The sequence below is a fragment of the Phenylobacterium sp. genome, assembly GCF_965284355.1.
Classification (GTDB): Bacteria; Pseudomonadota; Alphaproteobacteria; order Caulobacterales; family Caulobacteraceae; genus Phenylobacterium.
Window position 1 is genome coordinate 3,047,459 of the sequence record NZ_OZ260078.1, and the last position, 109,911, is coordinate 3,157,369.

Below are 109,911 nucleotides of genomic sequence, written 5' to 3' on the forward strand. Positions count from 1 at the left end.
GTGTGATGGATCGACTGGTGCTGAGCGATGAGCAGTGGGAGCGGATCGCGCCGCTGACCATCGGGCGGCCGGATCAGAAGGGCTCGACGGGTCGGGACAACCGGATGTTCGTCGAGGGCGTGCTCTGGATCGTCAGGACGGGTTCGCCCTGGCGTGACCTGCACGAGGTGTTCGGGGACTGGAACACGGTCTTTCGGCGCTTCAGCCGCTGGAGCGCCAAAGGGGTCTGGTGGCGCATCTTCGAGGCGCTCTCGGACGATCCGGACTTCGAGTACCTGATCGTCGACTCGACCATCGTGCGCGCCCACCAGCATGCGGCGGGCGCGAAAAAGGGGGGTCTGAAGATCAGGCCCTTGGCCGCTCCCGCGGCGGCCTGAGCACCAAGATCCACATGGCGGTCAGAGGCCTGGGCTGTCCTGTCCGGTTCAGCCTCACCGCCGGCCATCGTGGCGACGCACCCCAGGCCGAACCCTTGATCGAAGGCTTGGCCGCCGACGTAGTGATGGCCGATACCGCCTACGACTCAGATCGCCTGCGCCAGAAGATCGCTGAGAAGGGCGCGATCGCCGTCATACCGAACAACCCATCCCGCGCGATCAAGCACCCCCTCGACGCCCAGCTCTATGCTCAGCGCCACCTGGTCGAGTGCTGCTTCTCAAGGCTCAAGCAGTTCCGCCGCGTCGCCACCCGCTTCGAGAAGACCGCCCGCAACTACCTCGCCATCGTCACCCTCGCCGCCATCGTCTTGTGGCTACGATAAGTGTCCACAGGACCTAGAGCGCGTTGGGCGAAGGTGGACGCCGGTTTCGCCCTGAAAGGCGCTATAAATCCAACAGAGCGAGCCTGTTCATTCGGTTCAGAAGCTGAACCGGACAGGCTCTAGCCGGCCTCCAGGCGGCGCTTGGCGGCGGCCCGGTCGTTGTCGGCCTCCTCGGCCTCCTCCTTGGACAGGCGGCGCATCTCTTCGGTCAGCAGCTTCTCCATGGTCTCGCGGCTGTCGCGCACGGCCATCGCGTACTGCTCCTCCTCGCCGTAGACCGGAGCCAGCTTCTTGAAGAGCGCCATGTCGTGGTCGCGGAAGAGGGTGACCGCCTTGGCCGCGCGGCGGTCCGACAGGCCCAGCCGCAAGAGCGCCTTCTTGCCGAACAGCATCGCGCTTTCGAACGTCTCGCGCACGACCTCGTCGCCGCCCACCCGCACCAGCTCGTAAGCATGGCGGCGGTCGTAGGCGCGGGCCAGGATCGTCAGATTGGGGAAGTAGTCGGTGGCGGCCTTCACCAGCTCGACGGCCTTGTCCTTGTCGTCGATCGCCACCAGCAGCAGCTTGGCTTTGTCGGCCCCTGCCGCCCGCAGGAGGTCGAGGCGCGTCGCATCGCCGTAATGCACCCGCCAGCCGAAGCGCCGGATGGTGTCGATCTGCTCGATCGAGGAATCGAGCAGCACCACCGAAAAATCGTTGGCGATGAGCAGGCGGGTGGCGATTTGGCCGAAGCGGCCGAAGCCGGCGACGATCACGTCGGGCGCGCCATCGTCGAAGGCCAGGCGCTCGGGCTCGGCCAGGCCGGCGGTGCGGTTGAGCACCAGCTTCTCGTAGAGCACGAAGGCGACAGGCGTCAGCGCCATGGAGAGCGCCACCACGGCGGTCGCCAGCGCCGCGTCCTGGGCGGACAGCACCTGGGCGCCGGCCACGAAGGTCAGCAGGACGAAGCAGAACTCGCCGCCCTGGGCCAGGGACACGGCCATGGTGGCCGAGTCTCTCCGGCTTCGACGGAAGGCCAGGCCGACGGCCCACATCGATGCGAACTTGGCGACCATCAGCCCCAAAGTCAGCGAGATCACCAGCACCGGCTGAGCGGCCACGAGGCCCAGGTTCAGGCCCGCGCCCACGGTGATGAAGAACAGGCCCAGCAGCAGGCCGCGGAACGGCTCGATGTCGGTCTCGAGCTCGCGCCGGAACTCGCTCTCGGCCAGCACCACGCCGGCCAGGAAAGCGCCCAGCGCCGGCGAGAGCCCGACCAGCTCCATCAGGGCCGCGACGCCCACCACCAGCAGCAGGGCCGAAGCCGTGAAGATCTCGCGCAGGCGCGCCGCGGCGATGAAACGGAAGATCGGTCGCGTCAGATAGCGGCCGCCCACCACTACGCCAGCCACGGCGGCGAACGTGGCCACAATGCGCACCCACTCAGGCTGTCCAGTCAGGATGCTGTGGCCGTGCCCGGCGGCGGCTTCGACCCCGCCCGGGCTGGCGGCCAGAAGCGGCAGAAGGGCGAACAGTGGGATGACCGCCAGGTCCTGGAACAGCAGAACGCCGAACGCGGCCTGGCCCACGGGGCCTTGCCGCAGGCCCTTCTCCTCCAGGTTCTGCAGCACGATGGCCGTGGACGACAGCGACAGGATCAGACCCACGGCCAGCGCCACGCGCCAGTCGGCGCCCAGGATCAGGGCGATGGCGCCTACAACCGCGGCGCTTGCCAGCATCTGCGCGGCGCCCAGACCGAAGATCGAGGTGCGCATTTCCCACAGCAGCGCCGGCCTCACCTCCAGTCCGATCAGGAACAGCAGGATCACCACGCCGAACTCGGCGAAGGCCATCACGTCGGCCTGGTCGCCCACGAGGGACAGCGCGAAGGGGCCCACGAGCACGCCGGCGATCAGGTAGCCGAGGACGGAACCCAGCCCCAGGCGCTTGGCGATGGGAACGGAGACGACGCCGGCCGCCAGATAGACCAGGGCCTGGATGAGGAGGGAGTCTGCGGTCATTGCGGGATCACCATCCCCTGATCCGGGGGTGTGACTACAATATCATCAATCGATGAATTTTTTGACCGACCCTTCCGGACCACCGTTTTGCGGCGTATCAGACGGGTATGGCTGACAAGGTTCGCAAAGACGCGGTCGAGGCGCTGCAAGGGCAGCTGTTCGACGGCATGACCATCATGGCGGGCGGCTTCGGGCTGTGCGGCATTCCCGAAACCCTGATCGCGGCGATCCGCCAGTCGGGCGTCAAGGACCTGACGGTTGTCTCGAACAACTGCGGCGTCGACGACTTCGGCCTGGGCGTGCTGCTGGCCGGCGGCCAGATCCGCAAGATGATCAGCTCCTACGTCGGCGAGAACAAGCTGTTCGCCGAGCTCTATCTGTCGGGCAAGCTCGAGCTGGAGTTCAATCCGCAGGGCACCCTGGCCGAGCGCATCCGGGCCGGCGGCGCGGGCATCCCCGCTTTCTTCACCAAGACCGGCGTCGGCACGCTGGTGGCCCAAGGCAAGGAAGTCCGCGAGTTCGACGGCGAGCTCTATGTGATGGAGCGCGGCCTCACCGCCGACCTCTCGATCGTGAAGGCCTGGAAGGGCGACCAGGAAGGCAACCTCGTCTACCGGATGACCGCGCGGAACTTCAATCCGATGATGGCGACCGCCGGCAAGGTCTGCGTGGCCGAGGTCGAGAAGATCGTCACCACCGGCACGCTCGACCCCGACAACATCCACACGCCCGGCATCTTCGTCGACCGCATCGTCGAAGGGGTGCACGAGAAGCGCATCGAGCAGCGCACGACCCGCAAGCTTGAGGGAGCCGTCTAATGGCCTGGACTCGGGACCAGATCGCCGCCCGCGCGGCTCAGGAGCTGCGCGACGGCTTCTACGTGAACCTCGGCATCGGCATCCCGACGCTGGTGGCCAACTACATTCCCGCAGGCATGAGCGTGACGCTGCAGAGCGAGAACGGAATGCTGGGCATGGGCCCCTTCCCGCTCGAGGGGCAGGAGGACGCCGACCTCATCAACGCCGGCAAGCAGACGATCACCGCCCTGCCGTCGAGCAGCTACTTTTCCAGCGCCGACAGCTTCGCGATGATCCGCGGCGGCCACATCGACCTCAGCATCCTGGGAGCCATGCAGGTGGCCGAGAACGGCGACCTCGCCAACTGGATGGTCCCGGGCAAGATGGTGAAGGGCATGGGCGGCGCCATGGACCTGGTGGCGGGCGTGAAGCGTGTCGTCGTGGTCATGGAGCACACCGAGAAGACCGGCGCGCCCAAGCTGCTCAAGGCCTGCACCCTGCCGCTCACCGGCCAGGGCGTCGTCGACCTGGTGGTCACCGAGCTGGGCGTGTTCGACGTCAGCCGGGGCAAGTCGCCTCTGACCCTCCTGGAGCTGGCGCCGGGCGTGACCGTTGACGAGATCAAGGCCAAGACCGGCGCGGAGTTCCGGGTGGCCGAGACGGTGGCCGGCTAGACCGGGCTATCGGCCGTAGGCCTTCAACACGTTCGCAGGCGCGGTGGTGAACCAGGCATAGCCATTGCGGCGCTCGGCGCTCAGGTCGTGGACATCGTCATGGATGGTGCGGTCGCGGTCGCCGAAGATCGGGCGGCCGGTGGCGAGGTCATAGTAGCGGGCCCATAGCGGCGGTGCGCCGGGCTGGTCGACCAGGCGGCGGGCCTCGCCGGGGGCCGGCGTCGGCCAGGCCTTGTCGGCAATCGCCGCGCTCTTCAGCCAGGCTATGCCGCCGCTCACAGCGCGGGCCACCTCATTTGGCGGGGTGGGGAAGGCCTTGATCAGATACGCCAGGATGCCGGCGCTTTCGGCGCTGGCCAATGCCGCGGGCTCGAAGTTGCGGGCGCCGACGGGCGCCAGTGTGACCGCGTCGGCCTGCTGCGGCCAGCCGGTGGGGCGGCCGTCCTTCACGACCTGCGCCTTGAGGACGGCTGCGAGGCCGCGCCGCCATGCGATATCGGCCTCGGCGCGCAGGGCGGGCGCTGTGAAGCCGTAGTCACCCTGGCCCTTGGCGATGTCGCTCAGGAGGCTGAGCGCAGCCACCATGGCATCGTCGTTGAACGTCACCGCGTCGTGGTAGCCGCCGACCAGAGGCCAGACCTGGGGCCAGCCGCCGTTGGGATACTGCGCCGCCAGAAGCCAACGGACGCCGCGCTCGAAGCTGTCGCGATAGGACGCCTCGCCGCCGGCGGTGATGACGCGCGCCAGGAAGCGGAGTTCGGTGACGGTGGCGTCGTTGTCGAGCGTGCCGACGTAGTCCTTCTCCGCGGAGAACGGCTGGCCCGGCTGGCGGACGGCGCCGTTGCGGGGCGAATTCTTGCCCCATCCGCCGGCGGGACTCTGGAAGCTGACGATCACGTCGGCGATGTGGCGGGCCTCGGGTGTGGCGTACCAGGTGGCGGACTTGTTCAGCGGCATCGAGGCCGCGGCGTCGCCGGAGGTCGGGGGCAGGCCGTTGGTGGTCTCGGCGGCGTTCAGGCGGCGTGCCGCCTCGGAGCGGTCGAGATAGTCGGACCAAGTGGCGCGTTCGCCCGCAGGGATGTCGGCGAGGCGCTCGCGGGTGAGCGGCGGGGCCGGGGTCATCTGGCCGACGACGGCAGCCTGGGCCGACGTGGCGAGCAGGAGGGCGGCTGCGACGGCAGGGCGGATCATAGGCGACAGCTTGCACCGCCAAAGTCGCCGCTACCTAGCTGAGAGCGCCATCCTGCAAGGCGCGGTAGCATCGCCCACAAAGAAAAAGGGCGGGACCCTGCGGTCCCGCCCTCCGGTCTCTTCCCGGCTCGGCCTACGCGGCTTGCGCCGCTCCGTTGGCCGGGATGACAGCTTTCAAGGCGACTAGAAGTCCATGTCGCCCATGCCGCCCATGCCGCCGCCGGGCATGCCGCCCGCGCCGCCGCCGCCCTTCTTGGGGGCTTCGACGATGGCCGCTTCGGTGGTGATCAGCAGGCCGGCGACCGAGGCCGCATCCTGCAGCGCCGTACGGACGACCTTCGCGGGGTCGATCACGCCGGCCTTCACCAGGTCGACGTACTCTTCGGTCTGGGCGTTGAAGCCGAAGGTGGCCGAGCTGTTCTCGAGCACCTTGCCGACCACGATCGAGCCTTCGACGCCGGCGTTTTCGGCGATCTGGCGGATCGGAGCCTGCAGCGCGCGGCGCACGATGGCGACGCCGGCTTCCTGGTCGTCGTTGTCACCCTTGAAGCCGTCCAGAACCTTGGAGGCCTTCAGCAGGGCGACGCCGCCGCCGGGGACGATGCCTTCTTCCACGGCCGCGCGGGTCGCGTTCAGGGCGTCGTCGACGCGGTCCTTCTTTTCCTTCACTTCGACTTCGGTCGAGCCGCCGACGCGGATCACCGCGACGCCGCCGGCCAGCTTGGCCAGACGCTCTTGCAGCTTTTCCTTGTCGTAGTCCGAGGTGGTGGTCTCGATCTGGGCCTTGATCTGCGCGATGCGGGCCGAGATGTCGGCCTTGTCGCCCGTGCCGTCGACGATGGTGGTGTCGTCCTTGGTGATCGTGACCTTCTTGGCCTTGCCCAGCATGTCGAGCGTGACCGACTCGAGCTTGATGCCCAGGTCTTCGCTGATCAGCTGGCCGCCGGTCAGGGTGGCGATGTCTTCCAGCATGGCCTTGCGGCGGTCGCCGAAGCCCGGAGCCTTGACGGCCGCGACGCGCAGGCCGCCGCGCAGCTTGTTGACCACGAGGGTCGCCAGCGCTTCGCCTTCGACGTCTTCAGCGATGATCAGGAGCGGACGGCCCGACTGGACCACGGCTTCCAGCACCGGCAGCAGCGGCTGCAGCGAGGAGAGCTTCTTTTCGAAGAGCAGGATGAGCGGCTCTTCGAGGTCGGCCTCCATCTTCTCGGCGTTGGTGATGAAGTAGGGCGACAGGTAGCCGCGGTCGAACTGCATGCCTTCGACGACGTCGAGTTCGGTCTCGGCGGTCTTGGCTTCCTCGACGGTGATGACACCCTCGTTGCCGACCTTGGCCATGGCCTTGGCGATCATCTCGCCGACTTCCGAGTCGCCGTTGGCCGAGATGGTGCCGACCTGGGCGATTTCCGAGTTGTCCGAGACCTTCTTGGCGTTGCCCTTGATCTCTTCGATGACCTTGGCGACCGCCTTGTCGACGCCGCGCTTCAGGTCCATCGGGTTCATGCCGGCGGCGACCGACTTCAGGCCTTCGACGACGATGGCCTGGGCCAGGACCGTGGCGGTCGTGGTGCCGTCACCGGCCTTGTCGTTGGTCTTGGAGGCGACTTCGCGGATGAGCTGGGCGCCCAGGTTCTCGAACTTGTCGGCCAGTTCGATTTCCTTGGCGACGGACACGCCGTCCTTGGTCGAACGCGGGGCGCCGAACGACTTCTCGATGACCACGTTGCGGCCCTTGGGGCCCAGGGTCACCTTCACGGCGTTGGCGAGGGTGTTGACGCCGCGCAGCATGCGGTCGCGCGCGTCGGAGGCGAAATAGACGTCTTTGGCAGCCATGGCTGATTCTCTTTCCTAGATTGTTGGGGGAAGCGGCCCGGTCGCGGGCCCTCGAGGTCGCCTTAGGAGACGACGCCCAGGATGTCGCTTTCCTTCATGATGAGCAGGTCCTGGCCATCGAGCTTGACCTCGGTGCCCGACCACTTGCCGAACAGGATGCGGTCGCCGGCCTTGACGTCCAGAGGCTGGACCTTGCCGGAGTCGTCACGGGCGCCGGGGCCGGTGGCGATCACTTCGCCTTCCTGCGGCTTTTCCTTCGCGGTGTCGGGGATGATGATCCCGCCCTTGGTCTTTTCTTCTTCCTCGACGCGCTTGACGAGGACGCGATCTCCCAGGGGACGAAACGCCATAGTTCTTCTCTCTCTATTCCGTTCGAGACGGTTCAAAATGCGGTGACGCGGGCCCGGGGGGACGTGGCTGTTAGCAGTCCCAACCCCTGAGTGCCAACGTCGTGCGGGAGTTAGGAACCGGTGCGGCTTGAGTCAAGCGACGTCGCGCATCCAATGCGAGCGGTGGCTTGGAATTCGCGCAGACGATCCTACTGTCGGTCGAAAATAGGAGGGGGCGCCATGGGTCTGCAGTCGGTTCTCAAGGGTCTGGTGCGCGAAGGCGACCTGACGATCAAGCTGCCGGGCGGCGCCGAACTGAAGCTGGGCGACGGGTCGGGCCCGCCGCTGGTGGCGCGCGTGACCACGGCGGCCTGGGCGGCGCGGATCGCGGCCAAGCCGGGCCTGGGCGTGGGCGAGGCCTACATGGATGGCGGCCTGGTGCTGGAGCAGGGCGACATTGACGCGTTCATCGACCTGATCGGCGCCAACGCCAAGAACAAGACCAAGAAACGCGGGCCCTTCCGCCGCTGGCTGCGCAAGACGCTGCGCGAGGCCAACGACCGGGTAGCCGCGCGCAAGAACGTCGCCCACCACTACGACCTCTCGTACGACCTCTACCGGCGGTTCCTCGACGAGGACATGCAGTACAGCTGCGCCTATTTCGAGCGGCCCGACATGACGCTGGAAGAAGCCCAGCTGGCCAAGAAGCGGCACATCGCGGCCAAGCTCGCCCTGGAACCCGGCATGAGCGTGGTCGAGATCGGCTGCGGCTGGGGCGGCCTGGCGCTGCAGCTGGTCGAGGACGCCGATGTCGAGGTCGACGCCATCACCCTGTCGGTCGAGCAGCTGAAGGTGGCCAAGGAACGGGCCGAGGCGAAGGGGCTGGCGCACAAGGCGCGGTTCTCGCTCACCGACTACCGCGACCTGAAGGGGACGTACGACCGGGTGATGTCGATCGCCATGTTCGAGGCGGTGGGGCGGCCGAACTACCAGGAGTATTTCGACGGCGTGGCGCGGCTGATGAAGGACGACGGGGTCGCCCTGGTCCACTCGATCGGGCGGCCAGAGACCGGCGTCACCAACGCCTGGATCGACAAGTACATCTTCCCGGGCGGCTACTCGCCCGCCCTGTCCGAAGTGTTGCCGGCCATCGAGCGGGCGGGCCTGATCGTCACCGACATCGAGATCCTGCGCCTGCACTACGCCGAGACCATCCGGCACTGGCGCGACCGTTTCCGCGCGGCCCGGCCCGACATCGTCGAGCTGTATGACGAACGCTTCTGCCGGATGTTCGAGTTCTATCTGGGCATCGCGGAACAGAGCTTCCGGGCGCGCCGGCAGTTCATCTTCCAGATCCAGCTGGCCAAGCGCGTCGACGTGCTGCCCATCACCCGCGACTACATCGGCGAGACCGAGCGGGGCTATGCGAAGGCCAGGCGGAAGGCGGCTTAGGCGTTGTGCCGCGCCTGAAATGTGTGGAGGCGCCCAAAAACCGCCGCTAGGGTCGCGCCCAAGAAACTCGAACGACTGTTTGGAGAGACACGCTATGCGCCGCGCCCTCGCGCTTGCCGCCACCCTGAGCCTCGTCGCCGGCGCCGCCTCGGCCGAGACCTGGACGAAGTTCCACACGATGGAGAACGGCGCCAGCGTCTCGTTCGACAGCGACTACACCTACAAGGACAAGCAGAGCGGCCGCATTGTTGTGATGCAGGCGCTGTCCAAGGGCACGCTGGGTCCGTCCGCGCCCGGCAAGGCCGACAGCGTCGGCAGCGTTGCGGCCTATGACTGCGGCAAGAAGAACGTGATCCCGATGGCGAGCTACCGGCCGAACCAGGCGCTCGACATCAAGGCGACGTGGCGCTCCGACACGCCGAAGAAGGCCGAGGGCGCCGACAACGAAGCCTTGCTGGCGGCGGTCTGCCCGCACGCCGACCATGTGCCGGTGAAGTAGGCCGGCCACGAGGCGGCGGGCCTTACCTCCCGCGTAATCGACCGGCGGCCGCTACTGCGAAATCCTTGGGCCATCGACAAGCCCAAGGAGCTTCCCTCATGACCGCCGTTCGTTCGACCTTCCTGCGTTTCGTCATCGGCGCCGACGCCGCGGCTTGCGGACTGATGGGCGCGGCCTTCGCGTTTGACGCCGGCTTTCTCGCACAGCCGCTGGGGCTTTCACTCGCCTTCATGCAGCCGGTCGGCCTCTTCCTGCTGGTCTACGCCGCAGGGCTGGTCGTCATGGCGCTTCGGCCCACGCTGCCGCGCCCTGCGGTCTGGGCTCTGGTGGCGTTCAACGCGCTCTGGGCTATCGAGAGCATCGCGATCATGGCGCTGGGCTGGGTCCAGCCGACCCAGCTGGGCGTGGCCTTCGTGGCCGTCCAGGCCGTCTCCGCCCTGATCGTCGGTGACCTGCAGTACCTCGTTCTGCGCCGGGCCAAGAAGCGCCAAGCTGCGGTCGCCTGACGCGCGAGTCGTGGCCCGGCCTGAGAGGCTGCATCCGGGCGTGTCGCGCAGCGCGCGACCCGGGGACCCTCTGCGCTTTGAGCGTGAGGAGGGGATCCCGGTCGCCGCCGCGATCCTCCCAAACGAGCCTGATGGCTACCCCGGTCTGACAACAAGGCCCGGCCGCGGCGAGCTACCAGACGATGAAGTCCTTGTTCCGATAGTTCCGCGCGCGGGCGCAGGCCTCGTAGCCGTCAGGCGAGCCCTCGTCGTTGGTGTTGCCTTCGAGGGTCTGGAACGCAGCGGGTCCGGCGCCGGCCACAATGCCCACATGGGTCCAGTCCGTCGCCGTCGCCCGCACGAGGAAGAAGCTGCCGGGCGGTATCGTCTTCGCGGGGGGCGTGTTGGCGCCGCCGCCGGCCACGAACCTGTTCGCCGCTTTCGCGCGGTCCGCGAGCGTGTCGCAACTCGCAGACGATGCGATCGCGGGCGCGACGCCATGGATGGCGGCGGCCTGTTCCATCGCCGTGCAGGTGAAGCCGGCGCACCATCTCGCGGGCGTGCCATCCCAGCCCAGATAGGCTCGCACCCAGGGGCCACGGTTGTCGCCCCCGGCTTCGCGAGGATGCTGCGCGACGTGCTGGGCCGCCACCGCATTGATCGTCGATGAGAGCGTCGCGCCGGGCGCGATCGGAGCCACGGCCTTGACCAACGGCTCGACGAGGTGGTCCCAGGTTGTGTTGTCGACGGCGCCCGTGACAGCAATACCGACCTGGGCCTGGAAGGAGCGAACCTGAAGCTCGGTCACCGGACCGAAGTCGCTATCGATCGCGAGTGCGCAGTCGTGGAGCGTCAGCCACTCCTGTACTCGCTTGACCTTCAGACCTGTGGCCCCCGTCGCGATGGCTCCAGGGAACGTGAGTTCGCTGCGGATGCGTGTGGGTGTGTACGAGCCCGCTACGAGGAGCTGAACCATGCGGGAAGTCCTCCCTGTTTGAGCTGCCTGCAAGAGATGATCGTCGTGCGCCAAGATGCGCGCGAAGGATGTGGCGAAACGCACACTCCCGAAGATTAAACGCTTGTTTGAAAATCGCCTTTGCGGCAAGACTGGCGGCAACGATAGGGAGCGACCCATGACCATGACCGCCGATCGGCCCGCAATGGCTGCCGCCAGGGCTCAATCCAGCTTCGGCCTGAGCCCGCAGGACGACCTCAACGACCTGCGCATGTCGGACAAGGCGCTGCCGCTCTACAACGCGGTGAAGGCCTTCATCAAAGACGTGTGCGAGCCGGCGTCTGAAGAGTGGCATCGCCTGGGCGAAGGCCGCCCCGACGTGTGGCAGTACGCCCCCGGCCAGCTGGAAGTGCTGGAAGCCGCCAAGGAGAAGGCCAAGGCCGCGGGCCTCTGGAACTTCTTCCTGCCGAACGCCGAGACCGGCGAAGGTCTGTCGAACCTCGACTACGCCTACATCGCCGTCGAGCTGGGCAAGGTGCGCCTCGCTTCCGAGATCATGAACTGCGCCGCGCCCGACACCGGCAACATGGAAGTGCTGGAGCGCGTCGGCACGCCCGAGCAGAAGAAGCAGTGGCTGGAGCCCCTGCTGGAAGGCAAGATCCGCTCGGCCTACTGCATGACCGAGCTGAACACCGCCAGCTCGGACGCCAAGAACATCGACACCCGCGCCGTGCGCGTGGGCGACGAGTACGTCATCACCGGCGAGAAGCACTACATCTCGGGCGCCGGCAGCCCGCGCTGCAAGGTGATGATCTGCATGGTCAAGACGGGCGGCGAGAACGACCCGCCGCACCTTCAGCAGTCGCAGATCCTGGTGCCGCTGCCCACGCCGGGCGTCGAGATCGTCCAGGGCCAGCAGGTGTTCGGCGACCCCGACGCGCCGCACGGCCACATGCACATCCGATTCAACGGCGCTCGCGTGCCGGCCTCGAACATGCTGCTGGGCGAAGGCCGCGGCTTCGAGATCAGCCAGCTGCGCCTCGGCCCCGGCCGAATCCACCACTGCATGCGCGCGATCGGCTCGGCGGAAAAGGCGCTGGACCTGATGGTCACGCGCGGCATGACCCGCACGGCGTTCGGCAAGCCGATCATCCAGCTGGGCGGCAACATCGAGCGCGTCAGCCGCGCCCGCATCGAGATCGAGGCCATGCGCCTGATGGTCCTGAAGGCGGCCAAGGCGATGGACGTGCTGGGCAACCGCGAAGCCCGCGTCTGGATCCACATGGTCAAGGCGATGGTGCCGGAAAAGGTCTGCCAGATCATCGACCAGGCGATCCAGATGCACGGCGCTCTGGGCGTCTCGCAGCACACCCCGCTGGCCCGCATGTACGCCAACACCCGCACGCTGCGCATCGCCGACGGCCCGGACGAAGTCCACCACATGGTGGTGGGCCGCAACGAGCTGCAGCAGTACCGCGAACAGCCCGACGACGGCGGCGCCTCGGCGGCGGTGTTCCGCAACTAGTCACCGCATCAAGCGACTAGATTGGAGCCTCCGCGCAAGCGGGGGCTCTTTTCGTTTGGAAACCACGGGTTTCACGGATTTTCAGGGATGGCGAACCGCCTCATCCGCGCAATCCGTGAAATCCCTGGTTCGTCCAATTGGCGCTTCGCGGCTTTCGGCGCCTGTGGTGAAGTCCTTCCCAAAGAAGAACCGGTTTGGGGGAGGACGCGATGAAGGGCTTGCTGTTTGCGGTGGGGGCCGCGTTGGCGCTGATGGGGCCGGGTCTGGCGAAGGCCGAGACCGCCTGCGCCGATCTGAAGGCCACGAAGCTCGCGAACGCCGAGGTGACGGCGGCGGCCACGGAGAGCCAGGGCGGCGCCGACTACTGCCGGTTGTCGGTCACGAGCCGGCCCACCAGCGACTCCGAAATCGGCATTGAGGTGTGGATCCCGGTCGGGGCGGCTTGGAACGGCAAGTTCGTGCAACTGGGCAACGGCGGGTTCGCGGGCTCGATCAACTCGGCCTACCTCAAGCGGATCGCGGCCCAGGGCTATGCGGTCGCCGGCACAGACAACGGCCACCGGGCCGGCGGCACCGACGCCTCGTGGGCGCTGGGACATCGCGAGAAGATCGTCGACTACGGCTGGCGCTCGTTGAAGGAGACGACCGAGGCGGCCAAGGCGCTGATCGCCGCGCAGAAGGCCGGCGGGCCCAAGCAGTCGTACTTCGTGGGCTGTTCGGACGGTGGGCGCGAGGCCCTGATGGAGGCCCAGCGGTATCCAGCCGACTTCGACGGCATCGTCGCCGGCGCGCCGGCCAACTACATGAGCCTGCTGTTCGGCAACGCGGCGGGCCAGCAGCAGGCGCTGGCCCGGCCGGGGGCCTATCTCGACAAGGCCGCCCTGGAGACGCTCCAGGCCGGCGCGCTGAAGGACTGCGGAGGCGAAAGCTTCATCCGCGATCCCCTGTCATGCCGGTTCGATCCCAGGACCCTGATCTGCAAGCCCGGCCAGAACAGCGGCTGCCTGACGCCCGCGCAGGCCACCGCGGCGGCCGAGATCTACCGCGGTCGCAAGGACCCGCGGACCGGCCGGGTGCCGCTGCCGGGCGTCAGCCCGGGCGCCGAGGCGCTGGGGGGCGGTTGGCAGGCGTGGATCACGGGGGTCAGCCAGCCGGGCATTGTGAACGCGGCCGGCTACCAGTTCGGCTCGAACGCCTTCAAGTACTTCGCCTTCCAGGACCCCAAGTTCGACTTCCTGAAGATGGACCTGGGCGCCGAGTTCGACCGCGCGAAAGCGATCATGAGCCCGATGATCGACTCGGACAGCGCCGACCTGTCGGCGTTCAAGAAGCGCGGTGGAAAGCTGATCCAGTATCACGGGTGGAACGACCCCGCGATCCCGGCCCGGTCTTCGATCCTCTATTCTGAGGACCTGCGCCGCACGATGGGCGACGTCTCCAGCTTCTACCGGCTCTACATGGTGCCCGGCATGCTCCACTGCTCGGGCGGGAACAGCCCGACCAACGTCGACTGGATCGCCGCCCTCGACGCCTGGGTCGTCGGCGGCCAGGCGCCCGCCGCCGTCACGGCGACCGGGGCCGGCGGGGCCAGCCAGCTGCTCTGCCCGCATCCCGGCGTGGCGCGGCGCGAGGGCGACGGCTGGGCGTGCAAGGCGGCGAAGCGGTAGCTTTGATCGGCGCGGCGCGGTAGCGCCGCGTCCGGCTTCAGTGTAATCGAACGCCGCTTTGCCAACGGCAGAACCCCATACCTCGCCCGGCTGCGGCCGCGGCGCACACTCCGGCGCTCGCCTCGACAGGCTTGCAGCACCGGCTCCGTCCCGCGCGCGACGCGCAGCTGGCCAGCGACCGGAGGCGGCCTGTGACCGCCTTCCGGGGTTGGTCGCAACTCCGGAGGACTTCCATGACTCTTCTCGCAGCCGTCTTCGTGGTCTGCATGGCCTTCGTGACGGCCACGCTCTCGGGCGTGTTCGGCATGGCGGGCGGCCTGGTGTTGATGGGGGCGCTGGCTCTCGTCCTGCCCGTTCAGGCGGCGTTCGTTAGCCACGGCATACTTCAGCTGGTCGCCAACGGCTGGCGCTCGATCCTGCATCGCAAGCACGTCCGGTGGGACATCGTCGGCTGGTATGCGCTGGCCTCGCTGATCGCCGGCCTGATCGTGGCGGGCCTGAGCTTCACGCCGTCCAAGCCGCTGCTGTTCCTGCTGCTGGGCCTGGTGCCGTTCCTGACCTGGCTGCCGCAGCGCTGGATCAACCTCGATGCGGCCAGACCCCCGCAGGCGTTCCTGTCAGGGCTGACCGTGACAGGCCTGAACCTCACGGCCGGCGTGGCGGGGCCCCTGCTCGACATCTTTTTCGTGCGCACCGAGCTGACGCGCCACGCCATCGTGGCCACCAAGGCCGCGACGCAGGTGTTCACACACCTCGCCAAGATCCTGGTCTATGGCGCGCCGCTGGTGACCGGGGTGGCGATCGGCATGCCGCCGCTCTGGGTCTTTGCGATCGCGATCCCGCTGTCGATGGCGGGGACCTACGTGGGCGGCTTGATCCTGGACCGGATGAGCGACGTGAACTTCAAGCGCTGGACCCGCTGGATCGTGACCGCCGTGGGCGTCAGCTACCTCATCCGCGCGGCGCAGCTGTTCGCCGCGGGCTAAAAAAATCGCCGGGCCTTTGGGGGCCCGGCGGAAGTTCTTAGGGAGGAAACGCCCAGGAATGGGCACACCGTCAGGTATGTCTCTTCCCGAGCTCTGCAAGAGCAGGGTCGAACTTTTTTCCGGACCCGGCGAAAAGCGCTGCCTCTGCGGTTAAGTGGACTGCCGTATCGTGAAGAAGTGGCCGTTTCTGCTGGACCATTTGCCGACTAGAGCACCCGTGACAGTCGACGGGAGGGGCGTATGCAACTGGAAACCAAGGTCCTGGAGAACCGCTTCGTGCGGATGGAGCCGTTGGCCGAGCGCCACAAGGAAGACCTGCGCGCCGCCTGCGATGCCGATCCGGCCACCTGGAACGATCTCTACATCGTCTCGATGCTGGGCGCGGGATTCGATCTGGGTTGGGCGATGTTTCTGAACGCGCCGGACCCCAGGAACAAGGCCTTCGCCGTGGTGGTCGACGGCGTGTGCCGGGGCATGAGCAGCTTTCTCGACGTCGACAACGCCCACAACACTGTCGAGATCGGCTTCACTTACTACGATCCGGCGGTCCGTGGCGGGGTCGTCAACCCTTCGGCCAAGCGGCTGATGATGGCGCACGCCTTCGAAAGCGGCGCCCAACGGGTGCAATACAGGGTCGATGCGATCAACGCACGGAGCCGCGCCGCCGTGCTGAAGCTGGGGGCGGTGCAGGAGGGTATCCTGCGTAACGACAAGGTCACCTGGACCGGGCGAATCCGCTCGACCGTGGTGTTCTCGATCCTGGCCGACGAGTGGCCGGCGGTGCGTGACCGGCTGGATCAGCGCATCGCGGCGTTCGGCTGAACACCCACGCCCCAACGACGACCGTCATCCCGCGACGTGTTCGCGGGATCCATGGTTCAGCCAATTCCGCGCTCGACGGCAGGCCGCCCCCGCGGCCTGCTCCCACGGCATCGCGGCCGAGGGATGGATCCCGCGGACCAGCCGCGGGATGACGACAAATGGAGGATCGCGCTCTACGCCGGAGCCCTCGCCGCCGGCTTCACCAGCGTGATGCTCTCGACGCGCCGTGACTCCGGCGTCGGGAAGAAGACCTTCTCGGCGTTCTTCGCCACCTCCTCGGCGGTGTAGGGCCGGCCAGGCTGGAAGCCCTCGGTCTCCAGCATCTTGATCTCGCGCACGCCGCGCGACGAGACGCCCAGGATCTTCCCCGAGTGGTCGGCGGCCAGGTCCGAGACCATGAACAGCACGCCGGGGGCTACGTTCTCGGGCAGGCTCAGCGGATCGGGCTCCTGACCGATGCGACCGGGCAGGTCGGACGTCATGCGGGTGTAGGCGCCGGGCGCCAGGCCCATGACACGGATGTTGTACTTGCGCCCCTCAATCGCCATCACCCGGACCATGCCGTAGATGCCGGCCTTGGCCGCGCCGTAGTTGGTCTGGCCGAAGTTGCCGTAGAGGCCCGAGGTGGACGAGGTGAGCACCATCGAGCCGCCGCCATTGGCCTTCATCCAGTTCCAGACCGGCAGGGCGCAGCAATAGGTGCCCTTGAGGTGCACCTTCACCACCTTGTCCCAGTCCTCTTCCGAGGTGTTGGAGAAGGTCTTGTCGCGCAGGATGCCCGCGTTGCAGACCAGGATGTCGACCTTGCCGAAGGCGTCCAGCGCGGTCTTCAGGATGTTCTCGCCGCCCTGGATCGTGGACACGTCGTCGCCGTTGGCCACGGCCCGGCCGCCGGCGGCCTTGATGTCGGCGACCACCTTGTCGGCCATGGCGCTGGCGCCGCTGCCCGACCCGTCGCGCGCGCCGCCCAGATCGTTGACGACCACGGCCGCGCCTTCCTGCGCGAACAGCTTGGCGTAGGCCTCACCCAGCCCGCCGCCAGCCCCGGTGATGATCGCAACCTTCCCGTCGAGCAGTCCCGCCATGACGTCCTCCCATACCGTTGTTTGGAAGCATCATCGGACTTCAGACGGCCCACGCGCAAGTGCGGATGCTCCCCTACGGGGAAGATCTCGACGGGTCATTTCACCCGCGTATAGCGCCAGTCTTCGGCCTCCACCTTGCCCCCGACCGTCCCCTCGATCCGTCCGCAGAGCTGCTCGCCGCAACGCCGGAAGATCACCCGCTGGGGAAAGTCGTGGGCCTTGTTCTCGAAGGTCGCCTCGCCGTCCTTGCCGGGCAGGAGGACGAACGGCGTCGGCGGCTGGCCGGGCAGGATGGCGGTGAAGGTGACGCCGGCCGGCTCCGCGCTGATCCGATAGTAGGAGACGAAGGGCTTCCTCCCCGGCGTATTGGTCTGGCCAGCGCCGGCCATCACCCCGCCGACGGGCGCGAGCCAGGTCTCGCGGGTGATGACGCCGTCCTTCTCCTGCCTCCAGCTGCCGGCCATCCACGTGAGCTTCGCCACCTCGTCGGTGGGGGCGGCGTTTGCTGACGAGGCGACGACCAGAGCGGCGATGGCAAGGGCGAAGCGCATGGGGGTCCGGTCTCCTTCGATGCGCCCGGTCTAGCTTCGGGCGGTCGACCCGGCTTGTACGTTTGCGTCCGCGAGATGGGTGGCCAGGCCCTGCTGCGCGGCCAGGAATTCGCTGGGCGTGCAGCCCAGGAAGCGGCGGAAGTCCTTGGCCATCTGCGGGTGGTCGAAGTAGCCGGCGGCCTGGGCGCAGGCGGTCCAGTTGGCCACGCCGGGCGCCTGGAGGGCCTCGAACACCCGACGGAAGCGCACGATGGAGGCCAGCGTGCGCGGGGGCACGCCCGTCGCCTCCAGGAACCGGCGCTGCAGGGCCCGCGGCGACAGCCCGACCCGGGCGGCCAGATCGTCCAGCGCGATGCGGCCCTCGCTGGTCCGGATCTCGTCGGCGGCGGCCTGCATGTGGGGGTCATGGAGCCGGGGCTGCAGGCGCGAGACGACGTAGGCGGCGGCCAGCCGCAGCCGTTCGGCCTCGCTCTCGGCGGCGCGCAGATCGGGGGCCTCGGTGACCGCCATGCGACGATCGGTGAAGGGATTGGCGTGGCTCTGCAGATAGGCCGGCGCGCCGGCGGTGCGGAAGCGCACGCCGACCACCCCGGCGGGCTCGCGGGCCAGAAGGTGCAGCGGCTGGGTCAGCTGTCCGGCGAACAGCGCCTGGGGCTGGGGCGTCCAGCCGGCCTCGGTCTGCTCGAGGTAGGGCGTCCGCCAGTGCAGGATCAGCTCGGCGCGACCGTCGGGAACGATGCGCTGCGGCTCGTCCGCGTCCTGGCCCTCGAACACCCACAGGCAGTGGACATAGGCCCCCAGCTCCGGCGGCGGTGGGAACTCGGCGTACCTCATCCTTTGCGCCGCGCGCGGAAGAAGGCCTTCAGCATGGCCGAGCTCTCGTCCGCCAGCACGCCGCCGTCCACCTTGGGCCGCCAATGGCAGGTGGGCTGGTCGAAGAAGCGGGGGCCGTTGACGACCGCGCCGCCCTTGGCGTCCTCGGCGCCGAACACCACGCGGCCGATGCGGGCGTGGCTGATCGCGCCGGCGCACATGGCGCAGGGCTCCAGGGTCACGAACAGGGTGAGGTCGGTCAGGCGGTAGTTGCCGCGCTTGCGCGCCGCCTCGCGTAGCGCGACCACCTCGGCATGGGCGGTGGGATCGTGGGTCCCGATGGGCTGGTTTGCGCCCACGGCGACCACCTCGCCGGTGGCCGGATCGACGATCACGGCGCCCACGGGCGTCTCGCCGGCCGCCGCAGCGGCTTGCGCCGCTTCGAGCGCGATGCGCATTGTCCGGTCATCATGGTCCACGATCCACTACGTCCCCAGCCCGACGACACGGGTCAAGCCCTCGACGCCGATGGTGAAGGTTCCGGCGAGCGCGTCGCCAAGCTCCTGGCCCGCGCCGGCGTGGGCTCGCGACGCGATGTCGAGCGGCTGATCGGCGAGGGTCGGGTGGCCATCAACGGCCGCACGCTCGACACGCCGGCGGTGAAGGTCGAGCCCGGCGACATCGTCACGGTCGACAGCGAAGTGGTGGCCGAGCCCGAGCCGGCGCGGCTGTTCCGCTATCACAAGCCTGTGGGACTGGTGACGTCGCACAACGACCCCAACGGCCGCCCGACGGTGTTCAAGGCGCTGCCCGACGGCCTGCCGCGGCTGATCTCGGTGGGCCGCCTCGACATCAATTCCGAGGGCCTCTTGCTGCTGACCAACGACGGCCAGCTGGCCCGCGCGCTGGAGATGCCGTCCACAGGCGTGGTGCGCCGCTACCGCGCGCGGGCGCATGGGCGGACCACGCAGGAGAGGCTGGATACGCTAGCCAAGGGCGTGACGGTCGAAGGCGTGAAGTACGGGCCCATCGAGGCCAAGCTCGACAAGGCCAAGGAAGGTCCGCAGGGCGCGAACCTCTGGATCACGGTCACCCTGCACGAGGGCAAGAACCGTGAAGTCCGGCGCGTGCTGGAGTCGATCGGCCTCAAGGTGAACCGGCTGATCCGCCTGGCCTACGGGCCGCTGGCGCTGGGCAACCTGGGCGTCGGCGAGATCGAGGAGGTGGGGCCGCGGGTGGTGCGCGAGCAGTTCGCCGAGCACATCGAGCCCGACAACCTGCCCACCGGCGAGCGGCCGCTGTACCGGGTCAAGCCCAAGACCACCCGCCGCGATCCGACGCCGGCCGGGACCGAGGCCCTGGTCCGGCCCAGCGGGCCCAAGGAGAAGCAGCCCTACAAGGCCGGCTGGGCCAAGCCGAAGATCAAGGTGCGCGCGCACCCGGCGCCGAAGAAGAAGGCCGGGGCGAAGTCCGAAGGGCCGATAAGCTTCGGGCCGAAACCCCCGGCGAAAGGTCCGAGGTCGAGGCCCGCCGGATCCCGGGATGCGGCGCCTCGAGCGACGGACAGGCCGGGCGCGGGTAAGCCTGGCGCGAAGCCCGGCGCGGGCGCTCCCAAGCGGACAGGCCCGGCAACGGGCGCGGCTAGACCTTCTGGATCTCCACGGGCTGGCGGCCCGTCTCCAGGCCCGCGCGGGCCGAGGCCTGCTGCATCACCTCGAGGAAGCCCCGCCGCTCGTCCGCGAGGCCCTGGGAAACCGGGCGGTCGAGGGCCGCGCGGGTGAGCCGCTTGGCATAGGCCAGCCCCTCGGCGCCCCAGCCGTCCCACTCGGCCGCGATCTCCAGCGCCCGGGCCAGGGGGTCATCGGCCAGCTCGTGGACCATGCCGATGGCGTGGGCCTCGGCGCCCGTGAACGTCAGCCCGCGCAGGATGATCTCCAGCGCCTTGGCCTCGCCCACCACGCGGGGCAGGCGCTGGGTGCCGCCGCCGCCGGGGAAGATCCCGATGCGGGTCTCGGGGAGGCCGATCGCCCCGGCCTTGGGGTCGGCGATCCGCAGGTCGCAGGCCAGCGTCAGCTCGAAGCCGCCGCCCATGCACAGCCCGTTGATCGCCGCCACCACCGGCTTAGGCGCCGCGTAGATCGCGTCGACGAGGGCCAGGAAGCCCTGCTCGGGCGGGTCGTCCGACGGCGGCGGCAACGGCCGGTCCTTGAGCTGCTCGCCCATCACCGACAGCTCGTCGACGTCGTAGTGGCGGATGAAGATGCCCGGCAGGCCGCCGGTGATGATCACCGAACGCACGCTCGGATCGGCGGCGAGCGGCCGGAATGCCTCCAGCATCTCCTGCGAACCCGCGGCGGTCATCGTGCCGAAGGGCGGGTTCGCATAGGTCATGATCGCCGTCCCGCCGCGGCGCTCCACTGTCACCAGGCCCATCGCACGTCTCCCACCTTGATTGTTGGGCGAAACCTTGGAACGAGGCCGTTGCGGCAAGCAAGGAGTAGCGGTTGCGCATCGTCTCAGGGGATTTCCGCGGCAAGGCGCTGGTGACGCCGGCGGGGGCTAACACCCGCCCGACGTCGGACCGGGCGCGGCAGGCGATCTTCAACATCCTGGAGCACGCGCCGTGGAGCGAGGGCGTGCGCGAGAAGCGGGTCATCGACCTGTTCGCGGGTTCGGGCGCATTGGGCTTCGAGGCGATCTCGCGCGGGGCCAGCTTCTGCCTGTTCGTGGAGACCGACGAGGCGGCGCGGGGCGCCATCCGCGACAACGTCGACAACCTGGGCGGTCTGTTCGGCAAGACCCGCGTCCATCGGCGCAGCGCCACCGACCTGGGCGTGCGTCCGGGCGCCGACGGTCCCGCCTTCGATCTCGCCTTCCTCGATCCGCCCTACGCCAAGGGGCTGGGCGAGCAGGCGCTGGAGAAGCTGGCCGCCGGGGGCTGGTTGGCCGATGGCGCGATCGTGGTCTTCGAGCGGGGCTCCTCCGAGCCCGACTTCGACGCGCCCGGCTACGAGAAGCTGGACGCGCGCGACTACGGCGCCGCGCGCGTCCATTTCCTCAGGATGTCACCACGCCCGGGCTGAGGTGCGGTTGTCGGCCTGGGCGCGCAGGCGGGCGAGGCCGTCCCGGGTGATCCGGTAGGGGCCGCCGTTCCGGCTGGCGATCAGGCGCTTCTGCTTCAGGGCTTTGAAGACCGCGAGGTCGCAGTCCGAGAGCCGCCAACCCTCGCGGGTGATGCACTCGGCGTCGATCAGGGCTCCGCGTTCGTCGCGTTCGATGAGGATCGCGCCGCCTTGGGCCAGCGCGTGCAGCGTCCGTTGCTGCGGCTTGGAAATGTTCAAGAGATGTCCGGGGTTCAGGCGTCACGGGACGCGCCCGCGAAACGGGGCGCGGACGGAACGGGCCTGGTCGCCGATCAGAAGCGAGGCTCCGGCTGGCGGTTAGGCCCGGGCCCCGAACACAGTCTCAGACATGGTCTCCACCCGAAGCAGACGACGCTGAGCATCGCCGAGCGTCACCTTGGGCGCAACCCGCCCGGTGCAACCGGGCCGCGCGTCACGAACATGTCTTGAAAGGTTCATCCCCGGCCAATGCGCCGTTAGGGAGCTTCACCGCATGCATGGCCGGTCTATCGCGGAGACGGGCATGACACTGCTTCTGGATATCGCGCCCCACATCCCGCCGGTCTCGCCACAGACCCCGGGGGCCGACCTCTACGCGCGTTTCCAGGACGAGCCCGACACGTTGGCGATTGCAGTGGTGGACGACGAGGGCCGTCCCGTCGGACTGGTTGAGCGCAACGCCTTCCTGGTGCTGATGGCCGCCCAGCATGGTTATGCCCTGTGGTCCAAGCGACCGGCCTCGCACATGATGAAGCGCGACCCGGTGATCGCCGACGGCGATGTCACGGTCGAGGAATTCTGCGGCCGGATCCTGGAGGAGCGACCCTCCGAACTTCTGCACGGCTTCATCGTCACCCGTGGCGGTCGCTACGCGGGCGTCGGCACGACCCTGGCGCTGCTCCAGGCTTCGGCGGCCGCGACCGCCAGCCACGCCGAGACCATGAGCCGGCTGGCGTGGGAGGCCAACGAGGCGCTGGCCACCAAGGGCCGGTTCCTGGCGGTGATGAGCCACGAGATCCGCACGCCCTTGAACGGCGTGCTGGCGGTGGCCGAGATCCTCAAGCGAAAGTCTGAGCAGGCCGACCTCGCGCCTTTCGTCGAAACGATCCTGGAATCGGGCGGCACGCTGCTGCGGCTGCTGAACGACGCGCTGGACCTGTCGCGAGCCGAGGCGGCTGGCCTGGAGCTGGACGAGGCGCCGCTGGCCGTGGCCCGGGTCCTCGAGGAAGCCGCGAGCCTCTGGGCGGCGCAGGCCGAGCTGAAAGGCCTGACGGTGACCACCACCTACGATGGGCCGCCCGACCTCTGGGCGCTCACCGACGCCGTGCGATTGCGGCAGGTGCTGAACAATCTGGTCGGCAACGCCCTCAAGTTCACCGCGCAGGGCGGGGTGGACGTCCGGCTCACCGCGGCCTTGGACGGCGAGCACGTCCGCCTGCGCGGCGAGGTGATCGACACCGGGCCGGGCATTCCGGACGATCGGCTGGACGCCGTCTTCGCGCCCTTCCTGCAGACCGAGGAGGGCGTGCGTCAGGGCGGCGCCGGCCTGGGCCTCGCGGTCTGCCGCCAGATCGTCGAGCGCATGAAGGGGACGATCCGCGCTGTGCCGGGCCGCGCCCAAGGCGCCCACGTGGTCTTTGAGGTGCCTCTCCGCCGGATGCCGGCGCCTGTGGCGGCCGCCGCGCCCGCATCGACCGTCGAGGCGGGTGACGGGGTCCACGTGCTGATCGTCGATGACAACGCCACCAACCGCATGGTCGCCCAGACCCTGGTCGAGATGTTCGGCTGCACCACCGAGAACGTCGACAACGGCGAGGACGCGGTGCGCGCCGTGGCGGGTGGTCGCTTCGACTTGGTCCTCATGGACATCAAGATGCCGGGGATCGATGGGGTCGAGGCGACCGGCGGATCCGCTCCGGCGGCGGCGCGGCCAGCCATGCGCCGATCCTGGCGCTGACCGCCAATGCCGATCCTGCCGACGCGGCGTTCTACCGCCTGGCCGGAATGAACGGCGTGGTCGAAAAGCCGATCAAGCCCGAGCGCCTGCTGGCGGCGATGAATGCGGTGCTGCAGATCGAAACCGCCGATGAGGCGATCTGCGCCGCCTAGAGCGCATTGGGCGAAAGCGGGAAGGTTCAGACGATTCCATCTGAGCCTGACAGGCTCTAGGCCGCGACCGGGACGATCACTCGAAGCCGATCGCTGAGCGGCGCGCGGATGGCGCAGACAACGCCTGCGGGGTCGAACTGCAGGCTCACCTGACCCCCGAGCTCGCGCGCGACGCCACGCTCCAGGAGGCGGGAGCCGAAACCCCGCCTTGTGGGTTGGGCCACCGGCGGGCCGCCCATCTCGCGCCAGACGATGGTGGCGTTGTCCGCGCCGGGCTCGACGACCAGCTCCACGTGACCGCCGGCGGCCTGCCAGGCGCCGTGCTTCAGCGCATTCGTGGCCAACTCATGCAGGGCCATGCCCAAGCTCACGGCGAAGTTGGGGTCCAACTTCAGGTCAGGCCCGTGGACGACGTAGGGATGGCCGTAAGGCCGAAGCGTCATCTCCGCCAGCTCGTGCAGGGTGGCGCCCTCCCAGCCCCGCTTGACCAGAAGGTTGTGCGTCGACGACAGCGCCATCAGCCGTTCGATGAACAGGTCGCGGGCGCCACGCAGGTCCCGCGCGTCGCGGAGGCTCTGGACGGCCACGGACTGGACGGATGCGAGGGTGTTCTTCACCCGATGGTTCAACTCGTCGAGCAGCAGCTTTTGACGGTCCTCGTGCTCTCGCATCCGGGCGATGGCCTGCAAGGTCTCGATCTCGCCGCGCTTGCGCTCTGTGATGTCCACGAGCGCAGCGATCAGCCGCGCGGGCTCGCCTACCGCGTCCACCAGGATCTCGGCGACGCAGAAGATCCAGAGCTCGCGGTCATCGCTCCGGTTCACCCGGAACTCCGAGCGGAACGGCGTCCCGTCGGCGAGCGCCGCCTCCCACTCCGTGCTGGCCCGGGCGCGGTCCTCCGGGTGGACGATCACCTCCAGGTCCGGCCAGAGGTCATCGAACGTCGGCTGGGTGTCAAAGACGAGTTCGCCCTCGCCCTCGTGGATCAGAGTCCTGGTTTCGAAGTCGAGCTCGTAGACGTGCACTCCGGCGAGGCCCAGCGCGCAGGCGAGGCGCCGCTCGGCGCGCCGCAACGTCTCCTCGGCCGCCTTCTGCTCGGAGATGTCCATGGCCGTGCCGGTCAGGCCGACGCACTCTCCGCCCTCGTAGACGGGCTCGCCCCGCAGCCGGACCCAGCCGCGGGTGCCGTCATGGCGGATGAACGGGGCCTCGTACTTCATCTGCTCGCCATGGGTGCGTACGCGCTCGATCAGCGCGGTGACCTGCCGCTGCACCTCGGGTTCGTACATGCCGAAGCCCTGCTGGATCGGGGCTTCCATCAGGCCGCCGCGCAGGAGGACGTTGCTCTCCTCGCTGCGGATCAGCACGCCGCGGCGGAAGTCCGCTCCCCAACTCGCAAGCTTGGCCATCTCGGCGGCGGCGCGCAGGACCGAGGCCTGCTGCTCGGCCAGGCGCTCGCGCGACTCCGCGGCCAGCCTTGCGGCCTCGATCTCGGTGACGTCCCGCGACGTCACCAGCAAGGCCGACGTCGCGCCCGCATCGTCGGCCAGCGGGGCCAGAACATTGTCGAAGTAGCGCAACTCGCCGGTGAAGATGCGGGCCGCGCCGGTAAAGCGCTGCTTCTCGCCGGCCGCCGCCGCCGCCAGCGCCGCCGCGACCTTTGGGCGTTCCGAGGATTCCCAAACGGACAGCCATGGCATACCGAGAAGGACCGCGAGGTCCTCGGCGCCCAGCAGGGCGGCGCCGTTGCGGTTGATGAACTGTACGACGCCGTCCAGGTCGATGATCTTCACGCAGTCGGGGCTGCTTTCCAAAGCACTGCGGAAGATCCCGTCGCTGGCGAAGCGCGTGGATTCGAGCTTCAGCCTGGGAGCCGTCATGCGCCCGCCTACCCCCGAGGGGTCCCTGTTGCCGCTACAATGTAGGCTGCCACACCGTGCGACGCAGCGCTGCAATTGTCGCAGGCGTCGAAAAGAGGAGGGCTTCTGCTTCGGGCCCTCGAAGACCGCGAGGTATCGTTTCGCAGGGTCTTGACCATGACGTTACGTGAGGCTGGACCGCTCTCGAACGGCAAGGGAAACAGGTGCTGTGAGCTACACGGTCAAGCAGGTGGCGAAGCTGTCGGGCGTCAGCGTCCGGACGCTGCACCACTATGACGAGATCGGGCTGCTGAAGCCCGACAGCGTCGGCGTGAACGGCTATCGCTACTACGGGCCGGACGAGCTCCTGCGCCTGCAGCAGATCCTCTTCCATCGGGAGCTCGGCTTCCCGCTGGCGGAGATCGCGCGGGTGCTGGACGCGCCGGACTTCGACCGGGTGGCGGCGCTGAAACGCCACCGTGAACGGCTGGAAGCGGAGGCCAAGCGCTACCGCAAGCTGATCGGCACGATCGATACGACCCTCGCCGCTTTGCAAGGAGCGACGACGATGGACGACAAGGCGATGTACCAGGGTTTCGACCCGGAAAAGCAGGCTGAGCACGAGGCTTGGCTGATCGACCGCTATGGCGGCGACATGCCGGCGCGGATCGACGACTCAAGATCGGCCATGAAGGGTGTGAGTCAGGCTGGCTACGATGCGTTGATGGCCGAGGCCGAAGCAATCGAGGCGGCCATGGCCAAGGCCTTGGTGGACGGGCTGCCGGCCGACTGCGAAGCCGTAGGCGCGATCATGGCCCAGCACTGCGCCTGGGTCGGCAAGAGCTGGAACCGGGCGCCGACCGCCGAGGCGTTCGCTGGACTGGGGCATCTCTACCAGGAGCATCCCGAGTTCCGGGCGCGGTACGACGGCCGGGCCGCTGGGCTCACCGACTACCTGGCCGAGGCGATGCGGGCGTACGCGGCGCGGTCGCTTTAGCTAGCGCCGCCCGAACAGCCGCTCGATGTCGGCGAGCTTCAGTTCGACGTAGGTCGGGCGGCCGTGGTTGCACTGGCCGGAGTGGGGGGTGGCTTCCATCTGACGCAGGAGGGCGTTCATCTCGGGCGCCGTCAGGCGACGGCCGGCGCGGACCGAGCCGTGGCAGGCCATGGTGGAGCAGACGTCCTCCAGCCGCTCCTTGAGCGCCAGGGCCTGGCCGTTCTCGGCCAGGTCGTCGGCGATATCGCGGATCAACCCGGCCGCGTCGGTTTCGCCCAGCAGGGCCGGGACTTCGCGGACCAGGACGGCGCCGGGGCCGAAGGGCTCGATCATCAGGCCCAGGGCGGCCAGCTCGTCGGCGCGGGCGACCACGCGCTCAGCCTCGGCGGGGTCCAGTTCGACCACCTCGGGCAGCAGCAGCGCCTGGCGGGTGACGCCGCCGTCGGCCATCTCGGTCTTCATGCGCTCGTAGACCAGGCGCTCGTGGGCGGCGTGCTGGTCGACGATGACCACGCCGTCGCGGGTCTGGGCGACGATGTAGGTCTCGTGCACCTGGGCGCGCGCCGCGCCCAGCGGGTGGTCGACAGGGTCGAAGGCCGGCGGAGCGGCGGGCTCCGCGACGCCCGGGCCGTCGTCAGGCTCGGCCCGGGCCGAGACGTCGGAGAGGCCGGGGATCGCTTGGACGGCGGCGGCAGCGGCCTGCCAGCCGCCCGCGCTCCAGGCCGAGAACCCGCCGCCTGAGGGGCGCGGCGCCGGATAGGGAAGCCCCCCCTGCGGTCGGAAGCCGCCAAGCGCCGCCTGCGCCACGGTGGTCGAAGCGCGGTGGCCGGCGGCGGCGAGCGAGTGGCGCAGGCCGCTGACGATGAGACCCCGCACCAGACCCGGATCGCGGAACCGCACCTCGGCCTTCGCAGGGTGAACGTTCACGTCGACGAGGCCCGCGTCGAGCTCGATGTAGAGGGCGCAGGCCGGATGCCGGTCGCGGGCCAGGAAATCGGCATAGGCGCCGCGTAGCGCCCCCTGCAGCAGGCGGTCGCGCACCGGACGGCCGTTCACGAACAGGTACTGATGCGCCGCATTGCCCCGGTTGTAGGTCGGCAGGCCAGCATAACCCGAAAGCCGCACGCCTTCGCGCTCGTGGTCGATCAGGAGCGCGTTGTCCGAGAACTCCCGGCCCATGACCGCGCCCAGGCGGGCCAGGCGGCCCTCGTCGCCGGGCGCCTCCGCCGGCAGGCGCAGGGCACGGCGGCCGTCGAGGTCCAGGGCGAAGCCGACCGCCTCATGGGCCATGGCCTGGCGTTTCAGCTCCTCGGTGATCGCCTGGCTCTCCGACCGTTCGGACTTCATGAACTTCAGGCGCGCCGGCGTGGCGTAGAACAGGTCGCGCACCTCCACCCGGGCGCCGTGCGGGCCGGGGAAGCCCGCCGGCGTCACCTGACCGACCGCGCCGCCCTCGACAAAGATCGCGTAGGCGTCGGCGAATCCCTTCGCCCGGCTGGTGATGGAGAGGCGCGCCACTGACCCGATGGACGGCAGGGCCTCGCCGCGGAAGCCCATGGTGGCGATGCGCAGCAGGTCGTACTCGCCATCATCGCCGGGGTTCAGCTTGGACGTGGCATGGCGCTCGACGGCGAGCGGCAGCTGGTCGGCCGCCAAACCTTGGCCGTCATCGGCCACCAATATGCGGGTGAGCCCGCCGCCGTCGGCCTGGACCTGGATTTCGGACGCGCCTGCGTCTAGGGCGTTCTCCACCAGTTCCTTGACCGCGCTGGCAGGACGCTCCACCACCTCGCCGGCGGCGATGCGGTTGATCAGTTCGGGCGGGAGGCGGCGGATCGGCATGGGCGCTAGACCTTCCTACATAGTCCGATTCCGAGGAGTCTTCCCCGCGTGCTGAAACGTATGGCCGCCCTAGCTGCCGCCGCCGCGCTCGCGGCCCTTCCCGCCGTCGCCCAGACGCCGGCGCCGCTGCCCGACGACCCGGACGCGACGCTTGTGGAGGAGCTGGTCGTGCGCGGCCGGCTGCCGGGGCCGGCCTGGTGGCGCGTGACCGACGCCGACACCACAGTCTACGTCCTGGGCGTTCCCTCGTTGGCGCCCAAGCGGATGGAGTGGGACCGGGCGATCTTCGAGCGGCGGCTTCAGGGCGCGAACGTGGTGATCCTGCCCTTCGTCAACGTGCGCGCCAAGGTGGGCGGCTCGGTGGGAACCGCGTTCAACCTGCTGCGGCTGCGCTCGGGCGGGCCGTTCGAGGACCGGCTGGACCCGGCGACGCGGGCCCGCTTCGTGGCCGTGCGCGCGCGGCTGGGCCAGGACGCCAAGCACTATCCGACCAGCAATCCGCTGGCGGCCGGCGTGCAGCTGGCCATCGACTACCGCGACCGCTCGGAACTGACCAACATGGACCCGGCCAAGCTGGTGCGCCTGCTGGCCCAGCGCCAGCGCGTGAAGGTGGTCGAGAAGAGCTACGACCTGGGTCCGCAGCTCAGCGGCATCCTGCGCACGCCGGCGGCCACGGGGCGGATCTGCTTCGACGAGGTGTTGCAACAGGCCGAGGCCGGACCGGGCGTAACGCGCGCGGCGGCCCAGGCCTGGGCCGTGGGCGACGTCGAAGGCGCGCTGGCCAACGAGCGGACCTACGAGCGCTGCCTGGCGGTGATCACCGGCGGGCGGACCTACGACGAGCGCACCAAGGCCGACACCGCCGCCGCCATCGCCGGCGCCCTGAAGCAGCCGGGACACGCGATCGTGCTGGTTCCGCTGCGACCTCTGCTGGCGAAGAACGGCGTGCTGGAGCGCCTGCGCGCACAGGGCTACTCGGTGAAGACGCCGAGCGAGGAGTAGAGCTTGAAAGGTCCTTCTCCCCTTGCGGGAGAAGGTGGACCGCGCAGCAGGCCGGATGAGGGATCGCGCGAGCGGCTAGGCCGACCTCAAAGCCCGATACGCATCGATCGCGTCTTCGTCGATCTCAACGGCGAAGCTGCGCTCGGCCGGGTGGGCATTCGAGCCTCGCCGTTTCACGCCAGAGACCCAGAATTCCTCACCTGACTCGACGTTGAAGAAGTTGCCGCTGACGCCGTTGCCCTTCTGTAGGGTAAGGCCGCGGTAGTAGACGGTCTGGCCAGTCTTCGAGAAGCTGACCCAGCCGATGCGACCTTTGACGCCGTCGATGACGCCCTGCTTGCTCTCGACGTACATGATGCGGCGCCGCAGGCCGCGGGTCAGTTGGGTTCGCATCATGCCCTCCGAAGCGGAGCATGGCCGACCCTACCTGGCGCCTTCAAGGGGCAGACATGAGAAGGGGCCGCCGGACTACTCCGTGCGACCCCTCATCCGTCAGCCCTTCGGCCGCCACCTTCCCCAGCAAGGGGAGAGGGAAATCAAAGCCCCGGGAGCTTGATGCGGCTCTTGGCGTCCCGCTGGATGGTGATGGGCTTGTCGCCGGTCAGCTTGGCGACGCGTTCCTTCTCGGCGGCCGGGTCGATCGGCGCGTTGGAGCCATCGAGGGCGGCGGTCTGTTCGGGCGCGGGCGCGTCGCCCTTCTTCCAGAACATCACGCGGTCGGCGAAGTTCTTTTCCTTGTGAGCGATGTCGCCGAACTCGTCGTCGACGACATAGCGCACCAGCGGGTCGGCCTTTTCGGCGCCGGCCTTGGCGACCAGCAGCTTTTCGCCGTCGGAGCGCTGCTCGGCTTCACGCTGGCCCAGCAGGGCGTTGCGGGCGGCGCTCTCGGGCTGCAGTTCTTGCGGGCGCGGCTCGCCGGGAGCGGGCGGGCGCAGCGCGTAGTCGGGCGGCACCACCAGCGGGGCCTTGGTCACGACCCGGAACTCGTCGGGGGTCACCTTGGACATGCCCAGGGCCTTCTGGGTGGACTGGCAGCCGGCGAGGCCCCCCGCGAGGCCTACGCCTGCGACCAGGGCGGTCGCCACGATCACGCGATTGAAGCTCATGAACCCTAGAAACTCCCAAGCGCGCCGGATCGAAGGGTGGCGCATCGTCCTGCAGTGTGCCCGCTGTCCGTGGCCGGAAAACGGCGGACGGTCTGGATACCCCAACCGCGCGCCTGAGCCAACGCCGTCAGGCCGGACGTTCACGCCGCAGGCTGTCCAGCAGGATGAAGATGACGCCGATGGTGATGCCGGCGTCGGCGATGTTGAAGATCCAGGGGAAGAATCCCAGCCGCTGGACGTCGATGAAATCCACCACGGCGCCGAAGCGGGCGCGGTCGATGGCGTTGCCGATCGCCCCGCCGATCAGCAGGCCAAGGCCCACCGCCGGCAGCAGCCGCGTCTGGGTGCGCACCCAGTATGACAGCAGAACCGCCACGATCACGTTGAAGGCCACCATGCCCCAGCGCACCAGGTCGTGCTGGGCCTGGAACAGGCCGAAGCTGACGCCTTCGTTCCAGATGCGGGTGAACTGCAGCGGCGGGAACACCTCCATCGTCGCGCCTTCGGGGAGGCGCACGACCGACAGGATCCAGTACTTGGTGAGCTGGTCCAGGATCAGCACCACGGCGGCCAGCGCATAGGCGCGCCAGCCCCAGCGGGTGACGCCCGGCTGCGATGCTTGCGTGGCCTCCGTCATGCGCGGGCCGCGTCCCAGGCCGCCACGGCGTCGGCGTCACGCAGCGACAGGTCAGGGTACCGAGGGTCGGACCCCACTTCGGGCAGGATCCGCCACGAGCGGGCGCACTTGCGGCCCTCGGCCTTCAGGGGCTCCACGGCGACACCGCCCACCTCGGGCAGGCAGAAAGCGCCGGCGGGACCTTCGCCCGCGACCAGGGTCGCTTGGCTGGTCCGGAACACCTCTGCGGCGTCCAGGCCTTCCAGGGCGGACATCAGGTCGGCGTCGGCGACATAGACCTTCGGCGCGGCTTCCAGGGCGGCGCCCATCCGCTTCTCGCGCCGCTCGACCTCCAGCGCGCCGGTCACGACCGATGTCACCTTCTGGACCTTGGCCCAACGGGCGGCCTCGGCGTCGTTGCGCCATTCGGCCGGGGTGATCGGGATGGTGCGCAGGCAGTTGGAGTGGGCGTCCGGGTAGCGGGTAGTCCAGGCCTCTTCCATCGTGAACGGGATGAGCGGGCTGAGCCATGCCGTCAGCCGCTCGAACACCGCCTCCATCACCGTGCGCGCCGCCCGGCGCTTCAGCTCGGTGGGCTTGTCGCAGTAGAGGCTGTCTCTACGGATATCGAAGAACAGCGCCGACAGGTCCTCCTGGCAGAAGTCGAGGATCGGGCGGATCACGTCCTGGAACAGGTAGGCCTCGTAGGCGGCGCGCACCTGCCCATCCAGCTCCCAGAGGCGGTGCAGGATGAACCGCTCCAGCGGCGGCATCTCCTCCAGCTCGACGGCTTCATCGGCGCTGTAGTCGGCCAACGCGCCCAGCATGTAGCGCACGGTGTTACGCAGCTTGCGGTAGGCGTCCGAGGTGGTCTGCAGGATCGTCTTCCCGATCCGGCTGTCGTCGGCGTAGTCGATCATCGAGGCCCAGAGGCGGATGATCTCGGCGCCGCTCTCGCGGATGACGGTCTCGGGGTCGACGGTGTTGCCCTTCGACTTGCTCATCTTCTCGCCGTTCTCATCCATGGTGAAACCGTGGGTGAGGATGGCGTCGTAGGGCGCGCGGCCGCGGGTGCCCGAGCTTTCCAGCAGCGAGCTCTGGAACCAGCCGCGATGCTGGTCCGAGCCTTCGAGGTAGAGGTCGGCGGGCCACTTGGTGTGGGCGCGGTCCTCCAGCGTGAAGGCGTGGGTCGAGCCGCTATCGAACCAGACATCGAGGATGTCCTCGACCTTCTCGTAGCGATCCGGGTCGTGACTGCCCAGGAAGTCGGTGACCGGGCGGGTGAACCAGGCGTCGGCGCCTTCCTGGCCGATGGCGTCGATGATGCGCTTGTCGACCTCGGGGTCGTGCAGCGGCTGGTTCGTTTCCTTGTCGACGAACATGGCCAGGGGCGCGCCCCACGCACGCTGGCGGCTGATCAGCCAGTCGGGCCGGCTCTCCACCATCGAGCGGATGCGGTTCTTGCCGCCCGCGGGGTGGAACGCGGTGGCCTCGATGGCCTCCAGCGCGGCCTCGCGCAGGGTGCGGCCGCCCAGTTCCTTCGTGTCCACCGGCTCGTCCATGCGGATGAACCACTGCGGCGTGTTGCGGAAGATCACCGGGGCCTTCGAGCGCCAGCTGTGGGGATAGCTGTGCTCAAGCCGGCCGCGGGCCAGCAGGCGGTCGGCCTCGATCAGCTTGTCCATGACGGCCGGGTTGGCGGGGCCGAACTTGCCCGCCTTCTTGCCCTCGGTCTCCAGCACCTTCAGGCCCGCGAACAGGGCCACGTGCGGGTAGTAGGCGCCGTCGGGATCGACCGTCTCGGGGATCTCGCGATGGCCGTGGGCCAGCCAGACCAGGTAGTCGTCGGCGCCGTGGCCGGGGGCGGTGTGGACGAAGCCGGTGCCGGCGTCGTCGGTCACGTGGTCGCCGGCCAGCAGCGGCACGCCGAACTGATAGTGCGGGTCCAGGTTGGCGAACGGGTGCTCGCAGACCATGCCCTGGCAGTCGATCTTCTCGACCCGGCGGGCCTTGGCGATCTTGGCGGCGGCGAAGACGTCGCCCGACAGCTTGTCGGCCACGATCAGGCGGTCGCCCGGCTTGGCCCAGGGCTCGAACTCCAGGCCCTCTTCCATCGCCTCGACCTGGTAGACGCCGTAGTCGATGGCCTCGTTGTAGCTGATCGCGCGGTTGGCCGGGATGGTCCAGGGCGTGGTGGTCCAGATGACGACCGATGCGCCGCGCGCCGCGTCGCTGCCTTCGGTCACCGGGAACTTCACCCAGATCGTGGGGCTGTTGTGGTCGTGGTACTCGACCTCGGCGTCGGCCAGGGCGGTGCGTTCCACCGGGCTCCACATCACGGGCTTGGACCCGCGATAGAGCTGGCCGGTCGCCACGAACTTGTGGAACTCGGCCACGATCGCGGCCTCGCTCGAATAGTCCATGGTGGCGTAGCGGTTCTCCCAGTCGCCCACGACGCCCAGGCGCTTGAAGCCGTCGCGCTGCACGTCGATCCACTTGGCGGCGTAGTCCCGGCACAGGGTGCGGAATTCGGCCTTCGAGACCTCGTCCTTGCGGCGGCCCTTTTCCTTCAGCTCCTTCTCGATCTGCCATTCGATCGGCAGGCCGTGGCAGTCCCAGCCGGGCACATAGTCGACGTCGAAGCCCAGCAGGAACCGCGAGCGGACCACGAAGTCCTTCAACGTCTTCTGCAGCGCGTGGCCGATGTGGATGGCGCCGTTGGCATAGGGCGGGCCGTCGTGCAGCACGAACAGCGGCGCCCCGGCGCGCTGCCGGTCGGCGCGCATGGCGTGATAGAGGTTCTGCTCCGCCCACTTCGCCAGGATCTGCGGCTCCTTCTGCGGCAGGCCCGCGCGCATGGGGAAGGGCGTCTCGGGAAGGAAGACGGTTTCGCGGTAGTCGCGAGTCGGGGTCGGGGCGTCGTCGGCCATCACTCTGTCCAGGCTGGTCCGGGGGTCTGAGAGGTGCGGGGTGAAAACCCGGCGCGCGCTGGAACGGCTTCGTCCGGCGGCGTCACGCCGGGCGGATAATTCGCACGCTCTTCCGGACCGAAGTCATGGGCGGAGGCTCTAACAGAGACAGGCAGCGAACCCAAGTCTTGGGGATGACAACGACGGGCGTAGGGCTACGCTCGTTCTCAACAACATGGGGGAGGCGGATGATGACGCGGTGGATTCTGGCGCTGGCGGCGCTGTTCATGCTGGCGCTGCCGGCGGCGGCCCTGGCCGAGACGGGCTTCCTCGACCGGACCATCAAGGTCGATGGCAAGGCCTACGCCTACCAGGTCTATGTGCCTCGCCAGCCGATCGCGGGGGCGAAGCCGATCATCCTGGCGCTGCACGGCGCGGGCGAGCGGGGCTCGGACGGCCTGCTGCAGACCGAAGTCGGCCTCGCCGGCGCAATCCGCCGTCATCCCGAACGGTGGCCGGCCATCGTGGTCTTCCCGCAGGCGCCGAAGGATCAGCTCTGGATGGGCCTCCCGGCGAAGGTGGCCCTGGCGGCGCTGGCCCAGTCCGAGCGCGAGTTCCGCACCGATCCCCACCGCGTCTACCTGGCCGGCCTGTCGATGGGCGGAAACGGGTCGTGGCGGCTGGCCTACGAAAACCCCGACCGCTGGGCCGCCGTCGTGCCCGTCTGCGCCTTCGCCGGGTCGTTCCGCGGCCTGCCACCGATCGCGGCGGGGCCGGACCCGTACGCGGCGCTCGCGGGCAAGATCAGCAAGCTGCCGATCTGGATCGTGCACGGCGACGCCGATGTGGTCGTGCCCGTGGACGAGTCCCGTAAGATGGCCGCCGCCCTCAAGGCGGCCGGCGCGCAGGTCACCTACAAGGAACTGCCGGGCGTGAACCACAACAGCTGGGACCCCGCGTTCGCCGATGAAGCCCTGCCTCAGTGGCTGTTTCAGCAGAGCCGCAAGTCCGGCGCCAAGGGGCGCTGACGGGTCACGACCGGACCGTCGAGGCCTCTCCACATCGTCGCGAACAGGGGCTCCTTTGCGGGGGTCTCGTCGCACGCACTTGGTCGAGCATCCGATTTCGGTGGCTATCGGCGAGCTATTCGGATATAAGGCGCCAATCAAATCGCGATTTGGTTCGGTTGCTCTCCACGCTTGTTCTTCGGATCGAGCCCGGACTTCGCAAGATCCTCTCCGACAATTTGATGCGAAGTCCCACCTGGGGCGCGCCAAATCTTGCAATAGAAAGACAGAAAACATGGCTATCGGCACAGTGAAGTGGTTCAACCCCACCAAGGGCTTCGGCTTCATCCAGCCTGACGACGGCGGCGCGGACGTGTTCGTCCACATCTCGGCCGTCGAACGCGCGGGCCTGGGCTCGCTGAACGAAGGCCAGAAGGTCTCGTTCGAACTCGAGCGCGACCAGCGCAGCGGCAAGATGTCCGCCGGCCAGCTTCAGTCCGCCTAAGGACAAGGGCCCCCTGGTCGGAGCGGCGCCATGCCGGTCCGGCCGGAGGTCTGAACACCATGACACCATCCACACTCGAGCGCGCCTACGCGCTCGCCCGCGCGGGCGAGGTCCGTGACGTGGCGGCTCTCAAACAGCGCCTGAAAGCCGACGGCTGCCATGCCGTCGACGTCCTGCTGGCGTCGCGCAACGTCCGGGGACACCTCGAGGCGATCTGCGCTGCGGCGACCAGCCGAAAAGGGCAAGAATGAACGAGATCCTCCGCACCGGTTTCCAGGAACGCCTGAAGACCGCGGCCGACGCAAAGAAGGCCCTGCTGGCCGCTTTCAAGCCGAAAGCCGCAAGCACCCCCACCGATACGCGGACCCGCGCCGAAGCCCGTGAGGCCGAGCTGCTGCGCGTCCGCCAGGAGCGCACTGAGGCCAAGGTCGCCAAGCGCCAGGCCGCCGCCGATGCGATCGAAGCCGCCCGCCTGAGCGCGGAAGCCGCCGAGGCGGCCAGCCTCGACGCCAAGCGCGGGGAGCGCAAGGAGCGCAAGGCGCTCACAAAGGCCGAAGCCAAGGCCAAGCGCGACGCCCGCTACGCGGCCCGCAAGGCCCGCTAGACCATCGCCCCGGCCCGTTCCGCGCCGAAGGGTCTAGCTAGCTAGGCGAATGTCCTGAGCCCCGACGGTTCAGGTGAACCGAAACGTCTCCAGGAGCCCCGATGGCGAGGAAGCCCAACTACCAATTCGAGCGCATGGAACGCGACCGCCAGAAGGCGATCAAGACGGCCGAGAAAGCCGCTGCCAAGCGCGAACAGCGCGAACGCGACCGCGCCGCGAACAACCCTGATGGGGCCGAACCTTCGGCCGACGAAAGCTGAGCATGCCCAGCGGCGTCACCTACAACCACGAAATCGTCCAGTTGGACGGCGAGGTCTTCACGCAATGCGAGTTCCGCGACAGCCGGCTGGTCTATGCCGGCGGCGAAACGCCCGTGTTCGAGGACTGCACCTTCGTCGCCTGCGACTGGAAGCACGAAGACGCCGCGGCCCGCACGCTGGCCTACCTGAAACAGGTCTGGAACGCCGGCGGCAAGGCGCAGGTCCAGGCGCTCATCAAGGACATCACCGTCAGCCGGTGACGCTGCGGGCGACGCGCGGCATCATAATGGGCTGAATCGCGAAGGGGCTCCCATGGCTGGCCTGAAGGGCAAGGGCGAATTCTTCATCGACAAGGACCGCCTCGACCTCACCGAGCGCAAGGCGGTCGAGTACTGGATGAAGAAGTGGGGCGTGACCAAGGACCAGCTCACCGCGGCCCATCGCAAGGTCGGCAAGATGACCAAGGACATCGCCGCGGAGCTGGGCAAGCGGCGCTAGGCGTCGCTGGGCTTTGTGCGGGTACGACGCCAAAGCGCGACGCTGAGCTTCAGAGCGAAGTAGATTGCCCAGAATGCGGCCAATCCGCAGACAGGCCATGCCCAATCGCCGTCCACGCCGAGGCTTACGAAAGCTGCATGCGCCCAGGCGCCCAGCGGGGTCGTCTGCCAGACGATCATCAGGGCGAAGGTCAGGCCGAACGCGACCCAGTGCAGCGCATTCATCTTCATGATTCAGACCCAAGCACCCGCCGGGCGTTGTCCGCATCCCGCATGACCTGTTCGGTCATCACCTCCAGGCTGTCGAACTTCTCCTCCGGGCGCAGGAAGGCCACGAGGTCGGTCTCGATGACCCGGTCGTAGATGTCCTCGTCGAAGTCGAAGAGCCAGACCTCAAGCAAGGGCCGCGTCACGCCCTGGACTGTCGGGTTCACGCCGATGTTGGCGACACCGTCGAACTGGCGGCCGTCGGACAGGCGGGTGCGGACGGCATAGACCCCGAAACGCGGCGAGACGTAGTCGGCCAGGTCGACGTTGGCGGTCGGGAAGCCCAGCTTGCGACCCAGCTGGCGGCCGCGCTGCACCGGTCCCTCGATGGCGAACGGCCGGCCCAGGATCCCGGCGGCGATCTCGGGACGACCGTCGCGCAGGGCTTCGCGCACCGCCGTGGACGAGAACTTCTCGCCGCCGCCGTCTCCGACCGGCTCGGCCACCGAGACGCCGAAGCCCAGCTCGGCGCCGTACTGGCGCATGGTGGCCGGAGAGCCCGACCGGCCCTTGCCGAACGAGTTGTCGAAGCCCACCGCCACGTGGCGCGCGCCCAGGCCCTTATGGAGCACGTCGGTGGCGAACTCGCGGTCGCTCATGTCGGCGAGCTCGGGCTCGAGCGGCAGGACATAGAGGATGTCGACGTTCAGCTTTTCGAGCGCGCGCGCCAGCTGGTCGGTCTTCATCAGGCGGAAGGCCGGCTCGTCCGGGCGGAAATAGACGCGCGGGTGCGGATCGAAGGTGATCACGCCCAGCGGCGCGCCCAGGTCATGAGCGGCGCGGGCGGCCAGCTCGATCACCTGCTGGTGACCCAGATGGACGCCGTCGAAACTGCCCATGGCGACGGCGGCGCCGCGATCGCCGTCGGACAGATCCTTCCAGCCGCGAATGACCCGGATGCGCTTCATGCGCCCCCGATTGTCACGCCCCGCGGCGGGGCGCAATCACCAGAGCTTCGCCTTCGACCACCGTCTTGCCGCCGACCTCGCAAACGGTGTCCAGGGTCACATGGCCCTTGCTGACGTCCAGCGCCTTGATGGTGGCGCGCGCCACGACCAGGTCGCCCACCTTCACCGGCCGGCGGAACCGCAGCGACTGCGAGAGATATATGGCCCCTGGCCCCGGCAGCTTGGTGCCCAGGATCGCCGAGATGTAGGCGCCCGAGAGCATCCCGTGGGCGATGCGCTCGCCGAAGGCGGTGCCCTTGGCGTAGTCGTCGTCCAGATGAACCGGATTGTTGTCGCCCGAGACCTCGGCGAACGCCTCGATGTCGGCCACGCCCACGACGCGGCTCATTTCCGCGAACTGACCCACGGCCAGCTCGTCGATATAAAGACCCTGCACGGAAGACCCCCCTTCTACGTGTTACGCGGCCCCCTCAAGCCTCTCGCCGGTCCGTGCACCCGACGCGCGACTCAGGTCCGCTCACGACCACATCATATCTGCGATCGCCCAGTTCGCCTGTAGGCCCTCTTGCCGCAGGAGGTCCTCGACCACCGGCAGGATCAGCCCATCGGGCCCGATCGTCTCGGCCCCGTGGATGCCGCTGGCGACGAACAGGACGTCGAGGCCGCGCGCGTTGGCGCCGCGGACGTCGGTGGGCAGACCGTCGCCCACGCAGAGCACGCGGGCGCGGTCCACCGGCCGGCCCAGGCGCTCGGCGGCGACGGTCAGGGCCATCTCGTAGATCGGCGCGTAGGGCTTGCCCGCCATCACGGCGCGGCCGCCCAGGCTCTCATACAGCTGGGCCAAGGCGCCGCCGCAATAGATCAGCTTGTCGCCGCGCTGGACCACGATGTCGGGGTTCGCGCAGATCAGCTCCAGCCCCCGCGCGACGCAGGTGACGAACCGGTCGCGATAGTCGCCCGGCTCGTCGTTCTCGTCATCGTAGGGGCCGGTGACGCAGATGAAGTCGGCGTCCTCGGGGCCACCCATCTGCAGGTCCAGGCCGCCATAGAGGACGCTCTGGTGCTCGGGGCCGATGGCCCAGACCCGGCCCGGCGCGCGAGCCGCGAGCAGGGGAAGCGTCGCATCGCCCGACGTGACCAGGTGGGTCCAGGCAGCCCGCGGCACGCCCAGGCTATCCAGCTGCTCGATCACCGGGCCATGTGGCCGCGGCGCGTTCGAGATCAGGATCACCGGCCCCACTTCGGCCCGGAACCGCGCCAGCGCGGCGCAGGCGTCGGCGAAGCTCTCGCGGCCGTTGTGGATCACGCCCCACACGTCACAGAGCAGCACATCGTAGCGGGCGGCCAGCTGGGACAGCCCGGAGATCGGCGTGGGGCCAAGTCTTTGGGGGGAGGTCATCGGGCCGGGCGGTACCGGGCGTGAGGGAGCAGGTCAACGCTCGTCCTGCCTTTCCCACTTCGTGGGAAAAGAAGTTCGAACCCCAGGGCTGCCCTAAGCGGCGCGAACGCGGAGGCGTTCGACGGGGGCGCCCGGCTGGCCCGCTTCGGCCAGGACGTCGCTCTTGATGGCGCGGGGCTCGCCGAACAGGTGGCCCTGGCCCAGCTGGATGTCGAGGTCGAGGATGTCGACCACCTGCCGCTCGTTCTCCACCTTCTCGGCCACCAGGTCGACGCCGTAGCGGCGGGCCAGCAGGGCGAAGTCCTCGGCGGCGAGGTCGGGCATCGAGCGCAGGACCAGACGGTTCTCCACGGTGGTCAGTTCGTCGAGCAGCGTCTGGGCCCCCACCTTCACGAACTTCACGTCCGAGCGCTGCAGGTCCTGCAGGTCGAGATCGAGGTTCTTCACCTTGTCGAGGCTGAAGCGGAAGCCCAGGTCGGCCAGCTTGCCCATGTTGCGGGCCTGGACCGAGGTGCGGGTGTCGAAGCCGGCCTGGCCGATCTCGAACACCAGCGCCGGCGACAGGTCGCGGTTCGCGCGCAGCAGGTCGAGGAACTGGGGGAAGAACTCCTCGTCGCCCAGGCTGGACATCGAGATATTGCAGAAGATGCCGACGCGTCGGTCCTGACGGGCCAGCCGGCGGATGATCTGCACGCAGCGGAACAGCATCAGGTTGTCGATCGCGGTGACCAGACCGCCCGGCTCGGCGACCGACAGGTACTCGGCGGGCATGATGACCCGTCCCGACGGGTCGCGCAGGCGCGTGTAGCTCTCGTAGAAGACGGTCTTGCGCTGGGGCAGCGCCATCACCGGCTGGAGATAGAGGTCGACGCGGCCCTCCATCAGGGCCTCCTTGACCACGCCTACCAGGTTCTGAGGGCGACGGACGTCCTGGCCGCCCTGGGCGGCGAGGTAAGGGGCGCGGGGCTCGTCCATCCGCTGGCTCATCTTCTCGACCAGCTCTTCCAGCAGGTGGACTTCGTCGGTCAGGGCCGCGGCGCGCGAGACGTCGGATTCGACCACCCGGGCGACGTCGGTGACGCGGCCGTCGATGGCGACCACCTGGTCCAGCAGGATCCGGTGGGCGTCGCGGACGGCCTCGACCTCACCGCGCAGCTCGCGCATCTCGAGGAAGCGCATGATCATGCCGTGCGACGCGAGGCAGAGCCCCAGGCCGCCCATCATCGCCGAGATCGCCACCCCCCAGCCGAAGCCGCTGCGCCACAGGGTGAGCGCCACGATCAGCGAGAGGCAGAGGTAGGTCGCACAGAGAAGCGCGAGAGTGAGCCGCCGCATGGTCCTGCTTCCGAATCACCCGGAGTATCGAGGTGGTCCCCGGGCTAGTCGAATTCATTAACCATGTGCCGGTTCGGGAATGGTTAACGCCGAATCGGGATCAGCGCGCGGACTCGTGCGTCGCTGAGCCACAGGCCAGGCAAAGGCGGCCAGAACGATCCACTGCGCTCCGGCAGGCCTGGTTGAGCGGCGACGGCGCCTTTCGACGATGGTCACTCCCTCACCTAGGGATCGCTGGGTGATGGTGGTCATGGTCGTCGTCTCGGCAGGAAGTGGCCCGCAGCCGGAGGGGAGGAGGCGGCCGCGGGCCGGCCCGGCTAGACTCAGCCGGGGTAGTTCATGGCCCAGGTGATCCCGTAGGGGTCCTTGAGCTGACCATAGGTGTCGCCCCAGAACTGCTTGTCGACGGGCATCAGCACCGTGCATCCGGCGTCGACGGCGCGCTGGAACCGGGCGTGGATGTCCTCGCCCACCATCAGCATCAGGGAGAATCCCGCAGGCGCGACCTTGGAGTGGCCCTGCTCCGGGAAGAAGTCGCTCAGCATGATCGACACGCCGTTCACATAGACGTGCACGTGCATGGTCCGACCCTGTTCGTCGGGCGGGTGGACGGATTCGACAACTGCGCCGAAGGCCTTCTCGTAGAACTTGCCGGCGGTCACGGCGCCGTCGACCGCGAGGTAGGGCACAAGCGTTCCCTTCACGACGGTCTGTGGCGCTTCGAGGGTTTCAGACATCTGGACGTCCTCACTTGGGTTCTGTCCCAAGGACGGCCGGGCCCGCGCGCCCCCGACATGGCGGCAGACTATTTCTTGGCCGCGCTCGCCTCGCGTAGCGCCGGGTCGTGGTCGGCCATCAGGCGGTCCAGGTGCTGGCGGATGTGGGTCGCCTCCGCGGCGCTGTTGGCCAACGCGATGGCGCGGTCGAAGGCGTCCCGGGCCTCCGCGTGGCGGCCCAGTTCCAGGTTCAGCGCGCCCTTCAGCCCGTGGAAATGGAAGTAGCCGGAAAGCCGCCCGGCCAGCGGTTCGATCATGGTCAGCGCCGCCTCGGGGCCTGCCACCTTCGAGACGGCCACGGCCCGGTTCAGTGTGATCACCGGCGACGGCGTCAGGCGTTCGAGGTTGGCGTAGAGCGCGTCGATCTGGGCCCAGTCGGTGTCGGCTGGAGTGGCGGCGCGGGCGTGGAGCGCCGCGATCGCGGCTTGGACCTGATAGGCGCCCGGCCGGCGGTGGCGCATGGCCTTGTCGATCAGGGCCAGGCCCTCGGCGATCATCCGAGCGTCCCAGAGGCTGCGGTCCTGGTCCTCCAGGAGCACGATCTGGCCCTCGGCGTCGAAGCGCGCCGGGGTGCGGGCGTGCTGGACCAGCATCAGCGCCAGCAGCCCCATGATCTCGGGTTCGGTTTGAAAGAGACGCAACAGCAGGCGGCCCAGCCGGATCGCCTCGCCGCACAGCTGGGCGCGGGCCGGGTTGTCGCCGGCCGAATAGCCCTCGTTGAAGACCAGGTAGATCATGGCCGCCACGGCCGCGAGCCGCTCCGCGCGCTCGACGGCGCCGGGGGTCTCGAAGGCGGCGTCACCCTCGGCCACGATGCGCTTGGCCCGGGTGATCCGCTGCTCCATCGCCGCCTCGCTGACCAGGAAGGCGCGGGCGATCTGCTTGACGGTCAGGCCCGAGACGATGCGTAGCGCCAGCGCGATCTGCTGGGTGGCCGGCAGGTCGGGATGGCAGCAGATGAACAACAGGCGCAGGACGTCGTCGCGATAGTCGCTGGCGTCGACCTGTTCGACGGCGCGCGCCTCCTGGTCTTCGAGGTCCGACAGCAGGTCCTCGGGCGGAAGCTCGGTGTGGCGCGAGCGCTTGCGCACGCCGTCCAGCGCCGCGTTGCGGCCTACCATGATCAGCCAGGCGGTCGGGTCGCGCGGCGGCCCGTTCTGCATCCAGGCCTTCAGCGCCCGCAGGCAGGCGTCCTGGAACGCCTCCTCGGCGGTCTCGAGGTCGCGGAAATAGCGGAGCAGCGCCCCCACGGCCTGGGGCCGCGCGGCGGTGATCGCCGCGTTGATCCAGGCCAGGTCGCTCATGCGCTCACGCGCAGATCCGCGCCGGCGTTGTAGACGGCGAGCGGACGGATCTCATACGCGCCGCCCGGATTGACCTCGCCCAGGTCCTTCGCGACCGCGAGCGCCTCGTCCAGGTCGGCCACGTCGATGATGTAGAGGCCCAGCAGCTGCTCTTTCGTCTCGGCGAACGGACCGTCCAGGACCAGCGGCGGGTCGCTCTTGCGCAGTGTGGTGGCGGCGGTGGTGGGAAGCAGGCGGAGCGACGGCCCCATCTTGCCCTGTTTTTCCAACCGCGCGCGGACGGCGTCCAGGCGCTCCATCACCTGGCCTTCCTGCGCCTTGTCCCAGGACCACACGGTGGCTTCGTCGTTGTAGCAGAGCAGGGCGTAGAGCATGGCGCCGGGCCTCCTCGGTCGTCTTAGGACGCGCGAGGATAGGGCGGGCCGACGGGTAGACGAGTTATTTTTCCCTCCCCGCCGCAGAGGGAGCGCGCCTAGCGCGTCGGGACGGGCTTGTCGCCGCGGTAGTCGTAGAAGCCGCGGCCCGACTTGCGGCCCAGCCAGCCGGCCTCGACGTACTTCACGAGCAGCGGACAGGGCCGGTACTTGGAGTCCGCCAGGCCCTCGTAGAGCACGTTCATGATCGACAGGACGGTGTCCAGACCGATGAAGTCGCCCAGCTCGAGCGGGCCCATCGGGTGGTTGGCGCCCAGGCGCAGCGCGGTGTCGATGGCGTCGACCGTGCCGACGCCTTCGTACAGCGTGTAGATCGCCTCGTTGATCATCGGCACCAGCACGCGGTTGACGATGAACGCGGGGAAGTCTTCGGCGTTGGACGTCGTCTTGCCCAGCGACTGGGCGAAGTTGACGGCGATGTCGTAGGTCTCGGGGCCCGTGGCGATCCCGCGGATGATCTCGACCAGCTTCATGACCGGCGCCGGGTTCATGAAGTGCAGGCCGATGAACTTGTCGGGCCGGTCGGTGGCCGAGGCCAGGCGGGTGATCGAAATCGACGAGGTGTTCGACGCCAGCAGGGTCGTGGCCTTCAGGTGCGGCTGCAGCGCCTTGAAGATGGTCTTCTTGGTGTCTTCGTTCTCGGTGGCCGCCTCGATCGCGAGGTCGACGCCGCCGATGGTCTGCAGCTCGGGCGCGGCCTTGATGCGGCCCATCGCGCCTTCCATCGCCGTATGCTCGATCAGGCCGCGGGAGACCTGACGGGCCATGTTCTTCTCGATCTGGGCGATGCCCTGGTCGATCCGCTCAGCGCTCACGTCGTGCAGCAGGACGTCGTAGCCGCCCAGGGCGACGACATGCGCGATACCCGACCCCATCTGGCCGGCGCCGATGACGCCGACCGACTTGATGTCAACCATTCAGGCCAAATCCCAATGCCTAGGAGCGATCGCCGCTCAAACGTGTGGCAGCTTTCTAACATGTCTATGGCGCATTGCGGCAAGAGGCTTTGCTGCAACGCAAAATATCAGGGCGATTCGGTTCGTCCTGGAGTGGTCGCCTCGGCCATCAGCCAATCGCGCAGGGCCTCGATGCGGCGCACCTTGCGGCTATCGGCGCGCCAGACCACCCAGAAGCCCAGTTCCGAGGCGACGCCCGCCTCGAACGGTCGCACCAATCGGCCGGTCTTGAGGTCTTGTTCGATGAGTCCGCTGCGGGCCAGGGCGGCTCCGATGCCCTGTGCTGCGGCTTCCAGCAGCATGGCGCTGTCCTCGAACAGCATGCCCTGCTGGCGCGGCGCCTCGAGGCCGAACGTGTTGAACCACAGGTTCCAGGGCCGGTGGCCGTGGTGCAGCAGGGGCACGCTCAGCAGGTCCTGCGGCGTCTTCAGATCATGGCGGGCCAGGAACTCGGGGCTGCAGACCGGGATCAGGCTCTCCGAGACGAGGTGGACGCACTCCACGTCCGGCCAGCCGCCGCCGCCATAGCGCACGGCCATGTCGACGCCGTCGGTGACGAAGTCGGCGCGGCGTTCCTCGACGCGGATCTCCAGGTTGGCGCCGGCCGGATGGGCCAGCATCCGCTGCAGCCGCGGAGGCAGCCAGCGGTTGGCGAACTGGCTCTCCAGGCTGACCACCAGGGGCGCGCGGAAGGCGGCGGCGTGGAAATCGTCGACCGCGTTCGACAGCACCCCGATGCCGCGGGCCACCTCGGCCGCCAGCTTCTGGGCGTCGGGCGTGGGGATCATCCCGTTGCCGCGCCGCTCGAACAGGCGTGCGCCCAGTTCGGCCTCCAGCCTGCGGATCTGCTGGCTCACCGCGCCGTGGGTGACCGCCAGTTCCTGGGCCGCGCGGCTGTAGCTGCGGTGCCGCGCCGCCGCCTCGAGGGCGCGGAGCGCGAAGAAGGGCGGCAGACGGGCCATGGGCAGGTTGTTAGCGATCGTAACAACCACTTGCAAAATCTATCGTTCGCGGGAGCGGCCCAAGGTTCCCATATCCGATGCAGCGGCGCTGCTGAAGGTGTGTAGTTTCAGAGGATTAGACCCATGAAATCTCGTGTTCTCCTGCTCTCCGCCGCAGCCCTCGTTGCAATCGGCGCGACGGCGCACGCGGCCCCGCGCGAGGTCCGCGACTACCTCGACCGGGCCGGCGCCGCGGCCGCCAGGCAGGTGGCCCAGGCCGGCGTCGATGTCGGCCCGGGCCTGGACGTGAAGGCCCGCGTGAACTCGGACGGCCGGCTCTCCAGCCTGCGGGTCGTGAAGTCGAGCGGCTCGCTCGAGACCGACCAGAAGGCCGTCGCAGCCCTCAGGCGCCTGAAGGTGTCGGCCCCGCCGAACGCGCTGCTGGGCGCCGACATCACGGTCGCCGTCGCCAAGGAACCGATGCTGGCGGCCCAGAACCCCTGATCGTCCGTGCAGGGCGGTCAGGCGGCGGTTCCACGAGGACCGTCATTCCGCGACTGGGGCGGCTCCTGCCAAGGAGCCGCCTCCTTTTTTCGCGGACGCCTGATAGGCCTCGATCAGGCGGACCAGGGCGTCCTCCAGGCGCGGATCGTTGAGCACCGGCGATCCCTCGAGCACCGCGGCGCGGATCACGCCATTGACGGCGCGGTCCAGGACGAACGCGTCGAAGGGGTCCAGACGGGGTAACAGGCGACTGGCGGCGCGGCCCTCGCGGACGATCCCGTCCACGCCCTCTTCCGCCATGATCGCTTTCAGTGCGGCCCGCCTCGTGGCGGGTCGTCCGTCCATCGCCTGGATCTGCCCGCGGACGGCCAGCCGGACCGGATCCTCGCGCCCCTCGGCGATCTCGGCGGCGAGGACATCGCGCTTGCGGGCGTTCTCCTCGCGCGCCATGGCCGCCAGGATCGCCTGCTTGGAACTGAAGTACTGGTAGAGCGTGCCGATGCTGACGCCGGCGCGCTCAGCGACACGGTTGGTGTTGAAGCCGGCCTCGCCCTCGCTTTCCAGAATCTGAGCTGTGGCCTCGAAGATCGCCGCGCGGGTGGCGAGCGCGCGGGCCTGACGCGGCTGACGACGCGGGACTCTTGGCATCGGACAGGGCGCTCCGGGAAAGGCGAGTACCAAAACCTGAGCTTAGCTCGGATTCTGCTCCTCCACATGGGAGGAACCGCCTTTGACCTGGGCCACCGAACGACTGGACGAGATTCAAGCGCCGGGATTCGTCCCGCCACCCGTGGTGCGGCGCCTCGGCCTGGGGCTTCTGGACGACTGGGGCCCCGGCTGGGTCCGCAAGACATGGACCCCTGACGCGGAAGACCTGAAGCACGCTGACGGCTCCATGTTCGGCGGCTACATCGCCGCCCTGGCGGACCAGGTTCTGGCGTTCGCGGCCATGACGGTGGTCGCCGACGACGCCTGGTATCGCACCACCGACCTTCAGGTGCGGTTCGTGAAGGTGGGGCGCGGCCATCCCCTGTTGATCGAGGCGCGCGTGCTGTCGGCCACCAAGCGGCTGATCACCGCCGAAGTCGATTTCCGCCGCCCGGACGGCGAGCTGATCGCCAAGGCCTCGGGCCAACAGATCATCCTGCCGAAAGGCCAGGCGTAACGAAAAAGGGGCGGACCCTGCGGTCCGCCCCTCTGATCGTTGTCGCGCGTGACGCGGCTTACTTGCCGATCTTGGCGAGCTCGCTCATCAGCTCGGGGACCGCGGTCTTGTAGTCTCCCACGAGGCCATAGTCGGCGACCTGGAAGATCGGCGCATCGCCGTCCTTGTTGATGGCGACGATGACCTTGGAGTCCTTCATGCCGGCCAGGTGCTGGATGGCGCCCGAGATGCCCACGGCGATGTAGAGCTCGGGAGCCACGACCTTGCCGGTCTGACCGACCTGGTAGTCGTTCGGCGCATAGCCGGCGTCGACGGCGGCGCGCGAAGCGCCGACGGCGGCGCCCAGCTTGTCGGCGAGCGGCTCGATCACCTTCTGGAACTCCTCGGCCGAGCCCATGGCGCGACCGCCCGAGACCACGATCTTGGCGGCGCCCAGGTCGGGACGAGCCGACTTGACCAGCTTCTGATCGACGAACTTGGTCTTGGCCGGGGCGCCGGGAGCCGCCACGGATTCGATCGCAGCCGAACCGCCTTCAGCGGCGGCCTTGAACGACGTCGGGCGCACCGTCAGCACCTTCTTGGCGTCGGAGGACTGGACGGTCTCCATCGCGTTGCCGGCGTAGATCGGGTGGGTGAAGGTGTCGGCGCTGACGACTTCGGACACGTCCGAGATCTGCGCCACGTCCAGCTTCGCCGCGACGCGGGGGCTGAAGTTCTTACCCTGCGAGGTGGCGGGGGTCAGGATGGCGTCGTAGCCGCCCGCCAGACCTACGATCAGGTCGGCCACCGACTCGGCCAGACCCTGGCCCAGCTCGGCGCTTTCCGCGGTCAGCACCTTGCGCACGCCGGCGATCTTGGCCGCTTCGGCCGCGATCGACGCGGTGTTCGTGCCGGCCACCAGGATGTCGATGTCGCCACCGATCGCCTGGGCGGCGGTCACCACCTTGTGCGTGTTGTCCTTGAGGGTCGCGTTGTCGTGATCCGCGATGACGAGAACGGCCATTAGAGGACCCCCGCGGTCTTGAGGTTGGAAACGATGTCGGCGGCGGTCTCGACCTTGATGCCCGCGCTGCGCTTCGGCGGCTCGGAAACCTTCACGACCTTGAGGCGCGGGGCGGTGTCGACGCCGAGCGAGCCCAGCTCCTTAACGTCCAGCGGCTTCTTCTTGGCCTTCATGATGTTGGGCAGCGACGCATAGCGCGGCTCGTTCAGGCGCAGGTCGGCGGTGACCACCGCCGGCAGGCTGACATCGATCGTCTGAAGGCCGCCGTCGACTTCCCGCGTCACGGTGGCCTTGCCGCCGTCGACCGTGATCGCCGAGGCGAAGGTCGCCTGCGGCCAGTCGAGCAGGGCCGACAGCATCTGGCCGACGGCGTTGTTGTCGCCGTCGATAGCCTGCTTGCCCATCATCACCAGCTCGGGGTTCTCCTCGGCGATGATCGCCTTGAGCACCTTGGCCACGGCCAGCGGCTCGAGGTCCTGGTCGGTCTGGACGAGGATGGCGCGGTCGGCGCCCATGGCCAGCGCGGTGCGCAGGGTTTCCTGCGCCTGCGTCGGGCCGACGCTCACGGCGACGATCTCGGTCGCGGCGCCCTTTTCCTTCAGGCGCACGGCTTCCTCGACCGCGATCTCGCAGAAGGGGTTCATCGACATCTTGACGTTTGCGAGGTCGACACCCGTCTGATCGGCCTTAACGCGGGCCTTGACGTTGTAGTCGATCACCCGCTTGACCGGGACCAACACCTTCATGGGTAGCTAGCGCCTCAAATTGCTGCGGAAAGAATGCGGGAGGGCATTACCCTTTCCGCCGCGCATTGCAAGCACGGGCGGCCTGAAATTGCCGCAGCGCACAGGCCTAGCCAAGGACGGCTCCCGTTACGTAAAAGGCTCGCATGAACCCGAATATCGAGCGCCTGAAGCTGATCTTCATCGCGATCTTCGCCGTCGCCATCGTCGGCGTGGGCGTCTGGCAGGTCGGCTGGATCATCCCGCAGAAGAACTGCGAGAAGGCCAAGAAGTGGTGGGACGGCAGCCAGCGTGTCTGCGCCACGCCGATCCTCGTGTCGGATGTGACGGGCCGGGTGATCACCGACGCGAAGGCGCTCGCCGAGGCCAAGAAGGCGATCGGGCGGCCCGAGGCGGCGCCCAAGCCAGCTCCGAAGGCGGAGTAACGTCCCTCCCCATCGGGGAGGGTGGCGAGCGAAGCTAGACGGGTAGGGGAGTCAAAATCCTCCCCGACCTCAGCACGCCGGCTCACACTTCCCCACCCTGGCCGCTCCGCGGCCCGTCCCTCCCCGGCGGGGAGGGAACCTAGCGCGTCGCCCCGCTCTCCCAGAACACTTCGGCCTCGCCCCGGCCGTTGGCCCAGCGGGCGGCGACGAAGAGATGGTCTGACAGGCGGTTGAGGTAGCGCATGGCGGGGCCGCTCACCGGCTCGCCCGTTTCCGTCAGCCGCACCGCCTCGCGCTCGGCGCGACGGCTCACCGTGCGGGCCAGGTGCAGGGCCGCGGCCGCCGGTGTCCCGCCCGGCAGGATGAACGACTTCAGGCCCGGGAGACGGTCGTTCAGGCTGTCGATCTCGGCTTCCAGCCGCGCCACCTGGCCATCGAGGATGCGCAGCTTCGATCCGGGCTCCTCGTCCGCCTCGGCCGGCATGGCGAGGTCGGCGCCCAGGTCGAACAGCTCGTTCTGGATGCGTCCCAGCATGGCGTCGAGCTCGGGGTCGTGGGCCAGGTGGACGCGGGCGAGGCCGATGCAGGCGTTCGTCTCGTCGACGCAGCCGTAGGCCTCGACCCTCAGGTCGGTCTTGCTGACCGTCTGGCCGGTGGCCAGCCGCGTCGTGCCGGCGTCGCCGGTGCGCGTGTAGATGCGATTGAGCGTGACCATTGGTCGCTATGTCAGGTCTGGCTGCGCCACCAGACGGCGGCCATCAGCACGGCGACCGCGACCGCCTGGGTGACGACGCGCAGCCGCATCAGCTTGTTCGACCATGATCGGCCGAAGTCGCCGCCCCGGAACAAGGAGTAGATGCCCACCGCCAGTACGAGGGCGACCGCGACCAGCGCCGCGGTGATGAGATAGTCGAACAGGTCCATGCGCCAACATTATGCCCCGCGCCGGGGCTATGCCACCACGAAGAACCGTGTTTAATTTAAACTTGACTTTAATGCCCATGAACATGTTCATCGAGCGTGGGTCCAGGCCGAACGCGGAAATTCGACGTGACGCCAGACCCCTTATGCAATAAGGGATTTTGCCGTCGGTGCGAGTGGCGTCAATCTGCTCGCCTGCGTTGCATTACAAGTCAGTAATCTAATTCGCGTATCTAGTTAGTTGAACATGTTCAGGCCGGATGATCCCGGTTTAATCCTCCCCCCAGCCAGACCACCGACGCCCCCGGGTCGGTGAAAATTGAGAAGAATGAAGCACATCTCCCCCATCCAGGTCGCCGCCGACGCTCCGGCGCGCGCGCCCACCCGCCGCGCTCTCGCCAAGCAGCAAACCCGCCTCAAGGTCCTCGCCGCCGCCCGCCGCCTCTTCAGCGAGCAGGGTTACGAAGGCGCGACCATCCGCGACATCGCCGCCGCGGCGGGCATGTCGACCGGCGCGGTGTTCGCCAACTTTACGGACAAATCCGATCTCTTCCGAGAGATCATGACCGACGACATGGAAGCCCTGCTGGGCGCCATGCGCGACGCTGCCACTCGCGGCCGCAATATCGAGGACGGCGTCCTGAAGGTCTTCATGGCCGGCTACACCTTCTACAAGTCGCGCCTGCAACTGGCCCGCGCCGCGTTCTCGGTGTCGTGGGACAAGGATGGCGGCCCCAGCCTGCGCGGCCTCTCGTCGTCGCTGGCCTTCCAGGACGTGTTCATCGAAATGCTGACCGCCGCGGTCGAGCGCGGCGAGCTGTCGCAGGAAGCGGAAGTCAAGCTGCGCGCCCAGATGCTGTTCGACACCTACCTCTCGAACTTCCCCCAGGCGATCTTCGAAGGCTGGAGCCTGGACGCGCTTCAGACCCGCGCCCGTGATCAGGTCCGCATCCTGCTGGCCGGCGCGCGCCGCGGCTGATCGCGGTCCGATGACCGCCGACGTCGGATCACTCCCGCGAGACCCTCTGTCGCCGAGGCAGTCGCAAAAGGAAGCGACCCGCCAACGCGTCCTGGAGGCCGCGCGGGAGTTGTTCGACACGCAGGGGTACCAGGGCGCCACGGTCCGCGAGATCGCGCGTCGCGCCGAAGTGTCCGTCGGCAGCGTCTTCACCACCTTCGCCTCCAAGGGCGAGATCCTCTCCGAGGTGATGGCCGCCCGGCTCGATCCGCTCTACGCCGAGATCGACCGGGTGATGCCCCATCTGCGCGGGTCCACGGCCGATCGCCTGCGGACCATGTTCGCGATCCACTTCGAGTTCGAGGCCAGGCATGTGCGACTGTTCATGTCGCACATCGCCGCCGCCTATGACTGGACGCTCACCGAGGGCGCTCGCCCCTATGGCCGCAACACGCGGCTGAAGGACGTGATCGTCGACGCGTTGATCAAGGGTCAGGCCGACGGCGACGTCCGCCACGATATCGAACTGCAGGAGGTCGTCGATCTCCTGATGAGCGCCTATGCCTGGACCTACCGGCTGGTCATCACCAACGGCGCCGACGCCAAGGCCATGATCGCCGTCATGGACCGCCAGATCGGCCTTATCGCAGAAGGCTTCGCGCCCCGGACCTGAGCGCTAGTTGGCGCCTTCCAGCAGTCGCCGCGCGATCACCTGCGCCTGGATTTCGCCGGCGCCCTCGAAGATGTTGAGGATGCGGGCGTCCGCCAGCACGCGACTGACGGGCTGCTCCATCGCAAACCCGGTCCCGCCGTGGATCTGCACGGCGTTGTCGGCGGCGGCCCAGGCGATGCGGGCGGCCGTCAGCTTGGCCATTCCGGCTTCCAGGTCGCAGCGGCGGCCCTCGTCCTTGGCCCGCGCCGCGAACCAGGCGAGGCGGCGCGCGCCCGTCAGCTCGGCGGCCATCATCGCCAGCTTGTTGGCCACCCGCGGGAAGGTCGTGATCGGCGCGCCGAACTGGCGACGCTGCAGGGCGTAGTCCAGGGCCAGGTCCAATGCGCTCTGCGCGACGCCGATGGCGCGGGCGGCGGTCTGGATGCGGGCGCTCTCGAAGGTGGCCATCAGCTGCACGAACCCCTGGCCTTCCTGGCCGCCCAGCAGGTTGGCGTGCGGCACGGAGAAGCCGTCGAAGGCGATCTCGTATTCCTTCATGCCGCGATAGCCGATCACCCCGATCTCGCCGCCGCTCATGCCGTCGGCGGGGAACGGGCCGCCGTCCACGCCCCGCGGCTTCTCGGCGAGGAACATCGACAGGCCGCGGTGGTCCTTCACGTCGGGATTGGTGCGGACCAGCAGGGTCATCAGGTCGGCGCGTCCCGCGTGCGTGATCCAGGTCTTGGCGCCGTAGATCTTCCAGGTGTCCCCCTCGCGGACGGCGCGGGTGCGCAGGGAGCCCAGATCGGAGCCGGCCTCGGGCTCGGTGAACACCGCCGTCGGGATCGTGCGGCCGGAGGTGATGCCCGGCAGGAAGCGCTCCTTCTGGGCCGGGGTGCCGTGGGCCAGGATCAGCTCGGCGGCGATCTCGGATCGGGTGCCCAGTGAGCCCGTCCCGATCCAGCCGCGTGACAGCGCCTCGGACACGACGCACATCGCCACCTTGCCCAGGCCCGAGCCGCCCCAGGCCTCGGGCGCGGTCAGGCCGAAGACTCCAAGGTCGCCCAGCTCCTCCAGAAGGGACAGCGGGATCAACTCGTCGCGCAGGTGCCAGCCATGGGCGTACGGGACGATCTTCTCTTCGGTGAAAGCGTGGAACTGGTCGCGGATCGCCTCCAGCGTCTCGTCCAGCCCGCTGGCCTCCAGCGAAGGTCGGCCGCGGGCCTGCTCCAGCAGCTCGACGATGCGGTGCTTGGCCGCCTGCGAGGCGCCGGGACGCAGCCGGCCCAGCACGTGGGTCAGGCGCTCGGCGGGGGCGAAGACGTCGGCGGGGCGGAAGAACTCGCCCTGGTTCATCGGCAGGCCGCCGACCATCTGGCTGAGGTACTCATGCGCCAGCAGCTGCGCGGGCAGCGCCTCGGCCTCGGTCAGGCGCCCCTCGTCGTCCAGCGCCCGGGCCCAGGCCGCCGTCTGGCGCAGGGTCTCGGCGTAGGCGGCCATCCAGGCCAGGCCGTGGGCCGCGTGCTGCTCGGCGTCCAGCGCCACGCGGTCCAACCGCCCGTCGGCCCGCACCCGACCCCCCACGGTGTTGGCTATCGAGGCGGTCAGCGACGCGGCTTCGGCCGCGGCGAGGTCCAGCAGGTCCGGGAGGTTGGGCAGGATCAGGCTCATGCGGACCTTTTGGCAGGATTGCGTTGCGTCAGGTGAGGCCGGTTTGCTGTATCCCACAAAGAAACCGGAGACGCTCTCATGCTGGTAGTCCATCACCTCAACGACAGCCGTTCGCAACGCATCCTCTGGCTGCTGGAGGAGCTGGGCGCGCCCTACGAGCTGAAGATCTACCAGCGCGACGCCACCACGCGGCTGGCCCCCGCGGAGCTGAAGGCGGTCCACCCCCTGGGCAAGTCGCCGGTGGTGACCGAGGACGGCCGGACCATCATCGAGTCCGGCGCCATCGTCGACTACCTCGTCCGCCGCCATGGCGGCGGCAAGCTGTCGCCGCCGCCCGGCAGCGACGCCTACGAGATCTACAACCAGTGGCTCCACTACGGCGAAGGCTCGGCCATGCTGCCGCTGATGCTCAACATGTACGTCAGCCGGCTGGGCGAGGCGGGCGCGCCGCTGCATCCGCGCATCGAGAGCGAGATGGACAACCACCTGGGCTACCTCGAAGATTCGCTGGCCGGGAAGGACTGGCTGCTGGGCGAACTCACGGGCGCCGACGTCCAGATGAGCTTCGTCGGCGAGGTCGCCGGCGCCTTCGGGCGACTCGACCGCTATCCGAACATGAAGGCCTGGGTCGATCGCTTCCAGGCGCGGCCGGCCTACAAGGCGGCGCTGGCCCGGGGCGGCGACTACAGCATGGCCAGGCGCTGATTACTCGAACGGCGGGAAGTCGTCCTCGTCGGGCACGCCGTCCAGGAAGTCCAGGACGGCGGCCTTGAGCGCGCCGTGCGGGATGGCCGAGAAGTGATCGCACCCGCCCAGGACCTTGCCCTTGCCATAGGGGAACAGGCGGGCGAGCTCGACGGGATCGCCGGCCAGGTCGTCGCCGACGCCCGCCACCACCAGAACCGGCATGTCCAGCCGCCCCAGGGCTTCGCGGTCCAGCGGCGTGCTGAACGCCTGCGAAAACGCGGCCAGCGCCTGGCGGTCCTCGCCCTGTTCGTCGGCGAACTGGCGGAAACTGCGCAGGAACTCGGTCTTGATGCTGGTCGGGTCGTCGGCCTCCATGGCGGTCACGATGGTCTCGCCATTCTCGGTCGCGCGCGGCGGATCGAACAGCTTGCCGCCCACGCCGCCCAGGATGAGATTGTTCACCCGCTCGGGCGCGTCGATCGCCATCTGCATGGCCGTCCGCGTGCCCATCGAGTAGCCGAACACCTCGGGCTGCCTGACGCCCAGGTGGTCCAGCAGCGCCAGCGCGTCGGCGGCCAGATTGGCGCGGCCATAGTCGGCCGGATCGTGGCTGCGGACGCTCTCGCCGTGCCCGCGCTGGTCCATCGCGATCACCCGGAACCCGCGGCGGCCCAGCGCCTGGTACCAGCCGGTGCGCTGCCAGCCCTCGTTGCGGTTCGACGCGAAGCCGTGGAGCAGCAGGATCGTCCGCTCGGCCGGGCCCTCTGGATCGCGAGAAGCGATCCAGTCTCTTTCACTTAGGACTCCGCCCCCAGCGGGGGCGGTGGGAGGGGCGATGTCGTCGTAGGCGATGGAGACGCCGTTCAAGGTCGCGGTGGGCATGGTCGGAAACGTAGAGCCGGTATGGCCGCGGCGTCTACGGACTCTCGCCCGTCCACTCCCAGTGCCACGGCTCGAACGGGTAGTTCACGAAGCCGAAGCGCCGCGCGTTCTTCACGAGCCACCGATAGGTCGGCGTCTGGGTCATGAAGAGCCGGTTGGGGTCAGCGCTGGAGTCCGGACCGAAGCCGGGCGCCTGGCCCACGAAAAGGTCGGCCGCCAGGCCGGTGCGGTGCGCCGAGCAGCGGGCGCGGACGATCCCGTCGCAGTTGCCCTCGGCCTGACAGCGCGCGGCGTCGGCCGACGGGCTGCGATAGCCGGAGAAGATGGTCAGGTTGCGCGGGTCGGCGGCGATCTCGGGGACTTCGGCGCGCGCGGCGGCGACCATCTGGCGATAGGCGGCCAGCGCGCGCGGGCGCATCCACACCTGCTTGCCGCCATAGCCCTCGTCTGTTCGGGCCGCGCTGACCAGGTCCGGTGTTTCCGGGCACATGCCGGTTGAGGTGAAGCGCACGAAGTCGCGGCGCGTCTGCATGGCGCCCTTCATCGACATGAAGACGGCTTCGGCCATGACGCCGTCGGGGGTCTGGCCGTTCTGCCGCTGCCAGTCGGCGAGCGCGCGGGCGAAGCCTTCGGAATTGGGCGGGCAGTCGGTCCCAAGCTCGCCCTGGATCAGCGTGACGTAGACCTCCCACCCGGCCTCCTGCCGCCCGAAGGGGGCCCAGGCGAGGCTGCGCACGGACGCCGCGTTGCCTTCGGCCGCCGCGGTCCAGCCCGGGGCGCGGCAAAGGGTGCTGAGCGGCATCGCCGGGCCGGCCGCCGGGCCGGGCTCAGCCGCGCCCACCGCGCCCGGCCGGTCAGGCGACAGCGGCGCACAGCCGGTCACCCGCACAAACAGGATCAGGAGCAGCACGACCGCCGCGGCGGTCGCCCACAGGAACCGGATGATGTCTCGGAGCTTCATCCACATCGCCGCCAGCAACCGCGGCCAAACGCAGAGGTCCAGTATGAAGTTCGCCCGCGCGCTGCTTTTCGGCGCTTCCCTCCTGCCGCTGGCCGCCTGTGACATCCGCCCCCGCGAGACCGCCGAAGCGCCGGTGGCCGCATCTCCGATCGAAGCCCCGGCGCCCGTCGCGCCGCCACAGCCCTCGGTCTCTCCGCTGGCTCAGGCCGCCAATCAAGCCGCCTGGGCCGAGGCGCCCGCCTCGCTTGCGGCCAAGCGGGACATGCTGCTGCGCGCCCAGGTCCTGCTGGACCGCGCTCATTTCTCGCCGGGCGTCATCGACGGCCAGGACGGGGAGAACGTGAAGAACGCCATCGCCGCCTACGAACGCGCGAACGGCCTGCCCGAGGACGGCCTGCTCGATGCGGAGGTGTGGGCGAAGCTGACGGCCGACGCCGGTCCCGTGCTGACAGACTACGTCATCACCGCGCAGGACGTGGCCGGCCCGTTCACGCCGGTGATCCCCAAGGACTATGCCGAATTGGCCAAGCTGGACGGCGTGCGGTTCACGGGGCCGCTCGAGGCGCTGGCCGAGCGCTTCCACATGGACGTGCCCCTTCTCCAGGCGCTGAACCCGGGCGCCGACTTCTCGGTGGCCGGAACGAAAATCGTGGTGGCCGCGCCCTCGCGGCCCGAGTTGCCCGCCAAGGTCGCCAGGATCGAGGTCGACAAGGCCCGCAAGCAGGTCCGCGCCTACGACGCCGGCGACAGACTCCTGGCGGCCTATCCGGCAACGGTGGGGTCGGCCGACCTGCCGACGCCCGAAGGCGAGTGGGCCGTGCGCACGATCGCCCCGTCACCCACCTACACCTACGACCCCAGTCGCCTGAACTTCGGAAACAAGAAAGCGGGCAAGCTCACCATCAAGGCGGGCCCCAACAACCCCGTGGGCGCGGTCTGGATCGACCTGACCAAGGACACCTACGGCATCCACGGCGCGCCCGAGCCTCGGCTGGTCGGCAAGGTGGCGAGCCACGGCTGCGTCCGGCTCACGAACTGGGACGCCCAACAGTTGGCGCAGGCCGTCGAAAAAGGCTCGAAAGTGATCTTCCTGGGCGAAGCCTGAGGTCGCTGCACGTCGGGGTTGCCGGATTTCCCACAGAATTCCCAGGCCATTCCCACTGTAAAGGTTTCGGTTACGAAAACAGCGATACCCATTTTGAGTAGCGACAGAAGAGCGCACACAGCCCTACGGAGCACCCCCCATGTCCCCAAGGCCTCCAGCCCCGATTCTCGCACCCATGAGCCGCGTCGATCGCGTGACGGCGCGCTCGCTTCGGGACAGCGAGCGTCGGAAGCGGACGGGGGAGCGTCGCCGGGCGACCAAGGCCGACGCTGAAGCCTGGCAGATCGTGCTCGCCCGGCTGACCGAGGCGCACCACGTGACCTTTAAGCGCATCGACTGGGCCGAGATCGAGGCGATGGGCCCCGTCGTGCCCAGTGTGCCACGCGACGCCGTCTCGTCTGTGGCGCGGCGCAAGTTGCAGGACTATCGCCCATCGCTTGCCGACAACCTGTTGGGCCGCGAGCGCGATCGTCGACGCGAGCTGATGGACAAGGTGATCGAGGCCGTGAAGGCGGACGCCGAGCTCTATGCCCGCGCCAAGGCCGAGGCCGACGCCCATAACCGCAAGCTGGCGCTCGCCAACGAGGTTCGCGCCCTAAACCCCGACGCGATCGCGGGCGTGCTCAAGGCCAGCGGCTTGCCGAAGGCGCTCAAGGACGTCGTCGAGGCCTTCAGCCTGCGCACCGAAGGCGCCCGGCGGTGGCCCAGGTGGACCTCATCGAGCTGGACGCGCTTCCGGATGAAGAGTGCCGGTCCGCGGCCGCCGGCTATGTTTGGGCGCCGCTCACCGATGCCGATCGCGCCCAACTGCAGCTGAGCAACGCCTGCTCGGCGGTGCTGCGGGTCGCGGTGGAGGTGCTGCAGGCGGCGCCGGTCGAAACGGTCGAGGTGGTGGCCCGCCTCTGCCGACCCCATGGATCGGCCGAGGCCGACTTCGACACTGTTCTTCACGTGAAGGTCCACGCGATCGCCATCGCCAAGGCTCACCTGAAGAAGATGGAAGCGACCACGGTCATCTCGGCGCTGGGCGCCCGCTTCGACTGGACGCCGGCCCGCGGCCTGGGTGCGATCGACCTGGACGATATCGGTCTGGCGGCGCGCCGCGCGGCAGCCTAGAGCCTGTCCGGTTCAGATGGAACCATCTGAACCGGAAGAACAGGCTCGATCTTCTTTGATTTAGAGCGCGTTTCGGGGCGAAACCGGCCTCCACTTTCGCCCAACGCGCTCTAGCTGCGCCAGCGCAGGGTCGCGGGCTGCACAGGGTTGTGGAAGGGCCGGCCCTCGCGCCGGCTCTGCGCCCATTCCCGCTTCAGCGCCTGGTACCACTTGGCCTGCCGGTCGGCGTCGTCGATCCAGATCAGGGCGGGGCTGCGTTTCAGGCCCTCGTTCTGCAGCTTCACCATGTCGGCGTCCTGGCGCAGGAACGTCCGCGCCATCGCTCCGATGATAGGCTTCAACAGCGTGAAGGCCGGGTGGTCGGACCAGGCGACCTGGATGACCTGGGTGCGCGCCTCGTCGATGGGCGTCAGGCAGGTCAGCGACAGCACCTGGCGCGCGCCCACCGACACGTGCTCCCAGCGCAGGCCGGGGAGGCGGAAGGTGATCTCGGTCTCGGGCTTGCCGCCCAGGATGGCGTAGGCGCGGCTGTTCTTCGAGGGCGCGTGGCGCACCATCGTGAAGCCGGCGTCCGAGGGCACGAAGCGCTTCTCCTTGTCGTGCTCGCTGCCGGCCGTCCGCCACCACCACTGCCGATGCACATAGGGGCCATGGGCCGGGTCCATCAGCCCCACGACCGCCTGGTCGATGTGGGCGTCGAACACCATCCTGTCGACGAGCTTTGGCGCGCCGCCCACCACGCCGGGCAGGTACGGGGGCGGGTGATCGGGTTGGCCCGTCGGGGAGGCGGCCATCCAGACGAACACCAGGCCCTGGCTCTCCTCGATGGGGTAGCGCCGCACGCGGATGCGGCTCACGTCCAGCTCCTGGTCCGCGGTCAGGGACGGGATCGCCGCGCACGCGCCGTCGGCCTTGAACCGCCAGCCGTGATAGGGGCAGGCGACCGTCTCCACGCCGAAGGCGTCGCGGTGAAACTGGCCTGCCGACAGCGGCGCGGCCCGATGCGGGCAGACGTCGCGCAGGGCGAACAGCGCGCCGCTGGGCGATCGGCCCAGCGCCAGGGGTTCGCCCAGGATCTGCACATGGATCAGCTTGCCCTGCCGCAGGTCGGCCGACAGCGCGGCCACGTACCAGGTGTCGGTCAGGAAGCCCGTTCCGAAGCGGGCCTCCGTACGGCTGCGAGGCCCGCCGTCAGGCATGCTCGGCCTCAAGGTTGCAGTCACTCATCCGGCGGTTCACTAGCGCATTTCGCCACGAAATGCCCGTGGCTCCAAACGCCGGGAACTCAGCCCTGAGCCAGGCGAAGGAAACAGGCGGCGTAGGGCGACAGGCCCACCGAGTCGCCGCGCAGCTCGGCCTCGCCGGACCGCAGGGGCAGCAGATCGGCGACCGACAGGGTCGGGTGGTCGAACACCTGCGGCTGGTCGCTGAAGTTGAAGACGCAGACCACGGCCTCGTCGTCGTACTCGCGCACGAAGGCCACCAGGGGGGCGTCCACCTTGGCAAAGGCGATGTCGCCCACCGTCATGGCGGGCGAGGCCTTGCGGAAGGCGATCATCTCGCGGGCGAAGGTGAGCATGGAGTCGGGGTCGTCGGCCTGTTCCTCGACCGACAGCCCACGGTGCTCGGCGGCCAGCGGCAGCCAGGGCTCGCCGTCGGTGAACCCCATGTTCAGCCCGGTGGTCCAGGGCATCGGCGTGCGGCACCCGTCACGGCCGCCGTCGTAGGGCCAGTAGAGGTCGCCCACCGGGTCGCGCAGCTGGTCGCGGGTGAGCGACGCCTGCGGCAGGCCCAGCTCCTCGCCCTGGTAGATCAACGTCGTGCCCTTCAGGGCCACCAGCAGCGCGAACAGCATCCGCGCCAGCTCGGGCGGGGCGTCCTTGCCGCCGAACCGGCTGACGGTGCGGGGTACATCGTGGTTCGAGAAGCTGATGGTCGGCCAGTGGCCCGGATAGGCCGCCAGCGTGTCGTAATGCTGAGTGACGAAGCCGGGCTCGAGCTTGCGCGCCAGCAGCATCACGAAGGTGTAGCCCGAGTGCAGCCCCTCGGTCGGCGTGCAGTAGGCGCCGCAGCGGGCTTCCTCTTCGGAAAACTCGCCGAACACGAAGCGGTCGCCCTGGTTTACGCCGCTCCACGCGTCCACCCGCCGTCGGATGAGGTCGAGCATCTCGACGTTCTCCTCCAGGTTGGAGTCGTTGAGGTGGAACTGCAGGTTGCCCGCGTGGCTCCAGTGCAGGCCGCGGCGCTGGTCCATCGGCACCGGCGGGTTGGGCGTCAGCGCCGCGTCGTGCAGATAGGTGCCGGCCACATCCAGGCGGAAGCCGTCGACGCCCTTCTCCAGCCAGTGATCCAGCACCGACAGGGCCGCCTCGCGGGCGCCGGGGCTGCGCCAGTTCAGCTTGGGCTGCTGGCGCAGGAACTTGTGGTGATAGTGCTGCCGTCGCGCCGGCTGGTAGGCCCAGGCCGGGCCGCCGAAGACGCTCAGCCAGTTGTTCGGCGCCGTGCCGTCCAGTTGGGGATCGGCCCAGACGTACCAATCGGCCTTGGGCCCATCCTTTCCACCGCTCAGGCTTTCCACGAACCAGGGGTGGACGTCCGAGGTGTGGGAAAGAACCTCGTCCAGCACCACCTTCAGGCCGCGCGCATGGGCCTCATCCAGCAGGGCCTGGAAGTCCTCGGGCGTGCCGTAGTCGTGCTGCACGCCCTCGAAGTCGGCGATGTCGTAACCCCAGTCGCGGTTCGGCGAGGGGTGGATCGGCGACAGCCAAAGGCCATCGACGCCCAGGCTCTGGATGTAGTCCAGCTTGGCCATGACGCCCGGCAGGTCGCCGTGGCCGTCACCGTCCGAGTCGAAGAAGCTGCGGACGTAGACGTGATAGAGGATCGCGCCCTTCCACCAGGGATCAAGGCTTCGCATTCCGTTCTCCTCCCCCGTTGGGGGAGGGGGACCGCCCCGATCCGCCCTTAGCGGATCGTAATCCTAGAGGCGTCGGGTTGCAGCGCAACCCGGGGGCGGTGGAGGGGTTCACCCCATCCGCTGAGCCCGCCGGCAAGCACCCTCCACCACGCTTCGCGTGGTCCCCCTCCCCCAGCGGGGGAGGAGGGAGCTGTAGCGACTTAGACCTCGCTCGCGTCCGTGATGATCTTCGAGACGAGGCCGTAGGCCACGGCTTCCTCGGCGCTCATCCAGAAGTTCCGCTGGGTGTCCTTCACGACCTTCTCGAAGGTCTGGCCGGTTTCGCGGGCGATCAGGCGGTTCAACCGGTCCTGCATCTTGATGATCTCTTCCGCCTCGATCTCGATGTCCGAGGCCTGGCCGCGCACGCCGCCGGCGGGCTGATGCAGCAGGAAGCGGGTGTTCGGCAGGCAGACCCGGTTTTCCTTCAGCGCGCCCAGGAAGATGTGCGCGCCGGCGCTGGCCACCCAGCCCGTGCCGATCACCTTCACCTGCGCGCCGCAGAAGCGAATCATGTCGTGGATCGTGTCGCCGCTTTCGACGTGTCCGCCGGGCGAGTTGATGATCACGCGGATCGGCTTGTCGCTCTCGCTGGCCAGGGCGGTGAGTTGGGCGGTGACGCGCTCGGCCAGGCGCATGTCGATTTCGCCGAAGATCAGCACGGTGCGGCTCTTGAACAGCGCGTTCTGGACCGGCCCGGCGCTCATGGGCATGTCGGGGAGGCGGCCCTTGTCCTCGTCGTCGCCGTCTTCGTCGAGGTAGGAAATCCACTTCTGCATAGGTCGCGCCTTCAAGGTCGGAGTTCGTTCCCCTTGGAGTTATTGGTCCGGGGCGTGAACGGCAAGTGCGTACCGCAACTCCGGCGACGCTGCGACGCACTGACGACTGTTGAGGCGCCCCCGAAACTCCCCCGAACGTCGGCCGGGTTTCGATGGCCGCTCCCTTGAACCACGACGCCGCCACGCCATTCCTCAGGGGTGCCTCGTCCCATCCGCGTGAACCGTGAACTGCTGGCCCTGGCCGCCGCCTGGAGCGTGGTGGTCGAGCTTGCGCTCGCGGGCGCGCTGCTGATGCTGGCTATCGTGCGCTGGGCGCCGCCCGAGGATCTGCCGTGGACGCCTCTGACCCTGGACCAGCCGGTGGGCCTGTCGACCGGGTTCAAGTTCGCCGTGGCGGCGGCCGATCCGGCGCGATGCGAGGCGGTGCTGAGGGAGGGCGGTGTCGCGTTCCTCAGGGAGCCGGATCGCGAAGCGGGCGGCTGCTCTACCACCGGCGCCGTGCGACTGCAGAGCCCGGCGACCGCCCTGACTCCGGCCGGCCCTGTGATGAGCTGCGGGCAGGCGCTGGCGTACGCCTTCTGGACCCGCCACGCGTTGCAGCCCGCGGCGCGCGCTGAGCTGGGCGAGCGGGTCGCCCGGGTCGAGCACTACGGCACGTTCTCTTGCCGCAACGTGGCCGGCAGCACGAGGCGCAGCCAGCACGCCTACGCCAACGCCATCGACATCGCGGCCTTCCGCACGGCCTCGGGAAAGCGCGTGAGCGTGCTGCACGACTTTGACGATCCGGGGCCGAAGGGACGCTTCCTGCGCCGCGTGCGCGACGGGGCCTGCCCCTGGTACACGGCGGGGCTCAGCCCCGACTACAACGCGGCCCATAAGGACCACCTTCACCTCGACCGCGGGCCGTTCCGGGCCTGTCGCTAGTCTACCGCTTGGGACGGAACGCCAGCAGGACGTTGCCGTCGGCCTGGCCGAACATGCCGTAGCCCGAGCCCGCCAGCAGCAGCCCGTTGACGCCCACGATCGACACCGCGTCGAACGCGCCGCCCTTGGCCGGCACGCCGTTCAAGGTCTCGAACGGCCGCAGGGTGTCGTAGGTCCAGAGCTGCTCGCCGGTCTTGCCGTCCAGGGCGAAGAGGCGCCCGTCCAGGCTGCCCTGCATCACCGTCCCGTCGATGATCGTCGGCGCGCCCGAGAAGCCGTAGCTGCGCTCGCAGCGGGCCAGTTTCTTGCCCCGGTCGCCGGCGCAGTCGGCCTTGGCCGTGTAGTGCCACTTGAAGTCGCCGGTGTTGGCGTCGACCGCGTACATGCCGATCTGCAGCTTGGGGTCGAAGTCGGCCTGGCCCGGGATCGGCCGGCCCACGTTGGTGATGCCGGCGTAGACGAGGTCGTTCTCGAACGCGATGCCCCAGTGGATGCCGCCCATCGGGCCGCCCGAGCCGATGTCGCGCCGCCAGACCACCTTGCCGGTCTCGGGCTCCAGGGCCCACAGCGTCCCCGACTTCTGCCCGGCCAGCACCAGTTCGCGGCCGTTCTTCAGCTTGGCCAGCACGACGGAGGCGCCGAAGTCCACGTCGCGGAAGACCGTCTCCTTCACGCAGTTCAGCCGGTCGGGCCGCGGGTTCGGGCCGCAGCCGATGGTGAAGATGTCGTTGGCGGTGGCCTGCATGCTCCAGGCCTCGGTCCCGTCCTTCAGCCGGATGGCGATCAGGGCGTCGGTGTTGTGGTGGGCCGGCGGCGAGTTCGCCTCGCCCGTGCCGAAGTAGATCAGGCCGCGCTTTTCATCCACGACCGGCGAGTTCCAGATCGGCGCGCCCGACGGGCCCAGCAGCGGCTTGCCGTCGCCGCGGTCGGCCTTCACCGGCGTGGCGTCAGGCATAGTGTCGTAGCGCCACTGCTGGGCGCCGGTGGCCGGGTCCAGCGACAGGACCACGCCGTGGTTGGTGCAGCACTGCACCTTGTTGTCGCCGCCGACCGTGATCTCGAACTGGCTGACCGGAACGATGATGCGATCCTTCAGCACGCGCGGCGTGCCGGTGGTCATCGAGTAGGAATAGACCGCGACGTTCTTGGTCCAGAGCGGCTTGCCCGACTTCACGTCGACGACGTGGACCGTCGAATCCAGGCCCGAGAAGGCCAGCACCGCCCGACCATCCGCGATGACGCCGTACGCCGGACTGGTGCGCAGCGGCGCGCCGGAGGGCGTGTTGTAGACCCACTTCACGCAGGGCTTGGCCGGGTCGCTGACGTCGAAGGCGTAGAGGGCGCCGGCCTCGGCCACCGGCAGGAACACGTTCTTGCCGATCACCGCGGGCTGGGCGCGCATCATCGTCACGTCCGGGAAGCCGATCGCCCAGGCGAGGTCCAGCTTGCTCAGCTGGGCCCGCGTCAGGCCCGTCTGCTTGGCGCTCAGGGTGCGCGTGTTGCGGGCGTCGAATCCGAAGGTGGCGATGGTGGGCGCGGCCTTGGTGTCGACCGCCAGCCGGCCGCCCGTGCAGGCCATGGCCGTGGTCCAGGTCGGGGCCGGCTTCTTGGTCTTGCCGGTGAGATAGTTGATCAGCTGGCCGCGGGTCTCAGGCGTCAGGCTGGCCCCCTGCGCCTGCATCTTGCCCTGGGTCAGCGCGAACTCCAGCGTCTGGTAGCTCATGGCTTCCAGGTTGGCCTTCGACGGCGAGCGGGTCTCAACGGGGTTGTCGTGGCAGGCGGCGCAGAACTGGCGATAGACCGCCTGGCCGTCATGCGGCATCTGGCTGGCCATCTGCGCGGAGGCCTGGCCGGCGAACGCGGCGGCGACGGCGAATCCCACGGTCGCCCAAAGGCCTGCCGCCTGGCTGAACCACTTCATGACGCGTTCCCCCGAACTCGTGGGCGGCTCTGGAACGGCCGCCTCAGTTTCGAAGATACGGCATCTCGCGCCGGGGTCTATGTCTGGCTTGAAGCGTGACGCCCCGTGCGGCCGACGACCGGCCCGGCTTGACCTCGGGGCAGGCCGCATCGCAAATGGCGCAAACTCAAACAAACGTTTGGCCAGGTCGTCCTGGCCGGAAGGAGCGCCCGATGAGCCAAGTTCTGGAAGCCCCCAAGGTCAGCGCCCTGGGCCTCTTCGACCTCACGGGCAAGGTGGCGGTGATCACCGGCTCGTCGCGCGGCATCGGCCGCGCCATCGCCGAGCGCATGGCCCAGCAGGGCGCCAACGTGGTGATCAGCTCGCGCAAGGCCGGCCCCTGCGAAGAGGTCGCCGCGGGCATCAACGCCGCCGGCGGCGGCAAGGCCATCGCCGTCCCGGCCAACATCTCGAGCCAAGAAGACCTTCAGCGCCTGATGGACGAGACCCGCAAGGCGTTCGGCAAGATCGACATTCTGGTCTGCAACGCCGCCTCGAACCCCTTCTACGGCAGCCAGCTCGACATCAGCGACGACGCGTTCCGCAAGATCCTCGACAACAACATCATCGCCAACAACTGGATGATCAAAATAGTCGTCCCCGAGATGAAGGAACGCAAGGACGGCTCCATCATCATCGTCTCGTCGATCGGCGGCCTGCGCGGCTCGGAAGTGATCGGCGCCTACTGCATCTCCAAGGCCGCCGACATGCAGCTGGCCCGCAACCTCGCCAAGGAGCTGGGCCCCCACAACATCCGCGTGAACTGCGTGGCGCCGGGCCTGGTGAAGACCGATTTCGCCAAGGCGCTGTGGGACACTCCGGCCGGCGAGGAACGCGCCAGCTCGGGCACGCCGCTTCGCCGCCTGGGCGAGCCTGACGACCTGGCGGGCGCGGCCGTCTACCTCGCCTCGCGCGCCGGCGCCTGGACCACCGGCCAGACCCTGGTGGTCGACGGCGGCTCGACCTGCTGATCGAATTTCGCCCGGCGACGGCCGATGACCTGGCGCGGCTGACGGCGCTCAAGCTCCAGGCCCCCAGCTCGAGTGGATCGGAGCGCCGCGACCCCGCCCCCTGACCTTGCCCTTCCCACGCCGTGGGAAGGGGGGACCGCCTGCCGAGGCCGCAGGCCGAAGAGCGGGCGGTGGGAAGGGCAAACGGCCGGCAGGGCGGATTGTCCTTCCGCCTGAGGGCTCAGCAGATCAGCCGGCGCCGTCGTGGATGGGGCTCGCCCTCTCCACCCCCCGCGCTTCGGCGGGCGGTCCCCCTCTCCCACGGCGTGGGAAAAGCAGGGCGCCAGCCTGGCCGACGCCGCATGCGCCGCAGGCGCTGTCTCATTTGTCCACGAACCACACGAACCACACGAACGGAGACCCGCGTCTCGCCAGGGCCTGGAATGTCTTGAGCGTGTTCGTGTGGTACGTGGACAATCTGATCGGCGCTCATGCGCCACCCCCCGACGCCGCCTGGCTGGCCCCGCCCACCCGGGCGATCTGGGTGGCGCCGCTGCTCAAGGAGCTGATCCTCCACGTCGTGCAACTGGGCATGCTGGACGTGGACGACCTGGGCCACGCCCGCATCGAGGGCCTGCTGCTCGACCTCCTGGCCGACGCCCAGACCGTCCCCTTCCAGCTCCCGCTCCCCACCGACCCGCGCGCCCGCGCCTTCGCCGACCGCATCCTGGCCGACCCCGGCGCCGAAGCCGCCCTGGCCGCCCTCGCGAAAGCCGCCGGCGCCAGCCTGCGCACCCTCCAGCGCCTGTTTCTGGCGCAGACGTCCCTGTCGCTGGAAGCCTGGCGGGGGCGGGCGCGGATGCAGCAGGCGGTGGTGAGCCTGAGCAACGGCGCGCCGGTGACGGAGGCCGCTCTGGACGCGGGGTATCAGAGCGCCAGCGCCTTCATCGCGGCGTTCCAGAAGGCGTTTGGGGTGACGCCAGCGCGATGGCGGAGCGGGTGAGCGTCGGAAGTGAAAGGTTCGACCCCGTGCCAATGGCTGGCCTTCGACTACTGAGGCCTTGAAGCGATGGCGACGAACGCGACGGCGAGGGCGACCACGAGCACTTCGGCAATGATGGCCACGATCAGCAGGTTCGGATTGTCGGTGCGGCTTGCGATCTGAGGGATCGCGAACGTGGCAGATGCAAAGACCGCCCCGGGACCGAGCGTCGCAAACTTCGACCCGGAAGTGACGATCGGGACCATCATGGGCGAAGTGTCGCCCGGATGGTCCTTATGTTCAGAGGCGTTTTGATACCCAGCGGGAAGACGCGCCATTCGGGGTGTCCCAAAATCATATGCGTCTTTCCACCTACTGGGGGCCTCGGGGGGGGCAACGGGGATTCTTTTTCAACGCGCCCCGGAACGGTGGACCTGTTTGCGCTGATGTGGAGAACCTGTGGACAACGTCCGTCGAATTGGACGCGGCTTATATGGCGGCCGCCATTGTCCGAACCTGGGGGACGTCGGTTCAGCCGGTGACGGCGACGGCCGGCTTGGTCCAGATCTGGCGATAGATGGCCATCCATCGAAGCTGCTCAGGTCCATCTTAGCGCAGCGCCTTGATGACACGATCCGCCAAGCGGGCTCGATACTGACGCCGCATCAGCTCGGTGCCCGGTCGGAGGCGGTTTGGGTCTAAGACTGATTGTCAGGAATGGCTGCTGGTCGCCCTCCGAGGTAGGAACCGGCCAGGGCATTATCAGTTGAGTTTTAACCCCTCACGCCCTATGTTGAGGGCTCTACCGGCGGGCTCCGCGCGCGTTAGGACACCTGTCAGTCGGCGGTAAAACGCAGACAGGGGACGTCTCAAAGCGGGTGTGTTCGGCTAGCACAGGATGGGGGTTCGCACCCATCAGGCCGCCTACTTCTCTCCCTTCTTGTAGAGCAAGGTTCCCTGCGCCACGCGGTAGGGCAGCGCTGTGGTGACCGACCAATAGGTCTCCTTCCACGTGACGACGATGGTGAGATCGTAGCCACCCTTCTGCCAGACCAGCAGGGGTTTGCCGTCCTTCCCCTCCACGATGTGGGTCCAGTTCGACGCCACGTCGCAGATGAAGACTTGGACGTTCGGGAAGCCCAACTTCTGGATAGCGCGGACCCGATCTGGCTTGGCCTGAACGTGCTGGAGGCCGAAGCCCCAGTGCTCGGGGATGCCGTAGGGAAGGCGGATAGGTCCAGCGGCGACATTGGCGGCGGCGCCGGCCTCTTGGCTGATCTCGCCCAAGTCCAGAGACCCATCCGGCTTCGGCATGAGCACGTCGGCGTCCGGGTACTTCGACGCCATCCCGGCGGACTTCAAGGCGCTCTTGTTCATCCGCCGCTCCATTCGACCACAACTATAAAGGAGCCGCCACCGTCACGTCAACAGAAAAGAGATAGGAAGATAGCGCAATCCGATTTAGATAGCGTATCTTGCATTTTGGGGAACCAGAGCTATGATCTCGGTGGGTCGCAGAGAGGTTGCCATGTCCGACGATCAAGTCATTGATATAAGAGAGAAAAAAGATAGGAGCCCAAACTTTCCCTTCATCTCTCTCCCCAAGGCCGTGTCTCGGGCGGAGGCGATCAACACCGCTCATCGCCGTGAGGCGGCGCGGCTGTCGTCTGTCGGGACCACCTGGAACTACGGGGCCAAGAGTAGCGGTCTTCTCCAGACGGTCGCCGCCCTGAAGCAGTTCGGGCTTCTGGAGGACATGGGTAGCGGGGATGATCGCAAGGTCATGCTGACGGACCTTGCGCGCCGCATCCTGCTGGATACCCGCCCTGGTGCTAAAGAGCAGGCGCTGAAGGAGGCGGCCCGGCGACCCCGCCTTATCGCGGAGTATCTGTCGAGGTGGGTTCCTGACCGGCCCAGCGACAGCCATTGCATAAGCGAGCTTCACCTTGATCGGGGCTTCACTAGCGATGCTGCGCGCTCGTTCCTCCGGGTGTTCGATGAGACCGTGTCCTTCGCAAATCTGGCGGAGGATGATGGCGCTGGTGATAGCGCGGTTCCGCACGTGGCGTCTTCAGAGGAGGAGATTAGCACTTCTCCCCCCGAAAGTCGCCAGCTTGTTGTCGCGGCGGCCGCTCCCGCGCCTGTTGCGCTTCCCGTGGACGCAGAGAGGCCCTTCGCGCAGCGGTACAAGGTGACGGTGGAGGGGGATCAACTCACTATCAGCGCCGTGTTGAGGAGCCCGGCGGAGGTTGATCGGATCATCCGTATCCTCGAGGCGAACAAGGCGCTGCTGGAGGAAGACCTTATCGGATAGGGGTTCCTCGCCAAGGATGGCACTGCTAGACAGCGGCGCTACACGGGGGGCGAAATCTTCGTCTAAGCCGTTGATTTTCCTGCGTGGTCTTGGTCAAACTCCAGGAACAAGTTGGTGATTACGGCGCTGGCCGAGGGACGAATGTCCTGTTCCGGGCGCTGATCAAAGGTCCGGAAGTGGCGCATCGCCGTCCCATGCGTGGTCGTCATCGATCCTCGGCCCGGCTCCCTTCCCGCGCCTTCGCCAACCTCACCACCCCCTCATCCAGCGTCGCATCCCCCTTCGAGAAGCACAGCCGCGCGATGCTGGTGACCTTGTCCGCCTCGTAGAAGGCCGAGACCGGGATCGCCGCCACGCCGGCGTCCTTCACTGCGCGCAGGCAGAAGTCGCGGTCGGGTTCGGGGATCCCCGAGCCCGGCAGGTCGATGTTGAGGAAGTAGGTGCCGGCGCTGGGCAGGACGGCGAAGCCTTCGCGGCGGAGGCCCTCGGTGAGGCGGTCGCGGGCGCGTTCCAGGGTCCGCGGCATGTCGCGGAACCAGTCGTCCAGGTTCTGCAGCCCCCAGGCGACCGCGGCTTGAAGATTTGGGGCGGTGGTGAAGGTCAGGAACTGGTGGGTGCGGCTGAGCGCGTGGGTGAGGCCGGGCGCGGCGCAGAGGAAGCCCACCTTCCAGCCGGTGAGGCCGAACATCTTGCCGGCCGAGCCGATCTTCACCGTGCGCTCGCGCATGCCGGGATAGGCGATCAGCGGCCGGTGGCGGGCGCCCTCGAACACCACCTGCTCCCAGACCTCGTCGCAGACGGCGGTGACGTCGTGGGCCACGCAGAATTCGGCCAGCAGGGCCAAGTCCTCGTCGGGCAGGACCACGCCGGTGGGATTCACCGGGTTGTTCAGCACCACCAGTTTGGTGCGGGGCGTGAACGCCGCCTCCAGCATCGCGCGGTCGAAGCGCCAGTGCGGCGGCTTCAGGCTGACCAGCTTGGGCACGCCCCCCGCGCGGCGGATCATCGGCAGGTAGGCGTCGTAGAACGGCTGGAAGACGACCACCTCGTCGCCCGGCTCGATCAGGCCCAGGAAACAAGCGGCCAGGGCTTCGGTGGCGCCGGAGGTGACGGTGATCTCGCCGGACTCGAAGTCGAGCCCCTGGGTGCTGTTGTAGTGATCGGCCACCGCCTGGCGCAGCTCGGGTAGGCCGGCCATCGGCGGGTACTGGTTGTAGCCGTTCAGGACCAGGTCGGCGGCCTTGGCCCGCAGCGGCTCGGGGCCAGGGTCGTCCGGGAAACCCTGGCCCAGGTTGATCGCGCCCAGAGTGCGGGCCAGGCCCGACATCTCCTCGAAGACGGTGGTCGGGAGACTTGTGAAAATCGCATTCGCCATTAGCTCGACATTGGCGGCAGTCTGGGCCGGCGGGAAGGGGAGGTCGCCATGCAGATCGTGGATTTCGAGCCGGCGCACGCCGAGGCGTTCCGCACGCTGAACGAGGCGTGGATCTCGAAATACTTCGCGCTGGAGCCCAAGGACCGCGAAGTGCTGGGCGACCCGCAGGGCAAGATCATCGCCAAGGGCGGGGCGGTGTTCATGGCCCTGCACGACGGCGAGCCGGTGGGCTGCGTGGCCCTGATGAAGATGGACGACGGCGGCTACGAGGTGGCCAAGATGACGGTGTCCGAGACCCTGCGCGGCTCGGGCCTGGGGCGCCTCCTGATGCAGCGCTGCATCGACGCCGGCGCCGAGCTGGGCGCCACGCGGCTGTACCTCGAGACCAACTCGACGCTGGGCCCGGCCCTGGGCCTCTACCGCGCCATGGGCTTCAAAGACCTCGCCCCCACCGACACCCCCTACGCCCGCGCCGATGTGTTCATGGAGCGGGTGTACTAGCGGCCTTTCCACCCTCCTCACCCGTAGGGGGAGGGGGACCGCCCGAAGGGTGGTGGAGGGGGAGCGATCCCCGGAGCTCCGAGCTTGAGGCGTTCCCCCTCCACCATGCTGCGCATGGTCCCCCTCCCCCTACGGGTGAGGACGGAGACCGTCGGCGGCTAGAACCTCGCCTGCGTCGCGTAGAGCCTCGCGTAGGCTCCCTTCGCCGCCATCAGGTCGTCGTGGCGGCCCTGTTCGGCGACGCCGGCTTCCGTCAGCACCACGATCCGGTCGGCGCCCCGCACCGTCGACAGGCGGTGGGCGATGACCAGGGTGGTGCGGGACCGCGCCAGCTCTCCCAAGGCCTGCTGGACGGCGCGCTCGCTCTCGTTGTCGAGGGCGCTGGTGGCCTCGTCGAAGATCAGGATCGGCGGGTCCTTCAGGAAGGCCCGCGCGATGGTCAGCCGCTGTTTCTGGCCGCCCGACAGCCGCACGCCGCGCTCACCGATGTCGGTGTCGTAGCCTTGCGGCAGGCCCATGATGAAGTCGTGCGCGCAGGCCCGGCGGGCCGCGTCCTCCACCTCGGCCACGGTGGCGTCGGGACGGCCGTAGCGCAGGTTCTCCAGCACGCTGCCCGCGAACAGGTAGACGTCCTGCTGCACCACCCCGATGTTGCGCCGGAGCGAGGCCAGCGTGACGTCGCGCACGTCGTGCCCGTCCACCCGGATCGACCCCGACGTGGCCTCGTAGAAGCGTGGGATCAGCGCGCACAGCGTGCTCTTGCCCACCCCCGAGGCGCCCACCAGGGCCACGAACTCGCCCGCCTTCACCTCCAGCGAGACGCCGTCCAACACGGGCGGGCCGCCGGGCCGGTAGGCGAAGGTGACGTCCTTCAGGCTGAGGTCGCCCTTCACCCGGCCCAGCGGGCGGGCGTGAGGCGCGTCCTCGACGTCGGGCGCGGTGTCCAGCACCTCGGCCACGCGGACGAAGCCGGTGTAGCCCAGCTGCCAGAGCCGCACGAAGTTCACCGCTCGTCGGATCGGATCGATCAGCACGGCCACGCAGAGCAGGAAGGTCAGGAGGTCGGCCACCCCCATCGCCCCCTGCGCCACGCGAACGGCGCCCACGACGATCACCGCCAGGGTCACGGCCTGCGCGAAGGTGGTCATGCCCACGTCGAACCAGGCCTCGGCGCGGTAGCCCTCGCGGCGGATGTCGAGAAGCCGCTCGTTCTCGGCGGCGAACCGCCGGGCCTCCGCCGCTTCGCCGCCAAACGCCTTCACCACGCGAATGCCGGCCAGGGCGTCTTCGACGCGGGCGTTGATGGCGCCGATCTGCTCGCGGCCGTCGGCCAGGGTGGCGTTCATGCGCTGGTTGAAGTGAAAGGCGTAGGCCGCCGCGACGGGGAAGGCGGCCAGGATCGCGAAGGTCAGCGAAGGCTCGATCCACGCCAGGATCACCGCCGCGCCCACGAATTTCAGCGTGGCGATGGCCAGGTCCTCAGGTCCGTGGTGGCAGAGCTCGCCGATGTAGAAGAGATCGTGGGTGATCCGGCTCATCAGCTGGCCGGTCCGCTCGCGGTCGTAGAAGCTGAACGAGAGCGTCTGCAGGTGCTCGAACAGCTCCTGGCGCATGCGGCTCTCGATCTTCGCGCCCATCATGTGGCCCTGGTAGTCCACGAAGAGCGTGCCCAGGGCCTGGGCGGCCACGAGGGCCAGCATGACGCCGCCCATGGCGAGGATGGCCGTCATCGCCTCGGGCCCGCCCTCGGTCAGGCGGCGGGTGATCCAGCTGGCGCAGACGGGCAGGGCCAGCGCCGTGGCGGCGATCGCCATGGCGCAGGCGACATCGGCCGCCAGCATCGGCAGGTGCGGGCGGTAGTAGCTGATGAATTTGCGGAGCCGCCGGTGGCCCGGCGGAAGGCGGGACGGGGCGCTACGGTCGGATTGCGCCGGCGCCTCGGAGATGCGTGAAAGCATGCGTTGTCATGTCCTGGTGACAGGGAAGGGCTCCTCTGGGGGACATGAACGTCTGCATCGCGCGCTCCTGTGGGGGCGGTTCGTGGTGCTGCGAGGATGACGCCAATCCCGCCGCGGGCGCAACGGCATTGTTCACGCGGCCGTGATCACATTGCCTAGTTGCGAATGACTCGCAACAGCAATAGGGTCGAGCCATGCCTCACCTCCATTCCCACGAACCCCAACTCGGCGACGCCCTGTTCCACGGCGAGCGGCTCCTGGTGCGCACCGTCCGCCTGCTGGCGCTGACCACGCCCTGCCACGGCCTGCAGGCCCACTTCGAGGCGGCCTGCGGCTGCGCGGGCGAGGCGGCCTACCGGATGCTGGAGGCCTTCGTGCAGCAGATGGCGGCGAAGGGGCGCCGGCGCGTGCGCCTGTCGATCCCCGCCGACCCCAGGCTCACCGACGACGAGGCCCTGATCCTCGACGTCTTCGGCTGCGCCCAGGCCGGCGACTTCCGCTCGGTGGACGAGCGGCTGCGGGGGCTGCTGGACGTCCAGGCGCCGTTCGCCATGGGCGCCGCCGCCTGCATGGTCGCCGAGACCCTGGCGATGAACGGCCTGATGCTCCGGCCCCGCCCGACGCCGGATCAGGCCATCCCGTGTCCGGGCGAGACGATCATCTTCCCGATGGCGGCGGAGTAGCTACCGCCGGTCCTTCGCCAGCCGCAGGATCGCGCCGTTGCGGTCGTCGGCGACCCAGATCGCGCCGTCGGCGCCGACGGCCATCCCGACCGGCGCGCCCGCTGGCCGCTTGCCCTTCACAGCGCCCCAGCCGGGGGTCAGGTCGCGGGGCTTCTGGCCGGCCTTGGGCAGGCCCTTGTCGTCGAGTTCGATCGCCAGGATCCGCGAGCCGGTCGGGCGGTAGCCATGCAGCGTGACCAGCAGCCGGCCCGACAGCTCCGGGAACATGGCGCCCCGGTACTCCAGCAGGTCCAGTGGGGCGGCGTGCGGCGGCAGGTTCATGGCGGGCTTGCGGTAAGGCGCGCAGGTCACCTTCTGCGCCTTCCAGGCGGGCGCGGTCTCGTTCATCGCCACGCAGTAGGGCCAGCCGTAGTGGGCGCCGTATTCGATGACGTTCAGCTCCTCGGGCGGCCAGTTGGCCTGGGGCACGTCGATGCTGTTCTCGGCCTGCAGGATCGTGCCCGCCCGCGTCCGCACCAGGGCCAGCGAGTTGCGCAGACCGCGCGCATGGACGGTGGGCTGGTCGGCCCACTTGCCTGGCCCGGTCGGCGCGAACCGCCAGATCGCTGCCTGCCGTACGGCCTCCAGACAGGGCTCCCCGCCAGGTTTGGTGGGCGGACACTGGTCCGACGGCGCCCCCACGTTGACCAGGAACGCGCCGTCGGCGGCCCAGATGAAAGCCGACAGCGGATGCCGGTTCTCGTGCAGGCGGTTGTCGGGCAAGCCGGTGATCACGGGCGTCAGCGTGGCCTGCGGGTCGGCGGCGTCGGGATCGAACCGGCTGATCCGGCTCATCTCGCCCACATAGACCCCGCCGTCCGGTCCGACCGCCAGGGTGTGCGGCATGTCCAGCTTGCGCAGAACTGGCCTGATGATCGGCGGGCCGCCGGGCCTCGGCGTCACTCGCCACACCGCGCCCCGGCCCGTCGTCCAGGCGCCCAGGTCGGACACGAGGAGATCGCCGTCGGGTAGGACCAGCAGGCCGCGCGGCATCCGGATCGTGCGCTTCGAGAGCGGCAGGCCCGTGGACGGCGGCGCCAGCGCCAGGCCGACGCAGAGGCCGGGCGCGGTCTCGATCGCCGCGCGCGGATAGCCGTCGCAGGTCCCGCTGCGCGCATAGCCCCATTGCGGGACCGCCTGGGCCTGCGCTGCGCCGCCGATCAGCGCGAGCGCGAGCGCCGCGAAGAGCCGGCGCACTTAGTGCTGCGTGGCCAGGACCACGCCCAGCAGGATGGCGGTCCAGTGGGCGGCGGCGGCGGCCACCACGTGGCCATGCCAGATCGCGCGGGAGAACTTCAGCCGCTTGTTCACGTAGAAGATCACGCCGGTGGAGTAGAGCACGCCGCCGGTGACCAGCAGCGCCATCGCGTACCAGGCCAGGGTGTCGATCATCGGCTTCAGCGCCACGACCACCAGCCAGCCAAGCACCAGGTAGACGGCCACCCAGAACTTCCGGTCGATCCCGACCAGGAACAGCTTGCCCAGCGCGCCCAGGCTGGCGATCGCCCAGACCGCCGCCGTCATGCCCCAGCCCCACGCGCCGGGCAGGTTGATCGTGAAGGGTGTGTAGGATCCCGCGATCATCAGGAAGATGCCGGCATGGTCCAGTCGCCGCAGGATGGGCCGGTACTGGGGCCTGGCGAAGTTATAGGCCGTCGAGAACGCCAGCATGCACAGTACGCCGACGGCGTAGATCGAGACCCCGACCACCTGGCTGATCGACCCGTTCAGCACAGCCAGCGTCAGCAGTACGATCCCGCCCACCAGCGCCAGGGTCAGGCCCATGACGTGCACCACCAGGTCGGCGCACTTGGCCGCCGGAGTCGGATAGTGACGCGGCGGATAGGGCTTGGCGGGCAGGGAGGACGGGGCGGTCAGGCTCATGGGTCTCTTCGTACCATCGCCAATGCGACGACCATAAGGCGATTCAACCGCTGACGCGTGCGAGCACCGTCTGCACCGCCGGCCGGGCGTTCATTCGTGCCGTGTGGTCGGCCAGCCGGGGGTAGTCGGCCCAGTCCAGCCCGTCGCGGGAGATCCATCCGGCGACCACGTACAGATAGGGGTCGCAGACGCTGTACGCCTCGCCCAGCACCCAGGGGCCCTTGAACAGCGTGGTGTCGATCAGCCGCAGCGCCGCGCCGAACACCTCGGGCGCCTTGCGCCGCATCTCGGCGATCGCCGCCTCGTCGTCGGCCCAGCGATTGCCGCGCACGCGGTGGGCCGCCGCCGGATGCACCCAGGAGCAGAGGTAGCTCAGGAAAGACTCGGCCTGCGCCAGCGCAAAAGCGTCGTCGGCGCCGGGCGCCAGGCCGGCCGCCGGATGGGTTCGCGCGATGTAGCCCAGGATGGCCGGAACCTCGGTGATGATCCCCCGATCCGTTTCCAGGGACGGCACCCGGGACTTCGGATTGATGGCCAGGTAGGCGTCGCCGCGCTGCTCGTTCTCGGCGAAGTTGAGCCTCACCGCCTCGTAGTCGGCGCCGGCTTCCTCCAGCGCGATCTCGCAGGCCAGGCCGATGGTCGCCCTGGCGGTGTAGAGCTTGAGCATACGATGTCTCCCCTTCGACGGCCGATCTGGCCCGGGGAAGCGATCCCCGCAAGGGCCTGGCGATTGAATGCGGCGGCAAAACCGGGTGGTATCCGGCCCAACGAGGGGGACACGCCTTGACCGCAGAGGTCGCTGACAACGCCGACGCCCAGGCGGCGCCGGAGCCGAACCGGCTGCGCTCGATCCTGGCCGGGTCGGCGGGCAACCTGGTCGAGAGCTTCGACTGGTTCGTCTACGCCGCGTTCGGCCTCTACTTCTCCAGCGTCTTCTTCCCGGCGGGCGACCGCACCACCCAGCTGCTCAGCACCGCCGCGGTGTTCGGGGTGGGCTTCCTGGCCCGGCCATTGGGGGCCTGGCTCATGGGCCTCTACGGCGACCGGGTGGGGCGCAAGGCCGCGATGGTCGCCTCGGTCAGCCTCATGTGCGTGGGCTCGCTGTTGATCGCCATCTGTCCCGGCGAGGCCCAGATCGGCGTGGCCGCGCCCGCGGTGCTGGTGTTCGCGCGGATCCTGCAGGGCGTCAGCATGGGCGGCGAGTACGGGGCCAGCGCCACCTACCTCTCCGAGATGGCCAGCCGGAAGAACCGCGGCTTCTGGTCCGGGATCTTCTACTCGACCCTGATCGCGGGCCAGCTCATGGCCATGGGCGTGCTGCTGGCGCTCACCACGCTGCTCTCCCCGGAAGACATGCAGGCCTGGGGCTGGCGGATCGCGTTCTTCATCGGCGGCGGCCTGGCGATCGCGGTCTTCTGGCTGCGGCGCGGCATGGACGAAACGCCGTCGTTCCACGCCCGCACCGGACCCAAGGCCACGACCTGGGGCCTGATCGCCAGCCACCCGAAGGAAAGCCTGACCGTCATCGGCCTCACCGCCGGCGGAACGCTCGCCTATTACACCTACACGACCTACATCCAGAAGTTCCTGGTCAACACCTCGGGCTTCACCAAGGACCAGGCGAACCTGATCCTGGCCGGCGGGCTGGCGGTGTTCATGGTGATCAATCCGCTGATCGGGGCGCTGTCCGACCGGGTCGGCCGTCGCGCGATCCTGCTCACGTTCGGCGTCCTGGGCGCGGGCCTGACCTGGCCGATCCTCTCGACGCTGGCCGCCACACGGGATGTCGGGACCGCCTTCCTGCTGGTCTGCGGCTCGCTGCTGATCGTGGCCTGCTACTCGTCGGTGAACGCGGTGGTGAAGGCCGAGCTGTTCCCGACCGCCACGCGGGCCCTGGGCGTGGCGCTGCCCTATTCGCTGGCCAACGCGGCGTTCGGCGGCACGGCCGAGTACGTGGCGCTGGCGTTCAAGCAGGCCGGGAACGAGACCCACTTCTTCACCTACGTGACAGCGATCATCGGCGGCTCGCTGCTGGTCTACCTCCTGATGCGAGACACCCGCCGCCACAGCCGGATCGCGGAGGACTGATGGCCGACCTCCGCGCCGAGCTGGTCGCGCGGATCGCCGAGCGGGCGGCGGGTCAGCCCGTGTTCCTGCTGGGGATCGCGGGCGGCGTGGCGGCAGGCAAGAGCACCTTGGCGCGCACCCTCGCCGACGGGCTGGAGGCGGCGGACCTGTCGGTCCAGATCGTCGCCACCGACGGTTTCCTCAAGCCCAACGCCGTCCTCGAGGCCGCGGGCCTCGGCATGAAGAAGGGCTTTCCCGAGACCTACGACAGCGAGGCGCTGCACGCCTTCCTGGACGCCCTCGCGGCAGGCCTTCGGGCCGAGATCCCGGTCTACAGCCACGTGACCTATGACATCCTGCCCGGCGAGACGCGGCCCGTCGAAGCGTCGGGCGTGGTGATCGTGGAGGGTATCAACGTGCTGCAGACGGCCGAGGCTCGCGCCCGGTTCGCGCTGTCGCTCTACGTCGACGCCGATCCCGTCGACGCTAAGAGCTGGTACCTGGCCCGGTTGCACGGGATCATCGCCGCCGATCCCGACAGCTTCTTCGCCAGGCTGGACGCCGAGCGCCGCGACGCCATGTTCGAGGCGGCGTGGACCCACCTCAACCTGGTCAATCTGCACGAACACATCGCGCCGACGATGGCGTTCGCGGATGTGGTGGTGCTGAAGGGGTCTGATCACGCCGTCCAAGGCCTTCGATGGCGATGATGCCGGCGGAGGCGCGCGGGCCATCTCACCGGCGGCGGCGCGGGACCGGCGCCCGATCTGACGTTTCGCTGCTATTCTCGCGTGCGCTGATGGAGCGTATCGCCCGTCGGGAGAATCGGAGCGCTTGACAGTTATCGCGGTGTTAACTTCACCGTAGGCTCGCGGACGTCGCACGCCAGGGTGGGGGTTGAGCTTTGATCAAATGGGCGAAGTATGCCGCGGTCTCGGCCGCGATGGTTCTGGGGTCAGCGGCGACCGCGCACGCCGCGATCGCAACATTTTTGTTCTCCGACGAGACCGGACGCAACGTCCGAGGCACCCTGTTGATCAAGGATTACGTGCCGTTCGGTGGCACGCTCCTCTCGTGGAAATACTACAACGACGATGTTCTGTTTTACGAAGTCGGCGCGTCCGATGTGACGACGTTCAGCCACGACTTCGACTTCACCGACGACATCGGCACCGTCCAAAACAATATCGTAACAATCGGATCGGCGACCTCGCTCTTCCAGACGGGCCTTGAAGACCCCCTCGGCGGCGTCGCGCGACTCTGGAACCTCAGCCTATTCCCAGTCTGTCCGGATGATGGCACCGGCTGCGGAGGCGGTGATGGGCCCCAGGTCGATAACAGCCCGCCCTTCACGTACTCGTGGCGCCTGTCCTCACTGCGCGCCGGCGGTGTGCCCGAGCCTGCGACGTGGGCGCTGATGATCGGCGGCTTCGGCTTGGCCGGAATGCATCTGCGCGCCCGACGCCGAAAGACGGCGTGAGCTCCGCGGTGTGACCGACCAAACTAAGGGTGAAGGCGTCGGGCGTTCGTACCGCGCCTTCATCAGCTATAGCCACGCTGACACCGCGACGGTGCGTTGGTTGCATCGGGCGATCGAGACATTCCGTATTCCCTCAAGAATCGTTGGCCAGCAGACGCCGCTGGGACCTGCGCCGCGTCGCCTGATCCCGTTGTTCCGAGACCGCGACGAGTTGCCGGCGTCCGGAGACCTCGGGCACGAATTGCGCACCGCCCTCTCGCGATCCCTTCGACTGATCGTTGTCTGCTCGCCCCGCTCGGCGCGCTCGCAGTGGGTCAATGAAGAGGTTCTGACCTTCAAGCGCATGCATGGGGAGGCCGGGGTGCTGGCCCTGATCATCGCCGGCGACCCTGGAGCCACCGAGCGAGGCAAGCCGGATGAAGAGTGCTTCCCGCCGGCAGTGCGGTACCGGCTCGGCCCCGACAACGAACTGAGTAGCGAGCCCGCCCATCCGATCGCGGCTGACCTGCGCCAGGAAGGCGACGGCCGGCGGGGCGCCTTGCTGAAACTCATTGCCGGCCTTGCGGCGGTGCCCCTCGATCAACTGGTCCAGAGGGAAGCCCAGCGCAGGGTCCGGCGCGCGGGCATGCTTGTCGCCGGCTCCATGGCGGGGATGGCGATCACAGGCGCCCTGGCGTTCGAGGCCAATCGTCAGCGGTTGCTGGCCGAGCGTGAGAGCGCGGCGGCGCGGGCGGCCTCCAGCTTCCTGATCGGCACCTTCTCGATCTCCAACCCGGCGACGGAGAACCCGCGCACGATTACGGCGCTGTCGATCCTTAAGAACAGCGCTGAACGCGCCTCCCTGGAGCTCAGCGATCAACCGGACATAAGGCTGCGGCTGCTGGGCACTGTGGGCGAGGCGTATGTGAATCTGGGCCTGTTCGATGAAGCGCGAAACGCGCTGGAGCCGGCGGTTGCTCTCGCGCGTACCCGCGGTTCTGAGGGCGCTCCCGTTCTGCAGACGCTCGCCTCGGCCTATCGCAACAAGGGCGACTTCACGGCGAGCCTGAACACGATCACGCAGGCCGAGACGCTACTCGGCCCGAACTTGGACGAGCATTCGGAGACGCGCGGCGATCTTGCTCAGACGCGCGCTCAGGTGGAGCAGTCGATGACCAACTACAGCGCGGCCGAAAAGGCCTTTCAGTCCGCGCTGGCGCACTATGCCAAGGCCAAGGACGTCAAGCCCAGGAAACTCGCCCGCATCTACCTCAACTACGGACTGACCCTCTCGAGCATGGGACAGGACGAACGGGCCCGCGAGGCTCTCCTGAAAGGCCTGGAGCTGGCGCGGCGAGCGACCGGGCCGAAGAGTCGGATGACCGGTCAGGCGCTGTCTGTCCTGGCGTTCAACGAACGCGAGGCGGGTCGGTACACCGAAGGCAAGGCTCACATCGACGAGGCGATCTCGATCCTCGGAGGCGTCCTGGACGCCGACAATCCGATCATTGCCGATGCCCTGTCACAGCGGGGCCAGATCCTCTACGCCCAAGGGCAACCCGCACTGGCGATCAAGGACTTCGACCGTGCGATCGCCATTCTGAAGCAAGCCTATGGCGGACCACACTTCAAGATCGGCTCGATCCAGGGCTACCTCGCACTGGCCCAGTCCCAGCTTGGCGACACGGCTTCGGCGCTCCGGAGCCTCGATGAGTCGAAACGCAATTACGACGCCCACTACAAGAAGCTGCACGTCAACCATGGGGACCTGATGGTCCAGCGTGCGCAGGTGCTCGCCCGCGCGGGCCGGCAGAAGGAGGCCCGCGCGGATTGCGCCGAAGGGCTGGCCCTGATGCGACGGCTGGAGGCTGACGAGGCGTTCTATCAGACAGCCGCAGGCGTCTGCGCCAAGATATGATGCCGCCCTCCGTTGAGCGCCCCGCGGGCTGAGGCCTACTCGTCCTTGACGCGCTTCTTGCGGAAGGAGGGGTTCAGGACCTTCTTCCGCAGGCGGATGGACTTGGGCGTCACTTCGACCAGTTCGTCCTCCTCGATGTAGGCGATGGCCTGTTCGAGGGTGAGGCGACGCGGCGGGGTGAGGCGGACGGCCTCGTCCTTGCCCGAGGCGCGGACGTTGGTCAGCTGCTTGGCCTTCATCGGATTGACGTCGAGATCGTCCGAGCGGCTGTTCTCGCCGATGATCATGCCCTGGTAGGTCTTCTCGCCGGCGCCCACGAACATGGTGCCGCGCTCTTCCAGGTTCCACAGGGCGTAGGCCGCCGTTTCGCCGTCGGAGTTGGAGACCAGCACGCCCTTGCGGCCGGCGTCGATGGCGCCCTTGTAGGGCTCGTAGTGGCTGAACACGCGGTTCAGAACGCCCGAGCCGCGGGTGTCGGTCAGGAACTCGCCCTGGTAGCCGATCAACGAGCGCGACGGGCTCATCAGGCTGATGCGGGTCTTGCCGGCGCCCGACGGGCCCATGTCCTTCAGTTCGGCCTTACGGGCCGACAGCTTCTCGATGACGATGCCGGTGAACTCGTCGTCGACGTCGATCATCACGTCCTCGATCGGCTCGAGGCGCTCGCCGGTCTCGGGATCGGTCTGGAACACCACGCGCGGACGGCTGATGGAGACTTCGAAGCCCTCGCGGCGCATGCCCTCGATCAGCACGCCCAGCTGCAGTTCGCCACGGCCGGCGACCTCGTAGGCGTCCTTCTCGGACGTCTCGGTGACGCGGATGGCGACGTTCGACTCGGCTTCCTTGATCAGGCGCGCGGCGATGACGCGGCTCTGCACCTTGTCGCCCTCGCGGCCGGCCAGGGGGCTGTCGTTGACCGAGACGGTCATCGAGATGGTCGGCGGGTCGATCGGCTGGGCGGGCAGCGCCTCGGTGACTTCCATGGCGCACAGGGTGTCGGCCACAGTCGCCTTCGACAGGCCCGCGATGGCGACGATGTCGCCGGCTTCGGCGTCCTCGATCGGCTGGCGCTTCAGGCCGCGGAAGGCCAGCACCTTGGTGATGCGGCCGCGCTCGATTTCCTTGCCGTCCAGCGACAGGGCGTGGATCGGCATCCCGGGCACGGCCTTGCCCGACTGGATGCGCCCGGTCAGCAGGCGGCCGAGGAACGGGTCGTTCTCGATCAGAACCGAGAGGATCTGGAACGGCTTGTCCTTGTTTTCGACGACCTTCGGCTCGGGCACGTGCTTGACGATCAGGTCGAACAGCGGGCCCAGGTTGTCGTTGGGCTTGGCCAGATCCATCGTGGCCCAGCCGTTCTTGCCCGACGCATAGATGTGCGGGAAGTCCAGCTGCTCGTCGGTCGCGCCCATGGCGGCGAACAGGTCGAAGGCGTCGTTCAGGACGCGGTCGGGGTCGGCGTGCGGCCGGTCCACCTTGTTCAGGCAGAGGATGGGGCGCAGGCCCATCTTCAGCGCCTTGCCCAGCACGAACTTGGTCTGGGGCATGACGCCTTCTTCGGCGTCCACCAGGATGACGCAGCCGTCCACCATCCCCAGGATCCGCTCGACCTCGCCGCCGAAGTCGGCGTGGCCGGGGGTGTCGATGATGTTGATGCGGGTTTCGCCCGCCTCGCCGTTCCAAAGCACCGAGGTGCACTTGGCCAGGATGGTGATCCCGCGCTCGCGCTCCTGATCGTTGGAATCCATGGCGCGTTCGACCGTCGCTTCGTTCGCGCGGAAGACGCCCGACTGGGCGAGAAGCTGGTCGACGAGCGTGGTCTTGCCGTGGTCGACGTGGGCGATGATGGCGATGTTACGGAGCGACATGGGTCGGACGGGTTCTTTCGAAAGGCGCGCGCTTGTACGGGAAGCCGGGCCACACCGCTAGGGCGTTGTGCGGCGCACATAACGCAGAGAGACGTTGACGTAACGCGATATCCTGATTTTATTGAAAAAACAGTCACGCCCTAAAGGTGCGACACAAAAGTTTCTGTCGTCGCCTTGCGATTTTGTGCGTTGCACCCTAGCTTAGGCGTACGAGGCGCTCTGGCGCCTCCGCCCTTGCTGGGCGTTTCCTCCCTGAAAACTGCCGCGCCCGATGGCGCGGCTTTTTTTTGGCCTGCGCGCCTCTATGCCTTCGCAAAGCGCTCGGCCGAGCGCGCCTTCGCCTTTGCGGCTTCGACCTCGCGGTCGCGTGGCGCAGCCGTGGTCTCCAGGTCATGCATCAGCTGGTGTCCGGCATGGAAGACCGCCGCGACCGCTGCGTCGAACGCCGCCTTGTTGGCCTTGGACGGCGTGTTGAAGCCCGAGATCTTGCGGACGAACTGCAGCGCCGCCGCCCGGATCTCGTCGTCGGTGGCCGGCGGCTCGAAGTTGAACAGGGTCTTGATGTTACGGCACATCGCAGGGGCTCCGGGTGGTCCTGGGTCCAGCCCATCACAGGTTGCGAACCGGCTCAATCCGGCAACGGCACGCCCTACGACGCCTTCAGGGCGCTCCAGTCGGCGGCGGCAAGACCTTGGATCAGCTGGTCCAGGTGGCGCTGCAGGCGTTCGAAGCCGGACGTGGGCGTCAGCGTCGCCTCGTCGAGGTAGAGCGCCCGGTTCATCTCGATCTGCAGCGCATGAACGCGGCGCGCGGGCTGGCCGTAGTGCTCGGTGGTGTAGCCGCCGGCGTAGGGGGTGTTGCGTGTGACCCGGTAGCCCAGGGCCTCCAGTTCGCGCTCGACGCGGGTGGGCAGCACGCCGGCGCAGGCCGCACCGAAGCGATCGCCCAGCACGATGTCGGCCGGCCGATCACGCGCGCCCGCCCGCGCCGCAGCCGAGGGCATGGAGTGCCAGTCCACCAGGATCGCGAAGCCATGGGCCGCCTGGGCCTCGTCGATCAGCCCCCTAAGGGCGGCGTGGTAGGGCGTGTGGGCGCCGTCGATCCGCAGCTTCGCCTCGGCGAAGGTGAGCTTGCGCCGATAGATCTCCTGGCCCTCCGACACCACGCGGGCGATGGCGCCCAGCCCCGCGGCCACCCGCGCCGTGCGCGAGCGCGCGAACGCCGGCAGTTCGTCGGCGAACATCGACGGGTCCAGCTCGAAGGGCTCGCGGTTGAGGTCGATATAGGCGCGGGCGAATCCGGCCGTGATCATCGCGGCGCCATGGCCAGGTGCGCTGGCGATCAGGTCGTCGACGAAGGCGTCCTCGGACCGGCGGATCGACACCGCGTCCAGAGCGGCGGCCGACATCATGTCTTCTGGGTACAGCCGGCCCGAGTGGGGCGAGGCGAACACCAGCGGGGTCGGCGGGGCGTCCGCCGGGCCGGCGCGGCGGATCTCGAACGCCGCAACAACAGCTTCGCCCTCGGCACTGGAGGGCTCTGCGCCGGGTTTGGGCGGCATGGCGTTCATGGGCTCATACAATGCTTTGTGCGACCCCAGCGTCAAACCGCCTTCATGGCGCGTTTACGGTTCGCTAGGTATTGTAGCCGATCTAGCCCGGTAGCATCGCCATGTCCCGAATCCTCCTCGCCGAAGACGACGACAGCCTGCGTGGCTTCCTGGCCCGCGCCCTGGAGCGCGCCGGCCATGACGTCACCGCGTGCGCCGATGGCGAAGAAGCGGTCACCCATCTGGACCAGCCGTGGGACCTGCTGCTCACCGACATCGTGATGCCCGGTCTCGACGGCATCGAAGTCGCCCGCCAGGCGGCGTCGAAGCATCCGGGGCTGCGGATCATGTTCATCACCGGCTTCGCCGCTGTGGCGCTGGCCGCCGGCGACAAGGCTCCGGCCGGCTCCAAGGTGCTGAGCAAGCCCATCCACCTGCGCGAGATCGTCTCCGAGGTGGAACGGATGATCGCCGCCTAGCGGAAAAGGTCGCATCGGCCCCGCTTGCTAAGCACGGGGTCGATCTGTATATCCCCGCCTTCCCGAAGGTACGGACGTGTAGCTCAGCGGGAGAGCACCTCGTTGACATCGAGGGGGTCACAGGTTCAATCCCTGTCACGTCCACCATCGTTTCTTCAGAAATTTCAAAGCCTTCGACCCGCGATGCGGGCCCTACGCGCGCGTCGCCGCCAGGCTGGCCATGACGGCGGCCCGGACCAGGGCGTCGAGGCTCATAGGCGGCGGCTCGGCGCGGGCGACGTGGGGGCGGACGGCGGCGTAGGCGATGTCGATGACGGCGAAACGCGCTGCGCGACGCAGGTCGGGCGTGTCTTCGCCGAACAGCCGCCGGGTGATCGTCGCCAGGCCGGTCTCGACGTCCGCGCCCATCCGGCCCGCTTCCGCCGCCATGTCGGCGGGCCAGCCACCGCCCACGAACTCTTCGCGCCGGTGCAGCAGCGCGATTCGGGCGCCCGCCGGGTCTGCGCGCACCCAGGCTAAAGTGAACAGCGCGGCGTCGAGCGCCGCCATGTCGGGATCAGGGTGTTCGAGGGCGGCCTGTACGCCCGCCTGGAAGCGGCCGATGCGCTCCAGCCACAGGCGGCCCAGCAACTCATCGCGGGACCGGAAGCGGTGGTAGATCGACCCTGACGGGGCACCCAAGGCCTGGGCGATCGCGCCGATGGTGGCGGCCGGCGCGCCCTGAGTGGCGACGATCCGCGCTGTGGCGTCGAGGATCTGGCGTTCGTCGAACTTCGCGGGGCGTGGCATGTATAATAGATAATAGACTCGATAATCTAAAACAACTACGAGTCCGGGCCGAACCCATGCGGAGGCCGGGATGGACGACAAAGCGGTTGAGCGGGGCGCGCTGCCGCCCGGGCAGCACGCGATCGCGACGTTCCCAAGGTTCGGCGCCACGCGATTCGCTACGCGGTTCCCACCGGACCCTTCGGCGCTAAGTCTGATCGTGTCGTCAGGCGGCGCGCAGGTCGCCGACGTGGGGCCACAGGCGTGGTCGGCTCTTCCACGACGTCGACAGGTCAGCGACTTCCACTGCGTGACCACCTGGACCCGACGCGAATGCGTCTGGGGGGGCGTCGGATTCGCGGACTTCGCGGCGGCCCTGGGGCTGGCCGGCGGCGACCCCGCGCGGCTCGTGGTGCTGCACGCCAGCGACGGCTATCACGCCGCCCTGCCGCTGGGCGACCTGCTGGCCGATGACGTTCTGCTGGCCGATCGGCTGGACGGCGCAGCCTTGCCGCTGGCCCACGGCGCGCCCCTGCGGCTCGTGGCGCCGGCGCACTACGGCTACAAGAGCGTCAAGCACCTCGCGGCGCTCACATTCGATGTCGATTCCGAGGCGTATCGCGCGCCCGGCCCGCGCTTCATGATCCATCCGCGCGGCCGCGTGGCGCTGGAGGAACGCGGCCAGGGCTTTCCCGGGTGGTTCCTGCGATACGCCTATCGGCCGCTGATCGCGCCGACGGCGGCCCGGTTCGCCCGGGCTCTGGCGCGATACCAGAGCCCGGTCTGATCGCTCAGGCGGCGACAAGCCGGCGGCGGCGAAGCGCCGCGCCGATGCTCGCGAAACCCGCGATCATCATGACCCACGTCGCCGGCTCGGGTATGGCGCCGGACTTCGGGGCATACACGAGGTCGCCGCCGTCGGTCAGCGCGAAGGCCGGCTGGTAGGCCAGCGGGCCGGCCACGCCGGGTTGGGTGCTGCGCTGGAACGACTGGCCGATGGCTGCGGCCTGGTCGCTCAGGTACCAGGACATGAAGCCCGCCGCGCCGGCGGCGTGATTAGTGCGGATGCGATAGGTCGAGCCGTCGACGAATTGGATCGGCGCCGGATTGAAGGTCGAGCCGCTCGAGTTGCCGAACGCCACCTGCACTTCGTGGATGCCCGCCGGCACCAGACCGCTCTCCACCTGCATAAATCCGAGACCGACCCAGTCTGCGCCGTCGAGCCGCTCAATATTGAAACCCGCGCGGCGATTGCCGTAGGGGCTCACCGTCGAGATCGGCACGATCAGGTGGCTGGCGACAAAGGTGCTGTCGACGGTGAAGGTCGTCGTGACCGTCGTCCCGTAGAAGAACGTGCAGAAGAAGTTGGCGCAGTAGGTGCTGTTGGACGCCGCGGTGTCGAAGCTCTGGGTGGCGTCAGGTGCGCGGCGAACCAGCGGCAGCCCCACGCCTGCCGAGGTGGCGGCGGTGTTCGACGGATTGTAGTTGCCAAAGAAGATGGTGGCCGCGGCTGGCGTCGCGGCAGTGACGGCGAGGCCGCAGGCGACGACAGGTGCAGCAAAGGCCTTCCAGGCGGCCCGGGCCGCCGTAACCGAGCTGAACATGGAGAACCCCCTTTGTACGGATTAGGGGCGAAGCGATATCTGCAGAGACTTGGCCCGCCCTCCCCCGTTCGGGGGTAGTCGTCGGGCGCTCAGCCGGCGGCGGACCTTCAGACCAGTCCGGCCAGCAGGTTGACCGTCAGGGCCAGCACAAGGGTGTTGAAGGCGAACGCGATCAGGCTGTGGGTCGTGCCGAGACGACGCATGGGCCGGCTGGTGAAGGCGATGTCTGCGGTCTGGGCGGCCACGCCGATGACGACAGCGAAATGCAGGAAGTCCCAGTAGTCGGGCGGTTCACCTCCTGGGAACGCCAGCCCGCCCTGGTCGTGGCCGGTCTCCGGGTCGCGCGCGTAGTACTCGTGGGCGTAGTGGAGGGCGAACACCGTCTGCAGCGTCAGCCACGACGCGGCGACGGTGACGAACGCGGTGGCGACCCGGAGCGCCTTGACCCAACCGTGCTCATGGAGGGCCCCTGACAGTTCCAACGCCACCACCGCGATGCTGACCACGCAGGCGGCGAGGATCATCAGCAGGATGACGGCCTGGCCCTGGTCCTGTCGCGCGGCTTGGGCGCGGATCTGGGCGGGGGTCTGGCGGCGGATGGCGTGGACGGTCAGGCCAAGGTAGATGGCGCAGAAGATGTCCCAGCCGGCGATGGCGCTGGAGGCGGGCTGCAGTCCGGGGAACACGAGCTGGGAGGCGACGCCCCCGGCCAGTCCGATCGCCATGGCGGCGAGCAGGCGCGGCCGGGCGCGAAACGCCCCGGGGCCCAGGCGCCACCGCCGGGACGGGCTCATGGGGTAACCCGCAGCACCAGTCGGTTGCGCCCGCGGGTGTAGCGATAGTCGGCGATGTCGGCCCACGCGCGGACCAGTTCCAGCCCTGCGCCGCCGCCGCGCTCGGTGTTGGGGCCTTCGAAGGCCGGGGTGTGGCGCGGGTCGAAGGCCTGGCCGGCGTCGGTGAAGGTGGCGCGAAGCCCGCCTTCATCGCGCTCCAGCCGCATCATGAGGCGGCTGCCGGGCGCGGGCCCGCCATGCTCGACGACGTTGGAGAGCCACTCCTCGACCACCACGCACAGGCGGTCGGTCGCCGTGGCGTCCAGGCCGCACTGCGCCGCGAAAGCGCGGGCGGCGCGGATCGCCAGCACCAGACCGGACTCGCTGGCGGGCAGACTGACGCGGGTCGGCATGCCGACGTTCGCCGCATCATGCGCAGGGGGGTCGGCTTGAGCGTCCAGCTGAGCTATGTCTTTCCGCGTGGGTGTCCGGAGAACCGCATGATGCGTATCTACGTTGCAGGATTGCTGATGGCCGCGTGCGTGTCGACGCCGGGGTTGGCCATCGCGCAGAACGCCGGCGAAATCGGCCGCATCAAGACGGTCACCGGCACGGCCACAGTCGTGCGGGGCAAGGCCCAGACGCCGGCCACGCCGGGCTACCAGCTCCTGGTCAGCGATGTGCTCGCCACGGGGCCGACCGGTCGCATCGGCGTGACCTTCGTGGACAACAGCCGCTTCGCCGTCGGGCCCAATAGCCGGGTCGCGCTCAGCCAGTTCGAATTCGACGACACGACCCATCGCGGCAAGTCGCTCACCACGGTGGACCGGGGCACGCTGGGCGTCGTTTCTGGACAGATCGCCAAGGAAAACAAGGACGCCATGAAGGTGCGGACCCCCACCTCGCTGCTGGCGGCCCGCGGCACCACCTTCGTCGTCGAGGTGAAGTGATGCGCCTGTTGATCACTCTGGGCGCCGCGGCGGCGCTGGCCGGCTGCGCCACCTCGAAGGTCAGCCTCTATCCCGACGCCGACGGCGCGACCGGCGCCGTGGCGGTGTTCGACGCCAAGTCCGAGGCCGAGGTGGGCGCCCTGACCCAGCCCAACACCTGGGCCAAGATCGGCGGCAAGTCGGTGAAGGCCCAGCCCGTGAAAGACAATCACGCCGCCCTGCTGGCCTGGCTGCCCGCGCCGCCGCGCCCCTATCGGCTCTATTTCATCCAGGGCACGACCGACATCACGCCCGAATCCGTGCCGACCATGGAGGCGCTGATGAAGGCTGTGACCGCGACGTCCGAGGTGCAGATCGTCGGGCACACGGACACCGTGGGCGCCTCTGAGCTGAACGAAACGCTGTCGCGCGACCGGGCCACCGAGATCCGCGCGGCGCTGGTGAAGCGGGGCCTGCCGGTGGAGAACGCCAAAGTGACCGGGCGAGGAGAGCGCGAGTTGCTCAACAAGACCGCCGACGGTGTCGACGATGCGGGCAACCGCCGCGTGGAAGTGATCCTGCGGTAGCTTAGCCCGGTCGGAAGACGATCTCGCAGGTCAGGCCCGTCGGGCGGGGCATCAGGCGCACCTGGCCGTCCAGATCGCGGGCCAGACCCTGGCGAATGACGCGTGTGCCGAAGCCGCCGCTGACGGAGCCGGAAACGGCCGGACCGCCGGTCTCGACCCAGCGAAACTCGATGCGGTCGCCGTCGATGGCGCGCCAGGCGATCCGCACGCGGCCGGCGGCGGTCGAGAGCGCCCCGAACTTCAGCGCATTGGAAGCCAGCTCCTGCAGGGCCAGGGCGAAAGCCAGCGCGTGGGTGGCGGTCATCGGCACCGGCGGGCCTTCGATACGGAAGCGTGTGCCGGGGGGCTCGTCGTAGGGGGCGGTGACGGTCCGCGCGACGTCGCCCAGTTCGGCGCGGTCCCAATGCACCTCGTTCAGCAGGTTGTGGGCCGCCGACAGCGCCATCAGCCGTTCGACGAACGCGTCGCGGGCCTCCTCGGCGTCGCGGTCGGGACGGATGGTCTGCATGGCCATGCCCTGGACCGTGGCCAGGGTGTTCTTCACCCGATGGTTCAGCTCGTTGATCAGCGCGCTCTGGCGGCGCTCGGCCAGCTGGCGCTCGCCCTCGAAGGCGGCCTTCAGGCGCGACTCGGCCCGGCGCCCCTCGATCACCAGCAGCGCCAGCATGGCCACGACGGTCGCAAGGCCGGGGGCGAACATCGGGAAGGGATCGACCAGCAGGTCGCGACTGAACGCCAGCGCGCTGGCCCCGGTCGCTGCGACCGTGACCGCCAGGGCGGAGCCGATCACCACCAGCATCGGCGCGCGCGGCACGCCCAGCCACGCGGCCAAGACGCCCAGCAGCGCCAGACCCCACTCGACCGGCGGCGCCCAGCCCGGTCGCGCCAGTCCCGCGCCGCGCAGGATGGCGTCTACCGCCTGCGCCTGGACGAAGATGCCCGACACGGCCCGGGCGCGGGGCGTTCCCACCACATCGGCCACGCCGGCGCTTGTGACGCCCAGTATGACCACCTGCCCCTTGAACAGGTCCGCAGGCGCGCCCTGGCGCATCAGGTTCACCGCCGAGGTGGTCTGGGTGCGTCGCCAATCCCCGAACCGCAGGGTCAGCTGGGCGTCGCGCCCGCCGGGCACACAGGCGCGGCCGGCGCAGACCAGCCCGTCGCGGAACTGAATTGCGGGCGCGTGCTCCGACGCCCGCGCCAGCTCCAGCGCGAAGCCCGGAGTCAGATGGCCGGCGGCGTTGGCGACCAGGGGCACGCGACGGACCACCCCGTCGGCGTCGCGGTCACCGTTGATCAATCCATGGCCCATCGCCGCGCCGTCGATCAGCGGCAGGTTGGTCACCACCTTCGGGAAGGCCAGGATGTCGGGCGGCGTGGCTCCCTTGAACGTGGCTCCGGGGGGCAGGGGCGTCGCCGTCTGCTCCAGGTCGTCGAACGAACCGGGCCGAACGCCCGCACGGGCCAACACCACCGGCAGGCGGCCCACCACCCGGGCGAACACCGCGTCCATCGACGGAAGCTTGCGCAGCTCATCGGCGGTGGCGGGCGGCAGCTCCATGTAGAGGCGCGCGAAATCGGTAGGGTCGGCGCGGTCGCGCTCCGGCAGCAGCACGTCGATGCCGATGGCGACGGCGCCGCGTTCGGCGATCTCTTCCACCAGCCGGGCCAGATAGAATCGCGACCAGGGCCAGCCGCCCACATCGCGCAGGCTCTCGGCGTCGACCACCACCACGTGCACACGACGCGAGACATCCGGCGCAGGGATCACGCGCTGGAAAGCGTCGAACAACGGCTGGTTCAGATTTGCGCCGGCCAAGGCCACCAGCACAGCCGTCACCAGTCCTGCGGCAAGGCCGAGGACGCGGATCCGACGGTGCGCGCGGGCGTCGGCCGGGGTGGCCGCCTCGGGCGCAGGCTGCAAATGCGTCATGGACGACGACCTCGCGACCCTTGGTGCGGCTTTACTCTACAACACACTCGTAGCGCGCAAGGCGGAACTGTCGCGCACCCGACAGTAGACTAGCTGGCGCCCGGTTTGAGGCTGACGGCCAGGATGGTGAGGTCGTCGCTGGGCTCGCCGCCCGCCTCGAAGGCGCGAACCTGGGCGACCAGGCTGTCGACGGCCTGCGAGATGTCGCCGGCGCGGGCCGCCGCCGCCATCGCCGCCTCGGCGCGCGCGCGGCCGAACAGCTCACCGTCCGGAGTCTGCGCCTCGGTCAGGCCATCGGTGAAGCAGAAGAGCACCTCGCCGGGCGCCAGGCGATGGGTCTCGACCGGGTAGGGGAAGGTTTCGGCCACGCAAAGCGGCGGCCCGCCGTCCAGGTCGACCTCACGGGCGACGCCCTGGGCGTCGACGATCACCGGATTGTCGTGGCCGGCGCAGACCATGTCGAGGCGGCCGTCCCAGGGCTGCAGCACGCCCACCAGCACCGACACGGCCATGGCCTGGCGGTTGTCTCGGCTGAGTTCGGCGTTGATCTCGCAGATGGCCGCGTCCAGCGGCGTCGCCGGCCGCATGAGCAGGCTACGCGACAGCGCCTTGGACAGAGCCATGAACAGCGATGCGGGCACGCCCTTGCCGGTGACATCGCCCACCAGGAAGCAAACGCGGCCGTCGTCGAAGCGGAAAGCGTCATAGAGGTCGCCGCCAACGGTCTTGGCCGGCTGCAGCACCGCATCCAGGTCCACCGCCGGCGAAATCCGCGACAGCTCCTCACGGGGCAGCAGCATCCCCAACTGGATTTCGCTTGCGGCCGCCAGTTCGCCAGAGATGCGCGCGGCCGACAGGCGTTCGTCCTCGAGTGCGGCCCGCAGGCGCCCTTGGACGCGTCGGCCCTCGACGAACAACGCGGTGACCAGCACCGCCGACGACGCCGCCCCGGGGACCAGCATCGGGTAGGGGTCGATCACCAGGTTGTTGAGGAAGGCGACCCAGCTGGCGGCGAAGGCCGCCACAACCTCGACCGCCGCGCCGGCGAGCACCGCGGTCATGGCGGCCCTTGGCACGCCGACCCATGAGATCAGCGCGAGCGCCAGACCGATCCCCCACTCCAGGGGCGGCGCCCAGCGGGGGCGGGCCAGGGCGGCGCTGCGCAGGATGGCGTCCACGGCCTGGGCCTGGACGAAGACGCCGTAGGTCTCAGGATCGCGTGGGGTGGTGACGACGTCCGAGGTGCCGGCGGCGGTCAGACCCACCAGGACGATGGAGTCCTTGAAGGCGTCGGCCGGGATGCCCTTCCGGAGCAGGTCGGCGGCAGGAAACGTGCGGTAGTCCTCGACCCGGTCGCCGTCGGCGTCGGGCGGGCGGCCGGCGAAGCGCAGTTCGATGCGGCCACCTGCGTCCACCGGGACCCGGTGCTTGCCGATGCGGATGGCGTCCAGCGCGGTCTTGTCGCCCTCCAGCTGGATCGTTTCGACGCCCTCAGCCACCCGGACCAGGTCCAGCGCCAGGCTGGGGGTGAGCACCCCGTGAGGGCGGCCCAGCAGCGGCACGCGGCGAATGACGCCATCCGCGTCCGGCGGTCCGTTCGCCAGTCCGTGGCCCAGCGCGGCGCCATCGATCAACTCCAGGTTCGCGACGGCGGCAGGGTAGTAGGGGATCGTCCGGGGGATCGGACCCTGGAACGCCACCTCGGGCGGCAGGGGCGCGACTTCGTCTCGGACGGCGCCCGCGGCGCTGTCGTACGACGAGGCGTCGACTCCGGCGCGGGCCAACACCACGGGGCTGCGCCCGATAACCCGGGCGAAGATGGCGTCCATCGACGGCAGGGCCGCGACCTCGGCGGCGGCGGCGGGCGACAGCTCGTCGGGATAGGCGGTGACGAATTCGCTGGGCGCCTGCCGGTCGGGCTCGACGAACAGGAAGTCGTAGCCGATGGCCAGGGCCCCCCGGTCGGCGATCTGCTCGGTGAGCCGCGCCAGCGCATAGCGTGACCAGGGCCAGCCGCCGATCGCCGCCAGGCTCTCGGCGTCGATGACCACCACCTTGACCTTGGCGCTGGCCAGGGGCGGCGGCGAGACCTTATGGTAGAGGTCGATGAGGGGCTGGCGCAGGACGGGGCCGAGCATCGCCACCAGCAGCGCGCCTGCCAGGGCGGCCATGAGACCGCCGATCCGGATGCGAACGCGCGCGCGGCCGTCCAGATCGCCGATCGCGCTCGGGGGCAGGACCGGCGCGCCGAACGGAAACCTGCGGGCCGGCTTCACCGGATCGACCAGATCAGACTTCGACCTCAAGTCCGTCATAGGCGCAGATGACCTCCAGCGGCGACCGATCGCCCCGGACCAACTCCTCGTAGCGGACGGATTCGGCGTGCATGCGCTGGACGTCTTCGTCGGTGTAGGTCGGCTCGTGGTGGAACAGCGCCAGGGTCTTGGCGCCGGCCGCGTGGCACAGGTCGACCGCGACGACGTTGGACGAATGCCCCCAGTCCTGCTTGAGGCTGACGGTGTCGCCCAGCGAATACATGGTGTCGCAGATCACCAGGTCGGCGCCGGCGAAGAACGCCTCGAAGGCGGCCTCGGCGTCCATGTTCTCGACCTTGTGCTCGCTGTCGGTGGAGTAGATCACCGCGCGACCGTTCTTCTCGAAGCGATAGCCGTAAGAGTCGTGGCTGTGGTGCTGCGGGGTCAGGCTGACGGTCAGACCTGCGGCCTCGAAGGTGACGCCCGGTTCGTGCACCACGAACTCGAACTTCGCCCGCAGCCAGTCGAACGGCACCGGGAACGAGATCTCCTCCTGCTGGCGTCGCAGCGCGGTTTCCGCGTCGGCGTGGCCCGAGTGGATCACGATGGTGGCGTTGGGGTTGAAGGCCGGCCCGAAGAACGGGAAGCCCATGATGTGGTCCCAGTGAAGGTGGGACAGGAAGAAGTGGTAGACGGCCGGATGCCCGCCCGCGATGCGGCGGAAGCTGTCGATGCCGAATTCGCGCAGGCCCGAGCCCATGTCGCAGATGACGAAGGCGCCGTCGGCCCCCTCGATCTCGACGCACGAGGTGGCGCCGCCGTAGGCGCCGTTGGTCGCGAAATCCAGGGTCTCTGCCGCGAAGGCGGCGGCCTCGGCCTCGCTGGCGAACGACCGGCCGCCGGCGGCGACCAGCGCCTTGGCGATCTTGGCCTGTATCGTGGTGGCGGTCAGCGCCACCGGCAGGGAGCCTCGCGTGCCCCAGAAACGCACCCGCATGCCGCTCACGCCTCGTCCAGGATCTCAAACAGCTTGTCGTAGCGGCTGATCTTCAGGATCTCGACCATCTGGGCGTTGGGCGCCGCCAGCTTCATGACCGCGCCTTCGCGCTGAGCCATGGTGAGCGCCCGAAGGCCGCGCGAGACCATGAAGTCCAGCTGCGCGAGGTCGACGATCATCATGCCGGCGGCCTTGGCTTCGCGGGCGGCGGCGATCAGTTCGGCCGTGAACTGGTCCACGGACTCGGCGTCGACACGGCCGATCGGCGTGAACACCAGCTTCCCGTCCGATCGCACGATCTTCGACGTAAACGTCATACCCACTCCCCGCGCGCCATGCCGCGGAGCCCCCCGAACCGAACAGCGGTCATCAGACTGCCGCTGCCGGGAGGGCCGGCGCAACAGGATTCGCGCCGTGGGTGCGCCGTCTGGTTGACCCGGAGCCCCCAGCCTAGGATCGTGGCGCCAGGAGCTTGGCTTTGCGCGGGGGTGGGGACCCCCCGCGCCCACGCCGCGACAGGAACGGGAGCGAGACGGGGCGCCGTTGAACAGGGCTCGACCCAGGACGGCCGATCCGACGCGTGTCGGGCTGGCCACCGTACTGCCTCTAAGCCGCGGCGAGCTATTCGCCGCCCTGGGTCTGGCGCTCGCCTATGGCGCCGTGTCGGTCGCCAGTCTGTACCTGCTGTTCGCGCCGAGCGCGGGTGTCACCTTCTGGCCGGCCGCAGGACTGGCGTTCGCAGCGCTGGTGGTTGGGGGCGCGCGTCTGTGGCCGGGCGTACTCGTGGGGCATCTGCTGGCCCTGGTCACGCTCGAAGGCGCGGTCGAAGTCAACGATCTCTGGGTGGCTGGAGCTTCGACCCTCGCTGCAGTCGTGCCCGCTCTGGCGTTCCGCCGATTGCGGCTGGACCCCAACCTGGCGTCGCTGAACGCCATCCTGGTCCTGGTGCTGGGCGGCGGCCTCCTCGGCGCGACGATCTCGGCGGGGCTGGGCGCGCCCTTGGTCGCGCCTGAGGGCGAGGCGGCGCGGCTGGGCGCCACCTGGTGGTTCGGCCACCTGGCCGGCGTCCTGGCGGTCGCGCCCGTCGTGCTGACCTGGCGGCGCGGCGGAGGGCCGGCGCTGGCCTGGCCCGAACGGCTGCACCTGGCAGCCGCCCTGCTGGTCACGGTGGCTGTCGCCTACGCGATCTTCGTCTGGGTTCCGCCCCAGGTGCTGCGTTCCTGGTACATCTTTCCCATCCTCGTATGGCCGGCGCTGGCGTTCAGCGTGCGAGGCGCCTCGGCGGCGTTGCTTGGTCTGGCGGTGGTGGCGTTCGCCGGCGTGATCGAGGGGATCGGCCCCTTCAACGCCGCGCCCGATGGACGCGCACAGGTGTTGCTCGCGCAGCAGTTTGTGTCGATTGTCTCGGCCACGGTGCTGATCCTGGCGGCCGTGGCCGACGAACGGCGCGGACGCGAGCAACTTCAGGTGAGCGAACGGCGACTGCGCGACGAGAGCGAAGCGCTGGAAATCCTGAACCGGACCGGCGCAGCCGTGGCCGCCCAACTTGACCTCGACACGGCGGTCCAGACGGTGACCGACTCAGGGCGCGCGCTGAGCGGAGCGCAAATCGGTGCCTTCTTCTACAACGTCATCGACGAGGTTGGGGAAAGGTTCACGCTCTTCGCGCTGTCGGGCGCGCCGCGCGCCGCGTTCGAGCGGTTCGGCCATCCCCGGAATACAGCGGTGTTCGCGCCCACCTTCTCCGGCGAAGGCGTGGTGCGGGTGGCCGACATCACCCAGGACGCGCGCTACGGCCAGAACCCGCCGAACCGGGGCATGCCCGAAGGCCATCCGCCATTCCGAAGCTACCTTGCCGTGCCCGTTCGCTCACGTTCCGGCGAGATCATCGGGGGCCTGTTCTTCGGCCATGAGGACGCGGGCGTATTCACCGTACGGGCCGAGCGGTTGATCGTGGGGCTGGCCAACCAGGCCGCGGTGGCGATCGACAACGCCCGTCTGTATCAGGCCGCCCAGCGCGAGATCGCCGAGCGCCGCCGCGCCGAAGAGCACCAGCGGCTGCTCATGAACGAGCTGAACCACCGGGTGAAGAACACCCTGGCCACCGTTCAGTCCATGGGCGCCCAGACCATGCGAAGCGACCGCACCCTCTCCGAGGCGCGGGAGGCGTTCGTCTCGCGGCTGATGGCGTTGTCCGCAGCGCACAACCTGCTGACGGCCGAGAGTTGGGAGAGCGCCGACCTCGAGGACGTGGTCCGCCTGGCGGTCGCGGCGTTCGACGAGCCCCAGGGCGGGCGCTTCAGCATCTCGGGGCCCGGCGCGCGCCTGAAGGCCTCCCACGCGCTGGGCCTGGCCATGGCGCTGCATGAACTGGGGTCGAATGCGGTGAAATACGGCGCTCTGTCCGATGAAAGCGGCCGGGTGAGCATCGACTGGACCCTGACGGACGACCTGCTCAGGTTCGTGTGGCGCGAGGTCGATGGCCCGGCCGTGCAGCCGCCCCTACGCCGGGGCTTTGGATCGCGCCTGATCCAGGAAGGCCTGGCCCGCGAGCTGAACGGCCAGGTCCGGATGGACTACCTGCCGGAGGGCCTGAGCTGCGAGCTGAGTTTCCGGCTGGACAGGGCTGAACAGGCGGGTCTGGAAGTCTCTCCAGAAACTGACGCCGACGTCATTTAAGAACGCGACGGGGCGTACGGAGAATTCGATAACGCTGCGTAACGCTATCCCTTACGCCACAAGGTGTTGCTGTGACGCCGCGATCGCGCACGATCTTGGTAGAACGGCGAAATTTCTGTAGCCGCGGGGCGGCAAACGCCTCAACTATTCTCCCACTCAGGATAGCCCACCACAGAGGCTGCCGAGGGGAGGAAATCGATGAATAGAGGCAGGTTCTTCTGCAGCACGTCGGCTGTCGCCGCGTTGTTCGCGCTCGGCGCCGCCGGGCAGGCCCAGGCGCAGACCCAGACGGGTCCCAGTGAAGTCAGTGAAGTTGTCGTCACGGGCTCCTTCATCCGGGGCACACCCGAGGACGCGGCGTTGCCCGTCGAGGTCATCAGCCAGGATGAACTGCAACGGCGCGGGTCTCCCACCACGATCGACCTGATCAAGAGCCTGCCGGTCAGCGGCCCTGTGCTCGGCGACTCCAACCAGTTCTCGACGGCCGCCCAGGGCCAGGTGGGCGCCGGCACCATCAACCTGCGCGGGCTCGGCAGCCTGCGCACGCTCGTCCTGGTGAACGGGCGGCGGGTCGTGTCTTCGGCGGGGGCCGGCAGCGGCGGCGTGGACACCAACATGCTGCCCGTCTCGGCCATCGGACGGGTTGAAGTCCTGAAGGACGGCGCGGCCGCCACCTACGGCTCGGACGCCATCGCCGGGGTGGTGAACTTCATCACCCGCACCAATTTCGACGGGGTCGAGGTCAACGCCGACTACCGCTACGTCGATGGCTCCAACGGCGACTACAACCTGAGCGCCGTCTACGGCAAGATGTTCGACAGCGCGAGCGTCCTGTTCTCGGCGGGCTACCAGCACCGCTCGCAACTGAAGACGACCGATCGCGACTGGTCGTACCGTCCGTACCTCGAAAATCCGTCAGGCTATTCCGTCCTCGGTCAGCCCTCCTCGTTCCTGCCGCTGAGCGCCACCGGCGCGCCGACGGCGGGCGTGACGCGCGACGCCAACTGCACGAACGTCGGTGGTTTCGCGGGCTTCTCTGCCACGACCCCCGCCTGCTACTTCACGTACATCCCGTTCGACAACCTCGTGGAGCACGAGGATCGCTACCACGTGTTCGCCCAGGCGAACGTCGATCTGAACGACAAGACCAAGTTCCACGTCGAAGCCTATTGGGCCAAGACCGACCTGCCGCGTATGCGGTTCTCGCCGGCCTTCCCTCCGATCCAGGGTCCGAACGGTCCCGGCAGCGTCGGAGTGTTCTCGACGCCGATCACCAACCCGGGCGCCCTGACGGCGCTGCAGCAGGCGGGCCTTTCGGCGGCCCAGATCGCGGCGACCAGCCGGATCTCACTCACGCTGTTCCGTCCGCTGGGGGCTGGCGGCAACGCGCTCTATGACAACGGCGGCCAGGTCGGCTATCGGAACTATGACATCTATCGCGTCGCCGCGGGCCTGACCGGCGAGCTGCCGTTCGCGGGCATCGGTTACGACCTGGGCGTCACCTATTCGCACACCCAGAACCGCCAACACACGCCGGACATCTTCATCGACAAGCTCCAGCGGGCCCTCAACGGCCTTGGTGGGGCAAATTGCCGGACCAACACGCCCGGCGCGAACGGCTGCCTCTACTTCAACCCGTTCTCCAACGGCTATGCGGGCAACCCGGCTCTCGGCCTGACCAACCCGGGCTTCGTGTCGGCGAACGCCAACAGCGTCGAACTGCTGGACTATCTGTTCGAACGTGGCTCCGAGACCCGTCAGCGCCAGGACCTGTTCGTGGTCGACCTGGTGTTCAACGGCGAGCTTGGCATCGAGCTCCCGGGCGGCAAGGTGGGTTGGGCGGCCGGCGGTCAGTATCGGACGACCGACTTCCAGTCGACGCTGCGCAGCCCGTTCCAGGACGTGCGGGTCACGCCGTGCCCGGTCCCGGGGACGACGAACTGCACCCTCGCCACCGGTCCTTACATCTTCCTGGGCCAGGGCTCGCCCCAGCAGCTGGAGGACTCGGTCTACGCGTTCTTCGCGGAAACCAACCTGCCGATCACCGACTCGCTCAATGCGCAGGCGGCCATCCGCTACGAGGACTACGGCGGCCTCACGGGCTCCACCGTCAATCCGAAGCTGGCGCTGAAGTGGCAGATCGTCGACAGCTTCGCCCTGCGCGGATCGGTCGGCACCACCTTCCGGGGCCCGACGCCGGGCAACCGTTCGACGAACTCGGTGACGGGCTTGTCGGGCATCCAGGCCGCGGGCAACAACTTCAAGTCGGTCGACTTCACCGGGAACCCGGCGGTCGGCCCCGAGAAGGCCTTCACCTACAACGTGGGCGCCATCTTCCAGACCGACGTCGGCGCCGGAACCCTGCGGGTCATCGCCGACTACTGGCATTTCAACATCGAGGACCAGATCACCACCGTGCCGGCCCAGGTGGTCGCGACCTCCGTCGGCGGCGTGGGTAACGGCACGCAGCTCGTGAACTGCAGCGCGGCGCTTCGGAACCTGATCACCTTCAACAACAACAACGCCTGCACCCAGGGCGTGACGGTCGGCAACGACATCCAGCGCGTCCGGTCCGACACTGTGAACGGCCCGCGGACCAAGGTGACCGGCATCGACGGCAGCATCGACTACAAGATGCCCGACGTGTTGAGCGGCGACGTCTCGTTCGGTGCGTCGTTCAGCCGGCTGGTGAAGTACGACATCGGCGAGTTCAGCGTGAATGGCGTCTTCATTTCGGCGCCCTACAAGGCGCTGGGCTTCACGAACTACGACCGGTTCCCCGGCACCGTCTCGAAGCTGCGCGGCGCCGCTTACGCCGAGTACACCCGCGACGAGCACAATCTGCGGATCGACATGACCTACATCGGCGGCGCGACCGACAATCGCGGCCCGACGACGGTCCAGACGGGCTCGTCCGCGAACTGCAACGTCGCCAACGCCCAGGCCGGCATCGCGACCAACTGCCAGCTGACCACCATCGGCCTGAAGGTGAAGTCGTTCTACAGTTTCGACGCCACCTATCGGATCGAGCTGCCCTGGGACACCACGGTGTCGGCGTCGGTGTTCAACATCTTCGACCGCGATCCGTCGGCGGCCCGCCTGGAGGCGTCCTACGACCCCTTCATCGGCAACCCCTACGGCCGCACCTTCAAGGTCGCGGTGCGCAAGAAGTTCTAGTCACCGTTCCGGGGACCTCCCGGATCGGACCTCTATCGACGCCGCCAGCTCGCTGGCGGCGTCTTTTTTTGTCCGCGACGCCGCGGTCGCCTCCGCAGAACAAAGATCAGCGTTAGGAGAACGCCGAGATTCTTGTGGCAAAGGTGAAATAATTCCCATCACTATCGCTCCACTCAGGCCGGCCCGCCACAGAGGCTGCCGAGGGGAGGAAAGCGATGACTAAAGGCAGGTTCTTCTGCAGCGCATCCGCTATTGCCGCGCTGTTTGCCCTGGGAGCGTCAGGCGAGGCCCACGCACAGGCCCAGGCCAGTCCCACCGAGGTCGGCGAAGTTGTCGTCACCGGCTCGTTCATCCGCGGTACGCCTGAAGACGCGGCTCTGCCCGTCGACGTGATCAGCCAGGAGGATATCGAGAAGCAGGGCTCGCCCTCGACCCTCGAACTGATCAAGAACCTGTCGGTGTCCAGCGGCGTGCTGGGCGACACCAACCAGTTCGACACTCGCGCCCAGGGCTCGGAAGGCTCGGGCTCGATCAACCTGCGGGGCCTCGGCGCCGCCCGCACCCTGGTGCTGATGAACGGCCGCCGCATGGCGCCCAATCCGTTCGCCGCCGGCGTGGTCGACACCAACACCCTGCCCCAGGCCGCGATCGGCCGGGTCGAGATCCTGAAGGACGGCGCCGCGGCGATCTACGGCTCGGACGCGATCGGCGGCGTGGTCAACTTCATCACCCGCCAGAACTTCGAAGGCCTGGAACTGGGCGGCAGCTACAGCCTGATCGACGGCTCGAAGGGCAACTACGACGCCTCGGCGCTGTTCGGAAAGATGTTCGACAACGGCAACATCCTGATCAGCGGCGGCTGGCAGCACCGGTCCGAACTGAAGGTCACCGACCGCAGCTGGGCCTCGCGGCCTTTCACGGAAAACCCGGAAGGCGGCTGGTCGGGCGGTTCGTCCACCACCGGCATCGTGCCGATCGCACAGACGGCCACGGGCGCCTGGGTGCCGATCGGCACCGGCGTCGCCGGCGTGACCGGCGCGGTGGACGTGGGCTGCTCGGTGCTCGGCGGCATCCCGGTCGGGGGTGGCATTCAGTCGTGCCGGTTCCACTACACCGAGTACGACAACTTGGTTGAGATGGAGAACCGCTACCAGATCTACGGCGAAGCGAACTTCGACCTCGACGAGAACAACAAGTTCCATGCTGAGCTGCTCTGGTCGAAGACCGACATGCCGAACTGGAAGACGTCGCCGTCGTACCTGACGCTGCAGACGCCGACGGCCACCACGAACCCGACCGTGGGTTCGCTGACGCCGGCGGTGCTGCTGGGCTGGTTCGTGCCGGCCAACAACCCTGGCTTCGCCGCCTACCGGGCCGCCAACCCGGGACTGGTCCCGGCGACGGCCACCGGCGCGCACCTGCCTGGGGTCCTCTATCGTCCGATCTCGTTCGGCGGGAACCCGATCTTCGAAGGGTCTGACGGTTCGTCGGAAGGCCTGCGCCAGTACGAGGCCTACCGCGCCTCGGTCGGCTTCAAGGGCGACACCGGGTTCATGGGCATCGGCTACGACGTGGCACTGACCTATGGCCAGGAAGTGGCCCGGCGGACCGGCTACGACACTGTGGCTTCCAGGCTGCAGCTGGCCTTGCGCGGGTTCGGCGCCCTGGCGTCCGGCGACGGCTGCACCGCGGCCGAGACCAACAACTTCACCACCAACGCCGGCAACAACGCCCTGGGCTGCTACTTCTTCAACCCGTTCTCGAACGCGGTCCAGTCCAACGCCATCACCGGCCAGACGAACCCCGGCTACAACGCCGCCGTCGCGAACAATCCGGACCTGATCCGCTGGTTCTTCCCACAGGTCTCCACCAAGCAGACGACCCGCCTCGTGGTCGCCGACCTGGTGCTCAACGGCGAGCTGCCCATCGAGCTGGCGGGCGGCGCGGTGGGTTGGGCGGCTGGCGCCCAGTTCCGTCGCGACATGTTCGACTCCCAGTACAACGGACTGAACGATCGCGCGGTCACGCCCTGCATCGACACCGTGGTCACCGGCACGACCAACTGCCCGGTCGCCAACGGCCCGCTGGTGTTCCTGGGCACCGCGGACGAGCAGGACCTCTCGCGTAACGTCTGGGCGGGCTTCGCCGAACTGGCGGTGCCGATCACCGACGATATCCAGCTGCAGCTGGCCGTCCGCCACGAAGACTATGAGGCGGTCGGCTCGACCACGAACTACAAGGCCACCGGCCGTTGGCAGCTGGTCGACTGGCTGGCCGTCCGCGCATCGGTCGGCACCACGTTCCGGGGCCCGCCGCTGACTTCGCTGGTCACCTCCAGCGTCACCGGCCTGTCTTTCATCGCCGGGTCGTTCCGGGCGATCGACTTCTTCGGCAATCCGGACCTGAAGCCCGAAGAATCCGACACCTACTCGGCGGGCGCGATCTTCAACGTCGGCAACTTCAAGGCGACGGTCGACTACTGGCAGTTCGACTTCAAGAACCCGATCGTGGGCGAACCGTCCGGGTCCCTGGTGAACACCATGTTCCCGGGCGGCGCCGCCACCCGCTGCGGCACGCCTGAGTTCGCCCGCTTGCAAGCGCGCTTCACCTTCCAGGGCGCCTGCTCCACGGCCACCATCGCCCGGGTCCGCACCCAGGTCGTCAATGGTCCCAAGGTGAAGACCTCGGGGATCGACATCCTGGCGGACTACGACTTCGGCGAGGTCCTGGGCGGCGAGCTCCGCGTTGGCGGTTCCGCGACCTACACGCGCGAGTACAAGATCGGGAACTTCACGGTCGAAGGCGTGACGGTCGAGCGCGCCTACGACGCGGCGGGCTTCCTGAACTATCAGCTGTCGGCGACGTCGCTGCCCGAGTGGAAGGGCTCGATCTACGCCCAGTACAGTCGCGGCCCGCACAACCTGCGCGCCACGCTGAACTACATCGACTCCTACAAGGACCAGCGCGCGTCCATCAATGTGCCGAACGCGGTCAGCGGCGTGGTCAACGGCGGCCAGACCGTGAAGTCGACCCTCATCGCCGAGCTCGACTATCGTGTGGAACTGCCGTGGGAGACGACGGTCATCATCTCGGTCGACAACGTGTTCGACGAGGATCCCTCGTTCGCGCGTCTCGACCTGAACTACGATCCCTTCACCGGCAACGCGCTGGGCCGGGTGTTCAAGTTCGCGGTGAAGAAGCGCTTCTAGTCGCTGCGGCATTGTCGACTTCGAAGGCGCTGTCGGGTTCCCGACAGCGCCTTTTCCTTGTGGGACAAGGGAATGCGGCCGTCGCCGCGCCGTGGATCACGTGTGGCGCCGGCGCAACGTCCAGCACACCGGAGTTTCCCTATCGCGTGAGTGATCAGCCTTCACTCTCGGCGAAGCAACCGCCCGATCTCGCTCACCATTCCAAATTCCCGAGCACATTTCGGAACATAGGTATTGTTCGCAACTGCGGTACGTTTCCGTGGCGGAATTTCCTGGCGCGAAACGCAATCTCGTCGGATCATCGTCGGGCCACGCGCTGTCAAACCACGCACGCGAGATGCGGGTGCGGCGCGGAGGGGAGGAAGTAAAATGATCAAGCGCAGATATTTCTGCGGCGGCTCGACCCTGGCCGTCGCCCTCGTTCTCGGTCTCGCCGGCAATGCTCAGGGGCAGACCCAGAGCTCGTCCGACCCGGCCGAGGTGGCCGAGGTCATCGTCACGGGTTCGTTCATCGCAGGCACGCCGGAAGATTCCGCGCTCCCAGTGGATGTGCTGTCGACCAAGGATCTCGAACAGCAGGGATCGCCCACCATCGTGCAGCTGGTGAAGACGATCACGGCGTCCCAGTCGTCGCTCGGCGAGTCGAACCGCTACAACGGCGGCGCCGGCACCGCGACCATCAACCTGCGCGGCTTCGGCGCCGCGCGGACGTTGACGCTGATGAACGGCCGGCGCCTGGCGGACAGCCCCGCCGCGGCGTTCCAGGGTGGCGGCGCCAATCTGAACTTCATCCCGACCGCCGCGGTCGGCCGCATCGAGATCCTGAAGGACGGCGCGGCCGCGACCTACGGCTCGGACGCCATCGGCGGCGTCGTGAACTTCATCACCCGCAAAGACCTGGACGGCCTGGAAATCGATGGCGAGTACAGCCTCATCCAGGACACCGACGGCGACTACAACGCGAACGCCGCGTGGGGAAAGAAGTTCGACAACGGCAACGTCCTGCTGACGGCCGGCTACCGCCACCGTTCGCGCCTCGATATTCATGACCGCGACTTTGCGCTGAAGCCGTTCGACTTCGCCGGCTCGTCGGGCGCGGCGGGCTTCACGGGCGCCTCGAACCCCGGCTTCTATGTGGCGGGCGCGACCGCCTTCCGCGACAACGGCTGTGAAGAGCTGGGCGGGACGCTGACCCGCACGGTGACCTTCGCCAATCCGCTGGCGGGCCAGCCGAACCAGGGCGCGACCGTGGGCTTCGCGGTGCCCACCGGACCGCTCAACCCCATCACGTCGGGCACGGGCACGGGCTGCCGCTTCCAGTTCTCGAACTTCAATGACCTCGTGAACGAGGAGGATCACTACCAGCTCTATGGCGAGGTGAACTTCGACTTCTCCGAGAACATGTCGTTCCATGGCGAAGTCGCCTGGACCAAGAACGACACGCCGGTCCAGCGCATCTCGCCGTCGAACCTGACGGCGCAGTATCCCTCGCGCGTGGCCGATGGCGGCACCTCGTTCTCGCCTTCGGCGGCGACCGGCGCGAACCTCTCGGTGCCGTTCAACGTGCCGGTGAACAACCCCGGCTTCCTGGCGCTGGTGAACGACTGCCGCGCGCCCCTGACGGCCACCGAGTGCGCCGCCATCCGGGCGGGCGCGTTCAGCACCACGGGCGCGCAGCCCGGGGCGCCGGGCGGAGCCCGCGGGGTCGACATCGTACAATTGGGCTGGCGCGCGCTCTCGTTCGGCGGCAATCCCACGTATCCCGACGGCGCCGACCATCAGTCGATCGTGAACGAGGGCTTCCGGATCTCGGGCGGCTTCAAGGGCTCGATGTGGGGGGGCATCAAGTACGACACCGCCCTGACCTACATGGAGCAGAAGAACACCTCGACCACGCGGGACATCCTGGTCAAGAACCTGCAGCTGGCGCTCCGCGGCTTCGGCAGCAAGGACGGCGCGGCCGACCAGTGCACCGCCGCCGAGACCGCCAACTATACGACCGGGGCGGGCAGCGCGGCGCTGGGGTGCTTCTTCTTCAACCCCTTCACCAACGGGGTCCAGACAAGCCTGGTGAACGGCCAGGCCAACCCGTTCTTCAATCCCGCCGTAGCCAACGACCGCGACGTGGTCGGCGGGCTCTTCGGGACCTACACCAACGTGCTGACCAACCAGATCCTGGTGGCCGACGTGGTGTTCTCGGGCGAGACGGGCCTGGACCTCGGCGGCGGGCCGGTGGCCTGGGCGATCGGGGCGCAATACCGCTACTCGCGCGAGATCCGGAAGTACGGCCCGTTCTTCAACGCGGCTGAGAATCCGTGCCCGGACCGTCCGTCCTGCGCCGACGCGACCGGGCCGCTGCAATTCTTCGGCTCCAACGTCGATCGCGACGACGACGCCAACGTCAAGGCGCTGTTCGGCGAACTGCAGGTGCCTGTCACCGACGACCTGAACTTCAACTTCGCGATCCGCCACGAGGACTATCAGGGCGGCATCGGCTCCACGACCAATCCCAAGGTCGCTGTGAAGTGGCAGGCGACCGACTTCCTGGCCCTCCGCGGCAGCGCCAGCACCACGTTCCGCGCTCCGGGCCCAGGCCTGACCGGCAACAACTGCAACAACGGCGTGCGAGTGTTGGGCAGCGCCTACCGCGCCTTCCAGTCCTGCGGGAATCCGGACCTGAAGCCGGAGGAAGCTGACACCTTCAACATCGGCGCTATCGTCGAGTTCGGCGGCTTCCAGGCGACGCTCGACTACTTCAATTTCAAGTTCAAAGACGAGATCATCGAAGAAAGCGGCTCGCGCCTCTATGCGACGATGTTCCCGAATAACACCAACGTGAACTGCAATCAGGCCGCGTTCGCCGAGCTGCAGAACCGCTTCACCTTCGCCGGTGTCTGCGGGGCAGCCAACGTGGCGCGGCTGCGCAGTTTCGTGATCAACGGCCCGAACACCAAGACGTCGGGTCTGGAGTTCCGGGCGCAGTACGATTGGGACGGCTGGTTCGACGGCAACTGGGCCGTCGGCGCCGAGGCCACCTACCTCATCAAGTACAAGCGCGGCGCTGTGGCGCTGAAGGACTCGTCCACGATCAACATCGCTCCGGCCGAAGATCGGGCCGGCCTCAGCGACATCCTGAACGACTTCTTCTCGTACCCCGAACTGAAGGCCAACGGCTTCCTGGCCTATGTGCGGGACGGCCTGTCGGTCCGCTGGCAGACCCGGTACTCGGAAGGCACGTCGCCGGCGTTCGGATCCCCGTTCTTCGTGACGGTTCCGGACGCGGCGGCTACCACCGCCGGCGCCGCCTGCGCCTCTGTCTCGTGTGCGGGACGCACGCTCAAGGCGGTCGGCAAGTCCGACGACTACTTCCAGCACGACGTGATCGTGCGCTGGGAAGCGCCGTGGGACGTGACGATCACGGCCAGCGTCCAGAACATCTTCAACGAGGATCCGCCCTATGTGCCGTCGCCGTACAACTACGACCTGACCCAGGGCAATCCGCTGGGCCGCGTCTTCGAGGTCGGCTTCAGGAAGCGGTTCTAGCGTACCGAGCGGGAGATGGGCGTCGGGCCTCGGCCCGGCGCCGCCTTCCTCAACGGCTGCCTTTCCTCCAAGGGCAACTGGGCGTCGGAGCGATCCGACGCCCTTTCCTTTGGCGTCAGGGCCGCGCGTGCTTCGGCAGCGCCTTGGCCTCCTCGACCGTCAGCTTGCGGATATTGGCGACGGCGCAGCGCTGCGGGCCGATGGACGAGGGCGCTATGACCTCGGCGTCCAGGCCCGTGCAGATGTAGCTGGAGCCGCGCGACTTGATGGCGATGGTCTGGCTCCACTCCACGTCAGGACAGCGGCCCAGCATCTCCAGCTGGTAGACGTCGCGGACGCCGACCCGCAGGTTGACCACCTTGTCGTCATTCGACGCGAAGCTGCTGATGTTCCGCGCCCAGAAGCACTGGCGCGAGGTCTTCGCGGCAGGCTCCTCGGGCGACTTGGCGAACCCCGGCGCAGCGGCGCCGCAGAGCATCAGTCCGGCCGTGGCGGCGACGGCGAGGGCGATTTTGAACGACATGGCGACAGTCCTCTGGCCCCGAATGGTCTCCCCGACCGCGGAAGTATACGCGCACCCAAGCTGTCAGGAACCTGAACGACGGGCGGCTCGGCGGGCGAAACGATCGGGCGACACGAGGTCGGCCGCCGCGCGGCCGATCGGCGACGGGGCCGACAGGGCCAGGGCCGCAACGTGCTCGGCCAGCAGGGGCGCCAGGGAAAAGCCGCGGGAGCCGAAGCCGGAGAGGACGTAGAGGCCCGGGGCGCCCGCGGACCCGGCCAGCGGCAGGCGGTCGGGCGTCACTGCGCGGATCGCGGCGCGGCCCTCCAGGGCTGCGGGGTCGATCTTCGCCGCCAGCGCCGGCAGAGTGGCGGCCAGGGTCGCGAGATTGCGCTGGTGATCTTCTGGCCGCAGCTCGGTGGACTCGTCGTCGCGGTCGTGGGTGGCGCCGAACAGCAGGCCTTGCGGCGCGGGCAGGACGTATCCGCCCCACGCCGCCGCGGGCGCGGAGGCGCTATCGGTGGTCCAGCTCGCCTGGCCGCGCACGGCTTGCAGGGGCACGCCGGCCAGGAGCTCGCGGGAGGCCAGCGCGCTGGACACGACGACGCCGTCGGCGTCCGCGACGACGACGCCTGCCGGATCCAGCAGCCGCCAGCCACCGTCGATGGCCTCCAGCCGGGCGACCTCGGCGCGGAGGACCTGACCACTCCAGGCGGCCAGGATCGGTTCGGGTCGGATGACGAGGGCGCCGGTCTGGTCCAGGGCCCCGGTCGCGGCCTCGCCCAGTCGGGCGCTGGCGGCCTCGGGCGAGATCACGGCCAGCGCATCGGGTTCGAAGACGTCGGAGTCTGCGATCTTCGCGAACCGCTCGGTGTCGCGTTCGCCGGCGGCCAACTGCATCACGCCGCGCGCCAGCACCGCGCCGGTGACGCCGTCGTACAGATGTGTGGCGCGCGCATAGGCCTGGGCGAACAGTCGGGCGGCCTCGCCCAGACCGGCGTCGAGGCGGGGCGTGACGAGGGCCGCCGGGTTGCCCGAGCCGCCCGCGCCGGGCGTCTGGGCCTCGACGACCACGGCCTCGCCGCCCAGGGCCCGGACCGCACGGGCGGCCGCAGCCCCCGCGATCCCGCCCCCGATGATGGCGATGCGGCGAGCGGGCGGATCGACGGCCTCGCCCGCAAGGCGTGCTTCCAGTCGCTCGCGCTTGCGGCCGAAGCCGGGGCGCTTCTCGACTGTGAACCCCGCGGCGGCAAGCCCGCGGCGGACCTGGCCTGCGACGGTGAAGGTGGCGGCGCGCGCGCCCGGCGCCGAGCGCGCGGCGACCAGGGCCAGCACCTCATCCGACCACATGCCGGGGTTGGTCGCGGGCGAGAAGCCGTCGAGGAACCAGGCATCGGCCGGTCCCGACCAGCCGTCCAGCGCACTGGCCACGTCCATGATCGCGAGGTCCAAGGTGGCCGAGAGTTCCGGCAGATCCACGCGGTGGCGGCCACGCGCGCGGCCCGGCCAGCGAGCGGTGAGCAGGTTCGCGATCGGCGCAAGCTCGGGCCAGTGCGACAGGGCGCGGGCGGCTTCGTCGGCGGTGATCGGGTGGGCCTCGATCGAGGCGATGTGCAGGCGGCCGCCGGGCGGCTGGTTCGTCTGCCACAGCAGCAGGAGGGCGGCGATGTTGAGGCCGGTCCCGAACCCCAGCTCGGCGACCATGAACCGGCGGCGGCCGGCCCACGCCTCGGGGAGGCCACAGCCCTGGAGGAACACCGCGCGGCTTTCGGCCAGGCCGTCCTCGGCCGAGAAATAGACGTCGCCGAAGAGCGCCGAGCGCGGCTGGCCGTCGTCTGTCCAGGTCAGCGGACTGTCGGCCGCCATGAGCTATTCCACAAAGAAGAAGGGCCGCCCCAGAGGGCGGCCCTTCCGTATCGCTTTGAGCGAAAAGAAGCTTACTTCTTTTCCGGCTCGGCAGCGGCCGGAGCGGCCGGAGCCATCGCGGCGGCGTCGGCGGCCGGAGCGGCAGCGGCGTCGGCGGCCGGGGCAGCGGCGGCGTCAGCAGCCGGAGCAGCAGCGGCGTCGGCGGCCGGAGCGGCGGCGGCGTCGGCGGCCGGAGCTTCAGCGGCCTTTTCTTCGGGCTTCGAGCAGGCGGCGACGCCGAGCATGGCGACGGCGGCGGCGGCGAGCAGGAGTTGCTTGGTCATGTGAGTAGTCCTCTGGTCGGTGTGTCAGGCGCCGGTACGAACCTGCCAGAAGACAAGCCGCCCCCCGACGCATGCGTAGGGATACGCCTCACGACGGCGTGATAGCAAGCGCAAAACTCACGCGTTTGTGATCACTTTTTCAACCTTTA

At 68.6% G+C, this 109,911-nt stretch carries 107 protein-coding genes, 1 tRNA gene and 2 pseudogenes; 50 read left to right on the top strand and 60 right to left on the bottom strand.

Annotation, left to right across the window (positions count from 1 at the left end):
* Positions 1 to 5 precede the first annotated feature (5 nt).
* Positions 6 to 760: pseudogene (locus tag ACQ66R_RS14905) on the top strand (IS5 family transposase).
* 119 nt (positions 761 to 879) lie between these two features.
* On the opposite strand, the gene ACQ66R_RS14910 reads toward ACQ66R_RS14905, so the two are convergent.
* On the bottom strand, positions 880 to 2,760 hold the full coding sequence (locus ACQ66R_RS14910) for a monovalent cation:proton antiporter-2 (CPA2) family protein (protein WP_430423261.1): 1,881 nt from the start codon (positions 2,758 to 2,760) through the stop codon (positions 880 to 882).
* Positions 2,761 to 2,867: 107 nt separating this feature from the next.
* Between ACQ66R_RS14910 and ACQ66R_RS14915 the strand changes: the two genes are divergently transcribed.
* Together ACQ66R_RS14915 and ACQ66R_RS14920 are read left to right on the top strand one after the other, a co-directional pair.
* The gene (locus tag ACQ66R_RS14915) at positions 2,868 to 3,578 is read left to right on the top strand and encodes a CoA transferase subunit A (RefSeq protein WP_430423263.1); all 711 of its coding nucleotides are present in this window, start codon (positions 2,868 to 2,870) and stop codon (positions 3,576 to 3,578) included.
* Positions 3,578 to 4,231, top strand: coding sequence for a 3-oxoacid CoA-transferase subunit B (locus ACQ66R_RS14920; protein WP_430423265.1), 654 nt, complete (start codon positions 3,578 to 3,580; stop codon positions 4,229 to 4,231). The genes ACQ66R_RS14915 and ACQ66R_RS14920 overlap by 1 nt, the downstream gene beginning before the upstream one ends.
* A gap of 6 nt (positions 4,232 to 4,237) precedes the next feature.
* Here ACQ66R_RS14920 and pelA read toward each other — a convergent pair whose 3' ends face one another.
* The 3 genes from pelA to groES form a co-directional block, all read right to left on the bottom strand.
* Positions 4,238 to 5,422 carry a pectate lyase gene (pelA, locus tag ACQ66R_RS14925; protein WP_430423267.1) on the bottom strand — a complete coding sequence of 395 codons (1,185 nt, stop codon included), beginning with the start codon at positions 5,420 to 5,422 and terminating at the stop codon, positions 4,238 to 4,240.
* A gap of 183 nt (positions 5,423 to 5,605) precedes the next feature.
* Positions 5,606 to 7,255, bottom strand: a complete 1,650-nt coding sequence (groL, locus tag ACQ66R_RS14930; protein ID WP_430423269.1) for a chaperonin GroEL — start codon at positions 7,253 to 7,255, stop codon at positions 5,606 to 5,608.
* A 62-nt stretch (positions 7,256 to 7,317) separates the two neighbouring features.
* Positions 7,318 to 7,605: a co-chaperone GroES gene (groES, locus tag ACQ66R_RS14935; protein ID WP_293361936.1), complete on the bottom strand. Its 288-nt coding sequence runs from the start codon at positions 7,603 to 7,605 to the stop codon at positions 7,318 to 7,320.
* Positions 7,606 to 7,824: 219 nt separating this feature from the next.
* Here groES and ACQ66R_RS14940 point away from each other — a divergent pair, with 219 nt between their 5' ends.
* From ACQ66R_RS14940 to ACQ66R_RS14950, 3 genes are all read left to right on the top strand, one after another.
* Positions 7,825 to 9,036 (top strand): class I SAM-dependent methyltransferase, encoded by a 1,212-nt coding sequence (locus ACQ66R_RS14940; protein WP_430423271.1) that lies wholly within the window; start codon positions 7,825 to 7,827, stop codon positions 9,034 to 9,036.
* Positions 9,037 to 9,130: 94 nt separating this feature from the next.
* A complete protein-coding gene (locus ACQ66R_RS14945) occupies positions 9,131 to 9,535 on the top strand; it encodes a hypothetical protein (protein ID WP_430423273.1) in 405 nt (134 codons plus the stop codon).
* A gap of 98 nt (positions 9,536 to 9,633) precedes the next feature.
* Positions 9,634 to 10,041 (top strand): hypothetical protein, encoded by a 408-nt coding sequence (locus ACQ66R_RS14950; protein WP_430423275.1) that lies wholly within the window; start codon positions 9,634 to 9,636, stop codon positions 10,039 to 10,041.
* Positions 10,042 to 10,213: 172 nt separating this feature from the next.
* Here the strand turns inward: ACQ66R_RS14950 and ACQ66R_RS14955 are convergent, their stop codons facing one another.
* Positions 10,214 to 10,996, bottom strand: coding sequence for a peptidoglycan-binding domain-containing protein (locus ACQ66R_RS14955; RefSeq protein WP_430423277.1), 783 nt, complete (start codon positions 10,994 to 10,996; stop codon positions 10,214 to 10,216).
* Positions 10,997 to 11,153: 157 nt separating this feature from the next.
* Between ACQ66R_RS14955 and ACQ66R_RS14960 the strand changes: the two genes are divergently transcribed.
* The 4 genes from ACQ66R_RS14960 to ACQ66R_RS14975 all read left to right on the top strand — a co-directional run bounded on the left by ACQ66R_RS14960 (position 11,154) and on the right by ACQ66R_RS14975 (position 15,975).
* Positions 11,154 to 12,500: an acyl-CoA dehydrogenase family protein gene (locus ACQ66R_RS14960; RefSeq protein WP_430423279.1), complete on the top strand. Its 1,347-nt coding sequence runs from the start codon at positions 11,154 to 11,156 to the stop codon at positions 12,498 to 12,500.
* A 209-nt stretch (positions 12,501 to 12,709) separates the two neighbouring features.
* Positions 12,710 to 14,167: a tannase/feruloyl esterase family alpha/beta hydrolase gene (locus tag ACQ66R_RS14965; protein WP_430423281.1), complete on the top strand. Its 1,458-nt coding sequence runs from the start codon at positions 12,710 to 12,712 to the stop codon at positions 14,165 to 14,167.
* Between the two features lie 233 nt (positions 14,168 to 14,400).
* Entirely contained in the window at positions 14,401 to 15,153 is a 753-nt protein-coding gene (locus ACQ66R_RS14970) for a TSUP family transporter (RefSeq protein WP_430423283.1), read from the top strand.
* A gap of 240 nt (positions 15,154 to 15,393) precedes the next feature.
* Positions 15,394 to 15,975 (top strand): GNAT family N-acetyltransferase, encoded by a 582-nt coding sequence (locus ACQ66R_RS14975; protein ID WP_430423285.1) that lies wholly within the window; start codon positions 15,394 to 15,396, stop codon positions 15,973 to 15,975.
* A 173-nt stretch (positions 15,976 to 16,148) separates the two neighbouring features.
* Here the strand turns inward: ACQ66R_RS14975 and ACQ66R_RS14980 are convergent, their stop codons facing one another.
* The 4 genes from ACQ66R_RS14980 to tadA all read right to left on the bottom strand — a co-directional run bounded on the left by ACQ66R_RS14980 (position 16,149) and on the right by tadA (position 18,882).
* Positions 16,149 to 17,060 (bottom strand): SDR family NAD(P)-dependent oxidoreductase, encoded by a 912-nt coding sequence (locus ACQ66R_RS14980; protein WP_430423287.1) that lies wholly within the window; start codon positions 17,058 to 17,060, stop codon positions 16,149 to 16,151.
* A 95-nt stretch (positions 17,061 to 17,155) separates the two neighbouring features.
* On the bottom strand, positions 17,156 to 17,611 hold the full coding sequence (locus tag ACQ66R_RS14985) for a DUF6265 family protein (protein ID WP_430423289.1): 456 nt from the start codon (positions 17,609 to 17,611) through the stop codon (positions 17,156 to 17,158).
* Positions 17,612 to 17,641: 30 nt separating this feature from the next.
* Entirely contained in the window at positions 17,642 to 18,445 is an 804-nt protein-coding gene (locus ACQ66R_RS14990) for an AraC family transcriptional regulator (protein WP_430423291.1), read from the bottom strand.
* Complete coding sequence (tadA, locus tag ACQ66R_RS14995; RefSeq protein WP_430423293.1) at positions 18,442 to 18,882, bottom strand: tRNA adenosine(34) deaminase TadA; 441 nt, start codon at positions 18,880 to 18,882, stop codon at positions 18,442 to 18,444. Before tadA ends, ACQ66R_RS14990 begins: the two co-directional genes overlap by 4 nt.
* Before the next feature lie 12 nt (positions 18,883 to 18,894).
* Here tadA and ACQ66R_RS15000 point away from each other — a divergent pair, with 12 nt between their 5' ends.
* Positions 18,895 to 20,205 (top strand): pseudouridine synthase, encoded by a 1,311-nt coding sequence (locus ACQ66R_RS15000; protein WP_430423295.1) that lies wholly within the window; start codon positions 18,895 to 18,897, stop codon positions 20,203 to 20,205.
* Here the strand turns inward: ACQ66R_RS15000 and ACQ66R_RS15005 are convergent.
* Positions 20,162 to 20,857, bottom strand: a pseudogene (locus tag ACQ66R_RS15005) (enoyl-CoA hydratase/isomerase family protein); the annotation flags it as partial. The gene ACQ66R_RS15000 and the pseudogene ACQ66R_RS15005 sit on opposite strands and share 44 nt — an antisense overlap.
* A 71-nt stretch (positions 20,858 to 20,928) precedes the next feature.
* Between ACQ66R_RS15005 and rsmD the strand changes: the two are divergent.
* On the top strand, positions 20,929 to 21,507 hold the full coding sequence (rsmD, locus tag ACQ66R_RS15010) for a 16S rRNA (guanine(966)-N(2))-methyltransferase RsmD (RefSeq protein WP_430423297.1): 579 nt from the start codon (positions 20,929 to 20,931) through the stop codon (positions 21,505 to 21,507).
* Here the strand turns inward: rsmD and ACQ66R_RS15015 are convergent.
* On the bottom strand, positions 21,490 to 21,765 hold the full coding sequence (locus ACQ66R_RS15015) for a YjhX family toxin (protein WP_430423299.1): 276 nt from the start codon (positions 21,763 to 21,765) through the stop codon (positions 21,490 to 21,492). The two genes, rsmD and ACQ66R_RS15015, sit on opposite strands and share 18 nt — an antisense overlap.
* A 304-nt stretch (positions 21,766 to 22,069) precedes the next feature.
* Here ACQ66R_RS15015 and ACQ66R_RS15020 point away from each other — a divergent pair, with 304 nt between their 5' ends.
* A complete protein-coding gene (locus ACQ66R_RS15020) occupies positions 22,070 to 23,503 on the top strand; it encodes an ATP-binding protein (protein ID WP_430423301.1) in 1,434 nt (477 codons plus the stop codon).
* 208 nt (positions 23,504 to 23,711) lie between these two features.
* On the opposite strand, the gene ACQ66R_RS15025 is transcribed toward ACQ66R_RS15020, so the two are convergent.
* Complete coding sequence (locus ACQ66R_RS15025; RefSeq protein WP_430423303.1) at positions 23,712 to 25,535, bottom strand: PAS domain-containing protein; 1,824 nt, start codon at positions 25,533 to 25,535, stop codon at positions 23,712 to 23,714.
* Between the two features lie 208 nt (positions 25,536 to 25,743).
* Here ACQ66R_RS15025 and ACQ66R_RS15030 point away from each other — a divergent pair, with 208 nt between their 5' ends.
* Positions 25,744 to 26,511: a MerR family transcriptional regulator gene (locus ACQ66R_RS15030; RefSeq protein ID WP_430423305.1), complete on the top strand. Its 768-nt coding sequence runs from the start codon at positions 25,744 to 25,746 to the stop codon at positions 26,509 to 26,511.
* Here ACQ66R_RS15030 and mutL read toward each other — a convergent pair whose 3' ends face one another.
* A complete protein-coding gene (gene mutL, locus ACQ66R_RS15035) occupies positions 26,512 to 28,353 on the bottom strand; it encodes a DNA mismatch repair endonuclease MutL (RefSeq protein WP_430423307.1) in 1,842 nt (613 codons plus the stop codon). It abuts the gene before it with no gap.
* Positions 28,354 to 28,401: 48 nt separating this feature from the next.
* On the opposite strand from mutL, the gene ACQ66R_RS15040 reads away from it, so the two are divergent.
* The gene (locus ACQ66R_RS15040) at positions 28,402 to 29,355 is read left to right on the top strand and encodes a TraB/GumN family protein (RefSeq protein WP_430423309.1); all 954 of its coding nucleotides are present in this window, start codon (positions 28,402 to 28,404) and stop codon (positions 29,353 to 29,355) included.
* A gap of 75 nt (positions 29,356 to 29,430) precedes the next feature.
* Here the strand turns inward: ACQ66R_RS15040 and ACQ66R_RS15045 are convergent, their stop codons facing one another.
* The 4 genes from ACQ66R_RS15045 to ileS all read right to left on the bottom strand — a co-directional run bounded on the left by ACQ66R_RS15045 (position 29,431) and on the right by ileS (position 34,007).
* Positions 29,431 to 29,748: a hypothetical protein gene (locus tag ACQ66R_RS15045; protein ID WP_430423310.1), complete on the bottom strand. Its 318-nt coding sequence runs from the start codon at positions 29,746 to 29,748 to the stop codon at positions 29,431 to 29,433.
* A 143-nt stretch (positions 29,749 to 29,891) separates the two neighbouring features.
* Positions 29,892 to 30,461: a DUF3035 domain-containing protein gene (locus ACQ66R_RS15050; RefSeq protein WP_430423312.1), complete on the bottom strand. Its 570-nt coding sequence runs from the start codon at positions 30,459 to 30,461 to the stop codon at positions 29,892 to 29,894.
* Positions 30,462 to 30,588: 127 nt separating this feature from the next.
* Positions 30,589 to 31,098 (bottom strand): signal peptidase II, encoded by a 510-nt coding sequence (lspA, locus tag ACQ66R_RS15055; RefSeq protein WP_430423314.1) that lies wholly within the window; start codon positions 31,096 to 31,098, stop codon positions 30,589 to 30,591.
* Positions 31,095 to 34,007: an isoleucine--tRNA ligase gene (gene ileS, locus ACQ66R_RS15060; protein WP_430423316.1), complete on the bottom strand. Its 2,913-nt coding sequence runs from the start codon at positions 34,005 to 34,007 to the stop codon at positions 31,095 to 31,097. Before ileS ends, lspA begins: the two co-directional genes overlap by 4 nt.
* 230 nt (positions 34,008 to 34,237) lie before the next feature.
* Between ileS and ACQ66R_RS15065 the strand changes: the two genes are divergently transcribed.
* The 7 genes from ACQ66R_RS15065 to ACQ66R_RS15095 all read left to right on the top strand — a co-directional run bounded on the left by ACQ66R_RS15065 (position 34,238) and on the right by ACQ66R_RS15095 (position 36,860).
* The gene (locus ACQ66R_RS15065; protein WP_430423318.1) at positions 34,238 to 35,014 is read left to right on the top strand and encodes a prolyl oligopeptidase family serine peptidase; all 777 of its coding nucleotides are present in this window, start codon (positions 34,238 to 34,240) and stop codon (positions 35,012 to 35,014) included.
* A gap of 274 nt (positions 35,015 to 35,288) precedes the next feature.
* Complete coding sequence (locus ACQ66R_RS15070) at positions 35,289 to 35,498, top strand: cold-shock protein (RefSeq protein WP_331086539.1); 210 nt, start codon at positions 35,289 to 35,291, stop codon at positions 35,496 to 35,498.
* A 59-nt stretch (positions 35,499 to 35,557) separates the two neighbouring features.
* Entirely contained in the window at positions 35,558 to 35,749 is a 192-nt protein-coding gene (locus tag ACQ66R_RS15075; protein ID WP_293361890.1) for a hypothetical protein, read from the top strand.
* Complete coding sequence (locus tag ACQ66R_RS15080; RefSeq protein ID WP_430423321.1) at positions 35,746 to 36,102, top strand: DUF6481 family protein; 357 nt, start codon at positions 35,746 to 35,748, stop codon at positions 36,100 to 36,102. Before ACQ66R_RS15075 ends, ACQ66R_RS15080 begins: the two co-directional genes overlap by 4 nt.
* Positions 36,103 to 36,203: 101 nt before the next feature.
* On the top strand, positions 36,204 to 36,362 hold the full coding sequence (locus ACQ66R_RS15085) for a hypothetical protein (RefSeq protein WP_430423323.1): 159 nt from the start codon (positions 36,204 to 36,206) through the stop codon (positions 36,360 to 36,362).
* A gap of 2 nt (positions 36,363 to 36,364) precedes the next feature.
* Positions 36,365 to 36,622 (top strand): hypothetical protein, encoded by a 258-nt coding sequence (locus tag ACQ66R_RS15090; protein ID WP_430423325.1) that lies wholly within the window; start codon positions 36,365 to 36,367, stop codon positions 36,620 to 36,622.
* Between the two features lie 52 nt (positions 36,623 to 36,674).
* A complete protein-coding gene (locus ACQ66R_RS15095; protein WP_430423327.1) occupies positions 36,675 to 36,860 on the top strand; it encodes a DUF3606 domain-containing protein in 186 nt (61 codons plus the stop codon).
* Here the strand turns inward: ACQ66R_RS15095 and ACQ66R_RS15100 are convergent.
* The 10 genes from ACQ66R_RS15100 to gcvA all read right to left on the bottom strand — a co-directional run bounded on the left by ACQ66R_RS15100 (position 36,857) and on the right by gcvA (position 45,200).
* Positions 36,857 to 37,090: a hypothetical protein gene (locus ACQ66R_RS15100; protein WP_430423329.1), complete on the bottom strand. Its 234-nt coding sequence runs from the start codon at positions 37,088 to 37,090 to the stop codon at positions 36,857 to 36,859. The two genes, ACQ66R_RS15095 and ACQ66R_RS15100, sit on opposite strands and share 4 nt — an antisense overlap.
* Positions 37,087 to 38,034: a bifunctional riboflavin kinase/FAD synthetase gene (locus ACQ66R_RS15105; RefSeq protein ID WP_430423331.1), complete on the bottom strand. Its 948-nt coding sequence runs from the start codon at positions 38,032 to 38,034 to the stop codon at positions 37,087 to 37,089. Before ACQ66R_RS15105 ends, ACQ66R_RS15100 begins: the two co-directional genes overlap by 4 nt.
* A 13-nt stretch (positions 38,035 to 38,047) precedes the next feature.
* On the bottom strand, positions 38,048 to 38,470 hold the full coding sequence (locus ACQ66R_RS15110) for a MaoC family dehydratase (RefSeq protein WP_430423333.1): 423 nt from the start codon (positions 38,468 to 38,470) through the stop codon (positions 38,048 to 38,050).
* An 81-nt stretch (positions 38,471 to 38,551) separates the two neighbouring features.
* Entirely contained in the window at positions 38,552 to 39,433 is an 882-nt protein-coding gene (locus ACQ66R_RS15115; protein ID WP_430423335.1) for a TIGR01459 family HAD-type hydrolase, read from the bottom strand.
* 93 nt (positions 39,434 to 39,526) lie between these two features.
* On the bottom strand, positions 39,527 to 40,768 hold the full coding sequence (locus ACQ66R_RS15120) for an EAL domain-containing protein (protein WP_430423336.1): 1,242 nt from the start codon (positions 40,766 to 40,768) through the stop codon (positions 39,527 to 39,529).
* A gap of 323 nt (positions 40,769 to 41,091) precedes the next feature.
* Positions 41,092 to 41,505 carry a VOC family protein gene (locus tag ACQ66R_RS15125; RefSeq protein WP_430423337.1) on the bottom strand — a complete coding sequence of 138 codons (414 nt, stop codon included), beginning with the start codon at positions 41,503 to 41,505 and terminating at the stop codon, positions 41,092 to 41,094.
* A gap of 68 nt (positions 41,506 to 41,573) precedes the next feature.
* Positions 41,574 to 42,848, bottom strand: coding sequence for an RNA polymerase sigma factor (locus ACQ66R_RS15130; protein ID WP_430423338.1), 1,275 nt, complete (start codon positions 42,846 to 42,848; stop codon positions 41,574 to 41,576).
* Positions 42,845 to 43,222 carry a YciI family protein gene (locus ACQ66R_RS15135; protein WP_430423340.1) on the bottom strand — a complete coding sequence of 126 codons (378 nt, stop codon included), beginning with the start codon at positions 43,220 to 43,222 and terminating at the stop codon, positions 42,845 to 42,847. The genes ACQ66R_RS15130 and ACQ66R_RS15135 overlap by 4 nt, the downstream gene beginning before the upstream one ends.
* 98 nt (positions 43,223 to 43,320) lie before the next feature.
* Positions 43,321 to 44,199 carry a 3-hydroxybutyryl-CoA dehydrogenase gene (locus ACQ66R_RS15140; RefSeq protein ID WP_430423341.1) on the bottom strand — a complete coding sequence of 293 codons (879 nt, stop codon included), beginning with the start codon at positions 44,197 to 44,199 and terminating at the stop codon, positions 43,321 to 43,323.
* Positions 44,200 to 44,306: 107 nt separating this feature from the next.
* On the bottom strand, positions 44,307 to 45,200 hold the full coding sequence (gcvA, locus tag ACQ66R_RS15145; RefSeq protein WP_430423343.1) for a transcriptional regulator GcvA: 894 nt from the start codon (positions 45,198 to 45,200) through the stop codon (positions 44,307 to 44,309).
* Positions 45,201 to 45,323: 123 nt separating this feature from the next.
* Between gcvA and ACQ66R_RS15150 the strand changes: the two genes are divergently transcribed.
* Positions 45,324 to 45,683: an energy transducer TonB family protein gene (locus tag ACQ66R_RS15150; protein WP_430423345.1), complete on the top strand. Its 360-nt coding sequence runs from the start codon at positions 45,324 to 45,326 to the stop codon at positions 45,681 to 45,683.
* 42 nt (positions 45,684 to 45,725) lie between these two features.
* On the opposite strand, the gene ACQ66R_RS15155 is transcribed toward ACQ66R_RS15150, so the two are convergent.
* Positions 45,726 to 46,331, bottom strand: a complete 606-nt coding sequence (locus ACQ66R_RS15155; RefSeq protein ID WP_430423346.1) for a TetR/AcrR family transcriptional regulator — start codon at positions 46,329 to 46,331, stop codon at positions 45,726 to 45,728.
* An 82-nt stretch (positions 46,332 to 46,413) separates the two neighbouring features.
* Here ACQ66R_RS15155 and ACQ66R_RS15160 point away from each other — a divergent pair, with 82 nt between their 5' ends.
* Positions 46,414 to 46,848 carry a PaaI family thioesterase gene (locus tag ACQ66R_RS15160; protein WP_430423348.1) on the top strand — a complete coding sequence of 145 codons (435 nt, stop codon included), beginning with the start codon at positions 46,414 to 46,416 and terminating at the stop codon, positions 46,846 to 46,848.
* Positions 46,849 to 46,906: 58 nt separating this feature from the next.
* Here ACQ66R_RS15160 and ACQ66R_RS15165 read toward each other — a convergent pair whose 3' ends face one another.
* Together ACQ66R_RS15165 and ACQ66R_RS15170 are read right to left on the bottom strand one after the other, a co-directional pair.
* On the bottom strand, positions 46,907 to 47,851 hold the full coding sequence (locus ACQ66R_RS15165; protein WP_430423350.1) for an electron transfer flavoprotein subunit alpha/FixB family protein: 945 nt from the start codon (positions 47,849 to 47,851) through the stop codon (positions 46,907 to 46,909).
* The gene (locus ACQ66R_RS15170) at positions 47,851 to 48,597 is read right to left on the bottom strand and encodes an electron transfer flavoprotein subunit beta/FixA family protein (protein WP_430423352.1); all 747 of its coding nucleotides are present in this window, start codon (positions 48,595 to 48,597) and stop codon (positions 47,851 to 47,853) included. The genes ACQ66R_RS15165 and ACQ66R_RS15170 overlap by 1 nt, the downstream gene beginning before the upstream one ends.
* Positions 48,598 to 48,740: 143 nt before the next feature.
* On the opposite strand from ACQ66R_RS15170, the gene ACQ66R_RS15175 reads away from it, so the two are divergent.
* Positions 48,741 to 49,019: a hypothetical protein gene (locus ACQ66R_RS15175; protein WP_430423353.1), complete on the top strand. Its 279-nt coding sequence runs from the start codon at positions 48,741 to 48,743 to the stop codon at positions 49,017 to 49,019.
* A 139-nt stretch (positions 49,020 to 49,158) separates the two neighbouring features.
* Here ACQ66R_RS15175 and ACQ66R_RS15180 read toward each other — a convergent pair whose 3' ends face one another.
* Both ACQ66R_RS15180 and ACQ66R_RS15185 read right to left on the bottom strand, forming a co-directional pair.
* Entirely contained in the window at positions 49,159 to 49,734 is a 576-nt protein-coding gene (locus ACQ66R_RS15180; RefSeq protein WP_430423355.1) for a cob(I)yrinic acid a,c-diamide adenosyltransferase, read from the bottom strand.
* A gap of 11 nt (positions 49,735 to 49,745) precedes the next feature.
* Positions 49,746 to 49,943 (bottom strand): twin transmembrane helix small protein, encoded by a 198-nt coding sequence (locus ACQ66R_RS15185; RefSeq protein WP_293364873.1) that lies wholly within the window; start codon positions 49,941 to 49,943, stop codon positions 49,746 to 49,748.
* 325 nt (positions 49,944 to 50,268) lie between these two features.
* Between ACQ66R_RS15185 and ACQ66R_RS15190 the strand changes: the two genes are divergently transcribed.
* Entirely contained in the window at positions 50,269 to 50,919 is a 651-nt protein-coding gene (locus tag ACQ66R_RS15190; protein ID WP_430423358.1) for a TetR/AcrR family transcriptional regulator, read from the top strand.
* Between the two features lie 46 nt (positions 50,920 to 50,965).
* The gene (locus tag ACQ66R_RS15195; protein WP_430426313.1) at positions 50,966 to 51,571 is read left to right on the top strand and encodes a TetR/AcrR family transcriptional regulator; all 606 of its coding nucleotides are present in this window, start codon (positions 50,966 to 50,968) and stop codon (positions 51,569 to 51,571) included.
* Between the two features lie 3 nt (positions 51,572 to 51,574).
* Here the strand turns inward: ACQ66R_RS15195 and ACQ66R_RS15200 are convergent, their stop codons facing one another.
* Positions 51,575 to 53,221 (bottom strand): acyl-CoA dehydrogenase family protein, encoded by a 1,647-nt coding sequence (locus ACQ66R_RS15200; protein WP_430423360.1) that lies wholly within the window; start codon positions 53,219 to 53,221, stop codon positions 51,575 to 51,577.
* A 78-nt stretch (positions 53,222 to 53,299) separates the two neighbouring features.
* Between ACQ66R_RS15200 and ACQ66R_RS15205 the strand changes: the two genes are divergently transcribed.
* Positions 53,300 to 53,926, top strand: coding sequence for a glutathione S-transferase family protein (locus tag ACQ66R_RS15205; RefSeq protein WP_430423361.1), 627 nt, complete (start codon positions 53,300 to 53,302; stop codon positions 53,924 to 53,926).
* On the opposite strand, the gene ACQ66R_RS15210 is transcribed toward ACQ66R_RS15205, so the two are convergent.
* Together ACQ66R_RS15210 and ACQ66R_RS15215 are read right to left on the bottom strand one after the other, a co-directional pair.
* Positions 53,927 to 54,790: an alpha/beta fold hydrolase gene (locus ACQ66R_RS15210; RefSeq protein ID WP_430423363.1), complete on the bottom strand. Its 864-nt coding sequence runs from the start codon at positions 54,788 to 54,790 to the stop codon at positions 53,927 to 53,929. It abuts the gene before it with no gap.
* Between the two features lie 34 nt (positions 54,791 to 54,824).
* Positions 54,825 to 55,751 (bottom strand): D-alanyl-D-alanine carboxypeptidase family protein, encoded by a 927-nt coding sequence (locus ACQ66R_RS15215; protein ID WP_430423365.1) that lies wholly within the window; start codon positions 55,749 to 55,751, stop codon positions 54,825 to 54,827.
* Positions 55,752 to 55,794: 43 nt separating this feature from the next.
* Here ACQ66R_RS15215 and ACQ66R_RS15220 point away from each other — a divergent pair, with 43 nt between their 5' ends.
* The 3 genes from ACQ66R_RS15220 (at position 55,795) to ACQ66R_RS15230 (ending at position 57,972) form a co-directional block, all read left to right on the top strand.
* Entirely contained in the window at positions 55,795 to 56,856 is a 1,062-nt protein-coding gene (locus ACQ66R_RS15220; RefSeq protein WP_430423367.1) for a L,D-transpeptidase family protein, read from the top strand.
* A 193-nt stretch (positions 56,857 to 57,049) separates the two neighbouring features.
* Complete coding sequence (locus tag ACQ66R_RS15225) at positions 57,050 to 57,673, top strand: hypothetical protein (protein ID WP_430423368.1); 624 nt, start codon at positions 57,050 to 57,052, stop codon at positions 57,671 to 57,673.
* Between the two features lie 17 nt (positions 57,674 to 57,690).
* Positions 57,691 to 57,972: a hypothetical protein gene (locus ACQ66R_RS15230; protein ID WP_430423370.1), complete on the top strand. Its 282-nt coding sequence runs from the start codon at positions 57,691 to 57,693 to the stop codon at positions 57,970 to 57,972.
* A 110-nt stretch (positions 57,973 to 58,082) separates the two neighbouring features.
* Here the strand turns inward: ACQ66R_RS15230 and ACQ66R_RS15235 are convergent, their stop codons facing one another.
* From ACQ66R_RS15235 to ACQ66R_RS15245, 3 genes are all read right to left on the bottom strand, one after another.
* The gene (locus ACQ66R_RS15235; RefSeq protein WP_430423371.1) at positions 58,083 to 59,171 is read right to left on the bottom strand and encodes a Rieske 2Fe-2S domain-containing protein; all 1,089 of its coding nucleotides are present in this window, start codon (positions 59,169 to 59,171) and stop codon (positions 58,083 to 58,085) included.
* Positions 59,172 to 59,257: 86 nt separating this feature from the next.
* Positions 59,258 to 60,889, bottom strand: a complete 1,632-nt coding sequence (locus ACQ66R_RS15240) for an alpha-glucosidase family protein (protein ID WP_430423373.1) — start codon at positions 60,887 to 60,889, stop codon at positions 59,258 to 59,260.
* Positions 60,890 to 61,089: 200 nt separating this feature from the next.
* A complete protein-coding gene (locus tag ACQ66R_RS15245; protein ID WP_430423375.1) occupies positions 61,090 to 61,707 on the bottom strand; it encodes an ATP-dependent Clp protease proteolytic subunit in 618 nt (205 codons plus the stop codon).
* Between the two features lie 216 nt (positions 61,708 to 61,923).
* On the opposite strand from ACQ66R_RS15245, the gene ACQ66R_RS15250 reads away from it, so the two are divergent.
* Positions 61,924 to 62,631: an extensin family protein gene (locus tag ACQ66R_RS15250; RefSeq protein WP_430423377.1), complete on the top strand. Its 708-nt coding sequence runs from the start codon at positions 61,924 to 61,926 to the stop codon at positions 62,629 to 62,631.
* A 1-nt stretch (position 62,632) separates the two neighbouring features.
* On the opposite strand, the gene ACQ66R_RS15255 is transcribed toward ACQ66R_RS15250, so the two are convergent.
* A complete protein-coding gene (locus tag ACQ66R_RS15255) occupies positions 62,633 to 64,552 on the bottom strand; it encodes a PQQ-binding-like beta-propeller repeat protein (RefSeq protein ID WP_430423379.1) in 1,920 nt (639 codons plus the stop codon).
* A gap of 248 nt (positions 64,553 to 64,800) precedes the next feature.
* On the opposite strand from ACQ66R_RS15255, the gene ACQ66R_RS15260 reads away from it, so the two are divergent.
* Both ACQ66R_RS15260 and ACQ66R_RS15265 read left to right on the top strand, forming a co-directional pair.
* The gene (locus tag ACQ66R_RS15260) at positions 64,801 to 65,562 is read left to right on the top strand and encodes an SDR family oxidoreductase (RefSeq protein WP_430426315.1); all 762 of its coding nucleotides are present in this window, start codon (positions 64,801 to 64,803) and stop codon (positions 65,560 to 65,562) included.
* A gap of 433 nt (positions 65,563 to 65,995) precedes the next feature.
* Positions 65,996 to 66,544: a helix-turn-helix transcriptional regulator gene (locus tag ACQ66R_RS15265; protein WP_430426317.1), complete on the top strand. Its 549-nt coding sequence runs from the start codon at positions 65,996 to 65,998 to the stop codon at positions 66,542 to 66,544.
* A gap of 47 nt (positions 66,545 to 66,591) precedes the next feature.
* On the opposite strand, the gene ACQ66R_RS15270 is transcribed toward ACQ66R_RS15265, so the two are convergent.
* Both ACQ66R_RS15270 and ACQ66R_RS15275 read right to left on the bottom strand, forming a co-directional pair.
* Positions 66,592 to 66,861 (bottom strand): hypothetical protein, encoded by a 270-nt coding sequence (locus tag ACQ66R_RS15270; RefSeq protein WP_430423381.1) that lies wholly within the window; start codon positions 66,859 to 66,861, stop codon positions 66,592 to 66,594.
* A gap of 586 nt (positions 66,862 to 67,447) precedes the next feature.
* Positions 67,448 to 67,900, bottom strand: coding sequence for a hypothetical protein (locus ACQ66R_RS15275; protein ID WP_430423382.1), 453 nt, complete (start codon positions 67,898 to 67,900; stop codon positions 67,448 to 67,450).
* Between the two features lie 151 nt (positions 67,901 to 68,051).
* On the opposite strand from ACQ66R_RS15275, the gene ACQ66R_RS15280 reads away from it, so the two are divergent.
* Complete coding sequence (locus ACQ66R_RS15280; RefSeq protein WP_430423384.1) at positions 68,052 to 68,837, top strand: hypothetical protein; 786 nt, start codon at positions 68,052 to 68,054, stop codon at positions 68,835 to 68,837.
* 205 nt (positions 68,838 to 69,042) lie between these two features.
* Here the strand turns inward: ACQ66R_RS15280 and ACQ66R_RS15285 are convergent, their stop codons facing one another.
* The gene (locus tag ACQ66R_RS15285) at positions 69,043 to 70,212 is read right to left on the bottom strand and encodes an aminotransferase (protein ID WP_430426319.1); all 1,170 of its coding nucleotides are present in this window, start codon (positions 70,210 to 70,212) and stop codon (positions 69,043 to 69,045) included.
* Positions 70,213 to 70,260: 48 nt separating this feature from the next.
* Here ACQ66R_RS15285 and ACQ66R_RS15290 point away from each other — a divergent pair, with 48 nt between their 5' ends.
* A complete protein-coding gene (locus ACQ66R_RS15290; RefSeq protein WP_430423386.1) occupies positions 70,261 to 70,713 on the top strand; it encodes a GNAT family N-acetyltransferase in 453 nt (150 codons plus the stop codon).
* Positions 70,714 to 70,871: 158 nt separating this feature from the next.
* Here the strand turns inward: ACQ66R_RS15290 and ACQ66R_RS15295 are convergent, their stop codons facing one another.
* The gene (locus ACQ66R_RS15295) at positions 70,872 to 72,671 is read right to left on the bottom strand and encodes an ABC transporter ATP-binding protein (protein ID WP_430423387.1); all 1,800 of its coding nucleotides are present in this window, start codon (positions 72,669 to 72,671) and stop codon (positions 70,872 to 70,874) included.
* A 194-nt stretch (positions 72,672 to 72,865) separates the two neighbouring features.
* Here ACQ66R_RS15295 and ACQ66R_RS15300 point away from each other — a divergent pair, with 194 nt between their 5' ends.
* Positions 72,866 to 73,354: a hypothetical protein gene (locus ACQ66R_RS15300; RefSeq protein WP_430423389.1), complete on the top strand. Its 489-nt coding sequence runs from the start codon at positions 72,866 to 72,868 to the stop codon at positions 73,352 to 73,354.
* Here the strand turns inward: ACQ66R_RS15300 and ACQ66R_RS15305 are convergent, their stop codons facing one another.
* The 3 genes from ACQ66R_RS15305 to ACQ66R_RS15315 are packed head-to-tail and all read right to left on the bottom strand — an operon-like array spanning position 73,355 to position 75,944.
* Entirely contained in the window at positions 73,355 to 74,590 is a 1,236-nt protein-coding gene (locus ACQ66R_RS15305) for a PQQ-dependent sugar dehydrogenase (RefSeq protein WP_430423391.1), read from the bottom strand.
* A complete protein-coding gene (trhA, locus tag ACQ66R_RS15310) occupies positions 74,591 to 75,277 on the bottom strand; it encodes a PAQR family membrane homeostasis protein TrhA (protein WP_430423393.1) in 687 nt (228 codons plus the stop codon).
* A gap of 43 nt (positions 75,278 to 75,320) precedes the next feature.
* Positions 75,321 to 75,944, bottom strand: coding sequence for a glutathione S-transferase family protein (locus ACQ66R_RS15315; RefSeq protein ID WP_430423395.1), 624 nt, complete (start codon positions 75,942 to 75,944; stop codon positions 75,321 to 75,323).
* A gap of 116 nt (positions 75,945 to 76,060) precedes the next feature.
* On the opposite strand from ACQ66R_RS15315, the gene ACQ66R_RS15320 reads away from it, so the two are divergent.
* The 4 genes from ACQ66R_RS15320 (at position 76,061) to ACQ66R_RS15335 (ending at position 80,721) form a co-directional block, all read left to right on the top strand.
* A complete protein-coding gene (locus ACQ66R_RS15320) occupies positions 76,061 to 77,365 on the top strand; it encodes an MFS transporter (protein WP_430423397.1) in 1,305 nt (434 codons plus the stop codon).
* Complete coding sequence (locus ACQ66R_RS15325; protein ID WP_430423399.1) at positions 77,365 to 78,054, top strand: type I pantothenate kinase; 690 nt, start codon at positions 77,365 to 77,367, stop codon at positions 78,052 to 78,054. The genes ACQ66R_RS15320 and ACQ66R_RS15325 overlap by 1 nt, the downstream gene beginning before the upstream one ends.
* Before the next feature lie 194 nt (positions 78,055 to 78,248).
* The gene (locus ACQ66R_RS15330; RefSeq protein WP_430423400.1) at positions 78,249 to 78,824 is read left to right on the top strand and encodes a PEPxxWA-CTERM sorting domain-containing protein; all 576 of its coding nucleotides are present in this window, start codon (positions 78,249 to 78,251) and stop codon (positions 78,822 to 78,824) included.
* 10 nt (positions 78,825 to 78,834) lie between these two features.
* A complete protein-coding gene (locus tag ACQ66R_RS15335; RefSeq protein WP_430423402.1) occupies positions 78,835 to 80,721 on the top strand; it encodes a tetratricopeptide repeat protein in 1,887 nt (628 codons plus the stop codon).
* 35 nt (positions 80,722 to 80,756) lie between these two features.
* Here the strand turns inward: ACQ66R_RS15335 and typA are convergent, their stop codons facing one another.
* From typA to ACQ66R_RS15350, 3 genes are all read right to left on the bottom strand, one after another.
* Positions 80,757 to 82,589: a translational GTPase TypA gene (typA, locus tag ACQ66R_RS15340; RefSeq protein ID WP_430423404.1), complete on the bottom strand. Its 1,833-nt coding sequence runs from the start codon at positions 82,587 to 82,589 to the stop codon at positions 80,757 to 80,759.
* Positions 82,590 to 82,891: 302 nt separating this feature from the next.
* Positions 82,892 to 83,164, bottom strand: coding sequence for a DUF2277 domain-containing protein (locus ACQ66R_RS15345; protein WP_430423406.1), 273 nt, complete (start codon positions 83,162 to 83,164; stop codon positions 82,892 to 82,894).
* A gap of 74 nt (positions 83,165 to 83,238) precedes the next feature.
* Positions 83,239 to 84,159, bottom strand: coding sequence for an N-formylglutamate amidohydrolase (locus ACQ66R_RS15350; RefSeq protein WP_430423408.1), 921 nt, complete (start codon positions 84,157 to 84,159; stop codon positions 83,239 to 83,241).
* 101 nt (positions 84,160 to 84,260) lie between these two features.
* Between ACQ66R_RS15350 and cpdR the strand changes: the two genes are divergently transcribed.
* Both cpdR and ACQ66R_RS15360 read left to right on the top strand, forming a co-directional pair.
* Positions 84,261 to 84,617, top strand: a complete 357-nt coding sequence (gene cpdR, locus ACQ66R_RS15355; RefSeq protein WP_293362328.1) for a cell cycle two-component system response regulator CpdR — start codon at positions 84,261 to 84,263, stop codon at positions 84,615 to 84,617.
* Between the two features lie 72 nt (positions 84,618 to 84,689).
* A tRNA-Val gene (locus ACQ66R_RS15360) sits at positions 84,690 to 84,764 on the top strand.
* A gap of 45 nt (positions 84,765 to 84,809) precedes the next feature.
* Here the strand turns inward: ACQ66R_RS15360 and ACQ66R_RS15365 are convergent.
* The gene (locus ACQ66R_RS15365) at positions 84,810 to 85,406 is read right to left on the bottom strand and encodes a TetR/AcrR family transcriptional regulator (RefSeq protein WP_430423411.1); all 597 of its coding nucleotides are present in this window, start codon (positions 85,404 to 85,406) and stop codon (positions 84,810 to 84,812) included.
* A 70-nt stretch (positions 85,407 to 85,476) separates the two neighbouring features.
* Here ACQ66R_RS15365 and ACQ66R_RS15370 point away from each other — a divergent pair, with 70 nt between their 5' ends.
* Entirely contained in the window at positions 85,477 to 86,172 is a 696-nt protein-coding gene (locus ACQ66R_RS15370; protein ID WP_430423413.1) for a molybdopterin-dependent oxidoreductase, read from the top strand.
* Between the two features lie 4 nt (positions 86,173 to 86,176).
* On the opposite strand, the gene ACQ66R_RS15375 is transcribed toward ACQ66R_RS15370, so the two are convergent.
* The 3 genes from ACQ66R_RS15375 to ACQ66R_RS15385 form a co-directional block, all read right to left on the bottom strand.
* Positions 86,177 to 86,989 (bottom strand): PEPxxWA-CTERM sorting domain-containing protein, encoded by an 813-nt coding sequence (locus ACQ66R_RS15375; protein ID WP_430423415.1) that lies wholly within the window; start codon positions 86,987 to 86,989, stop codon positions 86,177 to 86,179.
* 107 nt (positions 86,990 to 87,096) lie between these two features.
* Positions 87,097 to 87,783: a DUF1345 domain-containing protein gene (locus ACQ66R_RS15380; protein ID WP_430423417.1), complete on the bottom strand. Its 687-nt coding sequence runs from the start codon at positions 87,781 to 87,783 to the stop codon at positions 87,097 to 87,099.
* Positions 87,780 to 88,175 carry an ATP-binding protein gene (locus ACQ66R_RS15385; protein WP_430423419.1) on the bottom strand — a complete coding sequence of 132 codons (396 nt, stop codon included), beginning with the start codon at positions 88,173 to 88,175 and terminating at the stop codon, positions 87,780 to 87,782. The genes ACQ66R_RS15380 and ACQ66R_RS15385 overlap by 4 nt, the downstream gene beginning before the upstream one ends.
* A gap of 87 nt (positions 88,176 to 88,262) precedes the next feature.
* Between ACQ66R_RS15385 and ACQ66R_RS15390 the strand changes: the two genes are divergently transcribed.
* Together ACQ66R_RS15390 and ACQ66R_RS15395 are read left to right on the top strand one after the other, a co-directional pair.
* Complete coding sequence (locus ACQ66R_RS15390) at positions 88,263 to 88,712, top strand: FecR family protein (protein ID WP_430423421.1); 450 nt, start codon at positions 88,263 to 88,265, stop codon at positions 88,710 to 88,712.
* Positions 88,712 to 89,278: an OmpA family protein gene (locus ACQ66R_RS15395; RefSeq protein ID WP_430423423.1), complete on the top strand. Its 567-nt coding sequence runs from the start codon at positions 88,712 to 88,714 to the stop codon at positions 89,276 to 89,278. Before ACQ66R_RS15390 ends, ACQ66R_RS15395 begins: the two co-directional genes overlap by 1 nt.
* Before the next feature lies 1 nt (position 89,279).
* On the opposite strand, the gene ACQ66R_RS15400 is transcribed toward ACQ66R_RS15395, so the two are convergent.
* From ACQ66R_RS15400 to ACQ66R_RS15415, 4 genes are all read right to left on the bottom strand, one after another.
* Entirely contained in the window at positions 89,280 to 91,211 is a 1,932-nt protein-coding gene (locus ACQ66R_RS15400) for a CHASE2 domain-containing protein (protein WP_430423425.1), read from the bottom strand.
* 89 nt (positions 91,212 to 91,300) lie between these two features.
* Positions 91,301 to 93,526, bottom strand: a complete 2,226-nt coding sequence (locus ACQ66R_RS15405) for a CHASE2 domain-containing protein (protein WP_430423427.1) — start codon at positions 93,524 to 93,526, stop codon at positions 91,301 to 91,303.
* Positions 93,501 to 94,463 (bottom strand): MBL fold metallo-hydrolase, encoded by a 963-nt coding sequence (locus ACQ66R_RS15410; RefSeq protein ID WP_430426321.1) that lies wholly within the window; start codon positions 94,461 to 94,463, stop codon positions 93,501 to 93,503. Before ACQ66R_RS15410 ends, ACQ66R_RS15405 begins: the two co-directional genes overlap by 26 nt.
* Positions 94,464 to 94,468: 5 nt before the next feature.
* Positions 94,469 to 94,780, bottom strand: a complete 312-nt coding sequence (locus ACQ66R_RS15415; RefSeq protein ID WP_430423429.1) for an STAS domain-containing protein — start codon at positions 94,778 to 94,780, stop codon at positions 94,469 to 94,471.
* Between the two features lie 226 nt (positions 94,781 to 95,006).
* On the opposite strand from ACQ66R_RS15415, the gene ACQ66R_RS15420 reads away from it, so the two are divergent.
* From ACQ66R_RS15420 to ACQ66R_RS15435, 4 genes are all read left to right on the top strand, one after another.
* Positions 95,007 to 97,142, top strand: coding sequence for an HWE histidine kinase domain-containing protein (locus tag ACQ66R_RS15420; RefSeq protein ID WP_430423431.1), 2,136 nt, complete (start codon positions 95,007 to 95,009; stop codon positions 97,140 to 97,142).
* 198 nt (positions 97,143 to 97,340) lie between these two features.
* Positions 97,341 to 100,319 (top strand): TonB-dependent receptor domain-containing protein, encoded by a 2,979-nt coding sequence (locus ACQ66R_RS15425; RefSeq protein WP_430423433.1) that lies wholly within the window; start codon positions 97,341 to 97,343, stop codon positions 100,317 to 100,319.
* 215 nt (positions 100,320 to 100,534) lie between these two features.
* Positions 100,535 to 103,528, top strand: a complete 2,994-nt coding sequence (locus ACQ66R_RS15430) for a TonB-dependent receptor domain-containing protein (RefSeq protein WP_430423435.1) — start codon at positions 100,535 to 100,537, stop codon at positions 103,526 to 103,528.
* Positions 103,529 to 103,897: 369 nt separating this feature from the next.
* Complete coding sequence (locus ACQ66R_RS15435) at positions 103,898 to 107,071, top strand: TonB-dependent receptor domain-containing protein (RefSeq protein WP_430423437.1); 3,174 nt, start codon at positions 103,898 to 103,900, stop codon at positions 107,069 to 107,071.
* A gap of 115 nt (positions 107,072 to 107,186) precedes the next feature.
* Here ACQ66R_RS15435 and ACQ66R_RS15440 read toward each other — a convergent pair whose 3' ends face one another.
* The 3 genes from ACQ66R_RS15440 to ACQ66R_RS15450 form a co-directional block, all read right to left on the bottom strand.
* Positions 107,187 to 107,594, bottom strand: coding sequence for a DUF6491 family protein (locus tag ACQ66R_RS15440; protein ID WP_430423439.1), 408 nt, complete (start codon positions 107,592 to 107,594; stop codon positions 107,187 to 107,189).
* Between the two features lie 63 nt (positions 107,595 to 107,657).
* Positions 107,658 to 109,439: a tRNA (5-methylaminomethyl-2-thiouridine)(34)-methyltransferase MnmD gene (gene mnmD, locus ACQ66R_RS15445; protein WP_430423441.1), complete on the bottom strand. Its 1,782-nt coding sequence runs from the start codon at positions 109,437 to 109,439 to the stop codon at positions 107,658 to 107,660.
* A 71-nt stretch (positions 109,440 to 109,510) separates the two neighbouring features.
* Complete coding sequence (locus tag ACQ66R_RS15450; RefSeq protein WP_430423443.1) at positions 109,511 to 109,762, bottom strand: hypothetical protein; 252 nt, start codon at positions 109,760 to 109,762, stop codon at positions 109,511 to 109,513.
* Positions 109,763 to 109,911: the final 149 nt, after the last annotated feature.

Coding starts and splice junctions, on each gene's coding strand:
- ACQ66R_RS14910 (WP_430423261.1), bottom strand. CDS start 2,760: ATGACCGCAGACTCCCTCCTCATCCAGGCCCTGGTCTATCTGGCGGCC.
- ACQ66R_RS14915 (WP_430423263.1), top strand. CDS start 2,868: ATGGCTGACAAGGTTCGCAAAGACGCGGTCGAGGCGCTGCAAGGGCAG.
- ACQ66R_RS14920 (WP_430423265.1), top strand. CDS start 3,578: ATGGCCTGGACTCGGGACCAGATCGCCGCCCGCGCGGCTCAGGAGCTG.
- pelA (WP_430423267.1), bottom strand. CDS start 5,422: ATGATCCGCCCTGCCGTCGCAGCCGCCCTCCTGCTCGCCACGTCGGCC.
- groL (WP_430423269.1), bottom strand. CDS start 7,255: ATGGCTGCCAAAGACGTCTATTTCGCCTCCGACGCGCGCGACCGCATG.
- groES (WP_293361936.1), bottom strand. CDS start 7,605: ATGGCGTTTCGTCCCCTGGGAGATCGCGTCCTCGTCAAGCGCGTCGAG.
- ACQ66R_RS14940 (WP_430423271.1), top strand. CDS start 7,825: ATGGGTCTGCAGTCGGTTCTCAAGGGTCTGGTGCGCGAAGGCGACCTG.
- ACQ66R_RS14945 (WP_430423273.1), top strand. CDS start 9,131: ATGCGCCGCGCCCTCGCGCTTGCCGCCACCCTGAGCCTCGTCGCCGGC.
- ACQ66R_RS14950 (WP_430423275.1), top strand. CDS start 9,634: ATGACCGCCGTTCGTTCGACCTTCCTGCGTTTCGTCATCGGCGCCGAC.
- ACQ66R_RS14955 (WP_430423277.1), bottom strand. CDS start 10,996: ATGGTTCAGCTCCTCGTAGCGGGCTCGTACACACCCACACGCATCCGC.
- ACQ66R_RS14960 (WP_430423279.1), top strand. CDS start 11,154: ATGACCATGACCGCCGATCGGCCCGCAATGGCTGCCGCCAGGGCTCAA.
- ACQ66R_RS14965 (WP_430423281.1), top strand. CDS start 12,710: ATGAAGGGCTTGCTGTTTGCGGTGGGGGCCGCGTTGGCGCTGATGGGG.
- ACQ66R_RS14970 (WP_430423283.1), top strand. CDS start 14,401: ATGACTCTTCTCGCAGCCGTCTTCGTGGTCTGCATGGCCTTCGTGACG.
- ACQ66R_RS14975 (WP_430423285.1), top strand. CDS start 15,394: ATGCAACTGGAAACCAAGGTCCTGGAGAACCGCTTCGTGCGGATGGAG.
- ACQ66R_RS14980 (WP_430423287.1), bottom strand. CDS start 17,060: ATGGCGGGACTGCTCGACGGGAAGGTTGCGATCATCACCGGGGCTGGC.
- ACQ66R_RS14985 (WP_430423289.1), bottom strand. CDS start 17,611: ATGCGCTTCGCCCTTGCCATCGCCGCTCTGGTCGTCGCCTCGTCAGCA.
- ACQ66R_RS14990 (WP_430423291.1), bottom strand. CDS start 18,445: ATGAGGTACGCCGAGTTCCCACCGCCGCCGGAGCTGGGGGCCTATGTC.
- tadA (WP_430423293.1), bottom strand. CDS start 18,882: ATGCGCATCGCGCTCGAAGCGGCGCAAGCCGCTGCGGCGGCCGGCGAG.
- ACQ66R_RS15000 (WP_430423295.1), top strand. CDS start 18,895: ATGGTCCACGATCCACTACGTCCCCAGCCCGACGACACGGGTCAAGCC.
- ACQ66R_RS15020 (WP_430423301.1), top strand. CDS start 22,070: ATGACACTGCTTCTGGATATCGCGCCCCACATCCCGCCGGTCTCGCCA.
- ACQ66R_RS15025 (WP_430423303.1), bottom strand. CDS start 25,535: ATGACGGCTCCCAGGCTGAAGCTCGAATCCACGCGCTTCGCCAGCGAC.
- mutL (WP_430423307.1), bottom strand. CDS start 28,353: ATGCCGATCCGCCGCCTCCCGCCCGAACTGATCAACCGCATCGCCGCC.
- ACQ66R_RS15045 (WP_430423310.1), bottom strand. CDS start 29,748: ATGCGAACCCAACTGACCCGCGGCCTGCGGCGCCGCATCATGTACGTC.
- ACQ66R_RS15050 (WP_430423312.1), bottom strand. CDS start 30,461: ATGAGCTTCAATCGCGTGATCGTGGCGACCGCCCTGGTCGCAGGCGTA.
- lspA (WP_430423314.1), bottom strand. CDS start 31,098: ATGACGGAGGCCACGCAAGCATCGCAGCCGGGCGTCACCCGCTGGGGC.
- ileS (WP_430423316.1), bottom strand. CDS start 34,007: ATGGCCGACGACGCCCCGACCCCGACTCGCGACTACCGCGAAACCGTC.
- ACQ66R_RS15065 (WP_430423318.1), top strand. CDS start 34,238: ATGACGCGGTGGATTCTGGCGCTGGCGGCGCTGTTCATGCTGGCGCTG.
- ACQ66R_RS15070 (WP_331086539.1), top strand. CDS start 35,289: ATGGCTATCGGCACAGTGAAGTGGTTCAACCCCACCAAGGGCTTCGGC.
- ACQ66R_RS15075 (WP_293361890.1), top strand. CDS start 35,558: ATGACACCATCCACACTCGAGCGCGCCTACGCGCTCGCCCGCGCGGGC.
- ACQ66R_RS15080 (WP_430423321.1), top strand. CDS start 35,746: ATGAACGAGATCCTCCGCACCGGTTTCCAGGAACGCCTGAAGACCGCG.
- ACQ66R_RS15085 (WP_430423323.1), top strand. CDS start 36,204: ATGGCGAGGAAGCCCAACTACCAATTCGAGCGCATGGAACGCGACCGC.
- ACQ66R_RS15090 (WP_430423325.1), top strand. CDS start 36,365: ATGCCCAGCGGCGTCACCTACAACCACGAAATCGTCCAGTTGGACGGC.
- ACQ66R_RS15095 (WP_430423327.1), top strand. CDS start 36,675: ATGGCTGGCCTGAAGGGCAAGGGCGAATTCTTCATCGACAAGGACCGC.
- ACQ66R_RS15100 (WP_430423329.1), bottom strand. CDS start 37,090: ATGAAGATGAATGCGCTGCACTGGGTCGCGTTCGGCCTGACCTTCGCC.
- ACQ66R_RS15105 (WP_430423331.1), bottom strand. CDS start 38,034: ATGAAGCGCATCCGGGTCATTCGCGGCTGGAAGGATCTGTCCGACGGC.
- ACQ66R_RS15115 (WP_430423335.1), bottom strand. CDS start 39,433: ATGACCTCCCCCCAAAGACTTGGCCCCACGCCGATCTCCGGGCTGTCC.
- ACQ66R_RS15120 (WP_430423336.1), bottom strand. CDS start 40,768: ATGCGGCGGCTCACTCTCGCGCTTCTCTGTGCGACCTACCTCTGCCTC.
- ACQ66R_RS15125 (WP_430423337.1), bottom strand. CDS start 41,505: ATGTCTGAAACCCTCGAAGCGCCACAGACCGTCGTGAAGGGAACGCTT.
- ACQ66R_RS15130 (WP_430423338.1), bottom strand. CDS start 42,848: ATGAGCGACCTGGCCTGGATCAACGCGGCGATCACCGCCGCGCGGCCC.
- ACQ66R_RS15135 (WP_430423340.1), bottom strand. CDS start 43,222: ATGCTCTACGCCCTGCTCTGCTACAACGACGAAGCCACCGTGTGGTCC.
- ACQ66R_RS15140 (WP_430423341.1), bottom strand. CDS start 44,199: ATGGTTGACATCAAGTCGGTCGGCGTCATCGGCGCCGGCCAGATGGGG.
- gcvA (WP_430423343.1), bottom strand. CDS start 45,200: ATGGCCCGTCTGCCGCCCTTCTTCGCGCTCCGCGCCCTCGAGGCGGCG.
- ACQ66R_RS15150 (WP_430423345.1), top strand. CDS start 45,324: ATGAAATCTCGTGTTCTCCTGCTCTCCGCCGCAGCCCTCGTTGCAATC.
- ACQ66R_RS15155 (WP_430423346.1), bottom strand. CDS start 46,331: ATGCCAAGAGTCCCGCGTCGTCAGCCGCGTCAGGCCCGCGCGCTCGCC.
- ACQ66R_RS15165 (WP_430423350.1), bottom strand. CDS start 47,851: ATGGCCGTTCTCGTCATCGCGGATCACGACAACGCGACCCTCAAGGAC.
- ACQ66R_RS15170 (WP_430423352.1), bottom strand. CDS start 48,597: ATGAAGGTGTTGGTCCCGGTCAAGCGGGTGATCGACTACAACGTCAAG.
- ACQ66R_RS15175 (WP_430423353.1), top strand. CDS start 48,741: ATGAACCCGAATATCGAGCGCCTGAAGCTGATCTTCATCGCGATCTTC.
- ACQ66R_RS15180 (WP_430423355.1), bottom strand. CDS start 49,734: ATGGTCACGCTCAATCGCATCTACACGCGCACCGGCGACGCCGGCACG.
- ACQ66R_RS15185 (WP_293364873.1), bottom strand. CDS start 49,943: ATGGACCTGTTCGACTATCTCATCACCGCGGCGCTGGTCGCGGTCGCC.
- ACQ66R_RS15190 (WP_430423358.1), top strand. CDS start 50,269: ATGAAGCACATCTCCCCCATCCAGGTCGCCGCCGACGCTCCGGCGCGC.
- ACQ66R_RS15200 (WP_430423360.1), bottom strand. CDS start 53,221: ATGAGCCTGATCCTGCCCAACCTCCCGGACCTGCTGGACCTCGCCGCG.
- ACQ66R_RS15205 (WP_430423361.1), top strand. CDS start 53,300: ATGCTGGTAGTCCATCACCTCAACGACAGCCGTTCGCAACGCATCCTC.
- ACQ66R_RS15210 (WP_430423363.1), bottom strand. CDS start 54,790: ATGCCCACCGCGACCTTGAACGGCGTCTCCATCGCCTACGACGACATC.
- ACQ66R_RS15215 (WP_430423365.1), bottom strand. CDS start 55,751: ATGAAGCTCCGAGACATCATCCGGTTCCTGTGGGCGACCGCCGCGGCG.
- ACQ66R_RS15220 (WP_430423367.1), top strand. CDS start 55,795: ATGAAGTTCGCCCGCGCGCTGCTTTTCGGCGCTTCCCTCCTGCCGCTG.
- ACQ66R_RS15235 (WP_430423371.1), bottom strand. CDS start 59,171: ATGCCTGACGGCGGGCCTCGCAGCCGTACGGAGGCCCGCTTCGGAACG.
- ACQ66R_RS15240 (WP_430423373.1), bottom strand. CDS start 60,889: ATGCGAAGCCTTGATCCCTGGTGGAAGGGCGCGATCCTCTATCACGTC.
- ACQ66R_RS15245 (WP_430423375.1), bottom strand. CDS start 61,707: ATGCAGAAGTGGATTTCCTACCTCGACGAAGACGGCGACGACGAGGAC.
- ACQ66R_RS15255 (WP_430423379.1), bottom strand. CDS start 64,552: ATGAAGTGGTTCAGCCAGGCGGCAGGCCTTTGGGCGACCGTGGGATTC.
- ACQ66R_RS15270 (WP_430423381.1), bottom strand. CDS start 66,861: ATGGCGCGTCTTCCCGCTGGGTATCAAAACGCCTCTGAACATAAGGAC.
- ACQ66R_RS15275 (WP_430423382.1), bottom strand. CDS start 67,900: ATGAACAAGAGCGCCTTGAAGTCCGCCGGGATGGCGTCGAAGTACCCG.
- ACQ66R_RS15280 (WP_430423384.1), top strand. CDS start 68,052: ATGTCCGACGATCAAGTCATTGATATAAGAGAGAAAAAAGATAGGAGC.
- ACQ66R_RS15285 (WP_430426319.1), bottom strand. CDS start 70,212: ATGGCGAATGCGATTTTCACAAGTCTCCCGACCACCGTCTTCGAGGAG.
- ACQ66R_RS15290 (WP_430423386.1), top strand. CDS start 70,261: ATGCAGATCGTGGATTTCGAGCCGGCGCACGCCGAGGCGTTCCGCACG.
- ACQ66R_RS15295 (WP_430423387.1), bottom strand. CDS start 72,671: ATGCTTTCACGCATCTCCGAGGCGCCGGCGCAATCCGACCGTAGCGCC.
- ACQ66R_RS15300 (WP_430423389.1), top strand. CDS start 72,866: ATGCCTCACCTCCATTCCCACGAACCCCAACTCGGCGACGCCCTGTTC.
- trhA (WP_430423393.1), bottom strand. CDS start 75,277: ATGAGCCTGACCGCCCCGTCCTCCCTGCCCGCCAAGCCCTATCCGCCG.
- ACQ66R_RS15315 (WP_430423395.1), bottom strand. CDS start 75,944: ATGCTCAAGCTCTACACCGCCAGGGCGACCATCGGCCTGGCCTGCGAG.
- ACQ66R_RS15325 (WP_430423399.1), top strand. CDS start 77,365: ATGGCCGACCTCCGCGCCGAGCTGGTCGCGCGGATCGCCGAGCGGGCG.
- typA (WP_430423404.1), bottom strand. CDS start 82,589: ATGTCGCTCCGTAACATCGCCATCATCGCCCACGTCGACCACGGCAAG.
- ACQ66R_RS15345 (WP_430423406.1), bottom strand. CDS start 83,164: ATGTGCCGTAACATCAAGACCCTGTTCAACTTCGAGCCGCCGGCCACC.
- ACQ66R_RS15350 (WP_430423408.1), bottom strand. CDS start 84,159: ATGAACGCCATGCCGCCCAAACCCGGCGCAGAGCCCTCCAGTGCCGAG.
- cpdR (WP_293362328.1), top strand. CDS start 84,261: ATGTCCCGAATCCTCCTCGCCGAAGACGACGACAGCCTGCGTGGCTTC.
- ACQ66R_RS15365 (WP_430423411.1), bottom strand. CDS start 85,406: ATGCCACGCCCCGCGAAGTTCGACGAACGCCAGATCCTCGACGCCACA.
- ACQ66R_RS15370 (WP_430423413.1), top strand. CDS start 85,477: ATGGACGACAAAGCGGTTGAGCGGGGCGCGCTGCCGCCCGGGCAGCAC.
- ACQ66R_RS15375 (WP_430423415.1), bottom strand. CDS start 86,989: ATGTTCAGCTCGGTTACGGCGGCCCGGGCCGCCTGGAAGGCCTTTGCT.
- ACQ66R_RS15380 (WP_430423417.1), bottom strand. CDS start 87,783: ATGAGCCCGTCCCGGCGGTGGCGCCTGGGCCCCGGGGCGTTTCGCGCC.
- ACQ66R_RS15385 (WP_430423419.1), bottom strand. CDS start 88,175: ATGCCGACCCGCGTCAGTCTGCCCGCCAGCGAGTCCGGTCTGGTGCTG.
- ACQ66R_RS15390 (WP_430423421.1), top strand. CDS start 88,263: ATGATGCGTATCTACGTTGCAGGATTGCTGATGGCCGCGTGCGTGTCG.
- ACQ66R_RS15395 (WP_430423423.1), top strand. CDS start 88,712: ATGCGCCTGTTGATCACTCTGGGCGCCGCGGCGGCGCTGGCCGGCTGC.
- ACQ66R_RS15400 (WP_430423425.1), bottom strand. CDS start 91,211: ATGACGCATTTGCAGCCTGCGCCCGAGGCGGCCACCCCGGCCGACGCC.
- ACQ66R_RS15405 (WP_430423427.1), bottom strand. CDS start 93,526: ATGACGGACTTGAGGTCGAAGTCTGATCTGGTCGATCCGGTGAAGCCG.
- ACQ66R_RS15410 (WP_430426321.1), bottom strand. CDS start 94,463: ATGCGGGTGCGTTTCTGGGGCACGCGAGGCTCCCTGCCGGTGGCGCTG.
- ACQ66R_RS15415 (WP_430423429.1), bottom strand. CDS start 94,780: ATGACGTTTACGTCGAAGATCGTGCGATCGGACGGGAAGCTGGTGTTC.
- ACQ66R_RS15425 (WP_430423433.1), top strand. CDS start 97,341: ATGAATAGAGGCAGGTTCTTCTGCAGCACGTCGGCTGTCGCCGCGTTG.
- ACQ66R_RS15430 (WP_430423435.1), top strand. CDS start 100,535: ATGACTAAAGGCAGGTTCTTCTGCAGCGCATCCGCTATTGCCGCGCTG.
- ACQ66R_RS15435 (WP_430423437.1), top strand. CDS start 103,898: ATGATCAAGCGCAGATATTTCTGCGGCGGCTCGACCCTGGCCGTCGCC.
- ACQ66R_RS15440 (WP_430423439.1), bottom strand. CDS start 107,594: ATGTCGTTCAAAATCGCCCTCGCCGTCGCCGCCACGGCCGGACTGATG.
- mnmD (WP_430423441.1), bottom strand. CDS start 109,439: ATGGCGGCCGACAGTCCGCTGACCTGGACAGACGACGGCCAGCCGCGC.
- ACQ66R_RS15450 (WP_430423443.1), bottom strand. CDS start 109,762: ATGACCAAGCAACTCCTGCTCGCCGCCGCCGCCGTCGCCATGCTCGGC.